This window comes from Faecalibacterium sp. Marseille-Q4896 (assembly GCF_017377615.1).
GTDB lineage: Bacteria > Bacillota > Clostridia > Oscillospirales > Ruminococcaceae > Faecalibacterium > Faecalibacterium taiwanense.
Genome location: NZ_JAFREG010000005.1, coordinates 1 through 115,343, shown reverse-complemented (window position 1 = coordinate 115,343; position 115,343 = coordinate 1). Strand labels below are relative to the sequence as shown.

Sequence of the window (115,343 nt, the reverse complement as noted above, 5' to 3'; positions counted from 1 at the left end):
GCCAGCTCGCCCAGCGCCTGTTCGTCAAAGGTCTTGCGCGGCTGTTCCGGGTCCGGTTCGATCTCACGTAGGGGCAAGGTGTCTACCTTTGCACCGGACTCAAAAACCGGGGCGGCATCTTCAAACAGACTGTCCAGCCCGCGGCCAAGCCCTCCTTTTCCTCTTGCCATTCATGTTCCCCCTGAGGTTTAATCTTCCAGAGCATTTTTCGTCTGCTCTGCGACGGGTGCACTTTTTCTGCGGGCCTTTTTGGGCTCGTGCGGGCGGTTGTTCTTGACAAATTCGATTGCCAGATCCATGTACGCTTCGCTGCCCTTGCCCTTGGGTTCATAGAAATTGATGGGCTGGCCGTAGCTGGGTGCCTCCGAAATACGGATGGAGCGCGGGATGGTGGTCTTGTACACCTTGGAGCCGAAATACTTCTGCACCTGCTCCACCACCTGCACGGTCAGGTTATACCGCAGCGAGAACATGGTGAACACCACGCCCTCGATATCCAGATACGGATTGTACTTTTTGCGAATGGTCTTTAAGGTGCTGATCAGCTCCGAAAGACCCTCCAGCGCGTAATACTCGCACTGCACCGGAATGAGAACGCTGTCGCAGGCACTCAGGCCGTTCAGGGTGAGCAGGTCCAGACTGGGCGGACAATCGATAAAGATGAAGTCATAGTCCTTCTGCACCTCGGCCAGCGCCTTGCGCAGGCGGCTCTCACGAGCGGGCAGGTCGATCATTTCCAGACTGGCACCGGCCAGACGGGTGTTGGAGCCGATGACATCGGTGCGGTACTCGGTCTTACGGATGGCCTCGGATGCCCGCGCCTCACCGATCAGGATCTCGTAGGTTCCCTTTTCCACGCTGCGCTTCGGGATGCCGTAGCCGGTGGTGGTATTGCCCTGCGGATCAAGGTCTACGATGAGCACCCGCTTGCCCAGCGCCGCAACGCAGGACGACAGGTTGACGGCGGTGGTGGTTTTGCCAACGCCGCCCTTCTGGTTCGCAATTGCTACAATTTTTGCCACGCACAATTCTTCCTTCCGGGAAAATTTAATTGTTCCATGTGGAACATTCGCAGTCATGCCCGCCGGTTTCCCGTCCATACAGGCACCTTAACACCTAGTATAGCACATCCAAATCGGTTTTTGAACCATCTGAAGCGTTTTTCCGCTGGATTTTTAACTTTTAGAGGTGGGAAAATCAAAAACTGCACGGTTTTGGGAGCCGAATCAACGATTTGGAATGCGCGCCGGGAAGCTGGCTAGCCCTCTCAGTCAAGCCCTGTCGGGCTTGCCAGCTCTCCCAAAGGGAGAGCCCTTGGCATAACGGCAAAGTTTCCGGGCAAACCGCAAAGCTTGCGGTTTCGCCAGAGCCTCTCCCTTTGGGAGAGGTGTCACCGCAGGTGACGGAGAGGGTTCACGCCGTGAGAAACTCCCCCAGTCATCTCGCTTTGCTCGATGCCAGCCCCCTCGGAGATGGGGCCCTTGACATGGTGGGAAAGCTGCCGGATAAATTGCAAAGTTTCCGGCACGCCAGAGGCTCCCTCTCCGAGGGAGCTGGAAAAACCGTCAGGTTTTGACTGAGGGAGTTCGTCCCCTGTTCCACATGGAACAATTTTACCGTTCGGCGGCGGTGGTTGGGATGCGCACCGTATATTCGATATACCCGTCCTTCTCCTCCCGGTGGGCAGTGGCGGGCACACCATTATCGGTCATCAAGCGGATGGCATGGTCGATGGTGTTCACAAAAATACGCACATCCTTGACCATCGAGATGCGGTGCCTGCCTTTTGCAGGGGTGTTGAGCAGCTGTTCAATGTAGAGGTCGGTCTGGCGGGCGTTCATGCGGCGCTTGGCAATGTTGATCAACGCTTCACTGCGGCGGTTCTCCGGCAGACGCAGCACCGCCCGGGCATGGCGCTCCGTGAGGCTGTTGTCCAGCACGAACTGCCGCTGGTCGGCGTTCAGCTGCAAAAGCCGCAGCTTGTTGGCAAGGGTGGGCTGCGCCATGCCCAGTCGCTTGGCGGCTTCGGCCTGGGTGCAGTCCCACAGCACCATCACATCCTTTAAGCCCTGCGCCTGCTCAAAGGGGTTCAGGTCTGCGCGCTGGATGTTTTCCAGCAGGCCCAGCGCGGCGGTGCGCTCATCGTCGTAATCACAGAGGATGGCAGGGATGTTGTTCATTTTAGCAAGGCGGCAGGCACGGAGCCGCCGCTCCCCGGCTACCAGCTCGTAGCCGCCATCCGACACTTTTCGCACCGAGATGGGCTGCAGCAGACCATTTTCACGGATGCTCTGGGCCAGCGCAGCCAGCTCCTGCTCGCTGAACTCCCGCCGTGCCTGAAACGGCGACGGCCTGATCTGATCGATGGGCAGGAAATAAATTTTGCCCGCCTGCTTTTTGCGTTCAAACATGGATACACGGCTCCTTTCGCGTGGTGGATGGGTTTTGTTTTTCACATTTTCCCGGGAAAGCGTGGAAAACTCAGGCTTCAGGCACAGTGTATCACACAAATAAAAGCCCTGCCAGAAGTTTCGTTCGGCAGGGTTTTACAAAATTCTATCGATATTTCGTTATTTCAACGGGCTTTTCGCAATTTTTCCGCCGTTTCTGGGGTAGGCTGTCGGAGTCTGCGAAATCTTTTTGCACAGGATCAGGGTGCGGGTGTCGCCGCCCGGAAGGTGCAGAGTGCGGGTCTCTTTGTACTCGCCGCCCAGCTTTTTGATGGCACCGCGCGCTGCGGCCAGTTCTTCCTCACCGGAAGAGCCCTTCATGGCAAGGAAGTTTCCCCCTACCTTTACCAGCGGCAGGCAGTATTCGGCCAGCATGGGCAGCGCAGCCACAGCCCGGGCAGATGCCAGATCAAACTGTTCACGCCACGCCTTGCGGGCGGCTTCCTCGGCGCGCTCCTTTGCAAACTCCACGCCGGTCAAACCCAGCTGGGCACAGGCGTACTTCAAAAACTCCACCCGCTTGCCGGTGGGCTCCATCAGGGTCAACTCCAGTTCCGGCTTGTAGATTTTGGTCACGATGCCCGGGAAGCCTGCGCCTGCGCCCACATCCACCATGCGGCCCGCCACTTCCGGCTGGCTGGCAAACAGCAGGCTGTCGAGGAAGTGCTTATCCTCGATCCCCTCGGGGTCGGTGATAGCGGTCAGGTTGACCTTCTGGTTGTAGTCCACCAGAATTTCGGCAAAGGCATCCAGCTGGTCCAGCTGGGTGCCGGTGAGAGTGATGTTCCATGTGGAACATTTTGCTTCAAGGCGCGGTTTATCGATCATACGCAGGTTTTCCTTTCTGTTATTCGCCGGTCAAGTGAACAAAGATCGGCTCGTGGTGCACGGCAGGCAGGAAAGTTTCCAGCACATCTGCCGTTCGCAGCTTGAGCGAGGAGGTGTTGATGCAGGGGTGGCAGCCGAGGTACTCCCCTGCCTTTATGTCCTCATCCATCAGCAGCTGCACCTTGTTTTCGGTGTCGTTGGCAAGCCCCATGATGGAGGAGGAACCGGGCGTGCAGTCCAGATACTGCTCCATATCCTCGGGCGAGGCAAAGCTCAGGCGGGCAATGCCCAGCTGGTGGGAAAGCTCTTTGGTTTTGAAGGGCTTGTCCCCGGGCATCATGAGCAGATAAAAGTTCGTCTTCTGCCGGTTGCACAGGAACAGGTTCTTGCAGACGGTGGCATTCAGGCAGGCATCGATCACATGGCAGTCCTCCATGGTGTCAGCCTTCATCCAGCCGTGGTCGGTGCGCCAGAATTGGATGCCCAGCTTGTCCAGCAGGTCATAGGTACGGATCTCTTTTTCCAGCCGCCCGGTGCAGTCGGCAGGACGGCCCTCGTAAAGCTTCAGTTCTTCCATTGGTTGCAGCTTCTTTCTATGTTTAACGATTTCAAATGCCCTCCGCGTTGCTCTGGGCAAATTCATCGGAAAAATTATTTTTATATTTGCAAATCAGGAAAATCTGCGGATTTTCCTGATTTGCTTTTTCACACGGAAGGTCGTAATGGTAAACGGCATCTACTGCCGCTGACTCCCTGCGGGAGCATTCACGCAGCAGAAAATGCACAAGCTTATCCGCACGGCGCGTCGCGCAAGCGACTCGAAATCCGCTTCGTGATTTTCCGTGTCTGTGCGAGAAATCCACGAGTGTTCGTTGAATTTTGAAGGTTTGCCGAAGCAGGATTTCTTACATCCCTCCTGAACATCCCTCCAATCTTCAGAAACCGGTACTAATGTCCCAAAATTGAATATAAGCCGATGTGGCGGAATGGCAGACGCAAACGACTCAAAATCCCTTGTGCTAATAACACGTGTGGGTTCGACCCCCACCACCGGCATAAAAAGGAAGCCCTCCAGCTTGTCTGGGGGGCTTCCTTTTTATCTGCGGCGTGTGAGCGGGTCGAACAGCACGACCCTGCACAGCAGGGGAGCAATCAGCCCTGCGGGCTGTTGCTCAGTGCGCGGGAGACCCCCACCACCGGCATAGCAAGCAGCTCGAAATCGAAAGATTTTGGGCTGCTTTTCTTTTTCTGCTCAGTTTCTTATACTTTGGTGTTTTCTGGGAAGATGCGGAATCATTTTCAGTTGTTGACCCGCTGACAGCCTGGCACATTGCCTGCAAGCACCGGCTCCCTTACGAAAGCCGGTGCTTTTTTGCAGTTGCACTTTCCCCGGGAGATTATTATACTTATAAAAAAGGCCGGGTGCTGCAAGGACAGGAGGGAAAGCGTATGGCACGGAACAAAACCGCGCAGGGCGGTATCTCCCTGCGCCGCAAGGTCACGGCATGGCTTGCCGCAATTTTGCTGGTCACCATGCTTTCTACTGGCATTGCTACCATGGCAGGTCAGTGGACGGTACGCTCCTTTGATATGCTGCTGGCCGACAACGCCGTCTGCTACACGGTGCAAAACGCCCTCAAGGACGAAACACAGGCCTTTGCACGCTATGTGCGCCAGCCTACTTCTGAAACCGAACAGGCCTATACCGCCGCCTGCACCGCTTCCGAGCAGAGCCTTGCAGCCCTGCCCTTCGATTATGCCCGCATCGGCGAGGAGCGCTATGCCCGCACATGGAATCTTTTGCAAGGGTATGCGGGCTATCGGCAGGAGCGGGATGCCTTTTTGCAACTTTCCCCCTCGGCAGATACCTATATTGAACAGATGTACCATGTGATGGCACTGCAGGACTACCTTGCCGAGTATGCGCTACGTCTGACACAGGCCACGCTGGAACAGGAAAACGCCCTTTACAGCAGCACGGCGGCTCACATCCGGCATCTGCCGTGGCTGTATCTGGGGCTGTTTCTGACGGCAGCCGCGCTGATGCTGCTGCTCATCCGGGTGCTGAGCCGCGCGGTGGTGCGTCCGCTGCTGCGGCTGGCGCAGGCTTCCCGCAGCATTGCCGAGGGCGATTTTTCCAGACCGGACCTACCGGTGAAAAGCAGCGACGAGGTGGGGCGGCTGACGGGAACCTTCAACCAGATGAAGCACGCCATGGCGCAGCAACTGACCACGCAGCAGGCCTTGCACCGGGAAGAGGTGCGGAACCTTGCATTGGAAAAAGATCTGGAGCACACCCGGCTGGAGGTGCTCAAAAGTCAGGTGAATCCGCATTTTCTGTTCAACACCCTGAACATGATCTCCTGTATGGCACGGCTGGAGGATGCTGCCACCACCGACCAGATGATCGTGCATCTGGGCAGTTTGTTCCGGCACAACCTGCGCACCAAGCGTCAGCAGATCACGCTGGAGGAGGAACTGGACGGGCTGGAGGACTACATTTATTTGCAGCAAATGCGGTTCGACGGACGCATTACCGTTGAAAAAAGCATCCGGGTGCAGCCTGCGGCGGTTTTGGTGCCGTCCTTTATGCTGCAGCCGGTGGTGGAGAACGCTTACTCGCATGGGCTCAAGTCCTGCGAGGAAGGCGGACGCATCCTGCTGCGGGCATGGATGCAGGACAAGGTGCTGGTGCTCACGGTTGCAGACAACGGCAATGGGATGACCGCAGAGGAACTGGACGCCGTGCAGGCAAAAATTGCCCAGAGCGAGCAGACCGGCCGCAGCATTGGCCTTGGCAATATTTCCCGCCGCATCGGGATGCTGTATCCGGGCGGTAAAATGCAGGTATACAGCCGCGCAGACTGCGGTACTGTGGTGCGGTTTGAGCTCCCGCAGACGCAGCAGCCGGAAGAAAAGGAGGAGACGCTCTCGTGAAGTGCAAATTGCTGGTGGCAGAGGATGAATTGATCGAGCGCAAAGTGCTGTGCCGGACCTTGCAGAAGTATCTGGGAGATCTGATAAGCCTGTATGAAGCCAAAAACGGCAGAGAGGCTCTGGAAATTTTTGCCCGCGAAGCGCCGCAGGTGGCTGTGCTGGACATTGAAATGCCGGGTCTCACCGGGCTGGAGGTGGCGCGCAAGATCCGTGAAACAGACAAAAATTGCGCCATCCTGTTCCTGACCGGCTTTGATAAGTTCGACTACGCACGGCAGGCGATCTCTGTGCGGGCGATGGACTATCTGCTCAAGCCTTACAACGAGCAGGAACTGGTATTCGCGGTGGAGGATGCCATCCGGCAGGTGTCGGTGCCGCTGCCTGCCCACCCGGCACAGCCCCCTGCGCCTGCAGAGCCCCTCCGCCGGGAAGAGGACGAGGATATGCGCACCGCCATCATCCGTGCCGAGATCAGCCGCTTCATCGACGCTCATTATAGGGAGGATATCTCCATGCAGGATGCCGCCGCTGCGCTGCGCTACTCGGACGCCTACTTCTGCAAGTTGTTCAAGCAGTGCTTTAAGGTAAACTTTTCGGCCTACCTGAACGAATACCGGGTGAACAAGGCGCGCCAGCTGATTTTGGACCCGCGCCTGAGCCTGAAGGATATCGGCGCTGCTGTGGGTTACAGCGACGCCAACTATTTTACAAGGGTGTTCAAGCGCCTGACCGGCCAGACCCCTTCGGAATACCGCGTAGCCGCAGCGGAAAAAGCGGCACAAGGATAAATCGGATCCAAAAGAAGCGCTCGTTCTTTCCTGCCTGTGAACAGGAGAGGAACGGGTGCTTTTTTGTTTTTGCCAGTTTTTTTCGTCCAAAAAACACAAAAATTGTACTTGGATACAACAAAGACAAAATCGTACTGCGTTTCACAAAATAATCCGGTTTCGCAAAAATGAACGAGTTGTTAAAATATAATCATAGAAAAAACGTGAAAAGAGAGGATGCCATTCATGAAGAGAAGAACGTTTCTGTCGCTGATGGGCGCAGCGGCACTGACCAGCAGCATGATGCTTACCGGCTGCGGTGCCGGCTCCGGTGACGACCGCAAGATCGTGCGCATCGGCCATGTGCAGTCCCAGACCCACCCGGATCATCTTGGACTGGAAGCCTTTGCCAACTACATCAACGAGAAGCTGGGCGATAAGTACCGCGTGGAGGTGTACCCCAGCGAGCTGCTGGGCTCCCAGACCGAAATGGTGCAGCTGACCCAGACCGGTGCCATCGACTTTGTGGTGGCGTCCACTGCCATCATGGAGACCTTCAGTGCCAAATACCAGATCTTCAACCTGCCTTACCTGTTCTCCAGCGTAGAAGCCTACCATGAGGCGATGGACGACCCCGAGGTGACGGACCCCATTTTCAAGACCACTTCCAAGGCCGGTCTGGAAACGGTGGCATGGCTGGATGCCGGCACCCGCAACTTCTACACCATCAAGACCCCCATCAACCAGCCCTCCGACCTGAAGGGTCTGAAGATCCGCGTGCAGCAGTCGCCCACCAACGTGGAAATGATGCGTCTGCTGGGCGGCACCGCTACGCCCATGGGCTTCGGCGATGTGTACACCGCCTTGCAGGCCGGTATTCTGGACGGTGCCGAAAACAACGAGCTGGCTCTGACCGATAACGGTCACGGCGATATCTGCAAGTATTACTCCTACGATATGCACCAGATGGTGCCGGATCTGCTGGTGGCAAACTACGCTTTCCTGAACGAACTCAGCGACGAGGAGCGCGCGATCTTTGAAGAAGGCTTCCAGATTGTGAAGCGCACCGAGCAGGACGCTTGGGAGGATGCTGTGGCTGAGGCGAAAGATAAGGCCGAGAACGAGCAGCACGTCAACTTTATTTACCCGGACACTGCACCGTTTCAGGAGGCTATGGCCCCCCTGCACGATTCCGTGCTGGCAGCAAACCCGGAACTGCAGCCCATTTATGACCTGATCCAGCAGCACAACGCTGCCCACACTGCGGACTGAGGAGGAGCATCATGGAAAAACTGAGAAATACCCTGAACAAGGTGCTCAACCTGCTGGCAGGTCTGAGCATGACGGTCATGGTGGTGCTGACCACCTATCAGGTCATCGTACGTTATATCTTCAACTCTCCCTCCACATGGTCGGAGGAACTGGTGGGTTATCTGTTCGGCTGGAGCACCATGCTGGGGGCCACCATCGTCTCCGGCGAGCGCGGCCACATGAACATTCCCGTGCTGGTGGACCGGTTCAACCCCACCATGCGCAAGGCGTTCCACATCTTTGCTGAGGTCATCGCCTTCATCTTCTCTGCGACCATTCTGGTGTTCGGCGGTTTTCAGGTGTCCCAGCTGGCTATGGGACAGCAGACCTCCTCGCTGGGCGTAGCCGTGGGCGTGTTCTACTGGGTCATGCCCATCTGCGGCGTGATCATTCTGGTGTATTCCGTGCTGAACATTATCGGCATTGCAAACGGCTCCATCTGTCTGGATACCCCGGAGGATGCAGACTTTGCAAAAGTGGAAGCCGAAATGGCTGCCGATGCTGACAAGGAAAATAAGGAGGACTAAGCTGTGGCAATTCAAGCGTTACTCGTAATTCTGGCAGTGCTGCTGGTGCTGCTGTTCCTCGGCGTGCCCATCTCGTACGCCATTGCAGTCTCTTCCCTGACTGCCATCCTTTCTTCCATTGACCTGAATGTGGCCGTGCTGACCGCTGCCCAGCGCACCTTTGTGGGCATGAGCAAGTTCAGCCTGACCGCCATCCCGTTCTTTATTCTGGCCGGCAACATCATGAATCAGGGCGGCATCGCCAAGCGTCTGGTGGATTTCGTCATGGCCATTCTGGGCAAGATGCCCGGCGCACTGCTGGTGACCAACATCGGCACCAACGCCCTGTTCGGCGCCATCTCCGGCTCTGCTTCCGCTGCGGCTGCTGCCGTTGGCTCCATGATCCGCGACGGTGCCGAGGAGCAGGGCTACGACCCCGCCGTGACCGCTGCCACCAACGCTGCTTCCTCCTGCTCCGGTTTGCTGATCCCGCCGTCCAACGCCTTGATCACCTACTCGCTGGCATCCGGCGGCACCTCTGTGGCTGCGCTGTTCATGGCCGGTTACATTCCCGGCATCATCTGGGCGCTGTGCTGCTGCGTGGTGGGCGTGCTGCTGGCGGTCAAGCTGGGCTATAAAGGCACCCCCGGTAAGTTTGACTGGAAAAATCTCGGCATCTGCACCCTGCGCGCTCTGCCTTCCCTGTCCCTGATCATCGTGGTCATCGGCGGCATCATCGGCGGTGTGTTCTCTGCCACCGAAGGCTCTGCCATTGCCGTTGTCTATGCGCTGATCCTTGCCTTCTGCTACCGCTCCATCAACCTGAAAAGCCTGTGGAAGATCCTCGTGGACTCTGCCAAGATGTCCGGCATGGTGGTGTTTCTTGTGGGTGTTTCCAACATTCTGGGCTGGGTCATGGCCTTTTTGCAGATCCCGGATGCTGTGGCAGCAGCCCTGCTGAGCCTGACCAGCAACAAGTACATCATCCTGCTCATCATGAACGTGATCCTGCTGGTGTCCGGCACCTTCATGGACGTGACCCCGGCCATCCTCATCTTCACCCCGCTGTTTCTGCCCATCTGCCAGAGCTTTGGCATGAGCACCATCCAGTTCGGCCTGATCCTCGTGTATAACCTGTGCATCGGCAACATCACCCCGCCTGTGGGCAACGCACTGTTCGTGGGCATCAAGGTGGGCCGCACCTCGCTTTCCAAGGTCATGCCGTACATGCTTATGTACTATGTGGCCATCATCGGCGGCCTGCTGCTGGTCACCTTTATCCCGGCAGTGTCTACCGCACTGCCGCAGGCAATGGGCCTGATGTAACTGAGACATCTCCTTCTTCTCCTAAAAAAGGCGGTACCTGCTTTGCGGCGGGCACCGCCTTTTTCTGTCTCTTGCACAAAGGCAACCTTGTGCGCTATACTATCTGCAAAGGGAGGGAGGGCACCATGCGCAGACGGACTTTTTTAGCCGGGCTGGGCTTTGCAGCCTTGCAGCTGGCAGGCTGCGGCGCAAAGCCACAGACCACACCGGACTATGTGCTGACCTATGCCGACAACCAGCCCGCCGGGTACCCCACTACGCAGGGCGCGCAGTATTTTGCAGACCTTGTGCAGCAGCAGACTGGGGGCAAGGTGGTCATTCAGGTCAAGGCGAACGGCGAGTACGGCTCGGAACAGCAGGTGTGGGAACAGCTTGCCATTGGCGGCGTAGATTTTGCCCGTGTGTCGCTCTCGGTTGCCACGGACGATCTGCCCCGGCTCAACGTGCTGCTGCTGCCGTATCTCTACCGGGATGCCGACCACATGTGGCGCGTGCTGGACGGCAACATCGGGGCTGAGTTTTTGCAGGACTTTACCGCGCAGGGGCGCGTGGGCCTGAGCTGGTACGACGCGGGTGCCCGCTCGTTCTATGCCCGTCAGCCGGTGCGCAGCCTAAGCGATCTGCAGGGCAAGACCATCCGCGTGCAGGATTCGCAGATCGTGATCGACATGATCCGCCTGCTGGGTGCAGTGCCGGAGACCACGGCGTACAGCGACATCTACTCGGCGCTTGAGACCGGGCAGATCGATGCCGCCGAAAACAACTGGCCGGCCTACTATTCCATGGAGCACTATAAGGTGGCGCGGTACTACATGGCCGATGAGCACAGCCGCGTACCGGAGGTGCAGCTGGCTTCCGGCCGCACATGGGATGCACTGTCGGAGGAATACCGGCAGATCCTGCAAGCGTGCGCCCGGGCATCGGCGCAATACGAGCGCCAGCTCTGGGCGCAGGAGGAAACAGCTGCCCGAAAAGCGGCATTGGCTGGCGGGTGCCAGGAACTGCCGCTGCCCGAAGAAGAAATGCAGAACTTCCGGCAGCTGGTGCAGCCGCTATACCGAAAATACTGTGCCGACTATCTGCCGCTGGTGGAAGAGATACAGGCAGAGTGATAACAGAAAAGGGACGAGTCAAATAAAAAGGCTCACAGCTTTGAGGTTATGCTGCGGAGCACTTTTCCTCCACGCCCACTCCGTGGAACAGCAAGCAAGCCAGACCCGCCGGTCTGGCTTGTTTGCAATATCAAAATAAATGTTTCCGCTGAATATACCCAAGGTGCAGCGGAGGGTCTTCTGAATCAAAAACTCTCACTCAGCTCACATATCTATCGGTCGCGCTGATGATGTTGGCATTGCCTTCCAGACTTTCATACACGTTCACAACGGCATAGTGCATCTCAGCACCCGGATAAACCGTGGTTGCTTCGCACAGGATGCGGTAGTTCGTGCCTGCCACGGTCTGGGTGCTCAACAGCGCCACCGGCACATAGTCCACGCCCACAAAGCCCTCTGTGGCCTTGTTGAACGCCGCCGTGGCTTCATCCGTCATGGCGGGTGACTCCGCTTCCTGACAGGTGCCCACAGCGCCTTCCTCATAGTCCAGATTTGTCAGGCACAGCGGGTCGCCAATGTCCAGAATTTCTGCCTTGCCCAGCCAGCCGCGCTGCAGCGTGACCACAACATACTCTTCCTGTGCGCCCGGTACGACGACAGTCGCCTTGCACAGAATGCGGTACTGGATACCGGAGCCGGTGGTGCGGCTTGCCAGCAGGGCCACGGGCGTGTAGGAAACGCCCTCCAGACCTTCAAAGGCCTTGTCGAACACTTTGCGGACTTTCTCGGTCAGTGCCGGGTCGGAAGCACGCTTCCAGCTGCTGGAAATACAGTTTTCCTCAGCCACAGCAGAAACTGGTTCCACCGTCTCTGCCGAAAGTGCGTATGCCTGTACCGCGCCGCCTGCCAGCAGGGAAAGAGCCATCACAGCCGTCATGCAAACAGAAACCGTCTTTTTCATAATAATATATCCCCTCTTCTTATTGTGTGTCGCTGCCGGGGTGTGCACCCGGTTTTGTCGCTTCATTCTGGATACGAATGAGCCTCTCCCCGGAATTGCACGGGTTTGAAATATTTTCCAAAAAAAGAAAAAAGCCTGTGTGCACAGTCCTGAATGACAGGCTCTGCATCCCTCCTGAACATCCCTCCAATTTCCATTTGGGCGATCCAAATCGAAAAAACAGAGTAGAGGGAAAACGCATCGAAAAATCGTGGATATTTCAAATTATTGTTCATTGAGGCGTGAATTTTGCCTTTGTGAAGTGGGAACCAGATATCACTGGATATCACTGGATGACACCAGATGGAAGATGAGGATAAAAACTCAAAATCGGCGGAACACAAAAAATCCTCTAGCGAAGCGACTTGGATTTTTTGTATGGAGCCCATCTTCTTTGGGATTATTAAGGGCGAGTAGCCCTTAATTCGTGCCTCCCGCGCCTCGAAAGTAGCGGGTGCTTTTCTGGTTCTCTTTTGGCACGCAAAAGAGAACATCCCCGGCGGCGATGCATTTTGCAAAAGGCATGAAGCCCGCCCCACACGAATACTCTCTGTGCGGGAAGCAGACTTACTTCCTCGCTGCCAGTGCAATGCTCAGCTGCGCCACATCGGAGGGCGATACGCCCGGGATGCGCCCCGCCTGACCGAGGTTCTTCGGCCGGATGCGGGCCAGCTTTTCGCGGGCTTCCAGTGTCAGGCCGGTCAGGTCGGAATATTCAAAATCATCTGGGATCAGGGTCTTTTCGTGCCGGGCCACGTCCCGGATCATCCGGTCCTGCCGGGCAATGTAGCCCGCATACTTGATCTCGGTCTCCAGCCGTTCGGCCAGCATGGGGGTGATCTGCTCGCCCCAGCCGATGACACCGGCCAGCAGCGGATAGCTGATCTCCGGGCGGCGCAGCAGCTCTTCCGCAATGCCGCCCTCGGCAGCAGGGGCAAGACCGGCCGCTTCCATGGCGGCACGCAGGTCTGCGGTGCGCAGATGCGTCTCATGCAAGCGGCGGCGCTCTGCTTCCAGAATGCTCTGGGTGTGCTGGTACTTGGCCCAGCGGTCATCCTGCACAAGGCCGTATTCCCTGCCAATGGGGGTCAGCCGCTGGTCAGCGTTGTCCTGACGCAGGGTCAGGCGGTACTCGCTGCGGCTGGTCATCATGCGGTAGGGGTCCATGACCCCTTTGGTGACCAGATCATCCACCAGTGTGCCCAGATAGCTGGTGTGGCGCGGCAGAATGAGCTGCTCTTTGCCCAGCGCATTGCGGGCGGCGTTCAAACCTGCCAGCAAGCCCTGTGCGGCGGCTTCCTCGTAGCCGGAGGTGCCGTTGAACTGACCCGCGCCGTACAGTCCCCGCACCACCTTGCTTTCCAGCGTGGCTTCCAGACTGGTGGGGTCCACGCAGTCGTACTCGATGGCGTAGGCCGGGCGCATGATCTCGATGTTCTCAAACCCTTTGATACTGCGGTAGAAGGCGTTCTGCACATCCTCCGGCAGGCTGCTGGAGGCTCCCTGCAGATACATCTCTTCGGTGTTCTCGCCGCAGGGTTCCACAAAAATGGGGTGGCGGTCCTTGCCCGCAAAGCGCACCACCTTATCCTCAATGGAGGGGCAGTAGCGCGGGCCAACACCCTCGATCATGCCGCCATAGAGCGGGCTGCGCCGGATGTTATCCAGAATGATCCTGTGGGTCTCGGGGTTGGTGTAGGCGATCCAGCACTCCACCTTGTTGTGCATGGGTGCATCGGTCATAAAGCTGAAGGGCTGCAGCTCATTGTCCGGGTCGCCGGGCTGGCATTCCAGCTTGGAAAAATCGATGCTGCGGCGGTGCACCCGGGCAGGGGTGCCGGTCTTGAACCGGCGCAGCGGCAGCCCGGCAGCCTTCAGGCTGTCGGTCAGGGCGTTAGCGGCGTGCATCCCGTCCGGGCCGGAGGCGTACCATGCATCGCCCACAAAAATTTTGCCGCCAAGGTTCGTGCCGGTGGCAATGACCACGCACTTGGCGCTGTATTCGCCGTTCAGCTGGGTCACAACGCCCTTCACACGGCCGTTCTCGGTCTCGATGCTCACAACCTCAGCCTGATGGATGGCAAGGCCGGGCGTGAGTTCCAATGCATGCTTCATATATTCATGGTAGCGCTTGCGGTCGGTCTGCACACGCAGGGCGTGCACCGCCGGGCCTTTGCCCTTGTTGAGCATCCGGCTCTGCAGATAGGTGGCATCCGCAGCAAGGCCCATCACGCCGCCCAGTGCATCCAATTCACGTACCAGCGTACCTTTTGCCGTGCCGCCAATGCTGGGGTTGCAGGGCATGTTGCCAATGGCATCCAGACTCATGGTAAACACGGCCGTTCTCGCGCCCAGCGTTGCGGCGGCGTGAGCTGCCTCGATGCCGGCATGACCGGCACCGATGACGATAACGTCATAATCTCCTAAGTGGTTCATATACTTTCGGGTTTCCTCTAACAAATGATTTAAAATGCCCTCCGTTTCACTCTGGGCATATTCAGCGGAAAAATTATTTTTAATTTCGCAAATCTGGAAAATCTGCGGATTTTCCAGATTTGCCTTTTCACGGGAGGGGCCATAACGGGAAACGGCAGCTGCTGCGCTTGCTCCCCCGGGGGGAGCTGTCGCGCAGCGACTGAGGGGCTGCAAATCGGCGGAGCCGAAAAAAACGGTTAAAAGATCTTCACGCCGAACAGGCGTGAATCTTCAGTTTTTTCCGGTGCAGCCCTCTGCTTTGGGGTTAAAAGGGGCGAGCAGCCCCTTTTTCGTGGCTCCAGCGCGTCGAAATCGCTGGCACTTTTCTGGTTCTCTTTTGGTGTCAAAAGAGAACATCCCCGGCTCTTACTTTCCCACGCAGAAACGTTCAAACACCTGTTCGATCACAGCTTCCGAGGCGTTCTCACCGGTCAGGTCGCACAGGGCGGCCAGTGCGTCGTCCACACAGACGGAAACGGCATCCAGCCCAAAGCCGCCTGCGGCAGCATCCAGTGCACCGGCCACAGCGTCCCGCGCACGCAGTGCGGCGGAAAGCTGACGCTGGCCGGACAGACTGGCGGCATGGGGGTCGATCTGGCTGGTACCCAGCAGGCGGGCCACCGCAGCGGAGATCACCTTGCGGCTCTCCTCCTCCTGACAGCACACCGGCAGCACCATGGCAAAGCAGGGTGCTATCAACTCTGCGTCAAATTGCCTTGGTTTATCCTCTTTGTTGATAAGTGCAATGGCTGGACGGCCTGTGCAACGCTGTGCAAGCTCCAGATCTTCCCGCGTGGGCGGCTCAGAGCCATCGAACACAGCCAAAATCAGGCCTGCCTCCTCCAGCTTTTTCCAGCTGCGGCGGATGCCCTCGGCTTCAATGGCATCTTCGGTCTCGCGCAGACCGGCGGTATCGAACAGATTCAGCTGGATATCCCCCAGCTGTACCGCCTGCTCCACCACGTCACGGGTGGTGCCAGCCACCGGCGTGACGATGGCCCTGTCGAACCCGGCCAGCAGGTTGAGCAGTGTGGATTTGCCCGCATTTGGTCTGCCCACAATGGCGCAGTCCACACCTTCGCGCAGGACGGTATCCGCCTGATAATTATGGATCAACTCGTCCAGCTCTGCCTTTACCCCACTCAGTACGCAGTGGAGATGGTCACCGTCCAGCTCCGGCACATCCTCTTCGGGAAAATCCACCCATGCGGCAAGGTGAGCCTGAATGGCGGTAAGCGCTTCCTTCTGGGCACTGATCTTCTTTGCCAGCGCACCGCCCAGCGCGGCATTGGCCAGCGCGGCACCCTGACGGCCATCCGCCGAGATCAGATCCATCACCGCTTCGGCCTGCGTCAGACCCAGCTTGCCGTTCAGGAACGCGCGGCGGGTGTACTCGCCGGGCGCGGCAGGCTGAGCACCGGCAGCAAGACAGGCTTCCACCAGACGGCGGGCCACGGCGCTGCCGCCATGGCAGGAAAGCTCCACCACGTCCTCGCCGGTATAGCTGTGGGGCGCGCGGAAAAACAGGGCCACGCCCTCATCAAAGGCTTCGTCCCCTTCCCGGAATGTGCCGTACATGGCGGTGTAGCCTTTGGCATCCTCCACCTTTTTTGCGGCGTTGGCCGGGCGGAACACCCGGGCTGCTATGGGATAGCTCTCCGCACCGGAGAGCCGCACGACGGCAATGCCGCCTGCGCCCGGCGCTGTTGCAATGGCTGCAATGGTCGTTTCCTGCATGGTTTTTTCTGGCTTCCTTTCCGCGCCCGGTCTGGCCGCTTGCTCCCATCTGCCCACAGCAGCGAGACCAATACAGTTTCATTGTACCACGAAATGCTGCGGAATGGTACTGTTTTTTCAACCAATTCCCGGGAAACGGTTGAAAATCCGCCCGTTTCTCGCACAAAAAAGGGGCTTTCCGTCCCAACACGGAAAGCCCCTTTTTACAGGAAACTGTTTTTTAGAACTTGGCGATATCCGCCGTGGTGATGGCCTTGCCAGGCAGCGTGCGTGCATCGGCATTCTCATTCAGGGCCAGCTTGCCCTCGCGCAGCAGCTGCACAGCCTTCTGGTGATCGGCAGCCTTCCAGTTGTTGCCCACGATCTTCCAGTTGTTGTTCACGTGCGGCTCAATGGTGCCGCCCTTCACGGTGCGGATGTACTCGCCCAGCAGCTCGCGGATGCCGCCCACGTCGCCGCGCACATCGATCTCCAACAGCTTGGGCAGCTCTTCGCCCGGCAGGAAGATGTCCGCAGCCGTCAGCAGCTGGGTGGTGGCGCGGTAGTTGTTCACTGCCACCACAAAGGTGTCGGTGTCCTTCACGGCCTTGCCGTTCGGCCACTTGAGGTTCTTGATGCGGTGGCCCGGCTCCTTGGAGACGTCCAGCTCGTAGTTGACACCCTCAAAAGCATCATACAGGTAGTAGCGCACCGAGGGGTCAAAAGCGATGGTCACTTCATCCGGCTTCCATGTCTTGAAGAAGGCAGCAGACCACTCCATGAAGCGGCGCAGCTGCTCGCCGGTCATCTGCAGCTTGTACAGGGTGTTCTGGTAGGTGTAGATGCTGGCCATATCGCACTTGCGGATGGTGCCTGCGCGCATCTGGGAGGTCATGGAGGTCAGGGCCGTTGCGGAGACCTGCGCACCGGTGTAGTACATCTGCACTTCGTTGATGAAGTCCAGCAGCGCGGTGTCCTGCACCATGGCCTGCGGCAGGCAGTCGATCTCGTTTTCGGGGGCCAGATCGCCGCCCTTCAGCTCGCCAATGGGGGTAACAGCGTCTTCCTTGGCGCGGGTGTCGTAGGGAGCCAGCAAAGCGGTCAGCTCCGGATCGGGCTCGTACTCCTTGATCTGCAGGTTTTCAGAGGTGCGGTTCACGACCTTCCACTTACCGTCCAGCTGGCGCTCCAGATAGACGTGGATCTCGGACAGGGTGGCACCGGCGTTCTTGTTCTCCACCACCAGCACGTTGTTGATCATCATGTTGGGGATGCTCCTGTGGCCGTGGCCGCCCACGATGACGTCGAACTCGGGGCAGGCATTGGCCAGATCGGTGACGCCGGAGCCATAGACACCGTACTCGTTCTCGGTATCCATGTGCATGACGCCGATCAGAACATCCACCTGATCCTTGATCTTATCAATGATCTTGCGGCTCTCGTCCACAGGGTTGGTGACCTTCCAGCCCTCCAGATTCTTGGCATCCCAGCGGATGATGTTGGGGGTGACCATGCCAATGACACCGATCTTGACGGTGCCCTTCTTGATGATGGTGTAGCCGTCGGCCAGCGGGGTGCCGTCCGGTGCGTAAACGTTGCCGGTGAGCACCTTGGCCTTCTGCTGTCCCATGACCTTTTTCAGCACATCCATGCCGTAGTTGTACTCATGGTTGCCGGTGGTCCAGATATCATAGCCGATGGCATTCATGGCAGCGATCATGGGATGCAGGTCATCGTTCAGGAACAGCTCTGCGGAGTTGGCCTGAATGGTATCGCCTGCATCCACCACCAGCGTGTTCCGGGTGCGGCACTGCTTGATGGCAGTCGCCTGCTGGGCCACACTGCCGGAAGCATCTGCCTTGTTGGCAGCGTAGTCCCAGGGGTCGAATTTGCCGTGGGTATCGCTGGTAGCAAGGATCTGCAGATCCATGCTCCACAGAGACTTGATGTCACAGGCGGCTGCAGAGGGTGCCATGCAGCTGGCGGCTGCGATGGTTGCGGATGCCCCTGCACCACGCAGGAAGCTGCGGCGGGAGATCTTGTTCTGAGCCATAGTTGAATACCTCTCTTTTCATCATTCTGTCTGTTCTTCACGAACAGAACGCTCTTGACTACAGTATAAAGCCTTGACCAATTGTTTTACAATTGCCATTTAAGAGAAAGATTTCGGCAAAAAACAGGCAGTTTCTCCAAATTTTGAGAAGAATGACTTTTGACAGGCTCAGTATAGCAGTATGGGACCGTGGCTGAAACCAGCTCTGTGTCAGATCGGGGTAAAATTTGATTGTCAGCGGCCTTGCCCTCTCCGTCATTGCTCCGCAATGCCACCTCTCCCAAAGTGAGAGGCTTTGGCAGTACGGCAAAGCTCCCAGTTTTGCCAAGGGTTCTGCCTTTGACAGATTTCCTCCGGTTGGGGGAAAATGGCAAAGCCAAAAAGCGGAAATAAGCGGTCGAGCAATGCGAGACTGAGAGGGCGAGGACGCTGAAAAAATCATTTTTCTTGATTTTTCTCTTCAAAAACACAGGACCGGACAGCCTGCGGGCTGCCCGGTCCTATTGCTTCAAAAATATTTTCGCTATTACAGCTCGATCTTGCCAAAGCTGAAATCGGCAAAATCATCCACGCGCTCGGTGCGCTTGGGTGCTACCGGTGCTGCATTCTCGGCATCACGGGGTGCATAGGTGCGCTCCGGCACGCCGGAAGGCCGCGGGCCGCGGGGTGCACCATTGCGGCTGCCACGGTAGCCGCCGCGGTTTCCATTGTGGTCGCCATGCTCAGAACGGTTCCCGCCGCGATAGCCGCCATTGCGGCTGCCGCCGGGACGACGGCCATTGCCGCGTCCGCCGCGGGGACGGCGTTCGCCATAGGTGTTCTCGGTCTGTGCATCGGGTGCGGTGGAGTAGATGACCACACGGCGGTCACGGCCTTCGCCCTTGCTCTCGCTGCGCACGCCCTCCATCTTGCTGATGGCAGAGTGGATGATACGGCGCTCGTAGGGGTTCATGGGTTCCATGGCAAAGCTGCGGCCGGTCTTGCGCACCTTGGCACCAATGCGCTGTGCCAGTGCGGTCAGGTCGCTCTCGCGCTTATCGCGGTAGCCGGCCACATCCAGACCCAGCTTGATGTAATCGCCCTCCAGACGGTTTGCCACAAGGCTTGCCAGATAGGAAAGGCTCTCCATGGTCTCGCCGCGGCGGCCGATGAGGGCACCCAGCTTTTCACCGTCCAGACGGATGATGGTAGCTTCGCCCTTCTGCACAGCGCTGAAGGTGACATTCTCCACGCCCATCAGGGCAATGACCTCACGCAGGTAGTCCACAGCAGCCTTGATCTTAGCGTTCTCTTCGATCACGATGGGGACTTCCGGCTCCTCTTCCTCGGCAGCGGGCTGCTCTGCAGCAGCTTCTGCAGCGGGGGCAGCAGGCTCTTCGGCCTTTGCTTCCGGCTGTGCTGCCGCAGCAGCAGGCTCCTCTGCCACGGGAGCGGCCTTGACAGCCTCCTGCACGGGAGTCTTTTTCTCAACAACAGGCTCAGCGGGTGCTGCAGCCGGAGCATCCGGCTCCTCCACGCTCACGCACACCTTAGCGGGGGTGAGCTTCAGTCCCAGAAAACCAGTCTTCTGGGGCATTTCCAGCACTTCGCAGCTGACATTCAGATCATCGGCCTGCACGCCCAGCAGAGCGCAGGCTTTTGCGCGGGCTTCATCGACCGTTTTGCCGGTCGCTTCCTGCTTACGGATCATAACCGTTCATCCTCCTCTTATTCTTTATCCTGCTTGTTCAGCTCGCTCAGCGGCACGGTACGCTCGTCCTTGTAGCGCTCCTCGTCCAGCTGGCGGGCATACTCCAGACGGCGCTTGTTCATCTCGCTGGCAGAAATGTTCTTTTCCGTGGTCTTGCCGGTCTTGGGATCGGTGACCTTGACGGTAGTGTTCTTCACACCGCGTTTTTCCTGCTTTTTCTTTTCTGCGATCTGCGCTTCGATCTCCTTGCGCATCTTATCGGGGTCGTACACCTTGCGCATGACCTGAGTCTGCACGGTCATCACGATGTTGGAAATGACGTAGTACAGAGAGAATGCCAGAGGATAGGTGAAGCAGAAGAACAGGTACATCAGCGGCATCATATACATGGTCAGCTTCATGCTGCCCTGCATCTGCTGGCCGCTGGCCTTCATGCTGATATGGGTGGACAGGAGCATGGTGATGACCGACAGCAGCGGCAGCACGATGTCCAGAGAAAGGCCCAGCTTGGGGATGCGGGTCAGGTCGATGCCGAGGAAGTTCATGTGCTGGCTGAACTCGGTAATGGTAGCGATCTGCTCGGCGCTGAAGCAGCCCAGCACACCGCCGTTGCCAGCAATCACCTGTGCGATGATGTTGGTATCGCGGGTGATGGCGGTAAAGGCGACGCCGGAGGCGGTCAGGGCCTCACCGGCGGCGGTCAGAGCCGCAGCACTGATGTGGAAGATGCGCTCCAGCGGATTGTACACGACACCGATAACGCCGAACATGACAAGGAAGTTCAACAGCATGGGCACGCAGCCTGCGGTGGGGCTATAGCCGTAGTCCTGCTGCAGCTTGAGCATTTCTTCCTGCTGCTTTTCGGGCTTGTCCTTGTACTTGGTCTGGATCTCCATCATCATGGGCTGGAAGGCCGACATTTTAGCCATGCTCTTCTGCTGGCTCAGCTGCAGAGGGATCTTGACGATGTTGATGAGCAGCGTGAAGATGATGATGTCCCAGCCGTAGCTCGGGAGCAGCTTGTAGATCCACTCCATGACATAGCCGAGAGGACCGCTCAGGATGTAAAAGAAGTTCATACCTTTGTCCATTCTGCCCCGTCTGTGGCACGGGACTTGTTATTTTTATCGTAGGACACGCTGCCCACAGTGCACCGCGTCACAAGAAGCATATTTACTTTTCCACCTTTTGCTTGTGCCGTGTGGAAAACAGCTTTGCGGGCTGCAGCCGGCGGGCAGGGTTCTGCCAGCGGCCCGGCTCCGGCACCGGGTCAAAGCCCCATTTGCCGAAGGGATTGCACCGGGCGATGCGCCATGCCCCCAGCAGGATGCCCTTTACGCACCCATGGGTCATGATGGCCTGCATGGTGTAGTTGCTGCAGCTGGGCGTAAAACGGCAGCTGCGGCCGATCCATGGGCTGAGAGTGTACTGGTAGGCCCGGATGGGCACGCACAGCGCGCGGCGGCAGATGTACTGCAGGCGGTTCATGCGTCCGGCTTTTCCGCCTGTGCCCTGCGTGCCGGGGGCACGGTGGCAGGGGGCGGCGCATCCGGCCGTTTGGCCTTATCCGGCAGACCGGCCTGTGCAAACAGCTTTGCCACAACGCTGCTCAGCTGCCAGCTCTTCAGCCGCGGGGTCATACCGCGGGCTACAAAGATCAGATCATAGCCGCCGATGTTGTAGTCCAGATGCTCGTCGATGGCCGCCTTCATCACGCGGCGGGCACGGTTGCGCTGCACGGCGTGGCCGATCTTTTTGGTGGCGGTCAGACCCACACGGGTCTTTTTGCTGCGGGTCTTGAGCACATACATCACAAGACCGGGGTTCACATAGGATTTGCCGCGGGCATACACTCTGCCAAACTCGCTGTTGCGGCGGATGGGACGATAGCGCATGATTCCGCGCCTCCTTTCTGTGGCTGAGAACACGCCCCGAAGGGTGCATTCTTCAGCCAGTATATCAAAAATTTTTCGACTTTGAAAGCCCATGCGGGCATTTTTACGAAAATTCTTTCAATTTTCAAAAAAAAATAAGACCGCTAATCCAATATCAGCGGTCTTTTGTGCGCATATTCATTTCTGCGCCGGATCCCGTCATAAAAGGCCGGATCAGACAGTCAGGCTCTTGCGGCCCTTTGCACGGCGAGCATTGATGACCTTACGGCCGTTCTTGGTGCTCATGCGGGTCAGAAAGCCATGAACTTCCTTGCGCTGACGCTTCTTGGGCTGAAAAGTTCTCTTCATGGTTGTATCCTCCGTAAAAACTTATCCCCGGTATGGGGTCTGATGTGGTCCCAGATTGGGGACAGGCTTGCAATTCAACAGTATATCGCATAGTATGGCGTTCTGTCAAGCATTTTTTTCGCTTTCCTTCAAACTTTTTTGTGAAAAGATTTTCAACTTTTTCACCATTCTGCCGTGGAAAACTCTTTCGCCACAAGATATTGTGGCCCTGTTTTGCCCATGCCACAACGGCCGTGCAGGGGCTTTTTTTATGTATTATAAATTACATTATAGAAATATGGACGCACAGCGTTTTTTGTGGTATACTAACCTAGTATCAGCAGTATTGTTGAAAACTTTAACGGAGTGGATGTTTTATGGATTCTTTTAAGGACGTTTTAGAGGCCGCCCAGGCGTACTGCAAAACGCAGATGGCCGAGCCGACCTATAATCTCTATATCGACGGACTGGAGCCGATCAGCTTTGAGGATTCCAGCCACATCACCCTTTCGGTGCGCAACGACTTCATCTGCAAGATCGTGACGGACCGCTACCTTGGCCTGCTCAAGGAAGCCTTCAAGACCGTGCTGGGCTTCGACGTGGACATCACGCTGGTGGTGCCCAGCACGCCGCCGCACGAGGTGGTGCTGGCCCAGCAGTACGAGGCGAACCCCGCCTCCCCGCAGGGCAACTACGAGTTCACATTTGAAAACTTCATCAAAGGCCCTTCCAACCAGTTTGCGTTTGCTGCTGCACAGGCGGTTGCGGCCAATCCCTCCGGCGCATACAACCCGCTGTTCATCTACGGCGGCTCCGGCCTTGGCAAGACCCATCTGCTCACGGCCATCCAGACCGAGATCAAGCGCACCCACCCCGATTTCGTCATCATGTACGTTACCTGCGAGCAGTTCACCAATGAGCTGATCGCCGCCATCCGCGCCGGCAGCACCGAGGATTTCCGCATGAAGTACCGCGTGGCAGACCTGCTGCTGGTGGACGATATCCAGTTCATCGCCGGCAAGGAGTCCACGCAGGAGGAGTTCTTCCACACCTTCAACTCCCTGCACGATGCCCACAAGCAGATCGTCATTGCCTCCGACCGCCCGGCCAAGGAGATCAAAAGTCTGGAAGAGCGTCTGCGCACCCGCTTTGAGTGGGGCCTGACCGCCGATGTGCAGCCGCCGGATTTTGAGACCCGCGTGGCCATCGTCAAGCGCAAGGCAGAGCTTTTGCATCTGGACCTGCCCGAGGATGTGGCCGAGTTCATTGCCAACCACCTGAAGAACAACATCCGCCAGCTGGAAGGCGCTGTAAAAAAACTGAACGCCTACTACATGCTGGAGGGCATCCAGCCGGTCATCAGTGTGGCCCAGAATGCCATCAAGGACATCCTCAACGAGACCCAGCCGGTGCCCGTGACCATCGAGAAGATCATCGGCGAGGTGTCCCGCACCTTCAACGTCTCCCCTGCCGACATCCGCGGCACCAAGCGCAACGCCAACGTTGCCTCTGCCCGCCGTGTGGCCATCTACATCCTGCGCGAGGTCACCGGCATGAGCATGGAAGAGATCGGCCGTGAATTCTCCGGCCGTGACCACTCCACCATCGTCTACTCCCTCAAGACCATGGAGCGGGACATGAAGAACGACCAACACCTGCGCGAGACCGTGAGCGACATCATCAAGAACGTGAAGGCCTGACCGCAGAAATCGTGCAAAAGTCGTACTCATTTATGGGTGAAACCCCAAAATATGGGGAGAAAACGGAACAAAACGGGGAAAAAGAACCTATATCTTGTGGTAAAAACGCAAACCTTTCCACACTTTCCACAGAGTTTTCAACATTCAACCTCCGTTCTCCACATGGTCTGTGGAAAGAAAGACCTATCCCAACCTTTCCACGATCCATTCACAACACATTCACAACCCCGTGGAAACCAAAACCCCCGCATTCCGACAAGGCTTTTCGGGGTTTTCCACAAGTTCCCCACCCCCTACTACGGTTACTACAACAAGTTCAATAAGATAGACCGGTTCTGAAACTGTTTTCAAACACAAAGCAACATCAGAAACGAAAAAAAAAGGAGAGAATTCAGTTTGAACATCGTATGTGATAAAGTTCTGCTGAGCGCAGCCATCGATGGTGTGTCCAAAGCCGTCACCATGCGTTCTGCCATCCCCGTGCTGGAAGGTATCCTGCTGAAAGCCGAAGGCTTCCAGCTCAACCTCACCGGCTACGATCTGGAAATGGGCATCGTAACCACCATCGAAGCCAATGTCAAGGAAGCCGGCGAGGTGGTGCTGAATGCAAAGCTGCTCAGCAGCATGATCAGCCGGATGCCCGCCGGTCAGGTCAGCATCCTCTCTGCCGAGAACGGCAAGACCACCATCCAGAGCGGCGTAGTCCAGTTCGAAATCCAGTCCATGCCGGCCAACGATTTCCCGGAGCTGCCCAATACCGGAGCGGAAGAGACCCTGACCATCAAGACCGGCGTACTGAAAGATATGATCGATCGTACGTTATATGCTGTCAGTCAGGACGAGAAAAAGCCCGCTCACACCGGTGAGCTGTTCGAGATCCTGCCCGACAAGCTGACTGTGGTGGCACTGGACGGCTACCGTCTGGCCATCGTGGAACGCCCGGTGACAGCGGTAAAGGATATCCGCATCATCGTGCCCAGCAAGACCATGACCGAGGTCGCTCACCTGCTGCCCAACGACGACGAAGAGCCGGTGCACATCAGCGCCAACCGCCGCTATGTGGTCTTTATGGCCGGCGGCTACACCATCATGAGCCGTCTGATCGAGGGCGAGTTCCTCAACTACCGCAACGTGATCCCCGCCGACAGCCGCACCCGCGTGACCATCGACACCAAGGAATTCATCGAGACCATCGAGCGTGCTTCGCTGATTATTACAGAGCGTTTAAAAAATCCTCTCCGCATCTCCTTTACAGAGGGTAGAGTCGTGGTGCGCTGCCAGACCAACCTTGGCCGCGTGGTGGACGAGTTCAACGCCGACTGCGAGGGCGACGAAGTGGAGATCGGCTTCAACAACCGTTATCTGCTGGATGCGCTGCGCAACGCCCGCACCGAGAAGGTCCGCATGGAGATCAGCGGCCCTCTGAGCCCGGTCAAGGTGCTGCCTGCCGAGGGCAACGACTTTTTGTATCTGGTGCTGCCGGTGCGCTTCAAGAACGATTAAGAGGGCGAAATTATGCAGAAAATTCTCATCCATACGGAATTTATCAAGCTGGATGCCCTGCTGAAATATGCAGGCCTGTGCGAGACCGGCGGCGAAGCCAAGGAGCTGGTGCAGGGCGGTGCCGTGAAGGTGAACGGCGAGGTGTGCACCATGCGCGGCAAGAAGTGCCGTGCCGGTGATGTGATCGAGCTGGACGGCCAGACCGTGGAAGTGGGTCAGGGCCAGTAATGCGTCTGCTTTCACTGGAAGTTGCGAATTACCGCAATATTGCGGCAGCGCAGCTGGAACCTGGCCGGGAGCTGACCGTGATCTGCGGCAACAACGGTCAGGGCAAAACGAACCTGCTGGAGGCCATCTGGCTGCTGACCGGCGGCAAAAGCTTCCGGGGCGGCAAGGATGCCGAGCTTGTGCGCCGTGGAGAAACATTCGCGGTACTGGAGGCCGTCACCCAGCGCACCCGGCAGGAGGATCAGGAACCGGACGAACCGGCAAATGTGCGCATTACGGTGGGCACGCCGGATGCACAGCGCCCCGGCCGGTATGCATCGGTCAACGGCTCTCCGCCCAAGCGGGCGGCGGGCCTTGCGGGCAGCTTTCCGGCTGTGGTGTTCGACCCCGGGCACCTGAGCCTTGTAAAAGGTGCACCGGAAGGACGGCGGCGGTTTCTGGATGCGGCGCTGTGCCAGCTGTACCCCGGCTACCTTGCCACCTATCGTCGCTATGTGCGGGCATTGCAGCAGAAAAACGCGCTTCTGCGTCATTCCGCAGGCGGCACGGAGCGCCCGTGGGCAGAAAAATGCGCCCTGCTGGAAGTGCTGAACGTGGAGCTTGCAGCGCAGGGCGAGGCCATCCAGAAGCGGCGGCGGGAATATCTGGCCCTGCTCACACCGCTGGCCTGCGCCAACTATGCCGAGCTTTCCCACGGGGCAGAGCGCATGGCGATGCGGTATGCCGCCCAGTTTGAGCCGGGCGGGCTTTCCGCACTTTTGAAGCAGCGCCAGAACGAAGAGCTGCGCGCCGGGCAGAGCCTGTGCGGCATCCACCGCGAGGACGTTGAGCTGCTGCTGGACGACCAGCCCGCAAAGGTGTTTGCAAGTCAGGGACAGCAGCGTAGCGTGGTGCTGAGTCTGAAAATGGCCGAAGCGGCTGCCGCTGCCCGGATCACCGGAGAGCACCCGGTGCTCCTGCTGGACGATGTGCTCAGCGAGCTGGACGAGGGCCGCAAGCAGTATCTGCTCACCCGCATGAAGGAAAAGCAGACATTCGTGACCAGCTGCGATGATACCGCGTTCCTGAAAACGGACGGCGAAGTGTACCGCATGAACGGCGGTGTGCTGAGCAAAGCATGAAGAAATGATGCAAAAGTACATGCAGCTGCCGGTGAATAAACGGCGTTTTATGCATGAACTGCCAGAATGAGGAAAATACTGTATGTATATTCATCTGGGCCGTGACTACGTGCTGAATGACCGGGACATTATCGGCATCTTCAATCTGGAAACCACCACCATCACTCCCCGGGGCCGGGAGTTTCTGAACTACGCTCAGAAGAACGGCGCGGTGGTGAGCCTTTCGGACGAGCTGCCCCAGAGCTATGTTCTGGCAGACGGGGCCGTGGTGGACACGGTGTATCTTTCGGAGCTGTCGCCTGCTGCCATGCGGCGCAGAGCCGAAAAAATGATCGAGTAAACCAGCCAACAGGCGGAGAATATGCTCTGCTTTTACGATAGATCGAACAAAAATGCAAACATTGAACAAAAGGGAGAAAGGAAATGGCAGAAGAAATCATTACCAGCACAAATGCCGAAACCGCTACCGACCATGAGTATAATGCCAGCGAGATCCAGGTCCTGAAGGGTCTGGAGGCGGTGCGCAAGCGCCCGGGCATGTATATCGGCTCCACCGGCGAGCGCGGCCTGCATCATCTGGTCTACGAGATCGTGGACAACGCCATCGATGAAGCACTGGCCGGCTACTGCGACCACATCGAGGTCAAGATCCTGAAAGACAACATCATTCAGGTCACGGATAACGGCCGCGGCATCCCTGTGGACATTCAGGCCGACCCCGGCCTGCCCGCCGTCACCGTCGTTTACACCATCCTGCACGCCGGCGGCAAGTTCGGCGGCGAGAACTCCGGCTACAAGGTGGCCGGCGGCCTGCACGGCGTGGGCGCTTCGGTGGTCAACGCCTGCTCCGAGTGGCTCACCGTCAACGTGCGCCGCGACGGCCACGAGTACGAGCAGACCTTCCGCCGCGGCGACCCGGACGGCCCGCTCAAGTGCATCGGCACCGTAGCCGACGGCGTTACCGGCACCCGGGTCACCTTCAAGCCGGACCCGGAGATGTTCCGGGATACCACCGTGTACGACTTCGACACGCTGGAAAAGCGCCTGCGGGAAGAAAGCTTCCTGAACGCCGGTGTCAAGATCACTCTGACCGACGAGCGTGAGATGTACACTCCCGTACTGGAGGACGGCAAGGAGGGTGAACCCTGCTACCGCACCGAGGTCATGTGCTACGAGGGCGGCATCAAGAGCTTCGTCACCTATCTGGGCGAGAAGCGCAAGCTGGACGTGCTGCACCCCAATGTGATCTACCTCAAGGGCCAGACCGACCGCGGCATGGCAGAGATCGCACTGCAGTATAATTCCAGCTACAACGAGCTGCTGCTGAGCTTTGCCAACAACGTCAACACCCCGGACGGCGGCACCCACGAGGAGGGCTTCAAGAACAGCCTGACCCGCGTGTTCAATGATTACGGCCGCAGCCACGGCCTGCTGAAGGATAAGGACGAGAACCTGTCCGGTGCGGACGTGCGCGAGGGCCTGATCTGCGTGATCTCTGTCAAGCTGCAGGAGGCGGAGTTTGAGGGCCAGACCAAGGCAAAGCTGGGTAATACCGAGATCCGCACCCTTGTTTCCAACATGGTCTACTCCAAGCTGATGGAATTCTTTGAGGAGAACCCCGGCGTGGCAAAGGCCATCTTTGAAAAGGCCACCCAGGCCGCCCGCGCCCGCGCCGCTGCCAAAAAGGCCCGCGAACTGGTGCGCCGCAAGAGCGCATTGGAGACCAGCCGGATGCCCGGCAAGCTGGCAGACTGCCGCGAAAAAGACCCCAGCCGCACCGAAATCTTCATCGTCGAGGGCGATTCTGCAGGCGGTTCCGCCAAGATGGGCCGTGATTCTGCCATTCAGGCCATCCTGCCGCTGTGGGGCAAGATGCTGAACGTGGAAAAGGCCCGCGCCGATAAAATTTACGGCAACGACAAGCTGATGCCCGTTGTGCTGGCATTGGGCTGTGGCATTGGTGACGAGTTCGATATCTCCAAGCTGCGCTACGATAAAGTGTTCATCATGGCCGATGCCGATGTGGATGGCTCCCACATCTGCACCCTGATGCTCACCTTCTTCTTCCGCTATATGCGCCCGCTCATTGAGCAGGGCCATGTGTATGTGGCCCAGCCGCCTCTGTTCAAGGTGCAGAAGGGCAACACCATCAAGTACGCCTACAACGATGCCGAAATGGCTGTGCTTTCGCAGGAAATGCCCGGCGCAAAGGTGAACCGCTATAAGGGCCTTGGTGAGATGAACCCCGAACAGCTGTGGGAGACCACTATGAACCCCGATAACCGCGTGATCGTGCAGATCACCATTGACGATGCCGAGAAGGCCGATGAAGCCTTTACCATCCTGATGGGCGATCAGGTGGAGCCGCGCCGCCGCTTTATCGAGACCAACGCCCAGTACGCAAAGCTGGACGTGTAATTGGAGGAAACAATGGAAGAAGATTATGTGATGATACCGGGCAGCGGAACCAAAAAGATCATCCGCGATGTGAAAAAGGAGATCGAGACCGCATTCCTGGACTACTCCATGTCGGTCATCGTGTCCCGCGCCCTGCCCGATGTGCGCGACGGTTTGAAGCCTGTTCACCGCCGCATTCTGTACACCATGCACGAGCGCGGCAACGACCCCAGCCATCCCTACCGCAAATCCGCCGACACCGTTGGTGCGGTGCTGGGCTCCTACCATCCCCACGGCGACGCATCGGTCTACGATGCCATGGTCCGTCTGGCACAGGACTTCTCTCTGCGCTATCCGCTGGTGGATGGTCAGGGTAACTTTGGTTCTGTGGATGGCGACCCCCCGGCTGCCTACCGTTACACCGAGGCCCGCATGAGCCGCATGGCGGTGGAGATGCTGACCGATATCGAGAAGGACACCATCGACTGGGACCCCAACTTTGACGAGACCAAGAAGGAACCCAGCGTGCTGCCCTGCCGCTTCCCCAACCTGCTGGTCAACGGCAGTCAGGGCATTGCGGTCGGCATGGCCACCAACATCCCGCCCCACAACCTGAGCGAGGTCATTGACGGCTGCATCGCCTATATCGACGATCCGGACATCGACCTGCCCGGCCTGATGGAATACATCAAGGGCCCGGACTTCCCCACTGCCGGCATCATCATGGGCCGCAGCGGCATCCGCGCCGCCTACGCCACCGGCCGGGGCAAGATCACCCTGCGGGGCCGCGCCACCATCGAGGAGACCAAGAACGGCCGTACCCAGATCATCATTACGGAGATCCCGTATATGGTCAACAAGGCCCGCCTCATCGAGAACATGGCCGACCTTGTCAAGGAGAAGCGCATCGAGGGCATCACCGGCCTGAACGATGAGACCAACCGCAAGGGCATGCGCATCGTGGTGGACATCCGCAAGGACGCCAATGCACAGGTCATCCTGAACCAGCTGTACCAGTACACCCAGCTGCAGGATACCGTGGGCGTTATCATGCTGGCCATCGACCACAAGGTGCCGAAAGTCCTCACCCTGAAGCAGATGCTTCAGAAGTACGTTGAATTTCAGGACGAGGTGGTGCGCCGCCGCACCCAGTACGACCTGAAAAAGGCCAAGGAGCGCGCCCACATTCTGGAGGGCCTGAAGAAGGCCACCGATATCGTGGACGAGCTGATCGCCACCATCCGCGCCTGCAAGGGCGGCATGGCAGAGGCCAAGGCTGCCATCATGGAGCAGTTCGGCTTTGACGACCCGCAGGCAGATGCCATCGTCAAGCTGCAGCTGGGCCGTCTGGCAGGCCTTGAGATCCTGAAGATTGAGGAAGAGCTTACCGGCCTGCAGGCCAAGATCGAGAACTGGGAGGCCATTCTGGCCGATGACGCCCGTGTGCTTGCCATCGTCAAGGAAGAGCTGCTGGAAATGAAGAAGCGCTTCGGCGACGAGCGCCGCACCGAGATCCAGTCCGTGACCGGTGAGGTGGATATCGAGGATCTGATCGCCGAGGAGCAGTGTGTCTACACCCTGACCGAGGCCGGCTATATCAAGCGCCAGCTCAAGGCCACCTATCAGGCACAGCGCCGCGGCGGACGCGGCATCTCCGGCATGACCCGCAAGGAAGAGGACATCGTGCAGGAAATGTTCGTAGGCTCCACCCACGACTATGTGCTCTTTGTCACCGACCGGGGCCGTCTGTTCCGCATCAAGGGCTACACCATTGCCGAGGGCAGCCGCACCAGCAAGGGCAGCAACATCGTCAACCTGCTGCAACTGGCCGAGGGCGAAAAGGTCACCAACATGATCTGCCAGTCGAAGGAAGCCGACACCGAGGGCGGCTTTGTGACCATGGTCACGAAGCAGGGCCTCATCAAGCGCACCCCGCTGGAACAGTATGCTAACATCCGTAAGTCCGGCCTGATCGGCATTGCCCTGAACGAGGGCGACGCTCTGGCATGGACTCGCCTGACCTCCGGCCACGATATGCTCATCGTTGCCACCCGCAACGGTCAGGCCATCCGCTTCAACGAAGCCGATGCACGTCCCATGGGCCGCAGCGGCCACGGCGTGCGCGCCATCCGTCTGGCCGAGGGCGATGAAGTTGTGGGCGTGTGCATCTGCCGCGAGGGCGGCACGGTGCTCACCGTCACCGAGAACGGCAAGGGCCGCCGGTCGGACATCGACACCTACCGCATCACCGCACGCGGCGGCAAGGGCATCCGCAACTACGATGCCGCCAAGGATAAGGTGGCTGCGGTCAAGATCGTGGACGACGTGGATGATGTGCTGCTGAGCAGTCAGGAGGGCATCATCATCCGTCTGCACGCCAACGAGATCCCGCTGCAGAGCCGCTACGGCTCCGGCGTGCGGGTGATGCGCTTGGGTGAGAACGACAAGGTGATGGTACTTGCCCGCACCGACCACGACGACGAGGCCCAGACCGAGCAGATCGACACCTCCGATGCCGATGCCGAACCCACCGCAGAGCAGCTTGCCGCCATGGAAGCTGCAGATGCCGCCGCCGCTGCAGAAGCCCCGGAAGCAGACGATAAGGGCGAAGAGTAAACCTTGAAAACACAATAAGATTTGAAAGAAGCCGCCGCGCAGAGATTTCTGTACGGCGGCTTCTTTTCAAATCCATCCAAACCATGTATAATAGAAATAGCGTGTGAGGAATAAAAATAAACACAGAAAGTGGTTTAAGGAACATGACAGAGCAAAAAAAATCCCCGGAGATCAGCATCATCGTGCCGGTGTATAAGGTGGAAAAATACCTGAACGAATGCATTGATTCCATTCTGGCACAGACCTTTACGGATTTTGAGCTGATCCTGGTGGACGATGGCTCCCCGGATAACTGCCCTGCCCTGTGCGATGCTGCGGCAGAAAAAGACAGCCGCGTGCGGGTGATCCACCAGCAGAATAAGGGGCTGAGCGGGGCAAGAAATGCCGGAATTAATGTTGCACGGGGAAATTGGCTTGGCTTTGTGGATTCAGATGATATGATCGACCCTACCTTCTGTGAAAAAATGCTTCATGCTGCAGTGCAGGCTGGGGCGGAAATGGCTGTGTGCAATATTCTGCGCATGAAAGAAAATAAAGCACTGGACAGTTATCAGGAACATTGTTTAAAAGACGAAGTTCTCTCAAGAGAAGAAATCGTTCACCGTATCCAGCTGTCACCGTTCTATATGGTAATGACACGACTGTGCCGTCGCGAAGTATTTGAGAAAATTCGTTTTCCAGAAGGAAAAAATTATGAAGATGCATTCACTGCACCGGAAATTTTGGAATGGGTAAACAAAGCAGCTTGTGTGGCGGAGCCTCTTTATCAATATCGGCTGCGTTCGGGAAGCATTATGCACGCGGCTGTAACCCTGAAAAATCTGGAAGAAGTCCATGCAAACTATGCGCTGTTTCAGTATACAATGAAATACCGAAAATATGATGAAGCCTGCCTGCAGTATACAGTTACAAAGCGCATCTTCCGTAAACTCAAGAGAAAACTGTCACAGGAAGAACGCAAAAGCGAACAGGTGCAGCAGGCTGCCGCCTGTGTGGCAAAAGCAAAGGACGAGTTGAGCCGCGCAGGCGGTTTTACGCTGCGTAATCAACTGGAAACTGCTCTGTGTGTTCTGAATCCAAAATGGTTCTTTGCGTATAAATATGGGGCATGACAGCGGAAGGAAAATACTGTGAGTGAAAGAACAGAAAGTGGAAGACCGGAAATCAGCATCATCGTGCCAGTGTATCAGGTGGAAAAATATCTGAATGAGTGCATTGATTCCATCCTCGCTCAGACCTTTACAGATTTTGAACTGATCCTTGTGGACGATGGCTCACCGGACAACTGTCCTGCCCTGTGCGATGCAGCAGCAAAAAGGGACAGCCGCGTGCGGGTGATCCATAAGCAAAATGGCGGTGTAAGCACAGCCCGCAATGCGGGTCTGGATGCAGCACAGGGAAATTGGATCGCATTTGTGGATTCGGATGATACAGCAGCACCAGAATATCTGGAAAAAATGCATAAGGCAGCGCTGGAAACGGGTGCAGATTTTGCAATCTGCAGCAGTCAGTGCATTGATGAAACGGGCAAAACGCTTGCAGGCGGAGAACATCGCCTTTTGAATGAGTTTTTGCCGCAGGAGGAAGTTCTGCGCCGGATGGTGGTGTCGGATTTTCAGGTTCCGTGGAATAAGCTTTATCGCCGAAAACTGCTGGAAAATCTGCGCTATCCAGAAAACAAGGCGTTTGAAGATACCTGTCTCATGCCGGTCATTTACGCAAGAGCGGCTTCTGCCTGCGGTGTATGGGATTTTTTATACAATTACCGCATCGTTACCGGCAGTGCCATGCACCGCAAGACTACCTTGAAAACACTGGACTGGGTGGAAGCATGGTACCGCCTGTTTGATGTGCTGTACCAAAACGGCATCCGGGATGCTTTGTGTGCAGCCTATCGCCCGATTTTGACTGCCGTGTGGGACATCTGGCTGCACCTGACACCGGAAGAGCGCAAAAGCCCCCGGATGAAGGAAGCCTTTGCGTATGAGCGTACAGCCCGCCATCGGCTGATGCAAGCCCGCGGCGTAACACTAAAAAATTTGTGGGCGGCAGTGGTCTGCGCTGCATCGGCCTGCAGTTATCTGGATCTATGCCGCAAAAGGGCGGAAAGACGGCAGAAAACGACCTGAAGCAATGAGGAGTTTATTGTGCAGGAACAACATAAAAAACAGCCGGAGATCAGCATCATCGTGCCGGTATATAAGACAGAGCGTTTTCTGAGCGCCTGCATCTCTTCCATCCTTGCCCAGACCTTCACGGATTTTGAGCTGATCCTGGTGGACGATGGCTCTCCGGACAGCTGCCCTGCTTTGTGCGATGCCGCAGCGGCAAAGGACAGCCGCATCCGGGTCATCCACCAGAAGAATCGTGGCCTGAGCGGGGCACGCAATGCCGGGCTGGACGCGGCAGAGGGCGAATGGATCGCCTTTGTGGATTCAGACGACACCATCATGCCGGACTTCTGCGCAAAGCTTTACCATGCGGCGCAGGAGGCCGGTGCACAGATGGCCGTGTGCAATTACCGGCAGGTGGACGAAGCCCTGACCCCCATCCGGGAGCAGTATCTGCATGTACGGCGGGAGGTGCTGACCCCGGAGCAGGCGTTGGAGCACAGCACCCTTCTGCCCTACATGGTGGTGTGGAACAAGCTGTACCACCGCAGCATTTTTGCGCAGCTGCGCTTTGCAGAGGGAAAGCTGAACGAGGACACCCTGCTGATCGCCTACGCCTACGAAAAAGCGGACAGAATCGCGAATATCCCGGATGCGCTGTACCTTTACCGCAAGGTGGCGGGCAGCATCGTCAACAGCAAAGTCACCCTGCGCAATCTCGACCGTGTGGAAGCAAACTATACCGTGTTCGAGTGCGTCCGCCGCCATGGCATCACGGGTTCGCTGTGTGAGCTGTACTGGGCACTGCTGCACTCCCTGATCGATGTGGGAATGCACCTGACCGCCGAAGAGCGCCGGAGTGCCCGGATGCAGCAGGCGCGGGAGTACGAGCGCTGCGCCCGCCGGGCCTTGCGTCAGGAACATGCTGTTACCCTGAGAGCACTGGGCAACACCCTGTGTTTTATTATTTCACAGGACTGGTATTTTGCCCGCCGATGGAAAAATACCGTGTAACCGCGCAGGTTTGTCTGGACTTCCCTGCAAAGATATGCTACAATGGCAAAACAATCACAAATACCCGTGGGGGAGTAGCAGGCGCTTTTGCAGGGCGCAGCAAGTCAACATGATGACCGTTGGTTCCGGTCTGGCTTGCTTTCATTTGCGAGACTCATGTGTTTTTGGCGCATAGAACAGCGCCCGTGCACATGGAGTTGGTTTCAAAAAAATCACCCGGTCCCGGACGTACATGTGCGCCCGGGACCGGGTTTTGTATTGCCCGATATTCTGGTCAGATTCAGGAGGCAGACAATATGGAATGGAGCTTTGTATTTTTCCTCAACAGTGCCCTGCTGGGCGTGGGCCTTGCAATGGATGCGTTCTCGGTGTCTATGGCAAACGGCCTGCACGACCCCCGCATGAGCAGGGGAACCATGTGCAGGATCGCGGGCACCTTTGCCCTTTTTCAGGCCGTGATGCCCATGACGGGCTGGGTGTGCGTGCACACCATTGTGGAGCTGTTCTCTTCGTTTGAAAAGTTCATCCCGTGGATCGCACTGGCACTGCTGGGCTACATCGGCGGCAAGATGCTGGTGGATGGCATCAAGGGCGAAGAGGCCGAAGAGGCCGCAGAGCTGAGTGCGGGTGCACTGCTCATGCAGGGCGTGGCTACCAGCATTGATGCGCTTTCGGTGGGCTTCACCATTTCGGAATACGGCTGGCTGATGGCACTTGCGGCATCGCTCATCATTGCGGTGGTCACCTTCTTTATCTGCATGGCGGGCCTGCGCATCGGCAAAAAGTTTGGCACCAAGCTCTCCGGCAAGGCATCCATTCTGGGCGGCATCATCCTCATTGGCATAGGTCTGGAAATTTTTATTTCCGGGGTGTTCTGAAATTCAGACAGCATAAAGCAAAAGGGCACGGCGCTGCAATGCGCTGTGCCCTTTCGTTTTATAAAATGTTCCACATAGAACAATTACTTTTCCGGCTCAAAATAATCGGCATATTCCTCGGTCAGCTTGGAGCCAAGCCGCCGGATGCCGCCGTACAGGTGCCGTTCCACCAACGGCTCAAAGGCGGCAAGGTCGCACCGCTCGATGGCGTTCATCAGGTTGCGGTGGTCTGCGATCACCTCGGCAAGACCGCCGGTGGTCATGGTGTCCAGCATCCGGAAGCGGCTGTAGTCGGCGTGGGCGTTCTGCAGGGTGCTCCACAGGTACATTTTATCCATGGCCGCAAACCATGTCCCGTGCAGGGCACGGTCGGCCTCGTACAGCTTGTTGTAATCCGGGCTCTCCATGGCCGCAAGGGCCTCGTAGGCTTCCACCCGCCTGCGGATCAACGCCCGCTGCTCCGGGGTGCACCGGGGCGAAAAATCCCGCAATACGCGGGCTTCCACGGCGGTGCGCTCGTAGATCAGCTCGTCCACGATGCGGCGGTTCAGCCGGGTAACGGTGGTGCCCTTGTAAGGCACGATCTTTACCAGCCCGTTTTCCTGCAGCTTCTGCAGCACCACCCGGATCAGGGTGCGCGGTGCGCCAAAGCGGGCACAGAGCGGATTTTCGCTCAGCGAAGAGCCGGGGCGGATGGTCAGGTCAATGATTTCCCGCTCCAGCACAGCATAGATCTCAGCATCAGTTTTGTATTGTTCCATACCTCTCACCTAATGGAAATGCATTATTCTTCAAACGGTTTCCAGAACGCACCCTCCGGCAGCGGCAGCGTGAATGCCATGGGCTTTCCGGTCTCCGGGTGCAAAAACTGCAGGCCACAGCTCTGCAGGGCAATGCTGCCTTTTACGCGGCTTCCGTATTTGCCGTCTCCGGCCAGCGGATGCTTCCGGGATGCAAACTGCACCCGGATCTGATGGGTGCGGCCGGTGTGCAGCGTGATCTCAGCAAGGCTCATCTCTCCTGCCGTTTTCACGATGCGGTATTCCAGCACGGCTTCCCGTACGCCCTTGCGGGGGCGGCTGACCGGGAACACCCGGCCCCGGCGGCTGTCCTTGAACAGCCAGTCCCGCAGGGTGCCTTCGGCGGACAGTGCTTCGTCCGGCCCGCCTGCAATGACGGCACGGTACTGCTTGATGAACTGCGGCACTTCCGGCTTCCCTTCGGCCCTGCCATCCTGCACAGCGTAGGCGTTCTGGCTCTGGGTGATCTGACGGCTGAGTGCGGCCGCAGCCCCGGGCGTTCTGGCAAACACCATCAGGCCGGACACACCCGTGTCCAACCGGTGCACCACGCCTACAAAGGCATCCGGCTGGCCCCACAGCTGCCGCAGGGCTGCGGGCACGCCCTCTTCGCTGGAAAGTCCGGCGGGCTTGTCCAGCACCACAAGGGCGGCATCTTCGTACAGGATATTCACAGCCTGCCCTCGGCGATCAGGGCCTTGAGCTTCAGGATACCGGCAATGGTCTTGCCGTCCCGGATCTCGCCGCTCATGACCATCTCATAAGCTTTATCCAGCGGCACACGGTCGGGGGTCAGGAATTCATCGGCATCCAGATGCATCTGGGTCTTGTGCAGGCCGGTGGCGACCCATGTATAGATCACTTCGGTGTCATAGCCCACGGTGGGGAAAAACTGGCCCAGAGAGATATAATTGTCCGCGGTCAGGCCGCACTCCTCGCCCAGCTCCCTCTTGGCGGCTTCAAAGGGGTCCTCACCCTTTTCCAGCTTGCCGGCAGGCAGCTCCCACAGCTCCTGCTGCATGGCGTAGCGGAACTGGCGCACCATGCAGATGGTGCCGTCCTCAAAATAGGGCAGAATGCACGCACCGCCGTGGTGATGCACCACTTCGCGTTCGGCGGTCTTGCCGTTTTCCAGCAGAGCAGTGTCTTTTGTCAGGGTGATCACCCGGCCCTCGAAGAGCACCTCACTGGTGAGTGTTTTTTCGTAATGCACGGTCTTCTCCATTTTATTACCCTCTTTGCCCGGCACAGCACCGGTTTTCTATGGCTTCAGTTTACGGCAAAATGAGGTTTGTTGTCAATAAAGAGATGATAAATATAAGAGGATGGGACGATTTGAAATGCGCGCCGCGTTTGCTTTGCGCATAATCAGCGGAAAGAATATTTATAATTTCGCAATTCTGGAAAATCTGCGGAGCTTGTCGGGGCAAAGCCCCTCCATCTGCTAACGCAGACCGCTCTGCCGCTTGAAAGCCCCACTGGGGCTTTCATTGCTACACAAACGCGGATTTTCCAGAATTGCCTTTTCACAGGAGGGGTCGTAACGGAAAGCAGCATTTGCAGGGCCGCTGCGGGAAACGAACCCTCTCAGGCTCACTGCGTTCGCCAGCTCCCCCGAAAGGGGGAGCTTTTTGTATCTTCTGGTCAGCACAAATAAAGCTCCCCCTTTGGGGGAGCTGGCACGGCGCAAGCCGTGACTGAGAGGGCTCCCTCCCCTTTTTGCAAAAAAATTACAGGATCTGGCAAAGCAGGCAGGCCAAAACCGGAAAATCCGCGCCATTGCTCACTTTAACGAACTAAAGACGTACAAAAGCGCTAAAAAAATTTCTTTATTTTTGGTGCGTTTGTTGAGCGGTTTGCGTTTACTTTATGGGCGGAATTTGCTATTATAGTATACAAGCAATAGTGCCTTTATGGGGTTCTCCGGTCCCATGTGGGGCATATTGCCCCGCGCAAAAGGTACCAAATTCTGAATAATGGAGGAAGAAAAATGCCTAGAGCAAAGCAAACTATGGATGGCAATACCGCTGCCGCCCATGTAGCGTATGCCTACACGGACGTGGCTGCCATCTACCCCATTACCCCGTCTTCTCCGATGGCTGACTCTGTGGACCAGTGGTCCGCAGCTGGCCAGAAGAACATCTTCGGCAATCAGGTCAAGGTCGTCGAGATGGAATCTGAGGCCGGCGCTGCTGGCGCTGTGCACGGCTCTCTGGGTGCAGGTGCTGTTACCACCACCTTCACCGCTTCTCAGGGCCTGCTGCTGATGATCCCCAACATGTACAAGATCGCTGCTGAGCAGCTGCCCTGCGTGTTCGATGTTTCTGCACGTACCGTTGCTACTCAGTCCCTGAACATCTTTGGTGATCACAGCGACGTTATGGCATGCCGTCAGACCGGCTTTGCAATGCTGGTCGAGAGCAGCGTGCAGGAAGTCATGGATCTGTCCCCTGTCGCACATCTGTGCGCCATCGAGGGCAAGGTTCCCTTCCTGAACTTCTTCGATGGCTTCCGTACTTCTCATGAGTACCAGAAGATCGAGAAGTGGGATTACGCCGATCTGAAGGAAATGTGCAACATGGAGGCTGTGGAGGAGTTCCGTAAGAAGGCTCTGAATCCCGAGCACCCCAAGATGCGCGGCTCCCACGAGAACGGCGACGTGTTCTTCCAGCATCGTGAGGCATGCAACAGCGTTTACAACGCTCTGCCTGCTGTTGTTGAGAAGTACATGGCCAAGATCAACGCAAAGCTGGGCACCAACTACGATCTGTTCAACTACTACGGCGCACCCGATGCTGACCGTGTGATCGTGGCTATGGGCTCCATCTGCGACGTTGCTGATGAGGTCATCGACTACCTGAACGCCAAGGGCGAGAAGGTCGGTATCGTCAAGGTCCGCCTGTACCGTCCCTGGGTCTCCGCTTCCCTGCTGAAGGTCCTGCCCAAGACCGCCAAGAAGGTGGCTGTGCTGGACCGCACCAAGGAGCCCGGCTCTCTGGGCGAGCCCCTGTACCTGGATGTTGCCGCTACCCTGCGTGAGGCTGGCCTGAACGATGTCGTTCTGACCGGCGGCCGTTACGGTCTGGGCAGCAAGGATACCCCGCCGTCCTCCATCTTTGCTCTGTTCAAGGAGCTGGAGAAGGATCAGCCCAAGGAGCGCTTCACTCTGGGTATCACCGATGACGTCACCTTCCTGTCTCTGCCGGAAGTCAAGCCCGCTCCCATCACCGCAGCTGCTGGCACCAAGGAGTGCAAGTTCTGGGGTCTGGGCGGCGACGGTACTGTCGGTGCTAACAAGAACTCCGTCAAGATCATCGGCGACCATACCGACAAGTATGTTCAGGCATACTTCCAGTATGACTCCAAGAAGACCGGCGGCGTGACCATCAGCCATCTGCGTTTCGGCGACAAGCCCATCCGCAGCCCCTACTACATCAACCAGGCTGATTTCGTGGCCTGCCACAACCCCGCTTACATCCACATGGGCATGAAGATGGTCCAGGATGTCAAGCCCGGCGGCGTGTTCATGATCAACTGCCAGTGGTCCGATGAGGAGCTGGGCCAGCACCTGAACGCCGAGGCAAAGAAGTATATCGCTGACAACAACATCCAGCTGTATACCATCAATGCTATCGATAAGGCTATCGAGATCGGCATGGGCAAGCGCACCAACACCATCCTGCAGTCTGCATTCTTCAAGCTGGCTGACGTCATGCCCATCGAGGATGCCGTCAACTTCATGAAGCAGGCAGCTCAGAAGAGCTACGGCAAGAAGGGCCAGGACGTCGTTGAGATGAACTGGAAGGCTATCGATGCAGGCGTTGACGCCATCCACAAGGTGGACGTGCCCGCATCCTGGTCCAACCCCGAGGCTGATCCCGCACCCAAGGCTCTCACCGGCCGTCCGGAGCTGGTCAAGCAGATCCGCGATGTCATGGAGCCCATTGCCCGTATGGACGGCGACAGCCTGCCTGTCTCTTCCTTCGTGGCAAATGCAAACGGCGAGTGGGAGCAGGGCGCTTCTGCATACGAGAAGCGCGGCACCGCTGTCAACGTCCCCGAGTGGGATGCTGCAAAGTGCGTTGGCTGTAACCAGTGTGCATTCGTCTGCTCTCATGCTACCATCCGTCCCTTCCAGCTGACCGCCGACGAGCTGGCAGCTGCTCCTGCACAGACCAAGAGCCGCGACAACAAGCCCGCAAACGAGTACAAGTTTGTTATGGCTGTGTCTCCTCTGGACTGCATGGGCTGCGGCGAGTGCGTCACCGTCTGCCCCACCAAGGCTATCACCATGGTGCCGCAGGACAGCCAGGCCGATCAGCAGGCAGTGTTCGACTACTGCGTGGCCAACATCTCCAAGAAGCCTTCCAAGTTTGCTGACGATACCGTCATCGGTTCTCAGTTCAACCAGCCGCTGCTGGAGTTCTCTGGCTCCTGCGCAGGCTGTGCCGAGACTTCTTACGCTCGCCTGATCACTCAGCTGTTCGGCGAGAAGATGTACATCTCCAACGCTACCGGCTGCTCCTCCATCTGGGGCGGCACCGCTTCCATCTCTCCGTACACCGTCAACAAGGACAGCGGCCATGGTCCTGCATGGTGCAACTCCCTGTTCGAGGATAACGCAGAGCATGGTCTGGGCCTGTACATCGGCCAGAAGACCGTCCGCGAGAACCTGATCAAGGAGATCGCAGAGGTTGCTGGTTCCGACAAGGCTTCTGCTGAGCTGAAGGCTGCCTTTGAGAAGTTCCTGGAGACCAAGAACAACACCAAGGCCAACGACGAGCCCGCAAAGGCCCTGATCGCTGAGCTGGAGAAGGCTGCTGCTGCCGGCTGCGAGAAGTCTGCAGAGATCCTGAAGAGCAAGCAGTTCATCGCCAAGAAGTCCGTCTGGATCTTCGGCGGCGACGGCTGGGCATACGACATCGGCTTCGGTGGTCTGGACCACGTTCTGGCTTCCGGCGAGGATGTCAACGTGATGGTCTTCGATACTGAGATGTACTCCAACACCGGTGGACAGGCATCCAAGGCTTCCAACATTGGTGAAGTCTGCCAGTTCGCTGCTGCTGGTAAGGAAATCAGCAAGAAGAGCCTGTCCGAGATCGCTATGACCTACGGTTACATCTATGTTGCTCAGATCGCACTGGGTGCTAACCCGGCTCAGGCTGTCAAGGCCATCGCTGAGGCTGAGGCTTACCCCGGCCCGTCTCTGATCATCGGCTACGCTCCCTGCGAGCTGCACGGTGTCAAGGGCGGCATGACCAACTGCCAGAACGAGATGAAGAAGGCAGTTGAGGCCGGTTACTGGAACCTGTTCACCTTCAACCCGGCAAACAAGGCTCAGGGCAAGAATCCGTTCACCCTGACCTCCAAGGCTGTGGATAACGAGAAGTATCAGGCACTGCTGTCTAACGAGACCCGTTACAGCCGCCTGACTCGTGCATTCCCCGACCGTGCTAAGGAGCTGTTCGCACGCAACCAGCAGGTTGCTAACGACCGCTACGAGCACCTGACCCGTCTGGTCGACCTGTACAAGTAAGCATTCTTCTGCGCTTTGGATGCAGATATTTGCGGCACCTTAGCCCCACAATGCAAGAGGGCGGCTGCCCCGTACCGGCGGTTACTGCGCAATGCAGCGGTACGAAGCGGAGAAACGCATCCATCCATGCAGGTGATGTGCTGAAGTACAGCATTCGCCATACGAGTTCTATCTGATTTCACTTCCCGGGCGGTGTTTTGTTCCGTGCGAAGCACCGCAGCGGGATATGAGATACCAAAGCGCCCGCGAGGGTCCTTGAAAGCACACCCCGCGTGTGTCAGGAGCATAAGGTCTGCTTGCAGATACCTTGCTCCGCCTGCTGCATAAGACCTGCTTTGCAGGGATCTTGCCGCAGTAAAAAACGAACTTCGTTTTAGCGCCCCGTTCACCGCAAGGTGACCGGGGCGTATTTTTTGTGTAAAAGAGAAGCGGCTGCTGTGATCTGGCATCACAACAGCCGCTTTTACAGTTCCATTTTAGCATGTGAAAAAACGAAGGTCAATCAAAAAATGTTATCACAAAATCTTCCAAAAGATACCATTCCCTTTTTACAGTTTCTTCATAGCTTCTTAACGAATTCAATTGTGAAAGCTGTTATACTTTTGCCATGGGAAGCGGGGCCGCAACCGCTTACCCAAGTAACATGATTCCTCCTCACACCAAGGCAATATCCAAACAAAACACCCTTTTTCGTGTGCCGCAACACGGAAGAGGGTGTTTTGTTTTGCAAAATTCTGGTAAATCGGTGGTTTAGGGTTGACCCCGTTTTTTTGCGGCGCTATAATAAAAATGAATATGAAAACTTGGAGGTGAACGCAGGAAAATGGACCCGGATCATAGTCGAAGTAGAACCACCGGCGCGGTGGATCAGAAAACAAAAACAACTGCGTTTTCCCCAACCGTTCGCCTCCTTCGCTGAGCCTTGCGGAAAAGCACCGCTTCAACGGTGCATCTTTCCGCAAAACAGAGCAGAGGAAGGCGCGGCTTTGTGTGCGCAGAATGCAGCGTTTGCGGCATTCCGGCAGGCAAGGCGGCGCGTTTTTTGTTTCCCGATCTGCTGCGTCCTCCGGATACAGGAGCTGCTCCTGTTCCGTAAAAACTGAGGAGGTACGCCCAATGGATATGGAAGAAAAGAAGCTGACGGCTGATGCTGCGGAACAGGCGCTGCCGGTGCAGGAGCTGCCTGCTGATATCCCCGCCGAGGTCCGCCAGAAGCTGGCTGAAGATCTGAACGAGGAAGCTACTGAAGACCTCAAGCAGGACATGCGCGAGGCCGAAAAAGAGGAAGCCAACGACGAAGAGGTCAGGGCCAACCCTGAGATGCTCACCAAGAGCCGCCTGCTCAAGCTGCTCATCAAGAAGCAGTACGTCAAGCTGCGCGAAGTGACCGAGGAAGAGCAGCCTGCCGACCTTGCCGAGCTGCTGGAAGAGCTGGACGAAAACAACCGCCTTGTGGTGTTCCGCCTGCTCAAAAAGGAAGTGGCCACCGAGGCCTTTGCCTATATGTCCGACGAAGCCCGCGACGATCTGGTGAACGCCTTCTCAGATGTGGAGCTTGTGGGCGCTATTGAAGAGATGAGTCTGGACGATGCCGCCGATCTGCTGGAGGATATGCCCGCAGGCGTGGTGAAGCGGGTGCTGGAGAAATCCTCCAAGCAGACCCGTGAGAGCCTGAACAAGCTGCTGAACTACCCCGAAAGCTCTGCCGGCAGCCTGATGACCCCCGAATATGTCCGTCTGCGCGAGGATATGACCGTGGCGCAGGCTTTTGAAGCCATCCGCAAGCAGGGCGAAAACGCAGAGACCGTGTACACCTGCTACGTGGTGGAGCGCAACCGCCTGAAGGGCGTTGTTTCTGCCCGCAGCCTGCTGCTGTCAGAGCCGCATACTCCCATCAACGAGATCATGGATGATAACGTGGTCACTGTGAAAGTGACCGACGATCAGGAGTACGTGGCCCGTGAGATGCAGCGCTACGACTTTACCGCCATGCCTGTTCTGGACAACGAGGGCATGTTCGTGGGTATCATCACCATCGACGATGCAATCGACGTTCTGACCGACGAGAGCACCGAGGATATGCAGAAGATGGCTGCTATTCTGCCGGACGACGATGCCACCACCTACTTCGGCACCAGCGTCTGGACCCACGCAAAGCAGCGCATTCCATGGCTGTTGATCCTGATGCTGTCCGCCACCTTTACCGGCATGGTCACCACCCACTATGAGGAGGCCTTTGTCAGCCTGCCGCTGCTGGTCTCCTTCATGCCCATGCTGATGGATACCGCCGGCAACTGCGGCAACCAGATCAGCACCCTGATGGTGCGTGGTCTGGCTCTGGGCGAGGTGGAGCCCGCCGACTTTGTGCGGGTGCTGGGCAAGGAGCTGCGGGTGTCTGCCATCGTGGGTGCGGTGCTGGGCATCGTGAACGGCCTGCGCATCTACCTGATGTACACCTTCCTGTTCCCCGGCCAGTATGCTAACGTGATGGGCTATGCCATCGTGGTCAGCGTTTCGCTGTTCTTCAGCGTCATTCTGGCAAAGCTGGTGGGCGGTATGCTGCCGCTGGCAGCCAAGAAGCTGGGTGCCGACCCGGCCATCATGGCTACCCCCTTCATCACCACCATCGTGGATGCCTGCAGCCTGATCCTGTATTTCCAGATCGCACAGCTGGTGTTCCACAATATGATGTAAATAATAAAGCAATGCCGGACGGTCTTGAAGTGACTGCCCGGCATTTTTATAGGACGAACCCTCTCAGTCGTCGCTGCGCGATGCCAACTCCCTCAGTCAAAACCTGACGGTTTTGCCAGCTCTCTCAAAGAGGGAGCCTCTGGCGCGCCGCAAGCTCTGCACTTTAGCCGGAAACTTTTCCGTACTGCCAAAGGCCCCATCCCAGAGGGGGCTGTCGAGCGCAGCGAGACTGGGGGAGTTTGCTCCCGGCGCGCCCGCGAGCAGCAGCTTTTTCCGGTGTGGAAAACTGCATGTTTCCCCGCCTTTTCCACACGGAAAAACGGCAGCGGCCCGGTGTTGAAAACTTGTGACCGGTTCATTCCAGATTGGAGAAAAATAAATCGCCGCTCAGGAACGGTTTGTAGAATGCAAAGAAAATCCTTCGACTTTCTTTTTTATAAAAGGCAGAATGCCCGCATTTTTGCCCAAAACTTACCAGAAAGCTGCGGCCTGAATTACGGTGTGTATAGGGCTGATGCCCTTTTGTTGTGGAAAACCCAGTGGAAAAAGTGGAAAACTTCATGGAAAACTCGCCCTTTTCTTCACAAAAACGGTGGAAAACCCGGTGGAAAAAGTGAAAAGTTCATTCCAGACAGGAAACTCCATACACTTTCCGGTTGTGCTTTTGTGCCGCAAGATCCGCTTGACAGCTGTATTTTTGGGCGGAAGATGCGGCAGTTTTCCACACTGTGGCATTGCCTTGAATGCCCCGGCCAATCATGGTACAATAACAGCAGAAAAATGCGGCAAAACTCACCGATATCGGAATACAATGCGTTGGAGGCACCCTATATGAACAATTGGCTCAACCAGCTGGAGCGCAAATACGGCCGCTTCGGCATCCCGAATCTGACCAACATTCTGGTGGGCGGGCAGATCCTTGTGCTGGCCATCGAGCTGTTTGTCAACCAGACCGTCAGTGTCTGGCTGGCACTCAGCCGCTATTTTCTGCTGCGCGGCCAGATCTGGCGCATTATCACCTTTGCGTTCATCCCCTCTTACGGCGGCAGCATCCTCAGCGCGGTGCTGGGCATCTATTTCACATGGTTCATCGGCACGGCGCTGGAACAGGAGTGGGGCGATTTCCGCTATACGGTGTATCTGCTCTCCGGGATGCTGGGCACTGTGCTGGCCTGTCTGCTCACCGGCGTGACCGGCAGCACCTACTGCCTGTCCCTTTCGCTGCTGCTGGCCTTTGCCATGCTGTACCCGGAGGTGCAGGTGCTGCTGTTCTTTGTCATCCCCATCCGGGTAAAATACTTTGGCTTTTTTGCGGCAGCACTGTGGGTGCTCAGCTTTCTGGGCGCGCCGCTGCCGCAAAAGCTGAGCCTGCTGCTCAGCATGGCGAACGTCTGGCTGTTCTTTGGCCCGATGGCCTATCGTTCCGTCCGCGCATGGGTACGCCGTGAGCAGTGGAAGCGGAGAAACAGAAGGTAAGGAGAAACACCATGATGCTGGACCGCATGGAGGGCAATGCAGAACTGAAAAGCAGCGTGCAGCTGATGCTGGCAGCCCGCCGCCTGACCCACAGCGTGCTGCTGGTGGGTGAAGAGGGCCTTGGAGCCGGTTTTGCGGCCCGCTGCATTGCGGCAGATTATCTTTACCCTGCAGGCGGAGCGCCCGCTGAGGCCCTTCTGCGGGGCGAATGCTGCCGTGCTGTGGGTAAGCCTGGCGACCGCGACAGCGGCCATGTGGAGACCGGCATCGTGCGTGAAGCAATCAGCGTTTCCGGTATGGGCGCAGGCGGCAAATATCTGGTCAGTCAGGTCAAGGCTATGCGCAGCGAGATCTTCAACACCAGCCTTTCGGCCGAGGGCCGTGCCGTGCTGCTCTACCATGTGGAAAAGATGAACGAGGAATCTGCCAATGCCTTGCTGAAGGTGATGGAAGAGCCGCCGGAGGGGGTGCTGTTCCTGCTTACGGCGGATTCGCTGGCAGGCGTGCTGCCCACCATCCGCAGCCGCTGCGTCAGCTTTGCAGTGGCTCCTGTCTCGCCGGAGCAGTGCGCCCACTACTGCGCCGCACAGGGGGTGGACAAAAAGACGGCCGCGCTGTACAGCGAACTGTTCGATGGTCACATTGGCACGGTGCTTGCCGCCGCACAGGACGAAGCCCGCACCGCGCAGGTGGAAAAGGCCCTGCAGCTGGCAAAGGCCGCTGCCGACCGTGACAGCTATGCCGCAGCCTGCCTGCTGGCCGCCTACGAAAAGGACAAGGCCGGCGCCGCCGCCCTGCTGACAGACTTCCGTGCGGTGGCGGCAGCGGGCCTGCGGCAAAGCCCCCACGCACCGGTGCAGGGCATTGCCGCCCAGCGTGCCCTGCGGCTGGCCGAAGCCGCCATCCAGCGCCTTGGCGCGCAGGTGAACCCTAAAATCGTGCTCAGCGTGTTTGCGGCAAAGTTCCGCGCGCTGTAATGCAAAAAGAAAAACCGGAAGAGCATTGTGCCCTTCCGGTTTTTAGCATCATGATTTTTATTCAATAGTGGGGTCATCGTAGATGGGCTGATATTTAAAGGTGGCCGTTTTCCGCCCAGTTTCAGCTCAACCGTAAAAACGCCTCTGACATTGAGGGAAGTCGTATTCACCGGGCCAAGGTCAATATAGATAGGAAAAGTTTTACGATCACCTTTGGCAACGGTTACGGAAGAAACATACTTGAAACCGGTTCCGGCGCTGTTCAGGCCAAAATTGCCCAGACTGCACACTTTCAGACCAGATTCGGTAGTACCATTATGTTTGCAGGTAAAATTACTGGTAGAAATCGTAACGGAAGAATCTGTGTTATAGGAGTTATCAATAGAAAGACCGGTGTAAAGATAATTATGCCGCCATCCGTCCGATTCGTAAGTAGTACGGGAGACCCAAGTGCCAGTCAGCGGCCCCATATCCACATAGGTGCTGCCCAATGTAGCAAAAGTACCGGTGTCAATGGTGGGCAGGGTCGGGTTGCCGGGGGTTGCACCATAACCTTCGCCGCAGCCAACCAGCATACTGCCGGCGGCAGCGACCAGTGCAGCAGCACCGGTGGTCTTTAAAAAGGTACGGCGGGTGATCAGTTCAGACATAAAAATCTCTCCTTTGATTGCAGGAAATCACAAAATACAAAAGCTGATGCAAACAGAAACTCCCTCCGGCGCTTGCGGTACACCGGAGGGAGTTTCTGTTTGGGGTATTGCTTTGGTGTGAGGAGGAATCATGTGCGGAAAGACGGTTGCGGCCCCGCCTCCCCGCAAGGTATAGTATACCCGATTTTAAGTGAAAAGTCATTACATTTCTGTGAAAAAACATCCCGCAATGAACTTTTTACAAAATTCCCCCAATGATAAAAACCAAACAGCGCGGTGTACAAAAATTCTGGTATTCCAGAATGACATAAACTGCCAATTTCACTATAGCAGACAAGACCGCAGGTGTCAATTAAAATGTCGGCTTTTTGGCGGAAAGACGAAAAAATGTGGCAAAAAACTGTAAAATCGGCACAGGGTCAGCCCTTGGCAAGCTCGGCAGCGTGAAGCTTGCCGTGCTCCACGTAGTGGGCGGCGTTGTGCAGGTTGGCCTCGATCTGGGCCGCGCTCACCTGCTTGATGACCCTTGCGGGCACGCCCACAGCCACCGAGTTATCCGGGATCACCATGCCCTCCGGCACCAGCGCACCCGCGCCGATGATGCAGTTTTTGCCCACGACACAGTGGTTGAGCAGGGTGGCGTGCATTCCGATGAGGCTGCCATCCCCTACCGTGCACCCGTGCACAAGCGCACTGTGGCCCACGGTGACGCTTTTGCCCAGCATTACAGCACCGCCCACATCACAGTGCAGCACGGCGTTATCCTGCACGTTGGAGTTTTCGCCAATGGTCAAAGTGCCGTCGTCGCCGCGCAGCACGGCCCCGTACCACACCGTGGAACCGGCTTTCAGGATCACATCGCCTTGCACGGTGGCGTTGGGCGCAACGAACGCAGCCCCCTCGTCGCGGGGGACTTTTCCACAAAATGACAGAAACATTGTTAAAAACCGCCTTTCTCTCTTTCTCTTTTGGCTGGTTTATGGTATTCTTTAAAGTAGTATAGCAAGCCAGAGCCTTTCCGGCAAGTAGGAGCTGTTTCAAAACAAAAATTTTTGCCGTGCGTCGGCAAGCAGATACAAGGGGGCACGCTCATGTTCAAAAACACCATCTTCCGCCGCATGACGGCGCTGGTGCTCACGCTGGCACTGGCCGCTGCTGCTGCACTGCCGGGCCTTGCGGTATATCCCATGCCCATCCAGACCGCCAGCGAGACCGAGGCGGTGTACCTGTTCAACGCCGACACCGGCAAGACCATCCTGAACCAGAACGCTGACCAGCAGCAGTATGTAGCCAGCCTGACCAAGCTCATGACGGCCCTGCTGCTGCTGGAAAGCGGCAAGGATCTGAACGGTGAAGTGACCGTGCCCACCGCCCTGACCCAGGAGTTCCGGGACATCCAGAACGCCAACGGCACCACTATGGGCCTGCGCATCGGCGAGACGGTGCGCCGCATCGACCTGCTGAACGCCATGCTCATCGTCAGCGCCAACGACGCCGCCAGTGTCATTGCCTACGATGTGGGCGGCAGCGTGCTGGATTTCGTCAAGCAGATGAACGCCCGTGCCCAGGAACTGGGCTGCACCGGCACGAACTTTACCTGTGCCCACGGCCTGTTTGACTACGGCAACGTGTCCACCGCGCAGGATCTGGCAAAGATCGCCGCCGCCTGTGCGGCAAACCAGACCTTTGCACAGGTGGCGGGCACCGCCAGCTATGTCCTGCCGGCCACGAACCTCCGCAAGGCTGAGCACACCATCAGCAGCTCCAACAGCCTGATGAACAGCGAGAGCGCCAACTACCGGGAGTATGTCCGGTGGGTCAAGGGCGGCTTTACCACGCTGGCAGGCCGCTGCATCGTGGCCTTTGCGGAAAAGGACGGCCACACCTACGGGCTGGTGATCCTTGGCTGCGATACGCCGGACCACCTCTTTGCCGAGTGCGATGATCTGTTCGACTGGGCCTTTGCCAGCTTTGCCGACCGTCCGCTGGTGGATACCCAGACCGTGCTGACCACCGTAGACCTGACCAAGTGCCGCACCGAATCGGCAGTGGAGCTGTATGCTGCCGCACCGGTCAGCGGCTATGGCCACGCAGACGATATCGTCACCTACTCCTTCGACCTGCCGGAGAGCATTGCGGCCACCGTCAAGAGCGGCAGTGTGATCGGCTCGGCCACCGTGTATCTGGACGGCGATGAAGTGGGCACGGTGGACCTTGTGACCCACAAGGAGTATGTCTCCGATTTCCGCACCGACATGAAGGCCACAGCGCTTCTGCTGTGCGCACTGCTGTTCATCCTCGCTGCATTAACGGCGGTCACTCTTGCCGCGGGCGGCGGCTCGCTGAACCTCAAAAAGAGAAGGCGCAGAAGATAAAATGCCGTGGCCGCAGATGCGGCAGGTTGGAGCAGAAAAAAATAAGAAAAGCGGCGCTCAGTGCCTTGCAACAGGCTCTGAGCGCCGCTTCTTTTGCGCTTATTGGTTGAGGAACTTGATAAAGTGGTAAGATTCCACGATCTGGAAATACTTGATGATGCGCGGGTACAGGGGTTCGGCCTTTTCGCCGAACTGCTGCTTCATGCAGTCAGCAAGCTGTGCAACGGTCTTCTGGCCGTCAATCAGCGGCCAGAGATAGCTGCCGGTCTCGTCCAGATGCACCTGTGTGGTGCGCGGTTTATGGAACACTTTTTGCGCGATCGTATTGAACACACCGGTGTTCTCCACCTCAAGGGTGATAAGGCCGGTGGCTTCGTCTGTGTGCCAGCGCAGGGTTTCCGCCCGCTGCGGAATGAGGTCCAGATAGTTGATGGACTGCTTTTTCTTACTCATCAGTTCTTCTTTTTCTTCATGGAGAAGGCCAGCAGGCATGCGATCATCACGATCATCAGGACCACGCCGCCAATGTTGCCCAGATCAATGCTCAGGGCAGTGCTGATGCCGAACACGGCAAACACAGCCAGCAGGATGCCCACAAGGCCCTCGCCTGCGATCATACCGGCACAGAACAGGGTGCCGCGGGTGGTCTGCTCTTCCTTGAGCTTCGCGTCAACATTCTTGCGGCTGTCCATGAACCAGCGCACAACACCGCCGATCATGATGGAGGTGTTCAGGTAGATGGGCAGATACAGGCCGATGGCGAACGGCATCACGGGGATGCGCAGGACCTCCAGAGCAATGGCAAGGAACACACCGGTGAACACCAGGTTCCAGGGCAGGTTGCCGCCCATGATGCCCTCGACGATCATCTTCATCAGGGTAGCCTGCGGTGCGGGGACCTCGGCACCGCCGTAGCCCCATGCGCTGTCCAGCAGGTACAGCACACCACCGATGGCCAGACCGGCGGCAATAACGCCGATCAGCTCACCGATCTGCTGCTTGACCGGGGTCGCACCCAGCAGGTAGCCGGTCTTCAGGTCCTGAGAGGTATCCGCAGCAATGGCAGCGCAGATGCAGATGACAGAGGCGATGGCCATGGAGCCGATCATGCCCTCGATGCCAACGTTGCCGGTGGCCTTCAGGATCATGGTAGCGATCAGCAGGGTGGCAATGGTCATGCCGGAGACCGGGTTGTTGGAACTGCCGATCATGCCGACCATACGTGCAGAGACGGTGGAGAAGAAGAAGCCGAAGATGACGATCAGCAGAGCACCCAGCGGGCTGACGGGGATGGCCGGAGCCAGCCAGATGATGAGGATGATGAGCAGGATGCCGCCCAGAATAAAGGGCATGGGCAGGTCCTTCTCGGTACGGGAGGTGCCGGAAGCACTGCCGCCCTTCATGCTCTTCATGGCATCACGGAAGGTGGATGCGATCAGAGGCAGGCTCTTGATCAGCGAGATGATACCGCCGGTAGCAATGGCACCTGCGCCGATATACTTGACGTAGTTGGACCAGATGGCGTCTGCACCGCCTGCTGCATACAGATCAGCAATGGTGGTGCCGGCTGCTGCCGGGTACAGGGAGATGTTTGCGCCGAACAGGCAGATCAGCGGGATAATGACCATCCAGCCCACCAGAGAACCGGTGAACATGTAGGAAGCGGTCTTGGGGCCGACGATGTAGCCCACGCCCAGCAGAGCGGGGTACACTTCCATGCCCAGAGCACCCTTGAAGGAGCTGAAGGCCACGGCAATGTCGGCGGGGATCATCTTCAGGCCATCGACGATGAACTTGAAGATGGCTGCCAGACCCATGCCGGAGAACACGGTGGAGGCGTTTGCACCGCCCTCTTCACCGGCCAGCAGAACGTCTGCACAGGCGGTGCCTTCCGGGTACAGCAGGGTGGCGTGCTCCTTGACGATCAGGGCGTTGCGCAGGGGCACCATGAACAGAACGCCCAGAATGCCGCCGCACAGGGCGATCAGGGTGATCTCCAGGATGCTGGGCTTGTCGCACAGGCCCTCTTTTGCCCACAGGAACAGTGCGGGCATGGTGAAGATGGCACCGGCGGCCAGGCTCTCGCCTGCGGAACCGATGGTCTGCACCATGTTGCTCTCCAGAATGGAGTTCTTCTTGAGCAGGACGCGGATCACGCCCATAGAAATGACTGCTGCCGGGATGGAGGCAGAAACAGTCATGCCGACGCGCAGACCCAGATAGGCATTTGCAGCGCCGAAGACCACAGACAGGATGATGCCCATGATCACAGAGGTCGCCGTCATTTCTGCGGTGATCTTTTCCGCAGGAATATACGGCTTGAAGGATTCTTGATCTTTCATGCTTGCACTCATGCTTGCACTCCTTGCGACAGCACAAGCGCCTTGCTTTTGGGGGCAGGGCGCTTGTGCTGTCCGTTTTCCGATTTCCTAAACACGCGCATCCCATCCAAAAGGACGCGCTGGCACGTACTCTATTATACTAAAGTATAACTGAATTGGCAACTGGAAATGTACACAAGAAATTTACAAAAAATTCGTTTATTCAAGCGTTTTGCGGAAAAATCAAGCAAAAATGTGCAAAAAAACTCCATGCAGACTTAAAACTGTCCGCATGGAGCATACAACTTTATAAAACTCAGACGGCACCGTAGATGCCGTGCACCGATACTTCGCCGGTAAAAACGTGCACTTCGCCGCTGTCGGTGCGCACCACCAGACGGCCCTCTTCGTCCACATCGACGGCTTCGCCTGCACCCTGCCCGCCGTCCGGCAGGTCGAAGGTGACCCGGCGGCCCAGATTGACGCAGGCGGCTTTGTATTCCTCCCGGAAGGGGGCAAAGCCATCGCGGGCAAACACATACATGTTGCGGTCAAAGCCAAAGTCGGTCAGGCCCTCGGCCAGCCATGCGGGGTCGGTGGAAAGATCCACCTTTGCGCCCTGCAGCGCCAGCGAGGTGCCATTGGGCAGACCGGCGGCATCAAAGTAGCTCTGCGGCTGGGCCAGATTGATGCCGATGCCGCACAAAATGCCCCGGCCCTGCTGCTGGTAGCCGTAGCTCACGCTCTCGCACAGGATGCCCACGATCTTTTTGCCGTTGAGCAAAAGGTCGTTGGGCCACTTGATCTGGCAGTCCACGCCGTAGCGCAGCTTGAGCTGGGTGCGCACGGCAAGGCTTGCCAGCAGCGGCAGGGTGGCAGGCTGGGCCAGCGGTTCCCGGATGGCTGCTGTATAATACAGGGCCTTGCCCTCGGCGTTCACCCAGCTGCGGCCCAGACGGCCCCGGCCTGCGGTCTGGTTCTCGGTATACACCGCACCCACCGGGCCAAACTCTTCAAAATGTTCCTTCACGTAAGCGTTGGTGCTGCCGCATTCCGGCAGATAGCGCACCTCATTGATGCTCATTGTTTGGGTACCTCTTTATGTTCATAGGCGGTCACTTTGCCTTCGTCCAGCGTCAGGATGCCGTAGGTGTCCGGCCCGGTGTAACACCGGCCGCAGGAGCCGGGGTTGAACAGGAACACCTTGCTGCGGGTCTCTGCATGGGGGATGTGGGTGTGACCGAACAGCGCCACCTCGGCACCCCGGGCAGATGCGGCATCTGCCAGCGTATCCAGATCGTATTTCACACCGTACATATGACCGTGAGTGTAAAAGATCACCACGCCGTCAAAGGCGGCAAGGCCATCGGTGGGTTCCAGTGCGCCGTAATCGCAGTTGCCCGCCACCGAGTAGGCCCGCAGCTTGGGGCACAGCGTCAGAGCCAGTTCCAGATCCCGCAGGCCGTCGCCCAGAAAGATCAGGGCATCGATGCTTTTGCTCTCTTTCATCAGCACGCGCTCAATGGCGGCACGTCCGCCGTGGCTGTCGCTCAAAACCAGAAGCTTTGTCACAAAAGGGGTCCTCCTCTATTACCATTTACCTGAGATGCTGTCATTCACCAGCCTGCTGGCCCTGTTGCAATACCAGCAGCTGCTTGTACACTTCGCTTTTAGAATAAGGTGTGCCCTGTGCCGCCGCCTTGGCTGCGGCGGTGGGGCCAAAGCCCTGCCCGGTCAGCTCCAGCGCTCGCTGCGCTGCCTGCTCCAGCGTCAGCTCCTGCTCCGGGTCGGCGGTCTCCGGCGCACCGGCCATCACCAGCACATATTCGCCGCGCGGCTCGTTGGTCTTGTAGTGCTCCACCGCCTCGCCGAGGGTAGTCTTCCAGATATCCTCGTGCAGCTTTGTCAGCTCCCGGCACAGGGTGATGCTGCGGTCTGCGCCAAAGGCATTGGCCAGATCGTCCAGCGTGGTGCGCAGCTTGTGGGGCGCTTCGTAAAAGATGGTGGTGCGCTTTTCCTGCAAAAGCTCAGCCAGCCGCTCTTTTTTCTGCTTGCGGTTCACGGGCAGAAAGCCCTCGAACACCCAGCGGGAGGTGTCCTGCCCGGACACGGCCAGCGCTGTGACGCAGGCGGAAGCCGCCGGTACTGGCACTACCTTGATGCCCCGGGCCAGTGCGTCCCGCACGATCACCTCGCCCGGGTCGGAGACGCAGGGCATGCCCGCATCACTGCACAGGGCACAGCTCTCGCCTGCTTCAATGCGGCGCAGGATGCCCTCACCCTTCTGCAGGGCGTGCTCATAGTAGCTGACCATGGGCTTTTTCAGGCCCAGAAAGTTCAGCAGCTTCATGGTCACACGGGTGTCCTCGGCGGCAATAAAGTCTGCCGCGCCAAAGGTGGCTGCTACGCGCGGCGGCATATCGTCCAGATTGCCGATGGGCGTTGCCACGATATAAAGAGTTCCTGCCATAGTTTACCTCCCATATAACGCCGCACCGGCGCTGATCAACACATCCGGCTCCACCCGCAGGCCGGTCTTGCGGTTCTTCTGCGCTTCCACAAGGAAGAGCCATGGCGCGCCGTCCGCCTTGTTCTTTACAAAGGCCAGCCGCTTCGGCTCCAGCCGGTTGGCCCGCAGCACCGCCAGCACCTCCGCCAGTCGTTCCGGCCGGTGGCACAGCGCAAAGCGCCCGCCGTCCCTCAAAAGGCGGAACGCACACTGGCACACATCGTCCAATGTGCAGGTGTTCTCGTGCCGGGCAAGGGCGTGGGCTGCGTTTTGGCTTTGGGGCCCATCCGTGAAATAGGGCGGATTGCACGCACACACGTCAAAACTGCCCTCGCCCTGCCGGAAAGCGCGCAGGTCGGCACAGACAGGCTCAATGTGCCCGATGTCCTGCTCCTGCACCGCAGCGGAAAGCAGAGCGCTGCCCTCGGGCTGCAGCTCCAGCCCCATGCAGGGGCCGCGGTGGCCGCGGTCGTGCCATTCCAGCGCCACGATGCCGCAGCCGGAGCACAGGTCTGCGGCCTTCTGGGCGCGCTTTGGCTCACAGAAACGGGCCAGCAGCAGCGCGTCGGAGCCAAAACGATGCTCCGGCGAGCAATAAACCATAGTTCTATTATACAAGACTTCGGTAGAATGTTCCATAGATAAGTGTGCCGTACCCTCTCAAAAAAATGCGTGGAATTGCTCGGGGAATTTGTGCGAATTACTGCAAAACAAAAAAGCAGCAGACCTGCTTTGGACAGGCCTGCTGCTTTTGATGCGTTTTTTGTGCAGCTGCTAAAATTATTCAGCAGTGATAGCACCGGTGGGGCAAGCACCCTCGCAAGCGCCGCAGTCGATGCAAGCGTCTGCATTCACAGAAGCAACACCATCAACGGTGATAGCGCCAACCGGGCAAGCGCCCTCGCAAGCGCCGCAGCCAACACATGCGTCAGAAACCTTGTGTGCCATAATAAACTCTCCTTTTTATCTCCGTGCCCGAAGTATTGTATGAAGAGTCATGTATGGCACGGCTGTGCATGTCTCTCCGGAAATCATATCCTTGCCTGCATTTTAACAAAGCAGGTGAGAAAAGGCAAGACTAACCGTGACCCGAAAAACACAAAAGTCTGTTTTTTGTTGGGTTGCACAAAAGCACAGGCTAACTTATGGCCAAATTTGCAGGAGTTTTTTGGCAAAAATCACGAAGAACAGTTAGTTTTAGCAGACTAACCCCTCAGAACCTCCGGCGCGTCCCTCACTCCTTTTCGGCAGCGCGCTTCCGGGCGCAGCAGCCGCCCGCGCAGCGCTTTTCGCCATCGTCGGAGGAAGCCACCACCGGGGCCGGGTTGCGCACGCCGGAGTAATCGTCGTCCGGGTCCGGGCGGCGGGGCGCACGCTTGCCGCCGCTGATATATTCGCACACACCCACCTTATAGTAACGGGGCGAAAGGCTCTCGGTGCCGCAGCGCACCCGCAGGTAGCCGGAAACCGGGTTCACCTCCAGCACGGTGCCAAGACCGTCCGGCGTGCGCACGGTGCTGCCCACCATGGGCATGATGCTGTTCAGGTACTCGTAGGCGTTTTCCTCGTAGGCAAGGCAGCACATCAGCCGGCCGCAGGCACCGCTGATCTTGGTGGGGTTCAGCGAAAGGCCCTGCTCCTTGGCCATCTTGATGGAGACGGGCTGGAAGTCCTTTAAAAAGCGGCTGCAGCAGAAGGGCTGGCCGCAGATGCCAAGGCCGCCGATCATCTTGCTCTCGTCCCGCACGCCGATCTGGCGCAGCTCGATGCGGGTGTGGAAGATACCGGCCAGATCCTTGACCAGCTCGCGGAAGTCCACGCGGCCATCGGCGGTAAAGTAGAACATGATCTTGGAGCGGTCTAGGGTATACTCGGCCTCCACAAGCTTCATTTCCAGGCCATGGCGGGAAATGCACTCCTGACAGGTGCGGTAGGCGCGCTTTTCGTCCTCACGGTTCTGGCGCATCCGGCGGATATCCACGCTGTCGGCCATGCGGGTAATGGGCTTGAGGGCCTTGGGCACTGCCGCATCGGCGATCTCCCTCACGCCCTGCACCACCTCGCCGCACTCAATGCCGCGGGCGGTCTCCACGATCACATATTCGCCGGTTTTGATGTCGGCCCCGGCGGGATCAAAATAATAGCTTTTGCCGTTCTCTTTGAAACGGACGGAGATGACTTTTTTCATAGTGTTCCTCGTTTTTATTGGTCGAATCTATAGGATAAGGCCCGAAAAAGAGCCTGCTGATCCATTCTGTACTCTAGTATAACATATTCAAATGCACATTTCCACGCAAAAAACAAAAAGCGGCTCTGGCGCTTTGGCAGAAAAATTTTAAAAAGGTGCAACAATCTGCCCTGCTGCCGCGTATCCATAAAGGAAGACTGACCGAATTTGGTCGCACCCGCAGCCGGAAAATGGAAAAACGGAACGGCAAATGTTAAAATCTTGCGAAAGTATCCAAAGAATCGCAAAAGAATCCCACCCCGCTCTTGCAAGGCGGGGGCTTGCGTGTATAATAAAAATGTTGAAGTGTAGCCTTTCCCGCAGGGAAAGCAGCTGTCCTGCTTTGCGGCAAGGCAGAGAAACGGTAGGAGAAAATGGAAAAATTCAGTGTCAAAAAGCCGTTTACGGTGCTGGTTGCAGTGGTCATGATCCTGATCCTGGGCTTTGTGGCGGTCACAAAGATGGATACGAACCTGCTGCCCAACGTGAACACACCGTATCTGATGGTGGTCACCGTGTATCCTGGTGCAAGCCCGGAGCGCGTGGAGAGCGAGGTCTCGGATGTGCTGCAGAACTCGCTCACAGTGCCGGGCGTGTCCAAGATCACCGCAACATCGGCAGAAAACTACAGCCTGCTGCTGATGGAGTTTACCGAGGATACGGATATGAACAGCGCGCTGGTCAAGGTGTCCAACAAGCTGGATCAGGCCAAAAGCGACCTGCCCAGCACCTGCCTGACCCCCTCCATCATTGAGTACAGCCTGAACATGAACGCTTTCATGACGGTGGCTGTCAGCCGCGAAGGTGCCGACCAGTACGAGCTTTCTGAGTTTATCCAGAACACCCTTGTGCCGGAAGTGCAGCGCAAGGGCGGTGTGTCCAGCGTTTCGTCCAGCGGTCTGGTGGAAAAGCTGGTGCAGGTGCAGCTCAATCAGGATAAGATCGACGAGATCAACGCAAAGCTGCTGGAACTGATCGATACCCAGCTGGCTGAAGCCCGCTCCCAGCTGGAAAGCGCCGAGGCACAGATCACCGCCGGACGCAAGGAATACGAAAAGCAGCTGAAAAACTTTGGCAATACGGTGTCCAACTCGGTCATGAGCCAGATGAGCACCGAGGTGGGCGCCGCAGTGGAAACGGTGCGCGCGCAGGCGCAGGCTCTTCTGGAGAGCGTGAACGACCTGATCGCTGTGGTCAAGGAGCCTGAGATCCAGCAGGCCCTGATCGAGGTGCGCGACGGTCTGCAGAAGGTCATGGACAAGTTCAACGAGACCGGTATGCGGGATATCGACTCTCTGATCGATATTGTGGCTGAGCTGCGCACCATTACCGATAAGCTCACTACCGCCCTGCAGAAGCTGCAGGAGCGCGTGAATACCGAGACCGGCTCCGAGGGCAGCACGGCGGAAGATCTTGCCAATGAGATGCAGCTGCAGGAAAGCCTGAATGTGATCTACAACGCGCTGGAAAGCACCATCAAGGCCATGGACAATGTGCCGCAGCTGATGAGCGAGTTCTCCGGTGCGCTGGGCAGCTTCTCCCAGCAGCAGCTCAACGCCTATATGCAGTTCACCGAAGCGCGTGAAATGCTGAACGAGTACGAAAAGCAGCTGGAGGCTGCCAAGGCAGAGTACGAGACGGCCAAGACCAACGCTCTGGCACAGGCCGATGTGACAAAGCAGCTGGACATTGAAACGCTGGCGCAGCTCATCTATGCCCAGAACTTCTCCATGCCGGCCGGTTACGTGCAGGATAAGGACGGCGAGTCCTGGCTGCTGAAAGTCGGCGAAGAGTACAACAGTGTGAAGGATATCAGCGGTGCCCTGCTGCTGCATGTGGAGGGCTACGGCGACGTGCGCCTTTCTGATGTGGCGGATGTGGAGGTCATTGATAACTCCGCCGACAGCTACACCCGCCTGAACGGCGAAAAGGCATCCATCCTCAAAATCTATAAGAATGCGACTTCCAGTGCAGGCGAGGTCTCCGACAACTGCCTGACCGCATTTAAAGAGCTGGAAAAACAATACGACGGCCTGCACATGGTGGTGCTGTCCAATCAGGGCAACTACATCACCATCGTCATCCAGAGCATCCTCACCAGCATGGTGGTGGGCGCTGCACTGGCCATCATCGTGCTGGCCATCTTCCTGAAGGATATCAAGCCCACCCTCGTGGTCGGCATCAGCATCCCGCTGTCCGTTCTGTTCGCGGTGGTGCTCATGTACTTTACCGGGCTGGACCTGAACGTGATGACCCTGGCCGGCCTTTCCCTCGGCATTGGTATGCTGGTGGATAACTCGGTGGTCGTCATTGAGAACGTCTACCGTCTGCGCAGCCGCGGCGTGCCTGCGGCCCGCGCTGCCGTGCAGGGCACAAAACAGGTGGGCATGTCGGTGGTGGCCTCCACCCTTACCTCGGTGTGCGTGTTCCTGCCGGTGGTGTTCTCGGCCAGCATTGTGCGCAGCCTGATGATGCCCATGTCCCTGTGCATCGGTTACTGCCTGATGGCCTCCCTCATCGTGGCGCTCACGGTGGTCCCGGCGGCATCCTCTACTGTGCTGAAAAAAGCTGAACCCAAGCGCCTTACCTGGTTTGAAAAGGTGCAGGAAAAGTATGCCCATAGTCTGGAATGGTGCCTGCAGCACCGTGCCCTGCCCCTGATCGCGGCGGTGGTGCTGCTGGTGTTCAGCGGCTGGCAGGTGCTGAACATGGGCGTGGAGCTGCTGCCCAGTATCACCAGCAACGAGGCGCAGATCACCCTGTCCACCGCCGACGGCCTGACCAAGGAGGAATCCTATGCCATTGCGGGCCAGGTGGCAGAGGCGGCCCTGAATGTAGAAAACGTGGAAGAGGTGGGCATCACCACCGACACCAGCATGGCCGGTCTGGATATCAGCCAGCTGGGCTTGCCCACCGCCATTACCGATATCCTGAACTCCGCCAATGCCTACGGCAGATACAAGATCAATGTTATGATGAGCAAGAGCCTTTCCTCCCGTGAGGTGGAAAAGACCCGGCAGGCCATGGAGGATGCAGTGTCCCAGATCGAGAATTGCACCGCTGAGGTCAAGCTGTACGGCATGACCGATGATCTGACCAGCCAGCTGGCCACCGGCCTGTCGGTCAAGGTCTACGGCAAGGATCCGGAAACGCTGACCACCGTTTCCGAGAAGGTAATGGAGATCGTCAACGATACCGAGGGCTTTGCCAATGCGGACAACGGCCTTGGCAGCGGCGATGCCACCATTATCCTGAAGGTGGACCGCGACAAGGTGCGCGCCTACGGCCTGACCGTTGCGCAGGTGTACCAGCAGATCGCGGCAAAGCTCACCACCACCGCCACCGCCCAGACCCCCGTCACGGTGAACGGCACCACCATGGATGTCCAGATCACGGACAATCTGGACCCCGTCACCAAGGAAAACATGATGGAGCTTACCTTTGAGACCACCGAAATGTCGGCAGATGGCACAGTGACCAATGGTACCTGCACCCTGAACGATATCGCCAGCTGGACCACCGGCACCGCACCGGATGCCATTACCAGCGAGAACCAGACCGAGTTTGTCACCGTTACGGCAGATACGCTGAAGGGCTACAACACCATGGTGCAGTCCCGCGTGCTGCAGAAGAAGCTGGATGAGTACGCAGCCAGCGGTGAGATGCCGGAGGGCTGCAGCACCACGCTGGGCGGCGAGACCGAGGGCACCGACTACATGGTGAACGAAATGGTGCAGTGGATGGCTCTGGCCCTGCCCTTTGTATATCTGGTCATGGTGGCACAGTTCCAGAGCCTGCTGTCCCCCTTCATCGTGCTGTTCACGGTGCCGCTGGCCTTTACCGGCGGCCTGCTGGGCCTGCTGATCACCGGCCAGCAGCTCACCATGATTTCCCTGATGGGCTTCATCGTGCTGATGGGCACTGTTGTCAACAACGGCATCGTGTTCGTGGACTATGCAAACCAGCTGCGCATTGGCGGCATGGAGCGCCGCGCTGCGCTGGTGGCTACCGGCAAGACCCGTATGCGCCCCATCCTCATGACCACCCTGACCACCGTGCTGGCTATGCTGCAGCTGGTGTTCAGCGGCGATATGGCAAGCCAGCTGATGAGCGGCATGGCCATCGTCATCATCTGCGGCCTGAGCTACGCCACCCTGATGACCCTGTATATCGTTCCGGTGCTGTACGATATCCTGTTCAAGAAGCCGCCGCTCAACGTGGATGTTGGCAGTGACGATGATCTGGACGACATCCCGGACGATGCAGCCGAGTTCATTGCGGCGCAGAAGTCTGCGGGCACGGCACAGCCGGAAGCCTGACGACAGCATGACGATTTAGAATGCGCGCCGCTTTGCTTTGCGTATCATCAGCGGAAGAATTATTTATAATAGAGCAATGCCGGGCGGTCTGCGGACCGCCCGGCATTGCGTTTTCACGGGAAAGGTCGTAACGGGAAGCGGCATCTGCTGCTGTCGGCGTACCGCCGTCGCGCAGCGACTCAAAATCGGCGCAACACAAAAAATCCTCTAGCGGAGCGACTTGGATTTTTTGTATGGAGCCTTTCTGCTTTGGGGTTACTAGGGGCGAGCAGCCCCTAGTTCGTGCCTCCCGCGCCTCGAAAGTAGCGGGTGCTTTTCTGGTTCTCTTTTGGCACGCAAAAGAGAACGTACCCGGCGGTAATGCTTTTTACAAAAGGCATGAAACTTGATCCACGCGAAAACGCTCTGCGCGGGAAGCACATCTTTCTGGCTGCATACCCCGCCAACTGAATAATTTCAACAAAAAATAGCTGGAAAAATTGGATGCAAATTCTAAAATCCGTTCCCCACAAAGATATAAAACTGTGATATAATCATAAATAAGATAGAATACAGTGGAAGTCTGCCTGACTGTATGTCCGAGTAAAATCTGAGGAGGCGAATGCCCAATGGCACAGATCCGCTCCAAGCCCTTCGGTGTGACCAAACAGGGCGCAAATGTTACAGAGTACATCCTTTCCAACCCCGGCGGCCTGACGGTGAGCGTTCTGGACTACGGATGCATCATTAAAAACATCATCGTTCCGGCCAAGAACGGCCCGGTGGATGTCGTGCTGGGCCACGACACCATGGCAGATTATGAGGATGACTTCACGTCCTCCGGCAGCACCTGCTGCGGCGCGTTCGTGGGCCGCTATGCAAACCGCATCGAGAATGCCACCTTCAGCGTGGGCGGCAAGACCTACCAGCTGGAAGCAAACAACGGTCCCAACCACCTGCACGGCTGCTTCTCCCGTAAGCTGTACCGGGTGAAGGCCTTTGGCGATACCCTGCTGATGGAGGCCGAGAGCCCGGACGGCGAGGACGGCTTTCCCGGCAACCTGAAGTTGGCGGTGCGCTATACCCTCACCGAGGACAATACCTTCCGCATGGATTACCGCGTCTCTTCGGATGCGGATACCATCGTGAACCTCACGAACCACAGCTACTTCAACCTGAACGGTGAGGGCGATATTCTGGGCCAGAAGCTGCGCATCTATGCCTCCAACTATCTGGAAGGCAACAATCAGACCTGCCCCACCGGTGCCATTCTGCCGGTGGCAAACACCCCCATGGATTTTACCGAGGGAAAGCTCATTGGCCGGGATATCGATACCGGCTTTGCCCAGACCACCATGGTGGGCGGTGGCTACGACCACTGCTTTGTGATCGACCGCGCCCGCGGCTCCAGCCAGAGCATCTGCGCATGGGTCACCAGTGAAAAGACCGGCATCAGCATGAAGCTGTACACCACCCAGCCGGGCATCCAGTTGTACACCGGAAACTTTTTGCAGGACTGCCCCACCCCCGGCAAGGGCGGCGTGCCCATGCAGAAGTACGGCGGCTTTGCGCTGGAGACCCAGCATTACCCCTGCAGCCCTTCCCACCCGGAGTTCCCCACCACGGTGCTGCGGGCAGGCAAGGTGTTCCGCGCCACCACCACCCTGCGCTTTTTCACCGGCAAGCAGTGCGGAAAATTGTAAAAAATGATGCACCACACAAAAACGTCTGCTCCGGCAGACGTTTTTTGCGTAAGTGGAATTGCTTATAGCGGGCTCGCCCTCTCAGGCATCGCTACGCGATGCCAGATTCCCCTTTTTGTCACCTGCGGTGACATCTTCCCCCGGCCGGGGGAAGTCTTTCCTCAAAGTGGGAGCCTTTGGCAGTCCACGCAAAGTTCCCGGTTTTGCCAAGGGCTCTCCCTTTGGGAGAGCTGGCGCGTCAGCGCCTGAGAGGGCGAGGATGCTGACACCATTTCTATGTTTTGCACAAACCGTGCCTTTTATCCATGACAAAATGCCAAAAAACGTTTTTAAATCAAAATCTCAAAAACAAAGATGCAACAAAAATTCATCTAAATAGAAGACGCATCCCTTGATTCTGAGCCATAAAAGCGGTATTCTTTAGGCAAGGCCGGGGAATGCCGGCATCAACTGTAATGTAAATGAGTGAGAGAGGTACTAGGCTATGGCAATTTTGGTTTCCGGCGGCGCCGGTTATATCGGCAGCCACACCTGCATCGAACTGCTGAACGCTGGCTACGACGTTGTTGTGGCAGATAACTATTATAATGCATCTCCGGTGGTGCTGGACCGCATCAAGCAGATCACCGGCAAGGACTTCCGCTTTTACAAGGCAGATATGACCAAGCACGAGGATGTGGAGCACATCTTCTCTGAGTGCCCGGACATTACTGCTGTGATCCAGTTTGCAGCCTACAAGGCCGTGGGCGAGAGTGTTTCCAAGCCCATTGAATACTATTACAACAACCTCAACTGCACGCTGGTCATTCTGGACGTGATGCGCCATCACAACTGCCACAACTTCGTGTTCAGCTCTTCCGCAACCGTCTATGGCGACCCCGCCAGCGTGCCCATCACCGAGGACTTCCCCACCGGTGCCACCACCAACCCCTACGGCACGACCAAGGTGTTCACCGAGCGCATCCTGCAGGATGTGTGCAAGGCAGACCCCAGCCTGAACGTGGCCCTGCTGCGCTACTTCAACCCCATTGGTGCGCACAAGTCCGGCCTCATCGGCGAGGACCCCAACGGCATCCCCAATAACCTCATGCCCTACATCGCCAAGGTGGCCGTTGGCAAGCTGGAAAAGGTGCATGTCTTTGGCAACGACTATCCCACCCCGGACGGCACCGGCGTGCGCGACTACATCCACGTGGTGGATCTGGCCCGCGGCCATGTGTGCGCCATCAAGAAGCTGGAAACGAACTGCGGCCTGTTCATCTGCAATCTGGGCACTGGCAAGGGCTACAGCGTGCTGGATGTGATCCACGCATTCTCCAAGGCCTGCGGTAAGGAGATCCCCTATGTGATCGACCCGCGCCGCCCCGGCGACATTGCCGAGTGCTATGCAGACCCCACCAAGGCAAAGAACGAGCTTGGCTGGGTGGCGGAATACGGCATCGAGGAAATGTGTGCCGACAGCTGGAACTGGCAGAAGAACAACCCCGATGGCTACCACACTGTGAAGTAAACGCATAAACTTTCAAAGCCGTGCATTCTCTGAAAAGAGGGGGCACGGCTTTTTTGCGTGAGCTCCCTCGGCCAAAACCTGACGACTTTGCCGGCTCTCTCGGAGAGGGAGCCTCTGGTGAAACCGTGCACTTCGCAATTCAACCGGAAACTGTGCCGCCATGCCAAAAGCCGAACCCTCTCAGTCATCGCTGCGCGATGCCAGCTCCCCCGAGGGGGGGAGCTTCTTGGCTTCTTCCGGTCAGCACAAATAAAGCTCCCCCTTCGGGGGAGCTGGCGAACAAAGTGAGTCTGAGAGGGTTCGATTTGCAGGCATCTCCCCCATATTATCTATTGACAACCGCGCAAAGTTAGCCTATATTACTATTGTTAACACAAACTAACACACGTTGACAGTGGATAAAATGAGAAGGTCGATCTTATGACATTAAAAGAATTGCAGATCGGAAAAAGCGCTGTTGTGGATACCGTCGGCGGCAGCGGCGCACTGCGCCAGCATTTTCTGGATATGGGCCTGATCCCGGGGGTAGAGGTCACGCTGGTCAAGCTGGCACCCATGGGCGACCCCATGGAGCTGCGCATCCATGGCTATGAGCTGACCCTCCGGCTGGACGATGCCGCGCAGATCGGCATCACCCCCACCGAAAAGGCCCCGGCAATGTCGGCGGCTCCGGCAGATGATAAAATGGTGGATCACCCCGGCCTTGGCGAGGGCGGAAAATACCACATTAAAAAGGGGGAGAATCCCCTGCCCGAGGACAGGACCCTCACCTTTGCGCTGGCTGGCAACCAGAACTGCGGTAAGACCACCCTGTTCAACCAGCTCACCGGTTCCAACCAGCATGTGGGCAATTTCCCGGGCGTGACGGTGGACCGCAAGAGCGGTGCCATCAAGGGCCACCCGGAGACCGAGGTCACCGACCTGCCGGGCATCTACTCCATGTCCCCCTATTCCAGCGAGGAGATCGTCACCCGCCAATTCATCATCGGCGAAAAGCCCACCGGCATCATCAACATCGTGGATGCCACCAACATCGAGCGCAACCTCTACCTGACCATGCAGCTCATGGAGCTGGACACCCCCATGGTGCTGGCGCTGAACATGATGGACGAGGTGCGCGGCAACGGCGGCACGGTGCGCATCAATAAGATGGAGGCCATGCTGGGCATCCCGGTCATTCCCATCTCCGCAGCCAAGAATGAGGGCGTGGATGAGCTGGTAGACCACGCCCTTCATGTGGCAAAGTATCAGGAGCGGCCCGGCCGCATGGATTTCTGCAGTGAGGACGACCACGGCGGCGCGGTGCACCGCTGCATCCACGGCATCATCCACCTGATCGAGGACCACGCTAAGGCGGCGGGCATTCCGGTGCGGTTTGCCGCCACCAAGCTGGTGGAGGGCGACCAGCGCATCGAGGAAGCCCTGAAGCTGGATCAGAACGAAAAAGAGATGATCGAGCATATCATCGTGCAGATGGAGCAGGAGCGCGGGCTGGACCGCGCCGCCGCCATTGCGGATATGCGGTTCTCCTTTATTCAGGAGCTGGTGGCCAAGACGGTGGTCAAGCCCCACTAAAGCAAAGAGCAGCTGCGCTCCAACCGCATCGACAAATTCCTCACCGGCAAATACACCGCCATCCCGGCCTTTATCGCCATCATGGGTCTGGTGTTCTTCCTCACCTTCAACGTCATCGGCCTGTTCTTTCAGAACCTGATGGAAACGGGCATCGATGCCTTGACCGGCATCGTGGACACGGCGCTTACCAACTGGAACGTCAATGCGGCGGTGCACTCTCTGCTCATCGACGGCGTCTTTACCGGCGTGGGCAGCGTGCTGAGCTTTCTGCCCATCATCGTGGTGCTGTTCTTCTTCCTCTCCATGCTGGAGGATACCGGTTACATGGCCCGCGTGGCTTTTGTGATGGATAAGCTGCTGCGCCGCATCGGCCTTTCGGGCCGCAGCATCGTGCCCATGCTCATCGGCTTTGGCTGCACCGTGCCCGGTGTCATGGCAAGCCGCACCCTGCCCTCGGAGCGCGACCGCAAAATGACCATCCTGCTCACCCCGTTCATGAGCTGTTCGGCAAAGCTGCCCATCTACAGCCTGTTTGCGGCGGCGTTCTTCCCGCAGTATGCGGGCCTTGTGATGGTGCTGCTGTACTTTACCGGCATCGTGGTGGGCGTGCTGGCGGCACTGCTGCTCAAGAGCACGGTGTTCAAGGGCGAGGCGGTGCCCTTTGTCATGGAGCTGCCCAACTACCGCCTGCCCGGCCTGAAAAACGTGGCACAGCTGCTGTGGGAAAAGGCCCGGGACTTTTTGCAGAAGGCCTTCACGGTGATCTTTGCGGCCACCATCGTCATCTGGTTTTTGCAGAACTTTGACCTGCAGCTGCGGTTGACCGCCGACCCGCAGGCCAGCATCCTTGCCCGCATTGCGGGCGACATCGCCCCGCTGTTCGGGCCTTTGGGCTTTGCGGACTGGCGCATCTCCACCGCCCTCATCACCGGCTTCATGGCAAAGGAGAGCGTGGTGTCCTCGCTACTCATCCTCTTTGGCTCCGAAGTTGCGCTGTCGGCGGCCCTCACCCCGGCGCAGGCGGCTCCCCTGCTGGTGTTCTGCCTGCTGTACACCCCCTGCATCGCGGCAGTGGCATCGGTCAAGCGGGAGCTGGGCAACAAGTGGGCGGTCATCATGGTGGTGAACCAGTGCACCGTGGCATGGCTGTGTGCTTTACTGGTGCGTCTGGCGGCTGTGGCGCTGTTCTGAAATATTCGTTTTGTTTTGAGGTCCTGAAAAGCCTGTGGGCTTTTCAGGACCTCTTTTTCTCTTGACATCTCCCCTCTTCTGCACTATAATACTTCAAAAATGAATCATTCAAAGATGAAAGGACAGACCTGCTGTGAACCCGAATATCGAATTTTCCATCAAGACCGCACAGGCGTACAATGCCGTCTGCAAACCGCTGTGTCAGGAGCTTGGCCTGTCGCAGACGGCGCTGGACATCCTGCTGTTTCTTGCCAACAACCCGGATTACAAAACCGCCCGCGATATCGTGGAGGTGCGGCATATCAAGGCAAACCTCGTCTCCATGAATGTGGATAAGCTGGTGCAGGAAGGGTATCTGGAACGGTACGCTGTGGCCAGCGACCGCCGCAAAACAAAGCTGCTCTGCACCGGCAAGGCAGACCCGATCATCCGCAAGGGGCGTGTGGTGCAGAATGCCTTTTTCAAGCGCCTGCTGGATCATGTGGAGCCGGCCGATCAGGAGGTCTTTTTCCGGACCATGGAGCTGATCGGGAAAAATCTGGACGAAATTATAAAGGAGAACGCATAAAATGAACGTGTTGTTTACGGTTCTTGTCACCTTTTTTGCCGGCATGGGGGCCGGCCTTGGCACCGGCTTTGCCGGTATGAGTGCGGCGGCGGTCATCAGCCCCATGCTCATCACCTTCCTGCACATGGACCCCTATATGGCGGTGGGCATCGCCCTTTCTTCGGATGTGCTGGCCAGCGCCGTTTCGGCCTATACCTACCACAAAAACAAGAACCTGGATATCAAAAACGGCCTGATCATGATGGCCAGTGTGCTGGTGTTCACGGTGGTGGGCAGCTGGGTGGCCAGCAGAGTGCCCTCGGCCACCATGGGCGGCTTCTCGGTGTTCATGACCTTCCTGCTGGGCATCAAGTTCATTGTGCGCCCGGTCATGACGACCAAGGAAGCTATGCAGGGTGTCAGCGCCAAAAAGCGTGCCATCCAGTCCATCGTGTGCGGTGTGCTCATCGGCTTCATCTGCGGCTTCATCGGCGCAGGCGGCGGCATGATGATGCTGCTCATCCTCACCAGTGTGCTGGGCTACGAGCTGAAGACCGCCGTGGGCACCAGCGTGTTCATTATGGCCTTCACCGCTCTGACCGGTGCTGTCTCCCACTTCATGATCGGCGGTGCGCCCAATTGGTTCGTCTGGGCGCTGTGCGTGGCGTTCACCCTGCTGTGGGCGCGCATTGCCGCTGTGTTTGCCAATAAGGCAGACCCCAAGACCCTGAACCGTGCCACCGGTATTGTGCTGGTGGTGCTGGGCGTGGTCATTATGGGCTTCAACCTTCTGAGCTGATATCCCCTGCCCTTCAAATGAAAAAAGAAAGCCCGTGCAGCCGGAAACTGCACGGGCTTTCTCTGTATCAGAACTTACTTTTCTTCAATGGTGGAGTGCTCGATCACCCAGTCGGCAGCCTTGCGGATGCCCTCGTTGCGGCGCATGGCGGGAATATCGGATTTTTCCTTGATCTCTTCCAGCGTCTTTTTGGCGCGCTCTGCACGAGCGGCCAGAGCCTTATCGATATCTTCCTCGGTGGGCACCAGATTTTCCTGCTGCGCGATCTGCAGCAGAGCCATGTGCACACGGGCAGTCTTCTCGGCAGAAGAGCGCACCTTGGCGGTAAAGCTCTCGCGGGTCTCGTGGATCTGGCTCAGGTAGCGATCCAGGCTCAGGCGCTGCATCTGCAGCTGCTGCTGGATCTGCTCCATCTGCTGCTGGTAGGTGGTCTCCACCAGCACGCTGGGCAGTTCGCCCTCAGAAGCATCGGCCAGCTGGGTCAGGATCTGATCCTTGGCACGGTTCAGCGCACCGGCATGCTTTCCGTCGTGCAGCTGCTGCTTGACCTGTGCACGCAGCTCGTCCATGGTGTCCAGATTGGCAACCTTCTTGGCAAAGTCGCTGTTCAGAGCAGGGATCTGGCGCACACATACGTCGATCAGCTTGACCTTGAACACGACGGGTTTACCGGCCAGATCCTTTGCGTGGTAACGGTTCGGGAAGGTGACGAAGATCTCGAATTCCTCGCCTGCCTTGTGGCCCAGAATGCCCTCTTCAAAGCCGGGGATCATGCGGCCGCTGCCCAACTGGACGGCCTGGTTCTTTGCGGTGCCGCCCTGGAAGGGCTTGCCCTCCAGCAGACCTTCGTAATCGATATGTACGATGTTGCCCTTTACGGCCGGACCCTTGTGCGGCACCAGCTCAGCGGCAGCAGCGCGGCGGCGCTCCAGCACATTGTCGATCTCCTTGTCGGTCACTTCCGGGGTGACGCACTCGGCGGTAAAGCCGGTGGTCTTGGTCAGGTTCAGCTCAGGCTGCAGGGCAACAGTGGCAGTGGCCACAAAGCCCTCGTCCTTTTTCACGCTCACAAGATCGTACACAGGATTGTCAACAGCCACAAAGCCGTGCTCTGCCATGGCGGCATCATACAGCGCGGGCACGTCCTTGTCCATCAGATCGTTGATGGCATCGTACCAGAAGGTGTGCTCGCCGCGGTCAGCCTCGATCTGTGCGCGGTCCGCTTCGCCCTTCTTGAAGCCGCGGATCGTATAGGAGGCGCGGGTGCGTTCGTAAACGGCGTTGGATGCAGCTTCCAGCTCTTCGGGGCTGGCGCTGAAGGTCATTTTGCAGACACTCTTTTCGGGAGTTTCCACGCTTACCAGTTTCATAGGATCTACCCTCCGTGGTGTCTCGCTGCAGAGAAAACCCGGCGGCGCAGCCTCCACGCGGTGCTGCCCGCAAAGCTCCTGTACCCCTGCACGGACACAGATTAAAAACATATAGTAAAGCTATTATAGCACAAGAACGACAAAAACGATACAAGAAAAATCATAAAAAATGCTGCTTTTTGAAAAAGATAAAAATATTTGCAAAAAACGGTTGACAAAACCCAGTCTGAGTGATAAAATACATCATGTTCCGAACGGAACGTATGCGTTGGTAGCTCAGCTGGATAGAGTGACTGACTACGAATCAGTAGGCCGGGGGTTCGAGTCCCTTCCATCGCACCAGAAAATGCCGTGAAATCGAAAGATTTCATGGCTTTTTTGTTTTGTAAGCCATGAGTGCACGGCTTCTGCACGGTTTTTGCACGGTCGGTGTTATCCATGTCCGATTATGTAGGGCGCTGTATTGCATTGCAATCAGTGCCCTTTTTTGCATCAGCTGAGCAGAGCTAGGCGGAGCTTTGCCTTCATTTCCGGGTCGGCATCCTTGAGCAATTCCAAAAGAGCCGTCATGGAGATGGTGGGTTCGCCTGCGGCGGGTACAGCCCGCGGGCTGGGAGTGTCGGGCTTGGCATAGAAGCCGCTTTCAAACTTCTTGCCCAGCTCCACACGGGAGGACTGTTGGATATGGGCGTAGGTGTTCACCAGCATATCCGCACTGGCGTGACCAGTGGTCCCCTGCACTGCCTTGATGTCGCCGCCGGAGATCATCAACTGGTAGGTGGCACTGGAATGCCGCAGACCGTGGAACACGATGCGGGGGAACTCCGGGTGTGCGTCCTGCCATTTCAGGAACTTTTTGCGGATGAGCACCGGCTCCACCGCCAGACCATTCGGGAGCCGCAGGAGCATCCCACTGTTGCGGTATCGCTCCGGGTCGAGGGCTTTTTCCCGCTTCAGTCGTTCCAGCCACTGCTTCAGCTCCTCCCGCAGGGCGGCGGTCATAAAGATGGTGCGGCAGGAGGCTTCGGTCTTGGTGTCCTTCAGGATAAGAGAGGTCTTGCTGCCCTCCAGCTTGTCCGGGAAGATGCGGAGGATGCAGCCCTTGTCCACCTGTGCCAGCGTGTCCTTCTGCACCCGCTGCATGGAACGGTTGACGGTGAAGGTGCCCATGCCGTTGGCGGCATCAAAGTCGATGTCCTCCGGGGTCAGACCTGCCACCTCCCCTTCCCGCAGCGCACCCACCAGCGTCAGGTGTACCGCCAGATGGAGGATGGGGTCCTCCATGCTGTCCAGCGCTGCCCGCATCTCCTCCACCTCCCAGATGCTGCGCTCTTGGGTGGTCTTTTTGGGCGCTTCCACCGGGACAGGGCTTTTGATGAGGATGCCCCATTCCACCGCCAGCAGAAAGGAATTGTGCAGCAGTTGGTGGACCTCATGGAGGGTAGTGCCGGAGAGGGTGCGCTTCTGCTGCTTGGGCGAGAGGTCTCGCCGCTTGCCGCCCACATACTGTCCGCAAGGGGTCTTACTCAAGGTGTCGTACAGGGCTTCGATGTGGTAGGGACGCAGCTTCTGCATCTGCATCTCCCCGATATAGGGGATGATGAGGTTCTGGATGAGGGCCAGATTGGACTGGTAGGTCTTGGGTGCCCACTTGTGCTTGCTGCACTGCTTGGGCAGCCAGTCCATCAGGAACTCTGCCACCGTCACCGTGGACGGAATCAGGAAATTGCCGGTCGCCAGCTCGTGCTCAATCTGCTTCTGACGTTTGACCGCCTCCTCTTTGGTGGGAAAGCTTTCCCATTTGTCGCAGCTCTTGCCGTGCTCGTCCTGATAGGTGTAGCGGACGCTGTAAGAGCTGCCGCGTTTCGTGATATATGCCATAGATTTGCCTCCTTATCAAGCTGCCCGGTAGAGCCACGCATCGAAGCTGTCCTTCGGGATGCGGATGCTTCCGCCTGCCCGCAGGACACGGAACTCGGTGGTGCTGTTGCACAGGTTGTAGGCGGCACGCTGGCTGATGGCCAGCATCTGCGCGACTTCCTTCACCGTGTACACCAGCTTTGTGGTCTCAGGGCTGTTGGTCGGAGACTTGACGGCATTGGTTCGAGTGACCACCTCCATTGTAGCCGGATCAGAGTCCGACTGCAAGAACTTTTTCGTATAATCCAAAGATTTCACATTCTCGTACATTTTATTACACATAGGCATTGCTCCTTACTTATCATGGCGCATCGCAGGCTCCTGCGTGCTGCGGTTCTCATAAAATCGAATGACCTCCGACGGGATGCTGTCCAGCGTTTTCAGGGCGGCTTCATAGTCCTGCCGCAGCTTGGCATCCTCCAGACGCTTCAAGACGCTCCCTTCCTTCGCTTTGTCCAGCGAGGCAGAGAGCGTCTTGTTTTTCTTTTTCAGTTGTCTGTTCTCGGCGGCGGTCTTGGTGAAGGCTACGTTGTACTTCCGCAACTGGTCCTTCATCCGTGCCACGTTTGGGATATAGCTGTCCAACACCTTGCTGATCTCCGCTGCACGGCTCTTGCCGTTGAAGGGGGTGATGCCCACCAGCAGGGCATCCAGTTGCTCCTTCTGCTTGGTCAGCTGGGTCATCTCCTTGAAGATGCGGGGCGGGATGTGCTCCCGCCCGGTCTGGCTGGCACTTTCACCCCGTTCCAGCTCCGGGTACTGCTTGACCATGTGCTGCCAGAACTCGTCCTGCCACTTCACAAGGTTCTTGCGGTTGCCGATGATGTCCTTGGCACTCAGCCGTCCGTCTGCGGTCAGTGGCACAAAGCAGAGATGCAGGTGGGGTGTTTTCTCGTCCATGTGGACAACAGCAGAGAGAAAGGTATCCGGGCACTGTCTGCCCTCCAAAAATTTCAGGGCGTACGCAAAGTACGCCCTGATCTCCCGGTTGGTCTTGTCCTTGAAAAACTCCGGGCTGGCAGTGACAAGCGCCTCCACCACCCGCACGCTGTCCTTGCGGACACGGCAGTGGGCGGCGGCTATCATGCGGTCGGCTTCTTCCCGGTACCTGCCCTGCGGCTGCACCAGATGGAGGTTGTAGCGGCTCCGGTCCGTGTCGATATCCGGGTTGCTGGCGTACTGCTCCTTGGTGCGCTCGTTGTGGGCTTCGATGGGGCTGATAGCAGGCCCCTTGTACTTTTTGAATCTTAAAATGCCGTATTGGGCTTTCATAGATCACGCTCCTTCTTGGGGTGTACAAAAAATCTGTACGGACTTCAAATAACCCGTACGGTCTGTACGGTGTACGGAAACCTAAAATACAAACGATAACACGTTCAAATTTACTTCAATTTGCCGTACAGGTGCGTACAAGTACAGACCGTACAGGTTGTACGAACTTCTTCCGTGAAAAAATGCACTTTTTACGGGCAGGGGTGGACAAGCGGTTCGATGCCTACAAAACCCCGCACCCTGCGGCCACCGGGCAGGTAGATGTTGTTGGTGGCTTCAAGGTTGTAGCGGCGGTCATTCTGGCGCAGTTCTGCGCTGAAACGGATGGCTGATACGCTGTGGCAGGCGTTGTCCTCGCACCACTGCTTATAAATGTCGTAGAACTCCTTGGAGCTGATGGAGTAGTCCGCCTTGAAACGGAAGTAGCCCTCGGACTCCATAAAGTCGATGACATTGTTGCTGCTGCGCTTGATGGTGTCCACGTTGGCAGCGGCTCGTTCGCTGACCGTGAAGCGGAAGTTGTTCTGCACCAGCCGATGCAGCCCTTCCAGACACCAGAGCAGGATGCCCTCCAACTCGGCGCACATCTTCTCCACAAGGAAAGGGTCGTCCGTGCGGTCGGCGGGCTTGTCCTTGGTGGTCAGGATGAGTTGGCGGCGAAAAAAACCGTCCGAATGGTCGTACAGCGAGGTCAGTGCACCGTTGCCGAAACAGAGGAATCGGGCGTAGATGTCGCGCTGGTAGCTCTGGACACCTTTGCGCTCCAAGTCCAGCTTGGCCTCGGCGGTCACGATGGTCTTAATATAATTCGTTTTGGGCAAGGCGTTCATATCCATATCATCGTCGATCATCAGCAGGCGGCGTTCCAGATCGGCGCGGGCAAAACGGTTGTTCTCCACTTTCTGGACGCTGCCGTTGCTGGCGGCATCTCCCATGAGCCGTTTCAGCACCAGCCCGATGCGGGACTTGCCCTCGCCGCCCTTGCCGACAATGAGCATCATCTTCTGCCCCTTGGTGCTGGGGATGAGGCAGTAGCCCAGATATTCCTGCAAGGTGGGGATGTCAGCATCGTCCAGCAGCTCGTGTAGAAAGGTCAGCCAGCGGTCAGGGCTGGCGGCTTTGGGGTCATACCTCACAGGCAGGCGGTTCTGGCAGAACAGGCGGCTCTCCTGAAAAGAGCCGTCCGGCAGATGGAACACGCCGTTCTGGAGGTGGATGCAGTCCTGCTCGATGGGGAACGGGTCGGAAAAGGCCAGCAGCTTGATGGTCTCCAGAATGTTGGTGACCTTTTTGGACAGGCCGGAGGTGACATATTCCTCGATATTCTCCAAGATGCGCTGCTTGATTTCGCTCTCGTCCTCCACCGGGCCGTCCAGCGTGTACAGCGTTCCGTTGACGCATTTCAGCGGCCACTGTTCCAGAAAGGCACGGCCAAACTGGACTTCGTCAATTTTCTTGCCGTTGTACCAGTCCGGCCATAAGGGGTTGCGGGAAATGTTTTTCTTCATAGGGTAGTTCTCCTTTAGAAAAGTGAAGTGGTGGGTCTCACGGTGAGACCCACCACTTCGGGTGAATAAATTATCAGGCGCACTTCGCCAGAGCAAGGCGGTCGATGCGCTCTTCCAGCATCAGCAGGTACGACCCGGACAGCAGCTGTGAGGCGGCAGCGGCCTTCTGCTGGGGCGTCCCAAATGCAACGCAGTCCGTCAGGTGCTCGATGGTCTCGGTCATGTGGAGGGCTTCTTCAAACCGTGGGTCATGCGGTTCTTCCGGGGTGGCGGGCTTGTAGCGCTCCTGCCAGTCGTGCATCAGGTCGAGATAATCGGTCAGCACCCGCAGGCAGTAGGCGATGTCTGCCCACTGCTTGTCCGTCAGGTCACGCTTGGGCAGCGGCAGGGCGATGGCATTGGCGGGCGGCTTATCCGGGTCAAGCCCGAAGTCGTGTATCAGCTTCTCGGCGGCTTGCCGGGGATTCAGGTCAAACAGCTTGGCGGTGAGGTCTATGGCATCTCCATTGGCCCCGCAAGCGAAACAGTAATAGTAGGATTCGTTCAGCATCATACTGGGGTGGTTGTCGGAGTGGAACGGACAGCACACCATGCCATGGCGGTCGGGCTCCATGCCGTACATCTCTCCCACCTGCCGAACGGTGATGGCGGACTTGATCTTTTGATATAAACTCAAAATTTCTCCTTTGCTCAAAAGCTCTGGCACGGATCAATTTGATCCCTGCCACGTTCAAAGTCACCGGTGTTCCCAAAATGGGAACTTCGGTGAAGCCGGTCTCCCTTGCTGCCTCCCGACAGGAAATCTTTTTGGACTCTGTGTCGGCCCCATGCAGGGCGCTCGCTCCCCCGATGGGAGGTCTTGGCGGTCTGGGCAGTTCGGACGGTCATTCTGTTCTCAAGGTTCTGGTATGAAAGATATTTCAGAGGGCTTTCGCGGGAAGCCCTTAATATGTTCGCTGCTGGGGAGTTATATGTTTTCTTTTTGTCTATAGGATAGCACCGCAATGGCCGCTGTGCCGTATATCCATAATGTCGGAAAACAGGTGCAGAATCAGCAAAATTCCACGCTTATGGACAGGAACCGCCGGAAGTGGTATACTGTGCAAAAAACATCGGAGGTGCGACCATGAACATCAAGCTGACACTGGGAGAACGGCTCAAAGACCTGCGTGTGGAGCGGAATCTGAAGCTGGAAACGCTGGCAGAGCAGACGGGTCTGTCCAAATCGGCACTGTCGAAGTATGAGAGCGACGATGTGACCGACCTCAGCATTTATGCGGTGACAACGCTGGCTGAGTTCTATGGCGTGACCACGGACTACCTGCTGGGGGTGACGGAAAACAAAAAACGCCCAGATGCAGTCCTTTCGGACTTGCATCTGAGCGATGGCGCAGTGGACGTATTAAGGAATGGAAAATTCAATCATCGGCTGCTGTGTGAGCTGATCGTGCATGAGAATTTTCAGAGGTTCATGACCGATCTGGAAATCTATGTGGACGGATATGTCAGCGCAAACATTCAAAACCTCAATGCTGGTCTGGAAGCGACCCGGCAAATGCTGAAAAAGAAGTATGCAGCAGATGAAAACGATTTGTACATGAGCACCTTGAAGCTGGGGCAGATCGATGAAGATGAGTACTTTGGCCGGGTCTTGTACGATGAGTTGGTGGCCATCCTGAAGAACATCAAGACGGAACACCGCAAGGACAAGACCACTTCGGATGGTTCAATGATCGATAACCTGATGAAGGAACTGGAGGATGCACAGAAACATGAAGGGTCTGCGGATGAAAAGAAGATCCGAACGGCATTGAAGGCAATCGGCATCAACTACGATAAGCTGACAGAGGATGAAAGAAAGCTGATAAAGAAGATTCTTTATAAAACGGCAATGCTGAAACCGGGAACACTTGCAGGCAACCGGGGAAAGCACAGACGTTGATTATTTACCTTGCGGCTTATAGGGGAAAAACGCTGCTGCGGCAGGACGGGAGAACGTACACCATTGGTTCCTCTGAAAGCCTGCGCTGGGTGGGCAGAGACCGTCAACTGCCACGCCCATCCGCGCATCCTTCTGCCACAGAACAGGTGCTTGCCGGAGCCTTTCGCAGCCCCTTTTCCGCATCAGCCGGAACCAAGGTGTAACACACTAGACTTTGCAGGCAAAGTCGTGTGCCAAAGGGGTGCTGCGGCCCCTTTGGAAACCCAAGAGAAACGCCCATCAACTGCGCTGCTCGTCCTCGGCCAGTGCGCTGATCCGCTTGCCCATGGCCTTGACCAGCGGAACGACAAGCGCATTCCCCATGGTGAAATAGCGCAGTCGTTCCGGCATCCCGGCTGTCCAATCATCCGGGAAGCCGTTGAGCCGTTCGCATTCGATGGGCGTTAGCGTACGCAGACGTTGGGTCTGTGGGTCTGCGACTACATGGGTGCTGCGGGAAACGGAGCCTTCGCTGGTGAGCATCGTGCGGGCAGGAAGGTCGGAACAATCGGGGAATGCCATAGAGCCTTCCGAAAAGAAATAAGTAGAACCGTTCCTGCGGTGGCGGGTCTCCTGCTTTGCGCCCTTGAGATACCGCCAGTGATTGATGTCGGCAGCAGAAAGGAAATATCGCTCTGCAAGTGGGGCGGTCTCCAGCACGGAGCAGAGCGGCTTATATGGGAATTGAAGGGGAAGGCTCTCGACGGAATAGAAGCGGCCGTTGACCATGAGCCCGGAGGCGTAAAAGTGGCAGGATTGTGCGGCAGACAGATCCTTCAAGTCGAGGTAACGAAACTCATCGAGCCATCCCTCGCTGTATTTCCGTTCAAAACCATACAAGGGAAAGATGGGGGCAAAGAAGCCGTCCTGCAGGAGCAACTGGTGGGCACCCTTCAGACCCTCTACACAGATGAGGTCCGCTGCTTTTCGGAACAGGGCGGTGTCGTTTCGGAAGGCAAAGAGAAAGGTGCGCCGCCTGCGCTGTGCTTCGCCATAGTCGGCGGCATTTATCACCCGCCATTCAACGGCATAGCCTGCTTCATAGAAGCACCGTAGGATGATGGAAAAATCACGCCCCTTTTGCCATGCTGGAGACTTGATGAGCCGGTCTACGTTTTCCAAAAGGACATAGCGAGGCTTGTGTGCCCGTAGGATAGCGTTGATCTCCCACCAAAGAACGCCCTTCTTCCCTTCTATCCCTCGTGCGCCCCTTTTGGCGATGGAGTAATCCTGACAGGGAAAGCCACCGACCAAAAGGTCGTGTGGAGGGATGTTTTCTTTGGCGGTCACGATGTTCTGACAAACGTGTTCTGGGCGATGCCCGAAATGCCGTTCGTAGCACTCGAAAGCAAATTGGGAACGCATGGATGGTTCCCACTGATTCGCCCAGACAGTTTGAAAGCAGGAGGAAGCCTGCTCCAGCCCAAGGCGAAAGCCGCCGACCCCGGCGAAAAGCTCAACAACACGGATATTCTCCATGATAGGGCACCTCTTGATCGTGGCGAAAAAGCATAAAAACCAAGGCCGACTAAGCAGCCTTGGTTTTTTGTTATAAGATATCCAGTAATTGCTTGCCCATTTGGGTGATGAGCGGAACGACAAGGGCATTGCCCATGATGAAGTAACGCTGACGCTTCGGCATCCCAGTGTCGGTCCAGCCCGTCGGGAAACCGTTCATGCGTTCGCACTCCTCCGGCAGCAGGATACGCAACTTCCCTGTTTTAGGGTCGGTGATCGCATGGGAGCTGCGGTTCTTGGTACCCTCACTGGTGAGCATCGTACGACCGGGACGGTCGAGAGGGTCTGGGAACGCAATGGGACCTTCGGAAAAGGTGTAGGAGTAGCCGGTCTTGGAAGTGCGCTCGATGGTCTTGGCACCCTTCATGTACTTCCACTTTTCCAGATCCTCATCCTCGATGAAGAAGCTTTTGTCGATATCGCCGTTGACAATGATATCGCCGAGCAGCATCGGTTCCTTACCGTTCGGGACGGCTTCCAGAGAGAAGATCTTACCGTTGCACAGCACACCGCTGTTGTAGAAAGCGGCTCTGAAACGGTTCGTTACGTCAACGGTGTCGGTATATTCATTGAAATCGACGGTGGTCACTTTCTTAGGGTCTGCGACCTCAGAATGCACCGGGAATGCATGGGCAAAGAAGCCCTCCTGCATCAGCCAGACACGACCGTCCTTTGTGTCCGCAGAGAAACACGAGGTCATACGCTCATACTGCTTGGTGGTGTTCTTGAATGCAAAGATGAAGGTACGCCGTCTGCGCTGGACGCAGCCATAGTCTGCGGCATTGATCACACGCCATTCGATGCCATAGCCTTCTTCCTGCAGGCACTTCAGGATGATGCCGAAATCACGGCCACGCTGGGATGCGGGTGATTTAAGCAGGCGGTCTACATTCTCCAGCAGAACGTAGTTGGGATGGTTCTTCTGGATGATCTGATAGATGGACCACCAGAGGACGCCCTTCTTGCCCTCGATGCCCTTAGCACCGGTGCTGGCAACAGAGTAGTCCTGACAGGGAAAGCCACCCACCAGAAGGTCGTGCGGCGGCACTTGATCGATCACGGTGGCGATATCTGCATTCACACAGTGGGAATCCTCGCCAAAATTTTTGTCGTAGCACTTATAAGCCCATTGACCAGCTTGGCCGGGTTCCCATTGGTTTGCCCAAATCGTCTTAAATCTTTCGGAACAACGCTCTAATCCAACGCGGAAACCGCCGACGCCGGCAAATAGCTCCACAACACGAATATCGCTATTTGCTGACACTTTCATAACACCCCATTCTGTGATATACTTAAATCTAAGTATACACTTTTTTGAGAAAAAGATCAACCACTTTTTGTGATTTTGACCGTTTTCTCACCATTATTATAGCAAAAACCTACCGAGGGATCAACCCCTAAAATTGGAGGGTAAGTCATGGAGCAGCGGAAGTACAAAACGAAGGCGGAAGTTCTCGCTCGTGGGCAGGAAGCAGTCGGCAAAACGCTGGGCGAGATCGACAAGACTGGGCGCATCGCAACAGGCAAAGGTGCCATCGGTACCGTTGTGGAGGAAAGCTGGTTTGGGTATAAGCCCAATAGCAACCCGGCTCCCGATTTTGAGGAGGCGGGCGTTGAATTGAAGGTGACACCCTATCGGCAGACCCCTCGTGGCATTCAGGCCAAGGAACGGTTGGTCTGCGATATGCTGAACTATGATGAAGAATACTACAAGACCTTCGAGACCAGTGCATTCTGGGTGAAGTGTGCTTGTATGCTGCTGATGTCCTATGAGCACCGGGATGGGGTGCCCAAGGTCGACTTTACGATCGACAAGGCAGTGCTGTTCCAGTTCCCGGACGAGGATCTGGAGGTCATCCGCAATGACTGGAAGATCCTGATGGACAAGATCAAGGCAGGACAGGCACACCTGATCAGTGAGGGTGATACCATGTATCTGGCAGCGTGTCCGAAAGGCCGCAACTCGCAGGATACCCGGTCGCAGCCGTTCAGTCCTATCCCGGCCATGAAGCGGGCGTACTCGCTGAAGTCCAGCTACATGACGCAGATCTTGCGGCGGTACATCTTCGGGGACGAACCCTGCGAGAAGATCATCAAAGACCCGGCAGCGTTAAGAACGACCAGCTTTGAGGACTGGTTCAGCGCAAAAGTCCGGCCTTATGTGGGGATGAGCAGGACGGAACTTAAGGCACGGCTGGGCGTAGAAACGAATGCCAAGAACCTCAACGAGCTTTTAGTGGCAGCGATGCTTGGCGTGAAAGGGCATCTGTCGAACACAGAGGAATTCCAAAAGGCAGGCATCCAACCGAAAGCCATCACTGTGGAGGTAGATGGAAGTATCGAACAGAATGTGTCCTTCCCGAGGATGGATTTCTGTGCGATGATGAACGAAACGTGGGAAGAGTCTGCGCTCTATGACCTTCTTGCACCGACCAAATTCCTGTTCATCATCTTCCAAAAGTCGAAGGACGGCGAGTGCTACTTCCAGAGGGTGAAATTCTGGAATATCCCGGCAGAGGATCTGGAAGAGGTGCATCATGTGTGGCAGCGTACGGTCGATACCCTACGGGAGGGTGTTCACATCTGGAAAGATGCCAGCGGGCGGAACCGCAATAACTTGCCTAAGGCATCGGAAAGCCGTGTGGCTCACGTCCGCCCCCATGGGCGGGATAGTACGGATACCGCGCCCCTACCTACGGGTGGTTCTATGACGAAGCAGTGCTTCTGGCTGAACAATTCGTATGTTGCGGAGCAGATAAAGGAAGTATAAAATGGCAGGATATGTATTTGCTATCGGCGGAGATACCGAGATAATAAAGATCTGTGCAGAACGAGGGGTTTATGCGACTCGCTTGAACAGTTTGGCTTCAAGACCGTTTGAGGCAACGCTGGCGGATTATGTGTCCATGAAACCGGGAGACAATGTTTACTTTTTTAGTGAGCGTAAAATCTATGGTATCGGAGAATTGGTCGCAGTCGGCCCAGATTGCAAGTATTCAAATTTTCCGGGTTCATCAACTTGTGCAGCGGTCGATTACGCAGATGTGAGGGATGACCTGTTGGTCGATTCTGGTGAGGAAAGTATCTGGTACCGATGGTTGTGCACTTTTAAGGCGTCGCCGTACTTTTTTGAGGAAGGAATCGACACCGATGAGGTGTTGGTCTATAAACCGAACACGTTCAAGATGCTTCGTGCCTTTTGGAATGTCTCATTTATAAAATTGGGCGATGAAGAAAACGAGTCCCTGAAAGAGATATTATTGCTTCGGCATCAGCAAGAAATGCGAACAGGTCAGCATGTTTGGGAAAGAAATGATGAGATGCATGACCTGATAGGCGCACATGAGTTGAACCGATATTTGATCAAACCGGAGAGTTTGCTTCGCAACTGTGTAAGAGCAGATAGGGTGAAACATGAAATGGCCCTAGAGGTATCGGTCGTTTATGACTTATGTAATGAGGGAATCCCGAATCTTGGCAGATGGGATTATGTGTCCCATCAAGTGGTAGCATCCCCGTTCAAGCCTATCAATTATATGGATAAGATTGATGTTTTTGCTGCGAGATATTTGGAGGGGACAAGAATCCCGTGCCAATATTTGACCATTGAACTGAAGAAAGATAAGGCAGAAAAGTCGACGATAGACCAAGTCTTGAAATACGTTGATTGGGTGTGTGCAGAGTATGCGTATGGTGACTATGAAATGATAGAAGCCTGTATCATCGCAGCAGATTATGAGGATGATCTGAACGAGTACTATCGGGAAGTTGTACGACGGTACTATACGCTTGGAAGTCACCCGGTCCGCAATAAACAATGGAATCGGCTGAAGCTTTTGCGGTACATCTGCGTTGATAATAGGATCGTTTATGAGGATGTGACACCTCAGATACAGTGATAAAACCAAATGAAACATCCAAAATCATATGATACGACCCCGGAAACATCCAAACGGATGTCTCGTGTCCACCTGAAGCAAGGCAAGGCGGAAGTCCTTTTGGCGAAGCGTCTGTGGCATCTGGGTTTTCGGTATAGGTTGAACGATAAGCGTCTCCCCGGCTCTCCCGACATTGCCGTCCTGAGATATAATATCGCTATCTTCGTGGATGGTGAGTTTTGGCATGGGCAGAACTGGGAAGAACGCAAGCCGAAGCTGAAACGTAACCGGGAGTACTGGATAGCCAAAATCGAGGAGAATATCGCACGGGATATCCGGGACGACAAGGATTTAAGGGCGAAGGACTGGTATGTTATCCACTTTTGGGAGAAGGAAGTGTTGAAAGATACGGAGGAATGCATCAGTTCGATTCGGGAACTGGTTGAAAGCCGAAGGGAAGAATGGCTGGACTTGTGAATCAATGGTTGTTTGGCATAAAGTGACTAATTGGAAATCCTAAAAAAGTGGATTGTTCTTCAAGAGAAAGTTTTGAAAAGTGTACAGTAGCTGCAACAGGTGAATCCAATAATAAGTAAGCACCCACATATATTTGTTCATCTTCTTGAGGAGATTCGGTGAGTTGGTATAAGTCGGCTTGTTCGGAAACCGTTAATTTGCGTGACCGTTTGATAGCCTGATAATGATTGATGGTTGTGACAGAGGGCAGAGAGAAAGTGTCATTTTTTCGCACCCAGTCAGTAAGTTCTATAACTGCTGAGAGAATGTCTTCTCTCGTAGAATTGCTACAATCATATGCATGAAGCATTTCAAGAATGAGAGTGTTGAGAGACTGCGAATATTCTTCGGAGAAAGGGATTCCCTTAAGTGTGTCGAGCATGATGTCGTAGTCAATATTATCACACCACACCATGAGGTTACGATTTAATTGGACATAATAAGAAGATGGATTTTCATTGCCGGAAGAATCCTCTGTCGTAAAAGTTATAGGAGCTTGATTGAAGTCATAAACGTCATAGAAATTATCGGTTCCCTCAATGGGAAGTGTGCATAAAAGAAGATTTAGATTGGCAACATGGCAGGGTCTAAAAATAGAGTCAGAAGGAACTAATTTGACTGATTTTTTGTCCAGAAGTGCGATTTTTAAGATGTTAAGACAATTTTGCCCGGCTTCATTGATAAGCGAGGGGTCTAAATCCTTTTTCACATGGAGAAGGTTTAGAGTGTCCTGCATACCGACCAAGAAGTCGAGTTGTTTTTGGATGGAAGAAACGTCAATGAAACCGGAACTGTTGGAAGATGCGCCACTAAAATTTAGTACACCACCATTTATTTCGTATTGCTGAGCGTTTAGTACAGCAATAATGAATCGAGCATCTCGGATGCGTTCGGAAAGTGAACCCGACAGAGAAAAATGAAAATCGGGTTTGGCTTGAGTGCCAACTTGTAGAGCTTGATGAATATCCGCACCAAAATTTATGGTTGACAAATTTTTCGTGCGGGAAACAGTATAGTGGTCGTAGAATACTACTGACTTTACACTAATTGGGGCATTTACTGTATAGTTCACAGTCTCGACATTTTTTAGATGAGCAATGGGCAAGGTCACATTGTGTGGCTGCTTAACATAAAGATATGTTTCGTGGTCGAAAAAATAGTCGAAGGGAAATTGATAATTTCGTGATGTAGTAGAATAGCCCATAGTAAGTTCTATATTGGAAAATTGTGCAGGATCAGATGTGTACAACGACTCTAAAGTAACAGGGGTGCTGTTAATGGACGCACGCTGCATATTCATATGATGCGTGAAGTTGAGGAAAACATCTGCGATGTCGTTTTTCTTTTTGGGAAATGCTTTCAGTTCAATGCTCTTATACTTATAAGGATCTCCGTCATATGCCTTTAGATGTTTCTTTAGGTCGTATGGAAGCAAGTCTGCATAATATATAGCTGCCTTATCGCCAGAATCGTTGATATAAATAACAAAAAATATGGTTCCGCCTGTAGCAAGATAGTTCTTCAAGTCGGCGTATTGGATAGAGTATTTAATGCTCTTCTTTTTCAAATTTGGTTTACAGTGCCCTTTGACCTGGACAGGGACTTTTAGAATTAAATCGGCCTTAGCGTGGACGTGACCAGCTTTTCGGTATACTTCAACATCGCCATCCCAAGAGGGTTCCTTATCATTGGAATTGATATGGGCGACTAAATGGTCAGTCTTGCCTAAGGCAATTTGAAGATAGCTAAGGCCAAGCATTTCAGAATTCATGTTGAACCTCCTGTGTAGCGGTTACAAAGTGAGTAAGGAATCGATGTGTCTTGATTATACACCCGAAAGCACAGAAAGATCAACTGATAATAAAAATTCTTGAGAATCAGAAAATGAATCGAAAGAAAACGCAAGATGCTTGCCCACGAGGTTTTCTGGATAGATAGACGGGCATTGTCGGTAAGATTTGCGCTGAGTCTTACACTAAAGGAGCGTTTTACGCTGACATTTCAGGATTTACGCTGAAAATACGCTGACTTGGTATGGTTTACGCTGAATTTGCGCTGAAAACGCGCAATCGCGCGAACAAAGCGCGAATAAACCGCGAACAAAAATCGCACGGGCGTGCATTCTTCATACGTAGAAAGATGCGATGTGAAAGCGAAAAACTGCAAAAATAAACTGTAATACGATTGAATTTTGCGGAAGAGGAATCGTATGCTAGAATGCACGCCGTGCAATGCGGACTGAAAGAAAGTCAACAATAAAAACGCGTGCCGCGCGATTAGCGGTTTTAACGCGCGTTTTCTGTGGCTCAATCTTCCAGCCTGCCGTGGTCACATCCCAGCGACAGGTAGTGCTCCATCTCCCCTCTCAGTACCATCTGCGCATACTCCAAAGGCTTGTTATAGAGCAGCCAGTCCAGCTCCGCCCGTTGCGCTGGGGTATGGCCGTACTCGTCCTCCACAGCGATGCAGTCAATGGCAAGGGTGGTGCCATCTTCGAACTGGGCTTCCACCCGGTTGGTGTCCATGTTGTAGCGGCAGGAAAGCAATTTTGTCATAATAGTATCCTCCAAGACTTGATTTTTGGTGTGCGGTCACTCGAACCAATGCCGTCAAGTCGTTGTCGGATAAGTCGATTTTTCATTTGTCTGAAAGTAAGTGCACGGTTTCTGCACGGTTTTTGCACGGTTTCAAAACGTGCAAAGGGTGCAAATCGTTGCAAAATCGGACAAAGGGTGCAGAAACTCGAAGTTCAAAATCTGCGATGCTTCGCTGATAAATAACGTTAAAACGTAACTTCCAAAAATTGAGGGAATCGACCGGCGTGCGCTACGAATCAGTAGGCCGGGGGTTCGAGTCCCTTCCATCGCACCAAACAATGAAAATCCGAACCTTTTCTCGATAGGAGAAGGGTTCGGATTTTTTGTTTTCTTCGGAAAGCAGAATGAAGGCTCTATCCAGCTGAGCTACGATCGCACATACTGATGCTGTCAGTATAAAACGGTATAGCACAGCCGCGCTAAAAATGCAAACGGAAATGTTCGCCCTGTTTTTCCGTTCTTCCTTTTGCTATAATAAGGACAGATATCGGGACAAGGAGGGAGCCTTTTCATGGAACTATTCACCCCGCAGCAGATCAAAAATCTGAACGAGTTGGAACTGCTGGTCTACCAGTACATCATCGAGCATCCGAACACGGTGCCCTTCATGCGCATCCGGGAGTTGGCAGCGGAAGCGCACGTTTCCACCACCACAGTGCTGCACTTCTGCAAAAAGGTGGGCTGTGACGGTTATGCGCAATTCAAATGGAAGCTGAAGGAGCAGGCCGGTTCCGCGCAGGGATCCCGTCTGCCGGACACGCTGGGCGAGTTGCAGAACTTTCTGTGGAAAGTCGGCACGCCGGAATACGATGCAGCGCTGGACGAAGCCGCCGGTATGATCGCACGGGCAGAGCGGGTGTTTCTGGTGGGCATCGGCAATTCCGGCAGCATAGCCGAGTATGGTGCACGGTATCTGTCCAATCTGGGCAAATTCGCGCTGGGCGTGACCGACCCGTTCTATCCCATCACCGTCACGCCCAACACCACCATCGCAGCCGTCATTCTTTCGGTATCCGGCGAAACGAAGCAGGTGCTGCATCTGGCCCGGCAGCTGAAGGAGAAAAACGCCGGACTGATCGCCATTACCTGTTCCGACCAGAGTTCTGCGGCAAAGCTTTCCGACATCACCCTGCCGTACTACAGTTCCGTGCACCGCGTGACCACCGAAAGCTACGACCTGACCAGTCAGATGCCTGCACTTTACCTGCTGGAAGCACTGGCCCGCCGGGTGTACAACCGCCTGCTGGAGTGACCGCAGAAACGCTCCGTCAATTTGTACAGATGTTTGTATCCATGTGCAGAAAAAACAAGCTGTTTTTTCTGCACATTTTTGTTTTTTGGCGCATCAAATCAGCTGACAATGCGGTTTTTCCTCTGTATAATGAGGACACAAGGCAAACCCGTGATCTGATGAAAAGGAGAGAACATCATGGCAAACAAAATCCGCGATTACACAAAGCTTGCCGCCGACATCTGTGCCGCCGTCGGCAAGGACAATATCCTCAGCGCGACCCACTGTGCCACCCGCCTGCGTCTGGTGCTGAGGGAAACACCCTCGGACGAAGTGACCAAACAGATCTCCGAGATGCCCGCCGTCATCAAGGTGATGGAAAGCGGCGGCCAGTATCAGGTGGTCATCGGCACCCATGCCAAGGACGTGTACGAAGCACTGGCCCAGCTGCTGGATCTGGACAACAGCACCGCTGCCGCGCCGGAAGTCAAGCAGGGCCTCGGCAGCCGCATCATCGCCACCATGTCCGCCGTGTTCGCACCCTTTGTGTACATTCTGGCCGCAGCCGGTCTGGTGCAAGGCGCACTGATCATCATTACCCACTTCTTCCCCGCTTTTGCGGCCACCGGTACGTATTCCGTGCTCAGCTTCATCAGCTGGACGCCCTTCACCTTCCTGCCGGTCATGATCGCCGTCACTGCTTCCAAGCACTTCAAGTGTAACACCTTCATTGCCATGTGGTGCTGCATGGCGCTGGTCAACCCGGACTGGGCTTCCATCGCTGCCCGCATCGCAGACGGTGAGGTCATCAAGTTCCTGGCCTTCCCCATGAGCCAGACCACCTACACCTCCACCGTGCTGCCGCCGCTGTTCCTGGTGCTGGTGCTCAGCTGGCTGGAGCACTGGCTGGACGAGCATCTGCCCGACATCATCAAGGCGCTGGCTGTGCCCTTTATCTGCACCATTGTTATGGTTCCCCTGACTATTCTGGTCATCGGCCCGGTGTCCAATGTGCTGGCAAACGCCATTGCTGCTGCCTACAACTTCCTTGCCAACAACGTTCCCGCACTGGCCGCCATTCTGGTGGGCGGCATCTGGCAGGTGTTCGTCATCTTCGGCGTGCACTGGGGCGTCACTCCCATGTGCCTTGCCAACTTTGCCAACTACGGCTGCGATTCCTTTCAGGCATTCCAGACCTGCGCCGTCATCGCACAGGCTGCTGCCTGCTTCGGCGTGTTCCTCAAGACCAAAAAGGCCGACATCAAGAACGTTTCCCTGTCCGCTGGCCTGACCGGCATCTTCGGCATCACCGAGCCCGCCATCTACGGCGTGACCCTACGCCTGAAGAAGCCCTTCGTCTGCGGCTGCATCGGCGGTGCCATCGGTGCGCTGATCATCAGCTTCTTCAACACCAAGTACTATGTATACGCTGGTCTGCCCGGCCTGTTGACCACCGTCAACGCCATGAGCGACGCCAATCCCTCTTCCTTTACCGGCATGATGATCGGCGTGCTGGCCACCATTATCATCACCATTGTTCTGGTGCAGGTGGTGGGCTGCGACGAAAAAGAATCCCAGAAAAACTGATATACATTTGACCAAGGAGAAAGAATATGCTTCCTGAAAACTTTTTGTGGGGCGGTGCCGTTGCTGCCCATCAGCTGGAAGGCGGCTGGAACGCCGATGGCCGCGGCCCGTCCGTCAGCGACGTGATGACCGGCGGTGCCAACGGTGTGGCCCGCCGCATCACCGATGGCATTGTGCCCGGCGAATTTTACCCCAACCACGAGGGCATCGACTTCTACCACACCTACAAGGAAGATGTGAAGCTGTTTGCCGAACTGGGCTTCAAGTGTTTCCGCACCTCCATCTCGTGGAGCCGCATCTTCCCCCGCGGGGACGAGCAGCAGCCCAACGAGGCCGGTCTGCAGTTCTACGACGATCTGTTTGACGAACTGCTCAAGTACGGCATCCAGCCGGTGATCACCCTGAGCCATTTTGAGATGCCCTACGCCCTTGCCAAGGAGTACGGCGGCTGGTACAACCGCAAGTGCATCGACTTCTTCGTGCACTACGCCGTCACTGTGATGGAGCGCTACAAACACAAGGTCAGGTACTGGATGACCTTCAACGAGATCAACAACCAGAGCAACACCACCAACGACATCTTTGGCTGGACCAACTCCGGCGTGCGGTTCTCCCAGTTCGAGAACAAGAAGAAGGCCCTGTATCAGGTGGTACACCACGAACTGGTGGCCTCGGCCCTCGTGGTCAAAAAGGGCCATGCCATCAACCCGGACTTCCAGATCGGTTGCATGTGCTCCTTTGTGCCGTACTATCCCTACTCCTGCAACCCGGACGACGTGATGCTGGCGCTGGAATCCATGCACGAGCGCTACTACTTTGCGGATGTGCACTGCCGCGGTCACTACCCCGCCTACGCTAAGAAGGAATGGGAGCGCGAGGGCACTGCCCCGGTGATGGAGCCGGGCGACGAGGCCATTCTGGCCGAGGGTGCTGTGGACTATCTGGGCTTCAGCTACTACATGAGCAACGCGGTGCGTTCGGACGTGGCCGTGGAGAGCGACGGCATCAGCGGCGGCAATGCCCACACCGTGCCGAACCCCTACGTCAAGGCCAGCGACTGGGGCTGGCAGATCGACCCGGTGGGCCTGCGCTACGCACTGGCCACCCTGTACGAGCGGTACGAGAAGCCGCTGTTTATCGTGGAGAACGGCTTCGGCGCCATCGACAAACTCCAGCCCGACCACACCTGTGACGACAGCTACCGCATCGACTACCTGCGCGCCCACATCGAGGAGATGAAAAAGGCCGTGGAGTTGGACGGCGTGGACCTGCTGGGCTACACCCCGTGGGGCTGCATCGACGTGGTGTCCTTTACCACCGGCGAACTACGCAAGCGGTACGGCTTTATCTACGTGGACCGCAACGACGACGGCTCCGGCACCGGGAACCGCTATAAGAAAAAGAGTTTTGACTGGTACAAGCAGGTCATTGCCACCAACGGTGAGGACCTGGGCTGAGATATTTTCCGCAAAAAACACGACGCCCCGCCGGGTGCCGTGTTTTTTTTGCGCCATTTTGCCGTTTCCATCTTGCAAAAGTAGCGTAGTGCCTTATAAAAGAGGCTGTGCCCCGGTGTGCGCGGGCACGGTTTAGGGATATATAGGATAAAGGGAAAAAGAGTATGAGTTCTCAAACGAATACGCTGACGGAAGGCCCTCTGGCCAAGCAGATCTTTCTGGTCAGTCTGCCGCTGGCGCTTTCCAACCTGCTGGTGGCGCGTTTTTACGGTGCGCGCCACCCCAAGGACGTGGAAAAGACCGTCCACTCGGCGGCCATTATCAGCGCCGTTGCCGGTGTGGTGCTGTTGCTCATCGGCCTGCTGGGCTCCCCTGCCATGCTGCGGCTGCTGCATGGCGGTGGTCCGTGCAGGAGAAGCAGCGGGCAAAATTCATCTGACCGTCACAGCAGATGATAGCGTTCAGAAGCGGCTGACGATTCTGATTCGGGAAGCAGAGGGCGGAATCTCAAAAAGTCGGTGAAGGCTCAAAATAAAAACAGGGTGCGTCCCTGAATAGGACGCACCCTGCCAAAGACCACAGACAATAGCGATATGTACAATAGGGCGTTCCCCGTCGGGAACACTCTGTTTCTCTCTATAAGTTGGAGGAATTGCGTCAAATTGACACAATTCCTCCTCGTCCGTTCTAAGCAGGGTTTGGGGCAGGCACGCCCCAACAAGATCACTTCGGAAATGCGGACGCATTGCAGAAGTGAAGTCCCGGATGGACAAAAAATTTTCAAGAATTGAAAATTTGTGGCCACGGGACGGTTCTTGCCCTCTACCGCTGCGCTCAAAACGCATTTTCAACAAATGTTTCCGAATTGTTAAGACGCAAAAATAAGTAGAGGTGGTGCTGCTCATGTAATGGGGTCACCGTTTGCTCCGAACGAAGTTCCTGCCCCTGTTTGTGCAGCGGCGTTGACGGAAAGTCGGTATCACGTCCGGTCGGCTCATGAGATTTTCAAGGTGCGTTTCCCGTAAAAGAAAAATACCGCCCATGCAGCATAGCGATGGATTTTGTCGGGTGAAACAGCGGCAAAATGAATCGGGTGTGTTGCGGGGCGGTAAATTCTTTTGCGGACTTTCCCTCACTGAAGTGGTGGGTCTCACGGTGATAACCAACCACTTTTGCAGAAGATTTGCAATCAATCTACAAGTTCAGTGGGATTTGTGATAGAGAATATCATGGTTCGTAGGGTACGTCAAGATGATTCCGAAGAAATTATTTATGAATGGAGACAATAGTAAGACTTCTATTATGAATATGATACACTTTACATCATGAAAGAATTTAAGCTGCACAAAGATGATTCAAGCGGATGTGCAATATGCACAATAAGTTTTCTACAGCAAAATACAGATGTGGTCATTTAGCTCTTTTACCAGACAACTTTTTTTATAAAATAAAAAAATTTGTTGACTTGAAATTGCTTGAAATGTTATCTTGTTGGTAACAAAAGCACGGTGAAGTGCTTGCTACCACACGAAAAGGCAAAACAAAAAAGGAGAGTAAAATGATGAAAAAGCGTATTGCGGCGTTGGTCACCGCCGGTGTCCTTGCTTTGTCGATGCTTACCGGCTGCGGAAGCAAACAGGAGAGCTGGAAAGTTACCTGCCCGTGGGCACCGTCTGGTGTAGCAGCGATGGTCAGCCAAAAGGCTGCTGCCAAGTCCCCTGATTATTCTGATAATAAAATCACACTGGTTGCTGAAGCCGTCAAGGGCGATGCTGCTACTGTCAACACTTGGGTGTCCAGTACTAAGGCAAATGATAAGGAACTGGTCTTCGCCGGTGAGGGTCTGTTCGCCATTACCGAGACTCTGGATCCGGCCAAGCTGCAGTTCAGCTACGACGATTTCGAGTTCGTGGAGAACTTGTACTCCTCCGTCTTCGTCCTGTCCGCTGATTCTTCACTGAACCTCAAGAACCTGGACGATCTGGAGGCCTATGTCAAGGCAGGCAACCCCGTATCCGTGGCCGTTAACGGCGCTACCGGCTCCGAGGCTTTCCTGGCAGCGGCTCTGTTCGGCTCTATGGGTGCCGGAGACCAGCTGAAACTGACTCCGTACCAGTCCGCTGCGGAGGCTGCACAGGCTGTAGCTAAGGGTGAAACGAACTTCGCGGTCTCTCACCAGTCTCAGATTCTTGAGACCTACCAGCAGGGCGGCGTTGATGTGGTTTGCGCATTCGATGACAAGGCTATCGAAAACGGCCCCTTCGCAGGCGTTGAGGGCGTTGGCTCCAAGGGCTACCCCTACTTCCGCAACCGCTGCTTCGTCATGGCTCGCAAAGGTACTGACGCCGCAAAGGTTGCCGAGCTGAAAGAGCTGTATGATAAGATCCTCGCCGATGATGAGATGGTCGAGTGGCTGAACGATACCATGCTGCTGGAAGTTGATACGATGAGCGAAGATGACGTCAAAGCTCATATTGAGAACGTCAAGAGCATCGTCGAGCAGTATAAGGACATCGTGGCAGGCTGATAAAAAGCCCTCATAGCGACAAAAAGCTGAAGCAGGGGGAACGGGGACATCCCCTTCTCCCTGCTTTTATGTTTTCAAAAGGAGTTGAAACAAGTGAAAAATCTGATAGAACGTGCCGAAGCAAAACTGGATGAATGGGGCGCAAAGCTCGAACAGAAGAACATCGAGTACCCGGTAGACCTGATTTGCGGCATTCTGTTTCTGGTCATTGGCATCGTGCTGCTGCTCATCATGCCGCAGCAGGTGCAGATCTCGGAAAAAGACGTTGTGAATGGCCGCGCTTTCCCGACGATGCTGATTTGGCTCATGCTGGCCATGAGCGCCCTTCTGGTGGGCCGCGAGGCATACAACATGGTGATGCACCGCCCGACCAAAACTAAAACGCTGAATCTTTTGGTGGAAACAAAAGCACTCGTCATCGTCCTCATTCTGGTGGTCACTTATCTGCTGGCAGAGGTCACGGATCTGTTTGTTGTGGGCGCTGTATTCTGCGCACTGGCATTTCTGGTCTTTTTCCGCTGCAAGAAACCCCTTTACTATGCCATCACAGTTTCAATGGCTGTGTTGATTTGGGTCGTATTCCACTTTGTGCTGAATGTTAGTTTCTGAGGAGGCAGAATATGGGTTTGTTTGACTTTATCGGCCCGGCCTCCGGGCTGCTTTTCACCCTCGAAAATATCATCTGGATAAACCTCGGCGTCTTTATTGGCTGCGTGTTCGCGGCCATCCCGGGATTAAGTGTTATCCTCTGCATCATCCTATTCCTGCCTGTCACTTATACCATGCGTGCGATTCCCGGCATGATGTTCCTGTTGGGCATTTACTGCGCAGGTGGCTATGGTGGCTCGGTATCGGCTATCCTTATCAACACGCCGGGTACGCCCCACGCGGCGGCTACTATGCTGGACGGCTATCCGCTGTCCAAAATGGGCCGCACTAAGGCGGCGTTGAAAATTGCACTTTATGCATCTACCTTTGGCGGTATCTTCTCTGCGTTGGTGCTGCTCTTCCTCGGCCCTCAGGTCGCAAAAATTTCGGCACAGCTCGGCACGGCGGAGTACTTTATGGTCTGCCTGTTCGGCATGACGATTATTGCAGGCGTTTCTGGTAAGAGCCTTGTCAAGGGCATCATCGCCGCCTGCCTTGGTTTGCTTATTTCCTGTGTGGGCGCAGACCCCATGACCAGCTATGACCGCTTTACATTTGGTATTCCCCGTCTGTATCTGGGTCTTGACCTTGCCGTTACCCTCATCGGTTTGTTCGCACTGGTGGAAATCATTGGCAAGGCAGAGCTGAAGCGGAATGAGTTGAACCTTCACGCCGGAAAAATCGGCAATGATGACGGCAAAATCACAAAAGATGAATACAAGCGGATGTTCCGACCAGTGCTGATGGGTTCTATCATCGGTTCCTGTGTTGGTATCGTACCTGGCACGGGTGCGTCGGAGGCCTCGTGGTTCTCCTACAATACTGCGAAGAACCTGTCCAAGCATCCCGAGGAATTCGGCCACGGTTCTGTGGAGGGCGTTGCGGCTGCTGAGTCTGCCAACAATGCCGTCTGTGGCGCGACCCTGATTCCCTTGCTGACGCTGGGCATCCCCGGCGACGGCTGCGTGGCCATCATGTTGTCGGCCCTGATGATAAATGGCCTGAACCCCGGTCTCTCGCTGTTCACCACCGACGGCGCTATCATGTATGCCATCATGCTGGGCCTTATCCTCGTGAACATCTTCATGTTCCTGCAGGGCAAATACCTGACTAGCCTGTTTGCAAAGGTCGTCTCCATCCCTCAGCAGATCTTGACCCCCATCATCGTGATTTTCTGTTTCGCCGGTGCTTACTCGGTGAACAGCAGCTATTTTGATTTGAGCGTTGCGCTGGTGTTCGGCGTGATGGCGTGGTTCATGCGCAAGCTGGAGCTGCCCGCTGTCCCTGTGCTGCTGGGCATGGTGCTGGGCAATATGACCGAGACGAACTTCCGCCGCGCCCTGCTCATCTCGGATGGAAGTCCCAAAATCTTCTTCAGCAGTGTGTATTGCTGGATTTTTATCGCGCTAATCGTGGTGGTTATCATCGGCATCCTGCGCGGCAAGATGAAGGAAACGAAGAACGCGAAAGTGGAACAGTAAAAGGAGGTAAAGACCGTGGCATATAACATTATTTTCTACTTCAGTGACCAGCAGCGCTGGGATACCTGCGGCTGCTTCGGCCAGCCGCTCAACGTCACACCCAATCTGGACAAGCTGGCAGAGGAGGGCGTAAAATTTGACAATGCTTTCTCTCCCCAGCCGGTGTGCGGCCCTTGCCGCGCCCTGTTCCAGACCGGAAAATACCCCACTGAGACAGGCTGTTTCCGCAATAACCTGATGCTGCCCTCGAATATCAAGACTCTGGGCGAGTATATGGAAAAAGATGCCGGCTACGAAACTGCCTATGTCGGCAAGTGGCATCTGGCCTCGGATGGCGAGCTGGAAAAGAAGCCGACCATTGACCATACCATTACAGCCGTTCCGTTGGAGTTGCGCGGCGGCTACACCGGCTACTGGCGTGCAGCCGATGTGCTGGAATTTACCTCCCACGGCTACGACGGCTATGTGTTCGACGAGAACAACAACCGCATCGATTTTAAGGGCTACCGTGCTGACTGCATCAACCAGTTCGCGCTGGACTACCTCGACCAGTACACCGGCGAAAAGCCCTTCTTCATGACCGTATCCCAAATTGAGCCGCACCATCAGAATGACCACAACCACTACGAAGGCCCCAACGGCTCGAAGCAGCGATTCGCAGATTTTGTTCTGCCGGAAGATCTGAAGGCTCTGGGTGGAAACGCAGCGGAAGAGTACCCGGATTATCTGGGCCAGTGTGCCAGCCTTGATGAAAACCTTGGTAAGCTGGTGTCAAAGCTGAAAGAAAAAGGCCTGTATGATAATACAGTTATCCTCTATGCTTCCGACCATGGCTCTCACTTCAAGACCCGCAACCGCGACGCCCATCTGAACGGATACGATGACTATAAGCGCTCGTGCCACGACGGCTGCCTGCATGTGCCGCTGGTCATCTGCGGCGGCCCGTTCAAGGGCGGCAAGGAAGTCACCGAGCTGGTCAGCACCGAGAGCATCCCCAAGACTCTGTTGGCTTTGGCAGGCGTGGATGTCGGCGACAAGATGATCGGCGAAAATCTGCTTGACGTTGTGGAAAAGAAAAATCATAATAGAGCTAATGAGGTCTACGCCCAAATCTCGGAGAGCCGCTGCGGCCGCTGCATCCGCACGGCAGATTATATGTACTCTGTCTATGCCCCCGGTGTCAATGGCGGCGAGGCTGCGGCATCTGATGTGTATGCGGACGACTTCCTCTATGATATGCAGAAAGACCCGTGGCAGCTGAACAATGTTGTCGCAGATCCTGCATACGCCGACGTCAAAGCGGAGCTTCGTGAGCGCTTGCTGAACTGGATACAGCACGCAGAAGGCACCCGCCCCACCATCACCGACTGAAAAGGAGCGTTTGCCCATGCTCTCGGCTGCTGAGAAAAAATCTGCTCAGGTATATCGTTGGCTTCTGGCTTATATCGACGAAAACAAGTTTTCTGGAAATCAACGACTGCCCTCGGAAAATGCACTCTGCCGAAAGCTGGGCGTCAGCCGGGAAACGATTCGAGTTGCCATTGACCGATTGGTGAATGAAGGAATCGTGTACAAAGTCAAAGGGAGCGGCACCTATTTCCACCGGGAAAAGGTGATGACGCGCGATTTGAACACCGAGGATGCACTTTATAAGATCGGCCTTGTTTTGCAAGGTCAGGATACGAGTGCAAATTCGGGATTAATCGAAGGGGTTCGCAGTGTCCTGACGCAGGAGCAGGTTGACCTCCATGTATTTCTGACCGATAACAAATTCTGCAACGAACGCCGCTGTCTGGAGACTGTGGTACATCAGAATTTTCACGGTTTCATCGTGGATGGTGTCAAATCGAGCATCCTCAGCCCAAATCTTGACTGCTACAAGGAGCTTTACCGACGTAAGATCCCGGTGATATTCTACAACAACTTCTATCGGAACTTGCGCTGCCCCCGCGTAACGATCAATGATATCGAATGTGCCCATCAGCTGATAGAACGCCTGATGGATGCCGGACACAGCCACATTGCAGGCATCTTCGTGTACGACAACTACCAGAGCGTAGAAAAGTTTCAAGGCATGGCGGAAGCGATGCGAAATCGTGGTTTGGAACTGAACGATGATTACATCAAGTGGTGTATTTCGGACGAAGCCCACAACGAAAGCTATGTCCGTTCCATTGAAAGATTTCTGAAGAGCATCCCTAAATGCACCGCTATCGTCTGCTGCAACTACATCATCTATCGGCTGGTCATGAAAACCCTGCAGAAAATGGGGAAGACTGTACCCGAAGATTATTCGCTGGTCTGTTTTGATTATTCCGAAGAAACTTATCGGCAGGAGGATGTTACCTGCTCCGTGGAGCAAGGCTTCGAGATGGGACGTCAGCTTGCGCTGCGGCTTATGGAGATGATTTCCACCGGCGAATGCGATGACCGGAACTACACTTATGTCATGAAGCCCATCCTCTACGATGGCCATTCCATCCGGAAGCTCAAAAAGGTAAAATAAAGATTCTCCCGGAGGTAGTACTGCTCTCCGGGAGAATCTCTTTACCGGTTTTGTTGTGCCAGAAAATGTGCAGCAGTATGCAGGCGCGGAAGCACATAGGCAAAGAACTGCTTATACGCTGCGCAAAAGCGGTTGCTTCCAGAGGCATCCCAATCTCGCTTGCATCCGCCCCGGCAGAGCAGCTGATAAGCACATGCTGCGCATTCCGCCGGGCGTTTGCGGCCCTGTGCCAGAAATGTCTGGCTTGTGGGAGAATCAAGCGCATCTTCAACGGTACAGTGGCTCAGATTTCCCAGCTTCCACTCATCCAGAACATAAAAGTCACAGGGATAAAGGCTTCCGTCACCTTCTACGGTAAGATAATGTCCACAGGAACCGGAGGAAGCGCAGGAGGTAGGCGGCATTCCCAGCAGGATACGCAGATAGTCCTCAAAATTGCGAACGCTGATATAATTGCCTCGTTGCAGCTGCTGATACCAATTATCAAAGACGCCGCACAGAAAACGACCATAAAGTTCCGGCGTTAGAGAATATGCCTGCCCTCCAATCGTATCAAGTGGGTCAAGACATGGGATGAATTGCAGATTGTGCTGTCCCAACTCGCAGAGGCTTTTGAAGGCTCGCTGCGGCTTTCTGGCCAGCTGTCCGGTTACAACACAGAGCAGATTCGTTTCGACCCTGTAGGCATCCAGCAGCGCAAGCGCATGAGTTACTTTATCCCATGTGCCCTGCCCAGCTGCGTCCAGCCGATAGAGATCATGGTTCTCCTGTGTGCCGTCCAGAGAGAGGCCTACGAGGAAAGAGTTGGCTTTGAAAAAGGAAGCCCACTCTTCATCCAGACAAATGCCATTGGTCTGGATGCTGTGGAACACAGAGATATTGCGCTGCATGGAACGCTCCGTTTCCAGAAAGAACCGGAAGAAATCCAACCCGGCAAGAGTCGGTTCGCCGCCCTGAAACAGAAAATGGACGCTGCCGCCTTCCTCTGTGGCTGCAAAAGCCTTTTCGACCAGTTCTCCTGCCATTTCATGGGAAAGCAGTCCCATATTTTTGCAGGCTCGGCTGTTGGAAACATCGTCATAAAAGCAGTACCGGCAACGCAGATTGCACAGGCTGGACGCTGGCTTAACGAGAAATGTATTATGTTTCATAGAGATTCCCTCCGTGCTTCGCAGTTCTTAAAACAAGGATACCGGAAAATACGGGCTTTCGCAAGCAGTAACAGTTAAAAGCTGTTTGAAACAGTAAGAAAACGAATATAGTTGTCCGAAAATCAAAAAAGGAGAAGAAAACTTGTATGGATGAAAATAAAACATACGGTACACGGTTAGCACGGCTTTGGAAGCTGTTTTTGAGTACGCTGTACATTAGCAGCTTTACCTTCGGCGGCGGCTTTGTCATCGTGACCTTTATGAAGAAAAAATTTGTAGATGAGCTGCACTGGATCGATGAACAGGAAATGCTGGATATGACAGCGTTGGCGCAGTCCTCTCCGGGCGCAATCGCGGTCAATGCTGCAATTCTGGTAGGCTGGCAGGTAGAAGGCTTGATTGGAATGATCGTGGCAGTGTTGGGCACCATCATCCCACCTATGGTCATTCTTTCAGTCATTTCTGTGTTCTACAATGCTTTTGCCACCAATCGCTATATCGCGTTGTTACTCAAGGGAATGCAGGCTGGTGTGGCGGCGGTCATTCTGGATGTTGTATTCGACCTCGGCGGCAAGGTGCTGAAGACCCGCTCATGGGTGTATATTGCCCTGATGGTCGCAGCGTTTGTCGCAAATACGGTGTTTGATGTCAATGTGGTGGTGGTCATCCTTGCCGCTGCAGTATTCGGCGTGGTGCTGGCTCTGGTCCAGTGGAAAAAAGGTGGTGCAAAATGATCTACTTACAGCTTTTTCTCAGCTTTTTGCAGGTGGGTATGTTCAGCGTAGGCGGCGGCTATGCGGCCATGCCGCTGATCCAGAGCCAAGTGGTGGAACAACATGGCTGGCTGACGATGCAGGAGTTTACTGACCTCATCACGATTGCAGAAATGACCCCTGGTCCCATTGCGGTCAACTCGGCAACTTTTGTTGGTTTGCGTATCGCGCAGGTACCCGGAGCCATCATTGCAACACTAGGTTGCATTACACCGGCGCTGTTCTTTGTTTCACTTCTATCCTACATCTATCGTAAATACAAGGATATTTCTCTGCTGCAAAGTGTTCTGACCTGCCTGCGTCCGGTCATTGTAGCGCTTATCTTTGGTGCAGGTCTTTCTATACTGTCTATGGTGGTGTTCGGAGAGAGTGCAAAGACGCTCGCCAACGTAGACTGGATCGGCATCGGCAGTTTTGCATCGGCATTTTTTGTCCTACGGAAGCTCAAGTGGAATCCCATCCTGACCATGTGCCTGTGCGGCGTGGCCGGGCTTGGACTTCACATTTTGCTCGGAATATAATCTTAAGACAATTTGTCTGTTGGAATCATGAAAATAAATCATTGGGCTTGCAATCAGGGCAAAACTGTGGTATATACATTATACGAAATATTGCTTTGATGAACGTATTACCGTTCAATGACGTATAAAATGGAGGTGCCCGCCATGACCGCCGTGATCTATGCTCGCTATTCCTCGGACAACCAGCGCGAAGAATCCATCGAAGGCCAGATCCGGGAATGCACGGCTTATGCCGAGAAAAACGGCATCACCATCGTCAAGCACTATATTGACCGTGCTATCTCCGCCAAGACGGACAACCGCCCGGAGTTCCAGCAGATGATTAAGGACAGCGACAAGAAGCTGTTTGACATTGTGCTGGTCTGGAAGCTGGACCGTTTTGCCCGGAACCGCTACGACAGTGCCCGGTATAAGACCCAACTGAAGAAGAACGGCGTCAAGCTCATGTCTGCCACCGAGATCATCTCCGAGGGGCCGGAGGGCATTATTCTGGAATCTGTGCTGGAAGGTTATGCCGAGTATTATTCCGCTGACCTTGCCGAGAAGGTCGTGCGTGGACAGACCGAGAACATCCTGAAAGGCCGCTGCAACGGTGGCCGTGGAACCTTTGGGTACACGCTGGATTCCGAGCGGAAGTTCCACATCGACCCTCTCACCTCGCCTTTTGTGCTTGAATCGTTCAAGAAGTACAATGAAGGCTCCACCATGAAGGAGATTCGGGACTGGCTGAACGAAAACGGCATCAAGAACCCGGTGGGCGGTGCATTTACTTATAACAGCGTTGAACATATGCTCAAGAACCGGCGGTACATCGGAGAACTGAAATTCCGGGATGTTGTCGTACCGGATGCTATCCCGCCCATCATTCCACTGGAACTGTTTGAGGATGTGCAGGAGAAGATCGCAAAAAACAAGAAAGCCCCTGCCCGTAGAAAGGCAGAGGACGATTATCTGCTCACCACCAAGCTGTTCTGCGGCTACTGTGGGGCGTTGATGTTTGGCGAGAGCGGCACAAGCCGGACGGGTGAAGTTCACCGCTACTATAAATGTGCTACTGCCAAAAAGCACAAGGGCTGCAAGAAAAAGACCGTCCGCAAACAGTGGCTGGAAGATTTGGTAGTCAACCAGACCATGCAGCTTGTGAAAGACGATGCCGCTATGGAATCCATCATCGCCAAGGTGATGGAACTGCAAAATAAGGAGAACACTAACATTCCACTCTATGAGAAGCAGCTTCGGGATGCGGAATCTGGTATCCAGAATATGCTGAACGCGATTCAAGCTGGAATCCTAACCAGTTCCACCAAGGAGCGGCTGGAGCAGCTGGAAGAAACCAAGCGTGAGCTTGAAGCCCGCATTGCGGAAGAAAAGCTGGCGAAGCCGAAAGTGACCGAAGAATTCATTCGGTTCTGGCTGCTGCGGTTCCGTAAGCTGGATATGAGCCTGAAAGACCAGCGGCAGGCGTTGGTGGATACCTTCATCAATTCGATTTACCTGTATGATGATAAGGTTTTGATAACCTTCAATTATAAAGAAGGCACACAGACCGTGACCTTTGGAGAAGCGACAGAAGTTGCATCCGAGGGAAATGGTTCGGATTTGGATTGCTTTACTGCACCAAAAAATGCCGTGAAATCGAAAGATTTCATGGCTTTTTTGTTTTTCTGGCAGAGTCTGCACACTTTTGCACATCTCCTGCACACTTTACAAAAAAGCCATGAACTCTTTGCATCGCTTGCACAGCGTGTATTTCGCTGCACAAAAAAGAGGATTTTACGCGAAGAGCACCCGCGTCAGCTCGCGGCGTTCCTCTGCGTCCATCTGCCGGATAGCTTCAAGGATCATTTTACCCGTGATTTTTGTTGCCACCGGCGTTTTGTTTTCCGGGGGTTCCTGCGGCTTTGCGCCTGCCACATCCTGCGAGTAGAAGTCGGCTTCGATCTTCTCGGTCAACTCCAACCGGGGCTTGTCCTGCGTGTGGGCGTAGGTGTCCATCAGGACGGTGGCGGTCGCATGGCCTGTGTTGCCCTGCACCGACTTGAAGTCACCGCCAGACTGCAGCAGCTGGTAGGTGGCACTGGAGTGCCGCAGACCGTGGAACACGATCTTCTCAAACTCCGGGTGCTCTGCCCGCCACATACGGTACCACTTGGTCAGAACGTCTGGTGCAATGGGTAAGCCGTCTGGTAAGCGGAACAGCTGACCGCAGTTGTTGTACTTTTCCGGGGCGCTCTGCTCGTCCTGCTTCATCTTTTCCAGCCATGCCAGAAGCTCCTCTTTCAAGGGCTTGGTCATGTACAGGATGCGGTTGGACTTTTTGGTCTTGGTCCGCTTAAGGATCAGCGAGGACTTGCTCCCCTCCCGTCTGTCCGGGAAGGTGTGGTAGATCTGGGTGGTGTCGATTTTGGACAAGGCGACCTTGTCGGCACGCTGCAGGGCTTTGTTCACCGAGATGGTTCCCCGTCCGTCTGCTGCATCAAAGTCCAGATCACTCGGCTGTAAGCCGAGGATCTCGCTCTCACGGAGCGAAAGGATCATGCTCATGTGCACCGCCAGATGCAGAGCGGGGTTCTCGATGGTCTGCAGCGCCGCCAACATGGTGCGCTCATCCCAGATGGTGCGTTCTTCGGTGTTGATCTTGGGGGCTTCACGGGGAGTAGGCGACTTGTGGATCAGATCCCAATCAACGGCATACGAAAAGGCGGTCTTCAGGAGCGTGTGGACTTCGTGAATAGACGTGCTGGATAACAGCCGCTTCTTCTGATTTTCCGTCAGCTCCTGCTTCTCGCCGTGAACGTACTGACCGCAAGGGGTCTGGCTCAAGGTGGCGTAGAACTGCTCGATGTCGTAGGTGCGGAGGTCTTGCACTTTCCGCTTTCCGATATACGGCACGATGAGGTTCTGCACCATCGCCACAGATTGGGTGTAGGTCTTGGGAGACCACTTGTGTTTGCTGGACTGAATGGGAATCCACTTGTACAGCATCTCCTCTACCGTCATGGTGTCGGGTACGAGGAAGGTGCCGTCCAGCAGCTCCTTCTCCACCGTGATCTTGCGCTCCTGCGCTTCGGCCTTGGTCTTGAAGGTCTCCCAGCCCTTGCAGGGCTTGCCAGCATGATCTTTGTAGTTGTATCGGACGGAATACGTGTTGCCACGTTTCATAATAGATGCCATAGATGTTCCCTCCCTCAGACCGCTGCAAACCAATCGTCAAAGCTCTGCTTGCTTACCCGGATGCTGGTACCGAGGCGGATCACCTTGAAATCTTTCGTGGTGTTGCACAGATTGTACGCAGCGCGGTTGGAGATCGCCAACAGTTGGGCGATCTCGTCCACCCGGTAGACAAGCGGCACGAGCTTGGCTGCTTGGGTCTGGTCAGAAGGTTCTACGGCAGGGGTTTCGGACAATTCCATTGTAGGGGATTCGGGTGCGATTTTCAAGTCCTCACGGGTCAGTTTGGCGGAATTTTTGCGGACATTCGTCATAGGCATGTCTCCTTTGCACTTCTCCAGACCCGGTGCAGCTCCGGTTGAGCTGCACCCTTATGGGCCGGTAAATATGTAAGGGCCTGCCGCTCCTGACCCGAAGCAGCAGCCCAAAAAAGTGCGAGAACTTGAATTTACGCGCCCCACGCGCCCCAAACCACACAAAAGTACCTTTCTGTGTTGATTTTATAGGGCGCATGGCTGGGATGAACGCGCCCTTTTAGGGCGCATCCGGGTTTCTTTCCCGCCCCGAAGGGCGTGTTGCCGCCCTGCATCCGCCCTTCGGGGCGGACACACGCCCGAATAAAACAGCGATAACAGGTCAAAACCGCTGTTTTGGGGCGCGTAGGGCGGGAGAATTTCACTTTTCGTGTGTTTTATGCCGCAGCAAAAGCGGGGTGGACGCATACGCCCCGGAAGCCGCGGTACTTTCCCTCGATGTGCTTGGAAAAGGTCAGACCATACTTCCCTGCATTTTTCAGCAGGAACTGGCTGAACTTCTTTTGCGGAACAGGTGATTCCAGATTATCCTCGCACCACTTGGTGTAGGCGCGGTAGAGATAGGTGGAGCGTTCCTCGGTGTCGGGCTTGAAGCGGACATACGCCGTTGCCTGCATGAACTGGGTCAGGTTGTCGCTGTCCGCCATGGCTGCTTCGAGGTTCTGGATGGAGCGCTCGCTGATGGTAAACTGATAGCGGTTCGCCAGCAGACGGTGTAACCCCTCCAGCATCCACAGCAGGATGCCGGGACGCTCCTCGGACAACTCTTCGATGAGGAAGGGATTATCCACCCGGGCAGGGTCACGGTCTTTCACCGTGATGAGGATCTGTCTACGCCAGAAGCCGTCGCTGTCATCATGAGCGGCCACAAGGTTGCCATTGCCGAAGCAGATGAAACGAACGTACAGCAGACCTTGGACAGCCTGCTTGTTCTTCCGCTCGATGCACAAACGATCCTCGGCGGTGACGATGGACTTGATGTTCCGCGTTTCAGGCAAAGCCACCATGTTCAGATCGTCATCGACCATGACCAGCTTGTACTCCAGATTTGCACTGGCAAAGCGGTTCGTTTCGATGCGGAGGATGGATTCGGAGTGAGAGGCTTCCCCGAACAGCTTCTTCAGCAGCAAGCCGATGCGGGACTTCCCCTCGCCGCCCTTGCCGGTCATGACCAGCATCTTCTGCGCCTTGGTAGACGGGATCAGGAGATAGCCAAGATATTCCTGCAAGGTCAGAATGTCCTCCGGGATCAGCAGACCGTCCAGAAATTCCAGCCACTTGGTCGGTGCGGGGGCATCGGGCTGGTATTCCACGGGGAGCCGGTTCAGGCAGAGTTCCTTTTCCGGCACAAATCCCCGTTCGTCCAGAAAGTAGGTTCCGTTCTGGAGATGGATGCGGTCAAGCTGGGGTTTCCATTCAGGGGTATAGGTTTCGATACGGAGTGCGTCCAGAACCTGCTTTTCCTTCTTGGCAAGGTTGTCGAGCACAAAGTCACGGAGGTCGCTGTGGACTTCGTAGAGCAGTGCGTCCTCATCTACCTCGCCGTTCTGGTCGAACAGCTTCTGTTTCAGGCACATCATGGGGTGTTTCTCTAAAAGGTACTGGCAGTAAGCGGTTTCACGCACTTTGCCCTTACTGTCTACCCAAGGGCATTCGCATTCTTCCTCTTCTTCCAGTTCGTCCTCATCACGCCAATCGTCGTTCCTCTTTTTCCAGTCGCTCATGCAATCCCTCCCAATACTTCCGTAGCTCATTTTCGGTCTGCGGGTCCGGGAGCACCGAACAGTCCAGATAATATTCAACGATGTCAAGGTTCTTTATCGCTTCAAGGAAGCAGGGGTGAAGTCCTTCTGTGGGTGACTGCGGTGCGTATCGGACCCGCCAACGCTGCAGACAGCGGTAATAGTCCAGCAGCTGCTGCCGGACGGTGGGCGGTCTACGGGGAGCAAGCCGCACCTTGCCGTCGGCAAGTGCCATGCCGAAATCGTTCTTCAACTTTTCCACGGCCTTATAGGGAGAAAGTTGAAAAAGTCTGCCGACAAAATCGATCACATCGCCATCCGCCTGACAGGCGAAACAGTGGAAACGGCTGTCCACCTTCATGCTGGGGTGTTTATCCCCGTGGAAGGGGCAGCACATCATACCATTCCGGTTTACGGCGAAGCCGTACAGCTCCGCCGCCTGCCGGGTCGAGACGGCGTTCTTTACGTCCGAAAAGACAGAGGTGCTACCCTCCGTCCCAATGGGTGGGGTACAGGCGAAAGGACGAAGCCCGGTGAGGGGCGTGGGTGAGGTTGGGTTTATTCACACATCGATCCGTCAGAGTGTTGTTCATTTGACCTCCTGCTGCGGTACGGCGTGGCTGCGCTCTTCCTTGCGGAAGAAGGCTTCCACGTTCTGTTGTGCGGTGCGGAGTTCACGCAGTTCGATCTGCGCTTTCTTGTAACGGGTGTAGAAACCGTTTTTCTCCGAGGAAAGGGTCTGATATTCGGCATCCAGCTTTTTGAGGTCCGGCAGTGTCCTGAGCCCGTTGGCCTTGAAATAGGCACAAGCGGCCTCGTACACAGCAAACTCTGCACGGTGCTGCTCCTTGAACTTGGCGGGATTCCGCACAGTCTGGAGCTTCTGTGCAAGGGGCTTGTACTGCCGATAGACCACAAGATGCCCGCGCAGCTCCTTGAGGGAGACCATGCGGGCATCCAAGTCTTTGACCACCGCCAGTGCATCGTCGTGCTGGGTTTTCAGTTCGGCAATGCGCTGGTGCAGGGCATCTTCGCTGAGCAGTTTTTTCTCCTGCAGGAGACACAAGGTCTGCGACCAGCGTTTGAGGTTGAACTTTTTCGCCCAACGCTCATAGCCGATGCCCTTGCCCGCAGCAACGTTCGCCTGAATGTCAACCAGTTTCCTGATCTTATCCGGCTTCTTCTCGCTGCTGGGCTGGATGATGGCGGCAAGCTGGATGTTCTGGGAGAGGGCGGTCAGCACCTGCTCTTTTTCCAGCTTCTTGCTCAGTTTCTTGGCGGTGATGAACTTTGTCCGACCGGGCGGGCAGTAGCTCAACCGGCCTCGGCTCTCTTTCACGGCGATGCCGTGTTCCTGCATGAGCAATGCAGAAAATTCCTCGAAGGTGGTGGTCTTGTTCAGCACAGCGTAGATCTGCTTTCGCAGCTTGTCCAGCTCGGTCTGGTAGACGGTCTGGGTGGGCTGCTGCCCTTCGGCGGCAAGTTTGGCGTTGGCATGGTCGAGACGGCGTTGTCCGCGCCGCTGCGCCCAATACTCGCGCTCCGAAACATGGTCGCCTTGGGCTTCCAGCAAATTGATCTGGTTCAGATCGGCTTGCTCGCACATTTCCATGACAGCGACACGGAGGTGCCGGAGCATGGCAGAGGTGCAGCGGTGCTTCTTGCCCGCTTCCCAGTCGCACGGCTTGTCCATGAAGGGCTGCCGTTCCACGGTGCGGACACGCAAGCTGCCGATGACGATGTGAACGTGGATGTTTCCCGCACTGTTGTGACCGTCCGGGTGGGTGCAGACGATGGCGGGATGACCGGGGAAGTTGTCCTTGCAGAACTGCAAGCCAAGGGCTTGCGCCCATTCCATGGTCAGGCCGTTCTCCACTGCGTCCTTCGGGTCGAAGCTCACAATGTAGTGATGGGTCTTCACGTCCTCCCGCCCGCCGTTCTTGCCGTACTTGCGGTTGGCAATCAGGCAGGCCATAGCAAACGAAGATTCGCCGCACTCAAGGGTGTCGAGCAGGTACGAATCCCGCAGCTTGGGTCTGCCTTTCTCGTCCAGAATGGGCAGACCGGTGTACTCGTTGTGCTGAAAGGTGAGATAGCTTTCGGCGGCGGCATAGTTAGAGTTTTTCGAGGTCAAATGCTTGATGGTTGCCATACAGTTCACCAACCGTTTCTTCGGCTTTCAGCCGAAAGTTCGTGAGCGCGGACAGTTCCTCCAGTATTTGCGCCCGGAGCTGCTCGGTGTCTTTGCCGCCGGAGTTAAAGTGCCGTGCAAGCTGGTTGAGGTTGCTTCCCACCTTGCTGCACTGGGCAGACAAGGCGGCAAGCGCCGCCAGTGCATCCTCGCCGCCCTGCGCCACCACAACGGTGTGCTTGACGTTCACGCCGTACAGGACGCGGCGGACGAGTTCGGATTGGGTGAGGTGGAGTTTTTTGCAGGCGTATGCGATCCGCAGTTTTTCTTCTGCGGTCACTCGGACTTTGATGATGTGTGTCTTTCGTTTTCGCGGCGTATCATTGCGGTTCTTCTTTGCGTGTACGTTCGGACTTTTCATTTCAGCCATATTCGACCTCCTGTGAAAATGATAAATGCCCGTTCCGGGATGGAGAGGGCTATGTAATGCGACACGCCGCATTCGCACCAACGGTGCGAAGCTAGAGCAGGGTTTGGGGAAGGCACTCCCCAACAAGGATGACTGAGTGGACAGCAATTTTTCAAGCATTGAAAATTTGTGGCCACAGGTCGATACTTGCTTTCGCCCTTTCCGTGCAACACTGAAAATTTCAGAAGTCGAACCGCAATGCACGTTGAAGATTTTGCAGAGCAAAACATGTGAAAAGGCAAAGCTCCTGCTCATGGTCACCGTTCACACCGAACGCAGTTCCTACCCCTGTTTTGCAGCGGCGTTGTCCGGCTCGCCCACAGAAAGTGTGAGGTCATGGCGCAGTATCTCGTTCAGACGGCTTATGAAGAATTCAAGGTACAGTATGAAGAAAGCCGGGCGCAGTGCGGACACTACAACCTGCTTCTTTCAAGCACAAAAATAACACTTTGGGGTTGTGTAGTCAACAACTAAAAATAAATTTCGGAAGATTGAACAACTACATAAGATTTTATTTGTGAAAAAGAAAAATACCGCCCACGCAGCGCAGCGATGATTTTGTCGGGTGAAGTAAGCGGCAAAATAGATCGGGTGTGTTGCGGGGCGGTAAAAATCTTCATAGGGAATAAACCCGCACCGTGCAGTCATTTACGGCTAACGCGGTGGGATTTGCGATAGAGGGTATCATGGATTGTGGGGTACGTCAAGATGGTTTTGGAAATTTTATTGTGGTAAAGCAGTGATAGTAAGACTTATAAAATCATTCAGGAAGGGCTTTTGCGAATATGACAAAAATCATAAATTCGATTTATTGAAAATGACAATAGACATCACTAAAATAGTTTGCTATACTAATTGGCGTAACAAGGCGATATTCCTCGGAAGCGATACTTGTGGCAGTACAGAATAGGGTCCAATGTGGTTCATTGATGCCTTATCTGTGGATTGTCAGGTGTTGTTTCGGAGGCTTTTTTTTTTACAGGTCTTTTCGGGAAAGTGGTGCGGCAGATGAAGCTTGTTAAAAAAATCAATACGAGTGCCGCATTAGCGATTGACCGGACAGGTCACGAAATCGTAGTGATGGGCAAAGGAATTGGTTTTCCACAAATGCCATACAAACTGGATGATCTTTCCAAAATTGAGCGTACATTTTACGATGTTGACCCGAAGTACCTTGGAATGATTGCAGAACTTTCGCAGCCCATCGTAATGGTCTGTGCTGACATTGCAGATCAGGCAGGCATTGAATTGGACTGTTCCCTGAATCCGAATCTTCCATTTACACTGGCTGACCATATCCAGTTTGCAGCGGAGCGCCTGAAAAAAGGTGTGGACCTGACCACACCGATTGCTTATGATATTCGCCATCTATATCCTAGAGAAGCAGCTATGGCAGATATGGCATTAAAGATGCTGAACGAACAGACTGGAATGAACCTGCCTGCAAGCGAAGCAATCAGCATCGCAATGCATTTTATCAATGCCGAAGCAGAAAGCGGCGATATGCACAGCCTGATGCTGAGTATGCAGGTGATTGCCAAAGTTAACGAAATCGTGGAAAGCAGCTTGCACATTCAGCTGGATAAGGATAGCTACAATTACAGCAGGTTTGCAACCCATCTGCGTTATTTGATTCAGCGATTACAGGCAGGCGTACAGACGGATAATATATCCAGCAATCTTCGGAGAACCTTAATGCGTGAATATCCCGATATTTATGCCTGTACATTGAAGGTCGTAGAATATCTGAAGAATACCTACGGATGGGATTGCAACGATGATGAAGTTGTATACCTCATCATGCATATCCAGCGCGTGTATGAGCGAGAACAAGAATAAACAGAAAGCTTGGTTTCTGGAGCGATAGCCTGAAATGGCGCGATATCCGGGGCGGACTTTACGCAGCAAACGAGGGAGCTTCCCTGCCGATTTTGTTGTGGTGAAGTGTGCTCCGGATTTTTTACTTTGATGTATTCTGTGCACAGGAATTACATATATCCGAACATTCACAAGGAGGACACTGCAATGGCAGAACAGGACATCTTACAAAGCGTTTATCCGTACATCGGAGGTCAGGAGAATGTCAGCCGGACGATTCCGCGTAAGGGCACGCTGTATCTTATGCTCAAAGATGCCGGTGTAGTGAATTTGGCAGCAGTCAATCAGGTGCAGGGCGTTATCAGTGCAGAATTGGAACGCGGTCGGCTGACCCTGCAGCTGGAAGGAAAGGAACAGGAGGTTCCCGGAATGGCAGAAAAAAGAAATGGTGCTGAACTGGCAAAAGAAATTCTTGAACTGGTCGGTGGCGAAGAAAATGTTATTTCTCTGACGCATTGCGTCACTCGTCTGCGCTTTGAGTTGAAGAATGTGAAAAAGGCACAGACCGAACAATTGAAAAAGACTAATGGCGTGCTGGGTGTTATGGTTGCAGGGGGCCAGTATCAGGTGCTGATTGGTGCACGTGTGCAGGAAATCTATGACGAAGTATGCAAAATTACCCGCTTTGCGGAACCGTCTAAACAGCAGTCTGAGGAAAATAAACCTTTTTACAGCAAAATTCTCCCGTTTATTGCAGCAGCATTTTCTCCTTCGGCAATGATGCTGTGTGCAGCAGGTATGATCAAAGGTATTCTTGCACTTATTACAGCACTGGGGTGGATGAGTAAAGAGGCAGGCATTTATGTTTTGCTTTCCGGTATTGCAAATGCTCCGTTCTTCTTCCTTCCGGCGCTGATCGGCTATAATATTGCAAAGCGAATGAAATCCGATATTTTTACAGCCGTTACAGTGGGCTTGGCGCTTTGCATCCCTTCGATCAATGGTGTGGACATTGAGCTGTTCGGCCATGTTTTCAATAACACCTATACATCCACGGTGTTGCCTGCATTTTTTACTGTAATCTTGGCAGTGTACGCTGAGCGGTTCCTGAATAAGCATCTGCCGGATATGGTCAAAGGTTTTTTGACCCCGATGCTGATTTTTGTGATCGTGGTTCCTATCGGATATATGCTGGTAGGACCGGCAGCCAACCTGCTGGCAGATGGTGTCAGCTTTGTAATGAACCTGCTGTATAACTTTAATCATATCCTGTCGGATGTGGTTATTGGCGGATTCTATCAGATCCTTGTGGTACTGGGCGTTCACAGCGTAATCGTTCTGCCGGCGCTGATGGATGTCATGGCAGGCACTCCTTCCCCGAACTATGCATCTCTGGGTGTCGTGAGCTTTGCGGTTCTGGGTGTTACGCTTGGTATCCTGTGCAAGACAAAGAGTAAAAAACTGAAAGAACTGGCTCTTCCGGCAGCTGTTTCTGCCCTCTTTGGTGTTACTGAACCGGCAACCTATGCAATCGTTATGCCTCGCATGAAATATTTGGTTGTGACCTGTGTGTCTAGCGCAATTGCCTGCGGTGTAGGTGGACTTTTTGGCTTCGCAGTTTATACGATTCCTGGGTTTGGCATCTTTAAGATTCCCGGCTACATCGACCCGGCAAACCCTGTTCAGTCCCTGATCGTGGCAAGTGGTGTGATGCTGTTGGCAACTGCACTGGGCTTTATCATTACATATGTAATGTTCAACGATGCTCAGTATGGAGATGATAAGGAATAATGAGAGAAAGCGGGGAGAAAAATGGCTTTTCGCAAAGACTTTATGTGGGGAGGAGCCACTGCAGCCAACCAGTATGAAGGCGGTTATCAGGAAGACGGGCGCGGTCTGACAGTAGCAGACTTTTCCATGGGCGGTTCCCATACGAAACCGCGCATGGTGGTGTGGCAGAACCCTGTTACAGGCGAACAAGGCGAAACATCCGCGTTTGATCCGAAACTTCCGGAAGGTGCAGCGCCTGCGATTCGAACGGACGCATACTATCCCAGTCACCGTGCAACGGATTTCTATCATCACTATAAGGAAGATATTGCACTGATGGGAGAAATGGGCTTTAAATGCTTTCGGATGAGCATCAGTTGGACACGTATCTTCCCGAATGGAGATGACGCTGTGCCCAATGAAGCAGGATTGGCTTTTTATGAGAATGTTTTTGATGAACTGCATAAATATGGAATTGAGCCTTTGGTAACGCTTTCGCATTTTGATATTCCAATCAGCATGGTGCAGCGTTTCGGAGGATGGGATAACCGTGTGTGGATCGACTGCTTTGAAAAATTTGCCCACATAGTAATCCAGCGTTACCATGATAAGGTGAAATATTGGTTGACTTTCAATGAAATCAACAATATGGAACTAGCGCCGTATATGGTTACAGGCATTTCCAACTGCAATGCACAGCAGTTGGCGCAGGCGGCACATAATATGTTTGTGGCATCGTCACGGACAGTCAGGTTAGCACATGAAATCGACCCGGCAATTCGTGTTGGAATGATGCTGGCATACCGCCCCCTCTATACCTACACCTGCGACCCGGCAGATAACATCAAAGCGATGGAAATGCAGCAGAGCCGTTATTTTTACAGCGATGTCCAGATGCGAGGTTTCTATCCAGAATATCGATTGAAAAAATATGAGCGTGAGGGCATCGTTTTGCAGGATACACAGGAAGACTATGAAGTGCTCAAACAGTATCCATGCGATTTCCTGAGTTTTTCCTGCTATGGTAGCAATACAGTTACTGTGCATGAAGATGGCTTGGGTACAACAGGCGGAAATTTCTCTATGGGAGTAAAAAATCCGTATCTGGAAACCAATGCATGGGGATGGGCTACGGACCCTGCATGTCTGCGATTGGCCTGTAACACGCTATATGACCGGTATCATAAACCGTTATGGATCGTTGAAAACGGTATTGGCTGGGCAGATGAACTGACATCGGACAACAAAATTCACGACAGCTATCGTATCGATTATCTAAAGAAAAACCTATCCTCTATGAGAGATGCCGTTACGCTGGATGGTGTGGATTTGATGGGCTACACTATGTGGGGCTGCGTTGACCTCGTGTCCGCCTCTACCGGAGAAATGGCAAAACGATACGGCTTCATCTATGTTGACTATCAGGATGATGGCACGGGTGATGGCAAGCGTTTGAAGAAGGACAGTTTCTATTGGTATAAAAAGGTCATTGCAACCAACGGTGAAGATTTGACCTGACCGATTCAGTTTGTAAGAAGGAAATGAAGAGGGAATGGCCACCTGCCGTACTAGCCAGTGCAGTGGGTGGCCAGTTGCTATGATATGCAAATATTTTTCCTTGAAATGTTACATCACTGATGTATAATACCCTTAGAGGATAGCGGCAATGACCAGCTATCGGTGGCGTTGAAGTAATGGACCGGTTCGGCATCAGCCTGTTATGGAGCCAAACCGTGGGTTAAGCGAAAACCACAAGCCGAATAGATTCACTCGAATCGAACAAAAACGCAAAATGCCCGCTCACCGTGGAGATTCAGTTCCATCGGTGGGTGGGCATTCTTTCGTTATTCAGGTAAGACAAGATAGCTGTATTCATCGGGAAGGACAATCTTTTCCCATTCAACTTTCTTTGCGGTGAATACGATTTCCGAATACTGCTCCTCACTGCGGCTCTTGCGATATGTAGCAATGATTCGGTCAGCGGCCTTTACCTTGGTTCGTATATCGCCTTCCAGCACCGTGTTAGGTACGAAACGGCCTTCACCACCATCCCGGACAAACCCCATGCAGGCACTGAGGGAACCAGCGATTTTGTCAGTGTACAGCTTAGGCTGGCTCATATTATAATCGCCCAGCATTTTTGCGGAGAGGTTCTTCTTCATCAGGCTGGGCAGAACCCGCATTTTCATTTCGGTGGTTCCGTCTGCGGAAAAATCAAAGTCCGCTTCGGTCAGACGTTTGTCATAGCACAGATTGAAAAAGTGCCGAGCATTGATGCCGGATTTCCGCAGCTTGAAGCCTGTCATGTGCAAAAAGTTGCCAATATCGAACGTGACCTCCAGACAATGGACATTCTTGTGCTTGTCGGTGGTGATGAACAGCAGGCTTCTGTCTACCAAATTCTCTTTATACAATGGCGCACAGGAAAAAACGATGGACAGTGCTTCTTTTTTCGTCATAGTTGATTCTGCGCTCCTTTGCGTTTTTACAAAATAAAAGGGACATCTACAACACCGTGGTGCTGTCCGATGTCCCTTGCGACTGATTTTATCGTTGTCCGCCAACCTCAGGCCCCTACGTCCTGCATCGCTTTCGGGTTTTATCGCTGCCCGCCAGCCTCAGGCCCTTACGTCCTGCATCAGATCGGATTTTAGGTGTCAGCCACACCAGCGGAATGACGTCCGCTTTCCTATTTATATTATATTCGATTTGGGCGCAAATAGCAATGGTCTTTGCAAAGATGATTCTTTAATTTTTTGCGAACGGCTGCTGAATCATCAATCCTCAAGTCTGCCATGGTCACATCCTAGTGACAGATAATGCTCTATCTCTCCACTCAGCACAAGCTGGGCGTACTCCAAGGGCTTGTTGTAGAGCAGCCAGTCCAGTTCTGCCCGCTGTGCCGGGGTGTCACCGTACTCTTCCTCAACGGCGATACAGTCGATGGCGAGGATGGAGCCATCCACGAATCGGGCTTCTACTCGATTGGTGTCCATATTGAAGCGGCAGGAAAGCAGTTTGTTCATGGTGAGCCTCATTTTTCTATCAAATGGTGTCTATTCGGATGTCCTAAACCCTGCCATAGAACCGATGTGTCATGTAAGATTGTTGTTTGGATAAAAATGGAAAATTTTGTACAATAAATACCGTTGAAATCCAGCTTTTGGGGCTGTGCGAAACAGCCTGTTTTGCCGGGCTGATTTTGGCGCTGCACACTTTTGCACATTTTCTGCACATCGCAAGGATGGATAACAGGTGCAAAGACGTGCAAGCAATGCAAAGAATGCAACAGAATAACAACGGTAAAATAACGGCAATTCGATTAAAACTACGATTTAACGTTGAATGATGAAATGGACAAAATGTGCCATTCGGTTCCTACGAATCAGTAGGCCGGGGGTTCGAGTCCCTTCCATCGCACCAAACCATGAAAATCCGAACCTTTTCTCGATAGGAGAAGGGTTCGGATTTTTTGTTTTCTTCGGAAATGAAAATTCAGGCTCTTCCCTGACGGCCGTGTGTCCGAAACCTTATCAAAAGAAAGACCGTATCACGAAGGTCACAACTGTAAAGGTGCCGTAAGGTAGAAAGGACACGAGTATGAAGTACGATGAAAGAACCTGCAAATTCAACATGGACACCGGCTGCGTGGAGCTGCTGCTCCGGGATGGAAGAAAAATTTCCATCGACTGCACCGGGGTCGAGGATGCGTTGGATGCGACCATGGCGCAGAGGTCGGAGTTGGATTACCTCATCTACAATGATCCGCTGAGCTACGCGGATTTGATTCTGAACGGTGACCCGGAGAAATATTTGAAGAATGTGGCTGGAAGCCATGGGCTAGAAGATTAAGGGCAAAACAAAAAACAGGGTGCGCCCCTGAATAGGACGCACCCTGCCAAAGACCACAGACGATAGCGATATGTACAACAGGGAGTTCCCCAGTGGGAACTTCCTGTTTTTCGTTGTTTGCATGATGAGCTTGTTCTGCCTGCCACGCGGCAAACTCCCTTTGGCCTTCCTCGCTGTTCCAGCAGGCAAGGATGGCCGGGTAGAACGCCCGTGCCAGACGGTCGATGACATCATCGGGGTAAGGGGAAATGTTTGTGGACTTTTTCTTTTTGTTCAAACGCACGCTCCTTTGATCGTCCCACCGTGGCAAAGCCGGGCGAGAAAATCAAAGTTCCAATTTTTATCAGGCGCAAGGGCGCGGATGCTTTCCGCCCTGCACTTGCGGCTGGGGGCTCGTTGATGGCTTACAGGTGTCTGTTGTTATGCGGTCTTTTCTTCTTCAAGGGCTTCTGCAAGAGCCTTTTCCAGATAGGTTTCGATTTCAGTCAGGTAGTTAGCAGGCCTCTGCATTGCGAAGCGGAGAACCTTCTGCTTTTCCGGGTCAG

At 55.4% G+C, this 115,343-nt stretch carries 92 protein-coding genes, 1 tRNA gene and 2 pseudogenes (1 of these 95 running past the window's edge); 50 read left to right on the top strand and 45 right to left on the bottom strand.

Annotation, left to right across the window (positions count from 1 at the left end; all coding sequences use genetic code 11):
• From J3348_RS09905 to J3348_RS09885, 5 genes are all read right to left on the bottom strand, one after another.
• Nucleotides 1–170 carry the 5' portion of a ParB/RepB/Spo0J family partition protein gene (locus J3348_RS09905; RefSeq protein WP_005937142.1) on the bottom strand. 700 nt of this gene lie to the left of the window's left edge, so 170 of the gene's 870 nt are visible here — the first part of the coding sequence; it begins with the start codon at nucleotides 168–170; the stop codon falls past the left edge of the window.
• Between the two features lie 18 nt (nucleotides 171–188).
• Complete coding sequence (locus tag J3348_RS09900) at nucleotides 189–1,022, bottom strand: ParA family protein (protein ID WP_044953183.1); 834 nt, start codon at nucleotides 1,020–1,022, stop codon at nucleotides 189–191.
• Between the two features lie 591 nt (nucleotides 1,023–1,613).
• Nucleotides 1,614–2,411: a ParB/RepB/Spo0J family partition protein gene (locus J3348_RS09895; protein ID WP_154260225.1), complete on the bottom strand. Its 798-nt coding sequence runs from the start codon at nucleotides 2,409–2,411 to the stop codon at nucleotides 1,614–1,616.
• 159 nt (nucleotides 2,412–2,570) lie between these two features.
• Nucleotides 2,571–3,278 (bottom strand): 16S rRNA (guanine(527)-N(7))-methyltransferase RsmG, encoded by a 708-nt coding sequence (rsmG, locus tag J3348_RS09890; RefSeq protein ID WP_207698885.1) that lies wholly within the window; start codon nucleotides 3,276–3,278, stop codon nucleotides 2,571–2,573.
• A gap of 19 nt (nucleotides 3,279–3,297) precedes the next feature.
• Nucleotides 3,298–3,855, bottom strand: a complete 558-nt coding sequence (locus J3348_RS09885) for a prolyl-tRNA synthetase associated domain-containing protein (protein WP_347565380.1) — start codon at nucleotides 3,853–3,855, stop codon at nucleotides 3,298–3,300.
• An 18-nt stretch (nucleotides 3,856–3,873) separates the two neighbouring features.
• Between J3348_RS09885 and J3348_RS09880 the strand changes: the two genes are divergently transcribed.
• The 7 genes from J3348_RS09880 (at nucleotide 3,874) to J3348_RS09850 (ending at nucleotide 11,237) form a co-directional block, all read left to right on the top strand.
• Entirely contained in the window at nucleotides 3,874–4,161 is a 288-nt protein-coding gene (locus J3348_RS09880; protein ID WP_207698884.1) for a hypothetical protein, read from the top strand.
• 566 nt (nucleotides 4,162–4,727) lie between these two features.
• The gene (locus J3348_RS09875) at nucleotides 4,728–6,215 is read left to right on the top strand and encodes a sensor histidine kinase (protein WP_207698883.1); all 1,488 of its coding nucleotides are present in this window, start codon (nucleotides 4,728–4,730) and stop codon (nucleotides 6,213–6,215) included.
• The gene (locus J3348_RS09870; RefSeq protein ID WP_207698882.1) at nucleotides 6,212–7,003 is read left to right on the top strand and encodes a response regulator; all 792 of its coding nucleotides are present in this window, start codon (nucleotides 6,212–6,214) and stop codon (nucleotides 7,001–7,003) included. Before J3348_RS09875 ends, J3348_RS09870 begins: the two co-directional genes overlap by 4 nt.
• Before the next feature lie 216 nt (nucleotides 7,004–7,219).
• Nucleotides 7,220–8,254: a TRAP transporter substrate-binding protein gene (locus J3348_RS09865; RefSeq protein ID WP_005931718.1), complete on the top strand. Its 1,035-nt coding sequence runs from the start codon at nucleotides 7,220–7,222 to the stop codon at nucleotides 8,252–8,254.
• Between the two features lie 11 nt (nucleotides 8,255–8,265).
• Nucleotides 8,266–8,820 (top strand): TRAP transporter small permease, encoded by a 555-nt coding sequence (locus J3348_RS09860; protein ID WP_005939311.1) that lies wholly within the window; start codon nucleotides 8,266–8,268, stop codon nucleotides 8,818–8,820.
• Nucleotides 8,821–8,823: 3 nt separating this feature from the next.
• On the top strand, nucleotides 8,824–10,125 hold the full coding sequence (locus tag J3348_RS09855) for a TRAP transporter large permease (protein WP_005939307.1): 1,302 nt from the start codon (nucleotides 8,824–8,826) through the stop codon (nucleotides 10,123–10,125).
• A 125-nt stretch (nucleotides 10,126–10,250) separates the two neighbouring features.
• The gene (locus J3348_RS09850) at nucleotides 10,251–11,237 is read left to right on the top strand and encodes a TRAP transporter substrate-binding protein (RefSeq protein ID WP_207698881.1); all 987 of its coding nucleotides are present in this window, start codon (nucleotides 10,251–10,253) and stop codon (nucleotides 11,235–11,237) included.
• 199 nt (nucleotides 11,238–11,436) lie between these two features.
• Here J3348_RS09850 and J3348_RS09845 read toward each other — a convergent pair whose 3' ends face one another.
• From J3348_RS09845 to rpmH, 9 genes are all read right to left on the bottom strand, one after another.
• Nucleotides 11,437–12,138 carry a hypothetical protein gene (locus J3348_RS09845; RefSeq protein WP_207698880.1) on the bottom strand — a complete coding sequence of 234 codons (702 nt, stop codon included), beginning with the start codon at nucleotides 12,136–12,138 and terminating at the stop codon, nucleotides 11,437–11,439.
• 606 nt (nucleotides 12,139–12,744) lie between these two features.
• Nucleotides 12,745–14,613, bottom strand: a complete 1,869-nt coding sequence (mnmG, locus tag J3348_RS09840) for a tRNA uridine-5-carboxymethylaminomethyl(34) synthesis enzyme MnmG (RefSeq protein ID WP_207698879.1) — start codon at nucleotides 14,611–14,613, stop codon at nucleotides 12,745–12,747.
• 405 nt (nucleotides 14,614–15,018) lie between these two features.
• Nucleotides 15,019–16,389, bottom strand: a complete 1,371-nt coding sequence (mnmE, locus tag J3348_RS09835; RefSeq protein WP_207698878.1) for a tRNA uridine-5-carboxymethylaminomethyl(34) synthesis GTPase MnmE — start codon at nucleotides 16,387–16,389, stop codon at nucleotides 15,019–15,021.
• Nucleotides 16,390–16,609: 220 nt separating this feature from the next.
• Nucleotides 16,610–18,421, bottom strand: a complete 1,812-nt coding sequence (locus J3348_RS09830; RefSeq protein ID WP_242702946.1) for a 5'-nucleotidase C-terminal domain-containing protein — start codon at nucleotides 18,419–18,421, stop codon at nucleotides 16,610–16,612.
• 526 nt (nucleotides 18,422–18,947) lie between these two features.
• Nucleotides 18,948–20,111 carry an RNA-binding cell elongation regulator Jag/EloR gene (gene jag, locus J3348_RS09825; RefSeq protein ID WP_005936973.1) on the bottom strand — a complete coding sequence of 388 codons (1,164 nt, stop codon included), beginning with the start codon at nucleotides 20,109–20,111 and terminating at the stop codon, nucleotides 18,948–18,950.
• A 17-nt stretch (nucleotides 20,112–20,128) separates the two neighbouring features.
• Entirely contained in the window at nucleotides 20,129–21,190 is a 1,062-nt protein-coding gene (locus J3348_RS09820) for a YidC/Oxa1 family membrane protein insertase (RefSeq protein WP_242702945.1), read from the bottom strand.
• Between the two features lie 94 nt (nucleotides 21,191–21,284).
• On the bottom strand, nucleotides 21,285–21,599 hold the full coding sequence (gene yidD, locus J3348_RS09815; protein ID WP_005937122.1) for a membrane protein insertion efficiency factor YidD: 315 nt from the start codon (nucleotides 21,597–21,599) through the stop codon (nucleotides 21,285–21,287).
• The gene (rnpA, locus tag J3348_RS09810; RefSeq protein ID WP_044953169.1) at nucleotides 21,596–22,006 is read right to left on the bottom strand and encodes a ribonuclease P protein component; all 411 of its coding nucleotides are present in this window, start codon (nucleotides 22,004–22,006) and stop codon (nucleotides 21,596–21,598) included. The genes yidD and rnpA overlap by 4 nt, the downstream gene beginning before the upstream one ends.
• A gap of 213 nt (nucleotides 22,007–22,219) precedes the next feature.
• Complete coding sequence (gene rpmH, locus J3348_RS09805; protein WP_005924258.1) at nucleotides 22,220–22,354, bottom strand: 50S ribosomal protein L34; 135 nt, start codon at nucleotides 22,352–22,354, stop codon at nucleotides 22,220–22,222.
• 356 nt (nucleotides 22,355–22,710) lie between these two features.
• On the opposite strand from rpmH, the gene dnaA reads away from it, so the two are divergent.
• The 11 genes from dnaA to J3348_RS09750 all read left to right on the top strand — a co-directional run bounded on the left by dnaA (nucleotide 22,711) and on the right by J3348_RS09750 (nucleotide 35,901).
• Nucleotides 22,711–24,033 carry a chromosomal replication initiator protein DnaA gene (gene dnaA / locus J3348_RS09800; RefSeq protein ID WP_005937115.1) on the top strand — a complete coding sequence of 441 codons (1,323 nt, stop codon included), beginning with the start codon at nucleotides 22,711–22,713 and terminating at the stop codon, nucleotides 24,031–24,033.
• Between the two features lie 396 nt (nucleotides 24,034–24,429).
• The gene (gene dnaN / locus J3348_RS09795; protein WP_097776786.1) at nucleotides 24,430–25,536 is read left to right on the top strand and encodes a DNA polymerase III subunit beta; all 1,107 of its coding nucleotides are present in this window, start codon (nucleotides 24,430–24,432) and stop codon (nucleotides 25,534–25,536) included.
• 12 nt (nucleotides 25,537–25,548) lie between these two features.
• A complete protein-coding gene (locus J3348_RS09790; protein WP_005937022.1) occupies nucleotides 25,549–25,764 on the top strand; it encodes an RNA-binding S4 domain-containing protein in 216 nt (71 codons plus the stop codon).
• Nucleotides 25,764–26,885, top strand: coding sequence for a DNA replication/repair protein RecF (locus J3348_RS09785; RefSeq protein WP_120081284.1), 1,122 nt, complete (start codon nucleotides 25,764–25,766; stop codon nucleotides 26,883–26,885). Before J3348_RS09790 ends, J3348_RS09785 begins: the two co-directional genes overlap by 1 nt.
• 82 nt (nucleotides 26,886–26,967) lie before the next feature.
• Nucleotides 26,968–27,225, top strand: a complete 258-nt coding sequence (locus J3348_RS09780; RefSeq protein WP_005937016.1) for a DUF370 domain-containing protein — start codon at nucleotides 26,968–26,970, stop codon at nucleotides 27,223–27,225.
• Between the two features lie 83 nt (nucleotides 27,226–27,308).
• Nucleotides 27,309–29,303, top strand: a complete 1,995-nt coding sequence (gene gyrB, locus J3348_RS09775) for a DNA topoisomerase (ATP-hydrolyzing) subunit B (RefSeq protein WP_207698876.1) — start codon at nucleotides 27,309–27,311, stop codon at nucleotides 29,301–29,303.
• A 12-nt stretch (nucleotides 29,304–29,315) separates the two neighbouring features.
• Nucleotides 29,316–31,898, top strand: coding sequence for a DNA gyrase subunit A (gene gyrA, locus J3348_RS09770; RefSeq protein WP_207698875.1), 2,583 nt, complete (start codon nucleotides 29,316–29,318; stop codon nucleotides 31,896–31,898).
• A 143-nt stretch (nucleotides 31,899–32,041) separates the two neighbouring features.
• Complete coding sequence (locus J3348_RS09765) at nucleotides 32,042–33,010, top strand: glycosyltransferase family 2 protein (protein ID WP_207698874.1); 969 nt, start codon at nucleotides 32,042–32,044, stop codon at nucleotides 33,008–33,010.
• Nucleotides 33,011–33,028: 18 nt separating this feature from the next.
• Nucleotides 33,029–34,027, top strand: a complete 999-nt coding sequence (locus tag J3348_RS09760) for a glycosyltransferase family 2 protein (protein WP_207698873.1) — start codon at nucleotides 33,029–33,031, stop codon at nucleotides 34,025–34,027.
• An 18-nt stretch (nucleotides 34,028–34,045) separates the two neighbouring features.
• Complete coding sequence (locus tag J3348_RS09755; RefSeq protein ID WP_207698872.1) at nucleotides 34,046–35,023, top strand: glycosyltransferase family 2 protein; 978 nt, start codon at nucleotides 34,046–34,048, stop codon at nucleotides 35,021–35,023.
• A gap of 296 nt (nucleotides 35,024–35,319) precedes the next feature.
• Nucleotides 35,320–35,901, top strand: coding sequence for a manganese efflux pump (locus J3348_RS09750; protein WP_097781063.1), 582 nt, complete (start codon nucleotides 35,320–35,322; stop codon nucleotides 35,899–35,901).
• Nucleotides 35,902–35,984: 83 nt separating this feature from the next.
• On the opposite strand, the gene J3348_RS09745 is transcribed toward J3348_RS09750, so the two are convergent.
• Genes J3348_RS09745 through J3348_RS09735 form a run of 3 tightly spaced genes read right to left on the bottom strand, consistent with a single transcriptional unit; the run spans nucleotide 35,985 to nucleotide 37,926 of the window.
• Nucleotides 35,985–36,662, bottom strand: a complete 678-nt coding sequence (locus J3348_RS09745; protein ID WP_097781064.1) for a GntR family transcriptional regulator — start codon at nucleotides 36,660–36,662, stop codon at nucleotides 35,985–35,987.
• 23 nt (nucleotides 36,663–36,685) lie between these two features.
• Complete coding sequence (locus J3348_RS09740) at nucleotides 36,686–37,375, bottom strand: RluA family pseudouridine synthase (protein ID WP_207698871.1); 690 nt, start codon at nucleotides 37,373–37,375, stop codon at nucleotides 36,686–36,688.
• Nucleotides 37,372–37,926, bottom strand: coding sequence for an NUDIX hydrolase (locus J3348_RS09735; protein WP_005940449.1), 555 nt, complete (start codon nucleotides 37,924–37,926; stop codon nucleotides 37,372–37,374). The genes J3348_RS09740 and J3348_RS09735 overlap by 4 nt, the downstream gene beginning before the upstream one ends.
• A 765-nt stretch (nucleotides 37,927–38,691) precedes the next feature.
• On the opposite strand from J3348_RS09735, the gene nifJ reads away from it, so the two are divergent.
• The 4 genes from nifJ (at nucleotide 38,692) to J3348_RS09715 (ending at nucleotide 47,384) form a co-directional block, all read left to right on the top strand.
• The gene (gene nifJ / locus J3348_RS09730; protein ID WP_207698870.1) at nucleotides 38,692–42,237 is read left to right on the top strand and encodes a pyruvate:ferredoxin (flavodoxin) oxidoreductase; all 3,546 of its coding nucleotides are present in this window, start codon (nucleotides 38,692–38,694) and stop codon (nucleotides 42,235–42,237) included.
• A 1,116-nt stretch (nucleotides 42,238–43,353) separates the two neighbouring features.
• Complete coding sequence (gene mgtE / locus J3348_RS09725) at nucleotides 43,354–44,931, top strand: magnesium transporter (protein ID WP_207698869.1); 1,578 nt, start codon at nucleotides 43,354–43,356, stop codon at nucleotides 44,929–44,931.
• 831 nt (nucleotides 44,932–45,762) lie between these two features.
• Nucleotides 45,763–46,407 (top strand): rhomboid family intramembrane serine protease, encoded by a 645-nt coding sequence (locus J3348_RS09720; RefSeq protein WP_044953336.1) that lies wholly within the window; start codon nucleotides 45,763–45,765, stop codon nucleotides 46,405–46,407.
• An 11-nt stretch (nucleotides 46,408–46,418) separates the two neighbouring features.
• On the top strand, nucleotides 46,419–47,384 hold the full coding sequence (locus tag J3348_RS09715; RefSeq protein ID WP_207698868.1) for a hypothetical protein: 966 nt from the start codon (nucleotides 46,419–46,421) through the stop codon (nucleotides 47,382–47,384).
• Between the two features lie 1,069 nt (nucleotides 47,385–48,453).
• Here J3348_RS09715 and J3348_RS09710 read toward each other — a convergent pair.
• The gene (locus J3348_RS09710) at nucleotides 48,454–48,972 is read right to left on the bottom strand and encodes a gamma carbonic anhydrase family protein (protein WP_005938656.1); all 519 of its coding nucleotides are present in this window, start codon (nucleotides 48,970–48,972) and stop codon (nucleotides 48,454–48,456) included.
• Between the two features lie 153 nt (nucleotides 48,973–49,125).
• On the opposite strand from J3348_RS09710, the gene J3348_RS09705 reads away from it, so the two are divergent.
• Entirely contained in the window at nucleotides 49,126–50,409 is a 1,284-nt protein-coding gene (locus J3348_RS09705; RefSeq protein WP_207698867.1) for a serine hydrolase, read from the top strand.
• Nucleotides 50,410–50,508: 99 nt separating this feature from the next.
• Here J3348_RS09705 and J3348_RS09700 read toward each other — a convergent pair whose 3' ends face one another.
• From J3348_RS09700 to J3348_RS09665, 8 genes are all read right to left on the bottom strand, one after another.
• Entirely contained in the window at nucleotides 50,509–50,862 is a 354-nt protein-coding gene (locus J3348_RS09700) for a PqqD family protein (protein WP_097774114.1), read from the bottom strand.
• Nucleotides 50,862–52,751 (bottom strand): oligopeptide transporter, OPT family, encoded by a 1,890-nt coding sequence (locus J3348_RS09695; protein WP_097774115.1) that lies wholly within the window; start codon nucleotides 52,749–52,751, stop codon nucleotides 50,862–50,864. Before J3348_RS09695 ends, J3348_RS09700 begins: the two co-directional genes overlap by 1 nt.
• A gap of 295 nt (nucleotides 52,752–53,046) precedes the next feature.
• Nucleotides 53,047–53,814 (bottom strand): biotin--[acetyl-CoA-carboxylase] ligase, encoded by a 768-nt coding sequence (locus J3348_RS09690; RefSeq protein WP_207698866.1) that lies wholly within the window; start codon nucleotides 53,812–53,814, stop codon nucleotides 53,047–53,049.
• A complete protein-coding gene (locus J3348_RS09685) occupies nucleotides 53,811–54,302 on the bottom strand; it encodes a metallophosphoesterase (RefSeq protein ID WP_097774117.1) in 492 nt (163 codons plus the stop codon). Before J3348_RS09685 ends, J3348_RS09690 begins: the two co-directional genes overlap by 4 nt.
• A 40-nt stretch (nucleotides 54,303–54,342) precedes the next feature.
• On the bottom strand, nucleotides 54,343–55,200 hold the full coding sequence (rsmI, locus tag J3348_RS09680) for a 16S rRNA (cytidine(1402)-2'-O)-methyltransferase (protein ID WP_005937572.1): 858 nt from the start codon (nucleotides 55,198–55,200) through the stop codon (nucleotides 54,343–54,345).
• 3 nt (nucleotides 55,201–55,203) lie between these two features.
• A complete protein-coding gene (locus tag J3348_RS09675; protein WP_242702944.1) occupies nucleotides 55,204–55,878 on the bottom strand; it encodes a methyltransferase domain-containing protein in 675 nt (224 codons plus the stop codon).
• 141 nt (nucleotides 55,879–56,019) lie between these two features.
• A complete protein-coding gene (locus tag J3348_RS09670; protein ID WP_005937576.1) occupies nucleotides 56,020–56,187 on the bottom strand; it encodes a 4Fe-4S binding protein in 168 nt (55 codons plus the stop codon).
• A 286-nt stretch (nucleotides 56,188–56,473) separates the two neighbouring features.
• Nucleotides 56,474–57,427: a stage 0 sporulation family protein gene (locus J3348_RS09665; RefSeq protein WP_207698865.1), complete on the bottom strand. Its 954-nt coding sequence runs from the start codon at nucleotides 57,425–57,427 to the stop codon at nucleotides 56,474–56,476.
• A gap of 413 nt (nucleotides 57,428–57,840) precedes the next feature.
• On the opposite strand from J3348_RS09665, the gene J3348_RS09660 reads away from it, so the two are divergent.
• The 6 genes and pseudogenes from J3348_RS09660 (at nucleotide 57,841) to J3348_RS09635 (ending at nucleotide 69,089) form a co-directional block, all read left to right on the top strand.
• Complete coding sequence (locus tag J3348_RS09660; RefSeq protein ID WP_207698864.1) at nucleotides 57,841–61,785, top strand: efflux RND transporter permease subunit; 3,945 nt, start codon at nucleotides 57,841–57,843, stop codon at nucleotides 61,783–61,785.
• 608 nt (nucleotides 61,786–62,393) lie between these two features.
• Nucleotides 62,394–63,467, top strand: coding sequence for an aldose epimerase family protein (locus tag J3348_RS09655; RefSeq protein WP_005938695.1), 1,074 nt, complete (start codon nucleotides 62,394–62,396; stop codon nucleotides 63,465–63,467).
• Between the two features lie 484 nt (nucleotides 63,468–63,951).
• A complete protein-coding gene (gene galE, locus J3348_RS09650) occupies nucleotides 63,952–64,977 on the top strand; it encodes a UDP-glucose 4-epimerase GalE (RefSeq protein WP_005937424.1) in 1,026 nt (341 codons plus the stop codon).
• Nucleotides 64,978–65,397: 420 nt separating this feature from the next.
• Nucleotides 65,398–67,743 (top strand): annotated as a pseudogene (gene feoB, locus J3348_RS09645) (ferrous iron transport protein B).
• A 133-nt stretch (nucleotides 67,744–67,876) separates the two neighbouring features.
• Nucleotides 67,877–68,311: a MarR family transcriptional regulator gene (locus J3348_RS09640; RefSeq protein ID WP_005939340.1), complete on the top strand. Its 435-nt coding sequence runs from the start codon at nucleotides 67,877–67,879 to the stop codon at nucleotides 68,309–68,311.
• Between the two features lies 1 nt (nucleotide 68,312).
• Nucleotides 68,313–69,089, top strand: a complete 777-nt coding sequence (locus J3348_RS09635) for a sulfite exporter TauE/SafE family protein (protein ID WP_207698863.1) — start codon at nucleotides 68,313–68,315, stop codon at nucleotides 69,087–69,089.
• Between the two features lie 74 nt (nucleotides 69,090–69,163).
• Here J3348_RS09635 and tig read toward each other — a convergent pair whose 3' ends face one another.
• Nucleotides 69,164–70,459 carry a trigger factor gene (tig, locus tag J3348_RS09630; protein ID WP_207698862.1) on the bottom strand — a complete coding sequence of 432 codons (1,296 nt, stop codon included), beginning with the start codon at nucleotides 70,457–70,459 and terminating at the stop codon, nucleotides 69,164–69,166.
• Nucleotides 70,460–70,724: 265 nt separating this feature from the next.
• On the opposite strand from tig, the gene J3348_RS09625 reads away from it, so the two are divergent.
• Nucleotides 70,725–70,801, top strand: a tRNA-Arg gene (locus tag J3348_RS09625).
• Nucleotides 70,802–70,951: 150 nt separating this feature from the next.
• Here J3348_RS09625 and J3348_RS09620 read toward each other — a convergent pair.
• The 5 genes from J3348_RS09620 to J3348_RS09600 form a co-directional block, all read right to left on the bottom strand.
• A complete protein-coding gene (locus tag J3348_RS09620; RefSeq protein ID WP_207698861.1) occupies nucleotides 70,952–72,340 on the bottom strand; it encodes a site-specific integrase in 1,389 nt (462 codons plus the stop codon).
• A 15-nt stretch (nucleotides 72,341–72,355) separates the two neighbouring features.
• On the bottom strand, nucleotides 72,356–72,649 hold the full coding sequence (locus tag J3348_RS09615; RefSeq protein ID WP_015565022.1) for a helix-turn-helix domain-containing protein: 294 nt from the start codon (nucleotides 72,647–72,649) through the stop codon (nucleotides 72,356–72,358).
• A 24-nt stretch (nucleotides 72,650–72,673) separates the two neighbouring features.
• Nucleotides 72,674–73,651, bottom strand: a complete 978-nt coding sequence (gene mobV, locus J3348_RS09610; protein WP_207698860.1) for a MobV family relaxase — start codon at nucleotides 73,649–73,651, stop codon at nucleotides 72,674–72,676.
• A 191-nt stretch (nucleotides 73,652–73,842) separates the two neighbouring features.
• Nucleotides 73,843–75,159 (bottom strand): phage/plasmid primase, P4 family, encoded by a 1,317-nt coding sequence (locus tag J3348_RS09605; RefSeq protein WP_207698859.1) that lies wholly within the window; start codon nucleotides 75,157–75,159, stop codon nucleotides 73,843–73,845.
• Between the two features lie 73 nt (nucleotides 75,160–75,232).
• Nucleotides 75,233–75,835, bottom strand: a complete 603-nt coding sequence (locus tag J3348_RS09600; protein ID WP_242702943.1) for a CHC2 zinc finger domain-containing protein — start codon at nucleotides 75,833–75,835, stop codon at nucleotides 75,233–75,235.
• 450 nt (nucleotides 75,836–76,285) lie between these two features.
• Between J3348_RS09600 and J3348_RS09595 the strand changes: the two genes are divergently transcribed.
• Nucleotides 76,286–77,101: a helix-turn-helix transcriptional regulator gene (locus J3348_RS09595; protein WP_113991720.1), complete on the top strand. Its 816-nt coding sequence runs from the start codon at nucleotides 76,286–76,288 to the stop codon at nucleotides 77,099–77,101.
• A gap of 279 nt (nucleotides 77,102–77,380) precedes the next feature.
• On the opposite strand, the gene dcm (J3348_RS09590) is transcribed toward J3348_RS09595, so the two are convergent.
• Together dcm (J3348_RS09590) and dcm (J3348_RS09585) are read right to left on the bottom strand one after the other, a co-directional pair.
• Nucleotides 77,381–78,619 (bottom strand): DNA (cytosine-5-)-methyltransferase, encoded by a 1,239-nt coding sequence (gene dcm / locus J3348_RS09590; protein WP_207698858.1) that lies wholly within the window; start codon nucleotides 78,617–78,619, stop codon nucleotides 77,381–77,383.
• Between the two features lie 70 nt (nucleotides 78,620–78,689).
• Complete coding sequence (dcm, locus tag J3348_RS09585; protein ID WP_207698857.1) at nucleotides 78,690–79,928, bottom strand: DNA (cytosine-5-)-methyltransferase; 1,239 nt, start codon at nucleotides 79,926–79,928, stop codon at nucleotides 78,690–78,692.
• Between the two features lie 147 nt (nucleotides 79,929–80,075).
• Here dcm (J3348_RS09585) and J3348_RS09580 point away from each other — a divergent pair, with 147 nt between their 5' ends.
• The 3 genes from J3348_RS09580 to J3348_RS09570 are packed head-to-tail and all read left to right on the top strand — an operon-like array spanning nucleotide 80,076 to nucleotide 83,013.
• A complete protein-coding gene (locus tag J3348_RS09580) occupies nucleotides 80,076–81,428 on the top strand; it encodes a Sau3AI family type II restriction endonuclease (RefSeq protein ID WP_207698856.1) in 1,353 nt (450 codons plus the stop codon).
• Between the two features lies 1 nt (nucleotide 81,429).
• Entirely contained in the window at nucleotides 81,430–82,557 is a 1,128-nt protein-coding gene (locus J3348_RS09575; RefSeq protein WP_207698855.1) for a hypothetical protein, read from the top strand.
• 9 nt (nucleotides 82,558–82,566) lie between these two features.
• Nucleotides 82,567–83,013: a very short patch repair endonuclease gene (locus J3348_RS09570; protein ID WP_207698854.1), complete on the top strand. Its 447-nt coding sequence runs from the start codon at nucleotides 82,567–82,569 to the stop codon at nucleotides 83,011–83,013.
• Between the two features lies 1 nt (nucleotide 83,014).
• On the opposite strand, the gene J3348_RS09565 is transcribed toward J3348_RS09570, so the two are convergent.
• Both J3348_RS09565 and J3348_RS09560 read right to left on the bottom strand, forming a co-directional pair.
• Entirely contained in the window at nucleotides 83,015–84,823 is a 1,809-nt protein-coding gene (locus J3348_RS09565; protein ID WP_207698853.1) for a DUF4365 domain-containing protein, read from the bottom strand.
• A 535-nt stretch (nucleotides 84,824–85,358) separates the two neighbouring features.
• Entirely contained in the window at nucleotides 85,359–85,607 is a 249-nt protein-coding gene (locus J3348_RS09560) for a DUF6061 family protein (protein ID WP_207698852.1), read from the bottom strand.
• A 553-nt stretch (nucleotides 85,608–86,160) separates the two neighbouring features.
• Between J3348_RS09560 and J3348_RS09555 the strand changes: the two genes are divergently transcribed.
• The 9 genes from J3348_RS09555 (at nucleotide 86,161) to J3348_RS09515 (ending at nucleotide 97,086) form a co-directional block, all read left to right on the top strand.
• Nucleotides 86,161–86,901 carry a MurR/RpiR family transcriptional regulator gene (locus J3348_RS09555; protein WP_112121590.1) on the top strand — a complete coding sequence of 247 codons (741 nt, stop codon included), beginning with the start codon at nucleotides 86,161–86,163 and terminating at the stop codon, nucleotides 86,899–86,901.
• A 177-nt stretch (nucleotides 86,902–87,078) separates the two neighbouring features.
• Nucleotides 87,079–88,467, top strand: coding sequence for a PTS transporter subunit EIIC (locus J3348_RS09550; RefSeq protein ID WP_112121591.1), 1,389 nt, complete (start codon nucleotides 87,079–87,081; stop codon nucleotides 88,465–88,467).
• A gap of 26 nt (nucleotides 88,468–88,493) precedes the next feature.
• The gene (locus tag J3348_RS09545; protein WP_112121592.1) at nucleotides 88,494–89,924 is read left to right on the top strand and encodes a 6-phospho-beta-glucosidase; all 1,431 of its coding nucleotides are present in this window, start codon (nucleotides 88,494–88,496) and stop codon (nucleotides 89,922–89,924) included.
• A 164-nt stretch (nucleotides 89,925–90,088) separates the two neighbouring features.
• Entirely contained in the window at nucleotides 90,089–90,379 is a 291-nt protein-coding gene (locus J3348_RS09540; RefSeq protein ID WP_242702941.1) for an MATE family efflux transporter, read from the top strand.
• 1,106 nt (nucleotides 90,380–91,485) lie between these two features.
• Nucleotides 91,486–92,451 (top strand): tripartite tricarboxylate transporter substrate-binding protein, encoded by a 966-nt coding sequence (locus J3348_RS09535; protein WP_097782793.1) that lies wholly within the window; start codon nucleotides 91,486–91,488, stop codon nucleotides 92,449–92,451.
• Between the two features lie 93 nt (nucleotides 92,452–92,544).
• Nucleotides 92,545–93,060 carry a tripartite tricarboxylate transporter TctB family protein gene (locus J3348_RS09530; RefSeq protein WP_113991662.1) on the top strand — a complete coding sequence of 172 codons (516 nt, stop codon included), beginning with the start codon at nucleotides 92,545–92,547 and terminating at the stop codon, nucleotides 93,058–93,060.
• 11 nt (nucleotides 93,061–93,071) lie between these two features.
• Nucleotides 93,072–94,580, top strand: a complete 1,509-nt coding sequence (locus J3348_RS09525; protein ID WP_015536705.1) for a tripartite tricarboxylate transporter permease — start codon at nucleotides 93,072–93,074, stop codon at nucleotides 94,578–94,580.
• Nucleotides 94,581–94,595: 15 nt separating this feature from the next.
• Entirely contained in the window at nucleotides 94,596–95,951 is a 1,356-nt protein-coding gene (locus J3348_RS09520; RefSeq protein WP_207698851.1) for a sulfatase-like hydrolase/transferase, read from the top strand.
• A gap of 16 nt (nucleotides 95,952–95,967) precedes the next feature.
• Nucleotides 95,968–97,086 (top strand): GntR family transcriptional regulator, encoded by a 1,119-nt coding sequence (locus J3348_RS09515; RefSeq protein ID WP_113991663.1) that lies wholly within the window; start codon nucleotides 95,968–95,970, stop codon nucleotides 97,084–97,086.
• A 41-nt stretch (nucleotides 97,087–97,127) separates the two neighbouring features.
• Here J3348_RS09515 and J3348_RS09510 read toward each other — a convergent pair whose 3' ends face one another.
• Nucleotides 97,128–98,237: an anaerobic sulfatase maturase gene (locus J3348_RS09510; RefSeq protein ID WP_113991664.1), complete on the bottom strand. Its 1,110-nt coding sequence runs from the start codon at nucleotides 98,235–98,237 to the stop codon at nucleotides 97,128–97,130.
• A gap of 146 nt (nucleotides 98,238–98,383) precedes the next feature.
• On the opposite strand from J3348_RS09510, the gene J3348_RS09505 reads away from it, so the two are divergent.
• From J3348_RS09505 to J3348_RS09495, 3 genes and pseudogenes are all read left to right on the top strand, one after another.
• Nucleotides 98,384–98,971 (top strand): chromate transporter, encoded by a 588-nt coding sequence (locus J3348_RS09505; RefSeq protein WP_005941143.1) that lies wholly within the window; start codon nucleotides 98,384–98,386, stop codon nucleotides 98,969–98,971.
• The gene (locus J3348_RS09500; RefSeq protein ID WP_097776428.1) at nucleotides 98,968–99,531 is read left to right on the top strand and encodes a chromate transporter; all 564 of its coding nucleotides are present in this window, start codon (nucleotides 98,968–98,970) and stop codon (nucleotides 99,529–99,531) included. The genes J3348_RS09505 and J3348_RS09500 overlap by 4 nt, the downstream gene beginning before the upstream one ends.
• A 144-nt stretch (nucleotides 99,532–99,675) precedes the next feature.
• A pseudogene (locus tag J3348_RS09495) lies at nucleotides 99,676–101,166 on the top strand (recombinase family protein); the annotation flags it as partial.
• Between the two features lie 138 nt (nucleotides 101,167–101,304).
• Here J3348_RS09495 and J3348_RS09490 read toward each other — a convergent pair.
• The 6 genes from J3348_RS09490 to mobC form a co-directional block, all read right to left on the bottom strand.
• Nucleotides 101,305–102,705: a site-specific integrase gene (locus tag J3348_RS09490; protein ID WP_112122042.1), complete on the bottom strand. Its 1,401-nt coding sequence runs from the start codon at nucleotides 102,703–102,705 to the stop codon at nucleotides 101,305–101,307.
• Nucleotides 102,706–102,719: 14 nt separating this feature from the next.
• Nucleotides 102,720–103,022: a helix-turn-helix domain-containing protein gene (locus tag J3348_RS09485; protein ID WP_112122043.1), complete on the bottom strand. Its 303-nt coding sequence runs from the start codon at nucleotides 103,020–103,022 to the stop codon at nucleotides 102,720–102,722.
• Between the two features lie 371 nt (nucleotides 103,023–103,393).
• The gene (locus J3348_RS09480; RefSeq protein WP_005937058.1) at nucleotides 103,394–104,740 is read right to left on the bottom strand and encodes a phage/plasmid primase, P4 family; all 1,347 of its coding nucleotides are present in this window, start codon (nucleotides 104,738–104,740) and stop codon (nucleotides 103,394–103,396) included.
• A complete protein-coding gene (locus J3348_RS09475) occupies nucleotides 104,703–105,155 on the bottom strand; it encodes a CHC2 zinc finger domain-containing protein (RefSeq protein ID WP_276572024.1) in 453 nt (150 codons plus the stop codon). Before J3348_RS09475 ends, J3348_RS09480 begins: the two co-directional genes overlap by 38 nt.
• Before the next feature lie 192 nt (nucleotides 105,156–105,347).
• The gene (locus J3348_RS09470; protein ID WP_207698850.1) at nucleotides 105,348–106,910 is read right to left on the bottom strand and encodes a relaxase/mobilization nuclease domain-containing protein; all 1,563 of its coding nucleotides are present in this window, start codon (nucleotides 106,908–106,910) and stop codon (nucleotides 105,348–105,350) included.
• A complete protein-coding gene (mobC, locus tag J3348_RS09465; RefSeq protein ID WP_154256844.1) occupies nucleotides 106,873–107,319 on the bottom strand; it encodes a plasmid mobilization relaxosome protein MobC in 447 nt (148 codons plus the stop codon). The genes J3348_RS09470 and mobC overlap by 38 nt, the downstream gene beginning before the upstream one ends.
• Before the next feature lie 1,047 nt (nucleotides 107,320–108,366).
• On the opposite strand from mobC, the gene J3348_RS09460 reads away from it, so the two are divergent.
• The 3 genes from J3348_RS09460 (at nucleotide 108,367) to J3348_RS09450 (ending at nucleotide 112,464) form a co-directional block, all read left to right on the top strand.
• Nucleotides 108,367–109,197 carry a PRD domain-containing protein gene (locus J3348_RS09460; protein ID WP_112122080.1) on the top strand — a complete coding sequence of 277 codons (831 nt, stop codon included), beginning with the start codon at nucleotides 108,367–108,369 and terminating at the stop codon, nucleotides 109,195–109,197.
• 186 nt (nucleotides 109,198–109,383) lie between these two features.
• Complete coding sequence (locus J3348_RS09455; protein WP_173012928.1) at nucleotides 109,384–110,967, top strand: PTS transporter subunit EIIC; 1,584 nt, start codon at nucleotides 109,384–109,386, stop codon at nucleotides 110,965–110,967.
• 21 nt (nucleotides 110,968–110,988) lie between these two features.
• The gene (locus J3348_RS09450; protein ID WP_112122065.1) at nucleotides 110,989–112,464 is read left to right on the top strand and encodes a family 1 glycosylhydrolase; all 1,476 of its coding nucleotides are present in this window, start codon (nucleotides 110,989–110,991) and stop codon (nucleotides 112,462–112,464) included.
• A gap of 326 nt (nucleotides 112,465–112,790) precedes the next feature.
• Here the strand turns inward: J3348_RS09450 and J3348_RS09445 are convergent, their stop codons facing one another.
• Together J3348_RS09445 and J3348_RS09440 are read right to left on the bottom strand one after the other, a co-directional pair.
• On the bottom strand, nucleotides 112,791–113,405 hold the full coding sequence (locus tag J3348_RS09445) for a PBECR4 domain-containing protein (RefSeq protein WP_112122066.1): 615 nt from the start codon (nucleotides 113,403–113,405) through the stop codon (nucleotides 112,791–112,793).
• 318 nt (nucleotides 113,406–113,723) lie between these two features.
• A complete protein-coding gene (locus J3348_RS09440; protein WP_112122067.1) occupies nucleotides 113,724–113,972 on the bottom strand; it encodes a DUF6061 family protein in 249 nt (82 codons plus the stop codon).
• Between the two features lie 574 nt (nucleotides 113,973–114,546).
• Here J3348_RS09440 and J3348_RS09435 point away from each other — a divergent pair.
• Nucleotides 114,547–114,798 (top strand): DUF6061 family protein, encoded by a 252-nt coding sequence (locus J3348_RS09435; protein WP_097778987.1) that lies wholly within the window; start codon nucleotides 114,547–114,549, stop codon nucleotides 114,796–114,798.
• The last annotated feature ends 545 nt before the right edge of the window (nucleotides 114,799–115,343 follow it).

What these genes read in the sequence shown, in the direction of transcription:
- J3348_RS09895 (WP_154260225.1), bottom strand. Translation starts at nt 2,411, where the DNA reads ATGTTTGAACGCAAAAAGCAGGCGGGCAAAATTTATTTCCTGCCCATC.
- rsmG (WP_207698885.1), bottom strand. Translation starts at nt 3,278, where the DNA reads ATGATCGATAAACCGCGCCTTGAAGCAAAATGTTCCACATGGAACATC.
- J3348_RS09885 (WP_347565380.1), bottom strand. Translation starts at nt 3,855, where the DNA reads ATGGAAGAACTGAAGCTTTACGAGGGCCGTCCTGCCGACTGCACCGGG.
- J3348_RS09880 (WP_207698884.1), top strand. Translation starts at nt 3,874, where the DNA reads ATGTTTAACGATTTCAAATGCCCTCCGCGTTGCTCTGGGCAAATTCAT.
- J3348_RS09875 (WP_207698883.1), top strand. Translation starts at nt 4,728, where the DNA reads ATGGCACGGAACAAAACCGCGCAGGGCGGTATCTCCCTGCGCCGCAAG.
- J3348_RS09865 (WP_005931718.1), top strand. Translation starts at nt 7,220, where the DNA reads ATGCCATTCATGAAGAGAAGAACGTTTCTGTCGCTGATGGGCGCAGCG.
- J3348_RS09860 (WP_005939311.1), top strand. Translation starts at nt 8,266, where the DNA reads ATGGAAAAACTGAGAAATACCCTGAACAAGGTGCTCAACCTGCTGGCA.
- J3348_RS09850 (WP_207698881.1), top strand. Translation starts at nt 10,251, where the DNA reads ATGCGCAGACGGACTTTTTTAGCCGGGCTGGGCTTTGCAGCCTTGCAG.
- J3348_RS09845 (WP_207698880.1), bottom strand. Translation starts at nt 12,138, where the DNA reads ATGAAAAAGACGGTTTCTGTTTGCATGACGGCTGTGATGGCTCTTTCC.
- mnmG (WP_207698879.1), bottom strand. Translation starts at nt 14,613, where the DNA reads ATGAACCACTTAGGAGATTATGACGTTATCGTCATCGGTGCCGGTCAT.
- mnmE (WP_207698878.1), bottom strand. Translation starts at nt 16,389, where the DNA reads ATGCAGGAAACGACCATTGCAGCCATTGCAACAGCGCCGGGCGCAGGC.
- J3348_RS09830 (WP_242702946.1), bottom strand. Translation starts at nt 18,421, where the DNA reads ATGGCTCAGAACAAGATCTCCCGCCGCAGCTTCCTGCGTGGTGCAGGG.
- jag (WP_005936973.1), bottom strand. Translation starts at nt 20,111, where the DNA reads ATGATCCGTAAGCAGGAAGCGACCGGCAAAACGGTCGATGAAGCCCGC.
- J3348_RS09820 (WP_242702945.1), bottom strand. Translation starts at nt 21,190, where the DNA reads ATGAACTTCTTTTACATCCTGAGCGGTCCTCTCGGCTATGTCATGGAG.
- yidD (WP_005937122.1), bottom strand. Translation starts at nt 21,599, where the DNA reads ATGAACCGCCTGCAGTACATCTGCCGCCGCGCGCTGTGCGTGCCCATC.
- rnpA (WP_044953169.1), bottom strand. Translation starts at nt 22,006, where the DNA reads ATGCGCTATCGTCCCATCCGCCGCAACAGCGAGTTTGGCAGAGTGTAT.
- rpmH (WP_005924258.1), bottom strand. Translation starts at nt 22,354, where the DNA reads ATGAAGAGAACTTTTCAGCCCAAGAAGCGTCAGCGCAAGGAAGTTCAT.
- dnaA (WP_005937115.1), top strand. Translation starts at nt 22,711, where the DNA reads ATGGATTCTTTTAAGGACGTTTTAGAGGCCGCCCAGGCGTACTGCAAA.
- J3348_RS09790 (WP_005937022.1), top strand. Translation starts at nt 25,549, where the DNA reads ATGCAGAAAATTCTCATCCATACGGAATTTATCAAGCTGGATGCCCTG.
- J3348_RS09785 (WP_120081284.1), top strand. Translation starts at nt 25,764, where the DNA reads ATGCGTCTGCTTTCACTGGAAGTTGCGAATTACCGCAATATTGCGGCA.
- J3348_RS09780 (WP_005937016.1), top strand. Translation starts at nt 26,968, where the DNA reads ATGTATATTCATCTGGGCCGTGACTACGTGCTGAATGACCGGGACATT.
- gyrB (WP_207698876.1), top strand. Translation starts at nt 27,309, where the DNA reads ATGGCAGAAGAAATCATTACCAGCACAAATGCCGAAACCGCTACCGAC.
- gyrA (WP_207698875.1), top strand. Translation starts at nt 29,316, where the DNA reads ATGGAAGAAGATTATGTGATGATACCGGGCAGCGGAACCAAAAAGATC.
- J3348_RS09765 (WP_207698874.1), top strand. Translation starts at nt 32,042, where the DNA reads ATGACAGAGCAAAAAAAATCCCCGGAGATCAGCATCATCGTGCCGGTG.
- J3348_RS09750 (WP_097781063.1), top strand. Translation starts at nt 35,320, where the DNA reads ATGGAATGGAGCTTTGTATTTTTCCTCAACAGTGCCCTGCTGGGCGTG.
- J3348_RS09745 (WP_097781064.1), bottom strand. Translation starts at nt 36,662, where the DNA reads ATGGAACAATACAAAACTGATGCTGAGATCTATGCTGTGCTGGAGCGG.
- J3348_RS09735 (WP_005940449.1), bottom strand. Translation starts at nt 37,926, where the DNA reads ATGGAGAAGACCGTGCATTACGAAAAAACACTCACCAGTGAGGTGCTC.
- nifJ (WP_207698870.1), top strand. Translation starts at nt 38,692, where the DNA reads ATGCCTAGAGCAAAGCAAACTATGGATGGCAATACCGCTGCCGCCCAT.
- mgtE (WP_207698869.1), top strand. Translation starts at nt 43,354, where the DNA reads ATGGATATGGAAGAAAAGAAGCTGACGGCTGATGCTGCGGAACAGGCG.
- J3348_RS09720 (WP_044953336.1), top strand. Translation starts at nt 45,763, where the DNA reads ATGAACAATTGGCTCAACCAGCTGGAGCGCAAATACGGCCGCTTCGGC.
- J3348_RS09715 (WP_207698868.1), top strand. Translation starts at nt 46,419, where the DNA reads ATGATGCTGGACCGCATGGAGGGCAATGCAGAACTGAAAAGCAGCGTG.
- J3348_RS09710 (WP_005938656.1), bottom strand. Translation starts at nt 48,972, where the DNA reads ATGTTTCTGTCATTTTGTGGAAAAGTCCCCCGCGACGAGGGGGCTGCG.
- J3348_RS09705 (WP_207698867.1), top strand. Translation starts at nt 49,126, where the DNA reads ATGTTCAAAAACACCATCTTCCGCCGCATGACGGCGCTGGTGCTCACG.
- J3348_RS09700 (WP_097774114.1), bottom strand. Translation starts at nt 50,862, where the DNA reads ATGAGTAAGAAAAAGCAGTCCATCAACTATCTGGACCTCATTCCGCAG.
- J3348_RS09695 (WP_097774115.1), bottom strand. Translation starts at nt 52,751, where the DNA reads ATGAAAGATCAAGAATCCTTCAAGCCGTATATTCCTGCGGAAAAGATC.
- J3348_RS09690 (WP_207698866.1), bottom strand. Translation starts at nt 53,814, where the DNA reads ATGAGCATCAATGAGGTGCGCTATCTGCCGGAATGCGGCAGCACCAAC.
- rsmI (WP_005937572.1), bottom strand. Translation starts at nt 55,200, where the DNA reads ATGGCAGGAACTCTTTATATCGTGGCAACGCCCATCGGCAATCTGGAC.
- J3348_RS09675 (WP_242702944.1), bottom strand. Translation starts at nt 55,878, where the DNA reads ATGGAACATTCTACCGAAGTCTTGTATAATAGAACTATGGTTTATTGC.
- J3348_RS09670 (WP_005937576.1), bottom strand. Translation starts at nt 56,187, where the DNA reads ATGGCACACAAGGTTTCTGACGCATGTGTTGGCTGCGGCGCTTGCGAG.
- J3348_RS09665 (WP_207698865.1), bottom strand. Translation starts at nt 57,427, where the DNA reads ATGAAAAAAGTCATCTCCGTCCGTTTCAAAGAGAACGGCAAAAGCTAT.
- J3348_RS09660 (WP_207698864.1), top strand. Translation starts at nt 57,841, where the DNA reads ATGGAAAAATTCAGTGTCAAAAAGCCGTTTACGGTGCTGGTTGCAGTG.
- J3348_RS09655 (WP_005938695.1), top strand. Translation starts at nt 62,394, where the DNA reads ATGGCACAGATCCGCTCCAAGCCCTTCGGTGTGACCAAACAGGGCGCA.
- galE (WP_005937424.1), top strand. Translation starts at nt 63,952, where the DNA reads ATGGCAATTTTGGTTTCCGGCGGCGCCGGTTATATCGGCAGCCACACC.
- J3348_RS09635 (WP_207698863.1), top strand. Translation starts at nt 68,313, where the DNA reads ATGAACGTGTTGTTTACGGTTCTTGTCACCTTTTTTGCCGGCATGGGG.
- tig (WP_207698862.1), bottom strand. Translation starts at nt 70,459, where the DNA reads ATGAAACTGGTAAGCGTGGAAACTCCCGAAAAGAGTGTCTGCAAAATG.
- J3348_RS09620 (WP_207698861.1), bottom strand. Translation starts at nt 72,340, where the DNA reads ATGGCATATATCACGAAACGCGGCAGCTCTTACAGCGTCCGCTACACC.
- J3348_RS09615 (WP_015565022.1), bottom strand. Translation starts at nt 72,649, where the DNA reads ATGTACGAGAATGTGAAATCTTTGGATTATACGAAAAAGTTCTTGCAG.
- mobV (WP_207698860.1), bottom strand. Translation starts at nt 73,651, where the DNA reads ATGAAAGCCCAATACGGCATTTTAAGATTCAAAAAGTACAAGGGGCCT.
- J3348_RS09605 (WP_207698859.1), bottom strand. Translation starts at nt 75,159, where the DNA reads ATGAAGAAAAACATTTCCCGCAACCCCTTATGGCCGGACTGGTACAAC.
- J3348_RS09595 (WP_113991720.1), top strand. Translation starts at nt 76,286, where the DNA reads ATGAACATCAAGCTGACACTGGGAGAACGGCTCAAAGACCTGCGTGTG.
- dcm (WP_207698858.1), bottom strand. Translation starts at nt 78,619, where the DNA reads ATGGAGAATATCCGTGTTGTTGAGCTTTTCGCCGGGGTCGGCGGCTTT.
- dcm (WP_207698857.1), bottom strand. Translation starts at nt 79,928, where the DNA reads ATGAAAGTGTCAGCAAATAGCGATATTCGTGTTGTGGAGCTATTTGCC.
- J3348_RS09580 (WP_207698856.1), top strand. Translation starts at nt 80,076, where the DNA reads ATGGAGCAGCGGAAGTACAAAACGAAGGCGGAAGTTCTCGCTCGTGGG.
- J3348_RS09575 (WP_207698855.1), top strand. Translation starts at nt 81,430, where the DNA reads ATGGCAGGATATGTATTTGCTATCGGCGGAGATACCGAGATAATAAAG.
- J3348_RS09570 (WP_207698854.1), top strand. Translation starts at nt 82,567, where the DNA reads ATGAAACATCCAAAATCATATGATACGACCCCGGAAACATCCAAACGG.
- J3348_RS09565 (WP_207698853.1), bottom strand. Translation starts at nt 84,823, where the DNA reads ATGAATTCTGAAATGCTTGGCCTTAGCTATCTTCAAATTGCCTTAGGC.
- J3348_RS09560 (WP_207698852.1), bottom strand. Translation starts at nt 85,607, where the DNA reads ATGACAAAATTGCTTTCCTGCCGCTACAACATGGACACCAACCGGGTG.
- J3348_RS09555 (WP_112121590.1), top strand. Translation starts at nt 86,161, where the DNA reads ATGGAACTATTCACCCCGCAGCAGATCAAAAATCTGAACGAGTTGGAA.
- J3348_RS09550 (WP_112121591.1), top strand. Translation starts at nt 87,079, where the DNA reads ATGGCAAACAAAATCCGCGATTACACAAAGCTTGCCGCCGACATCTGT.
- J3348_RS09545 (WP_112121592.1), top strand. Translation starts at nt 88,494, where the DNA reads ATGCTTCCTGAAAACTTTTTGTGGGGCGGTGCCGTTGCTGCCCATCAG.
- J3348_RS09540 (WP_242702941.1), top strand. Translation starts at nt 90,089, where the DNA reads ATGAGTTCTCAAACGAATACGCTGACGGAAGGCCCTCTGGCCAAGCAG.
- J3348_RS09535 (WP_097782793.1), top strand. Translation starts at nt 91,486, where the DNA reads ATGAAAAAGCGTATTGCGGCGTTGGTCACCGCCGGTGTCCTTGCTTTG.
- J3348_RS09525 (WP_015536705.1), top strand. Translation starts at nt 93,072, where the DNA reads ATGGGTTTGTTTGACTTTATCGGCCCGGCCTCCGGGCTGCTTTTCACC.
- J3348_RS09515 (WP_113991663.1), top strand. Translation starts at nt 95,968, where the DNA reads ATGCTCTCGGCTGCTGAGAAAAAATCTGCTCAGGTATATCGTTGGCTT.
- J3348_RS09510 (WP_113991664.1), bottom strand. Translation starts at nt 98,237, where the DNA reads ATGAAACATAATACATTTCTCGTTAAGCCAGCGTCCAGCCTGTGCAAT.
- J3348_RS09505 (WP_005941143.1), top strand. Translation starts at nt 98,384, where the DNA reads ATGGATGAAAATAAAACATACGGTACACGGTTAGCACGGCTTTGGAAG.
- J3348_RS09500 (WP_097776428.1), top strand. Translation starts at nt 98,968, where the DNA reads ATGATCTACTTACAGCTTTTTCTCAGCTTTTTGCAGGTGGGTATGTTC.
- J3348_RS09490 (WP_112122042.1), bottom strand. Translation starts at nt 102,705, where the DNA reads ATGGCATCTATTATGAAACGTGGCAACACGTATTCCGTCCGATACAAC.
- J3348_RS09485 (WP_112122043.1), bottom strand. Translation starts at nt 103,022, where the DNA reads ATGCCTATGACGAATGTCCGCAAAAATTCCGCCAAACTGACCCGTGAG.
- J3348_RS09480 (WP_005937058.1), bottom strand. Translation starts at nt 104,740, where the DNA reads ATGAGCGACTGGAAAAAGAGGAACGACGATTGGCGTGATGAGGACGAA.
- J3348_RS09475 (WP_276572024.1), bottom strand. Translation starts at nt 105,155, where the DNA reads ATGTGCTGCCCCTTCCACGGGGATAAACACCCCAGCATGAAGGTGGAC.
- J3348_RS09470 (WP_207698850.1), bottom strand. Translation starts at nt 106,910, where the DNA reads ATGGCAACCATCAAGCATTTGACCTCGAAAAACTCTAACTATGCCGCC.
- mobC (WP_154256844.1), bottom strand. Translation starts at nt 107,319, where the DNA reads ATGGCTGAAATGAAAAGTCCGAACGTACACGCAAAGAAGAACCGCAAT.
- J3348_RS09460 (WP_112122080.1), top strand. Translation starts at nt 108,367, where the DNA reads ATGAAGCTTGTTAAAAAAATCAATACGAGTGCCGCATTAGCGATTGAC.
- J3348_RS09455 (WP_173012928.1), top strand. Translation starts at nt 109,384, where the DNA reads ATGGCAGAACAGGACATCTTACAAAGCGTTTATCCGTACATCGGAGGT.
- J3348_RS09450 (WP_112122065.1), top strand. Translation starts at nt 110,989, where the DNA reads ATGGCTTTTCGCAAAGACTTTATGTGGGGAGGAGCCACTGCAGCCAAC.
- J3348_RS09445 (WP_112122066.1), bottom strand. Translation starts at nt 113,405, where the DNA reads ATGACGAAAAAAGAAGCACTGTCCATCGTTTTTTCCTGTGCGCCATTG.
- J3348_RS09440 (WP_112122067.1), bottom strand. Translation starts at nt 113,972, where the DNA reads ATGAACAAACTGCTTTCCTGCCGCTTCAATATGGACACCAATCGAGTA.
- J3348_RS09435 (WP_097778987.1), top strand. Translation starts at nt 114,547, where the DNA reads ATGAAGTACGATGAAAGAACCTGCAAATTCAACATGGACACCGGCTGC.